This is a genomic window from Nitrospirota bacterium (genome assembly GCA_040752355.1).
Lineage (GTDB): Bacteria > Nitrospirota > Thermodesulfovibrionia > Thermodesulfovibrionales > Dissulfurispiraceae > JBFMCP01.
The window spans coordinates 1-113,395 of record JBFMHE010000012.1; the positions used below are offsets into that span (position 1 = coordinate 1).

Below are 113,395 nucleotides of genomic sequence, written 5' to 3' on the forward strand. Positions count from 1 at the left end.
CAAGCATAAGGTCATAGGATTCCTCCGTTCACTGCAAAAGCTGCCTGGACTTGTTCGTAATTTCTTCCAGGCTCCTTCTGTTCGCTATGCCGCCGATATGTAGCCTTACTTACGTACACCTTAGTAACAGCAGACTTTCCTTGAAGGGTTTGTAGAAAAAGAAGAGACTTGCTGGCCAGCTCAAAGCAATAAGCATTGAAACCACCATAGCAAAGGACTCGCTGTCTCTATAATAGGTACGCATAAATAAGCCGTTGAGCAGAATAACGAATAACCAGAGACAAAATAGAAGCGGCTTCCTCATATCTATCCTTCCCTGTCAGACGCGGCTTACCATTACCTGATAGTCGCGTGTCACACGATTTTTGAATAACATGATAAAAGTTCCCGTCACTATCAGAAAAATGCTGGAAACGCCGGCAAAGGCCATGAGCGTATAACTGCTTTCGAATAAATAGAGATGTGCAAGCTTGCCCGCCAGCCCTGCTGATCCGGCTATCAGCAGAGCGATCCAATAGGACTGCCAGGGGAAACGCCACTCCAAGGCTTGCTTCCCTGCATACAACAAAGCCGCTGCATTGAACGCATAGGCCAAAAAAGTCGAGATACCGGCGCCGGCTATTCCCCAGCGCGGCACTAAGAGGAGATTTAGACCTATATTGATACCTGCGGCGAGGGCGGATATTTTCAACAGCGGCATGGTCTGCTTCATAACCAGGAGCGCATTCATTACAATGTTTCCAAATACCCACATATATATTCCCAAGCCGATCCAGACGATAGCGTCGACGCCGCTCCAAAATGCAGGAGCCACAAGCCAGCGCATCAACCATTGGTGCATAATGATGAAGGCCGCGAGCATCGGCACACTGATCCATGCAAAAGCGACAAGAGCGGAAGAAATCTTTTCTGCCCCTTTCTTCACCGACATACTGCTGTACTGAAAAATAATCGGCTGCACCAAAAACCCGAAAACGCCCCCCAGAAACTGGAACGGCGCGCTCCCCACCTGATATGACGCAACATATGTTCCAGTCAGCGCTTCGCCCAAAAACATATTGACGATATACCTGTCGCTCAATGAGAGCATCCAGTTAAAACCTGCAAGCCCGATCCAGGGAAGAATATATGGCAACACTTGTCGCACATATGCAGTATCGGGCATAGCTTGTCTAAAAAGGGATGCGCTCCCATACCGGTTAATCCATACCATCCCCGCCGCACCCGTTAATATGGTAGACAAAGCATACCCTAAAACAAACGCGTCGACACTCGGCTTCCAGATAATACAAAGCGCTAGCGCTCCCAAAGGTTTCAACCAGGCATCCGGCAAAGATAAGGCGACAAGGCTCCCTCTTTTTCTACTTGTATTAAGAAGGGCCTGGGCGATCGTAATACTGGCCAATGAGAAAAAATACGCGGGCATTATCAGCAGCGAGACCTTGTTCTCTCCTCCTGCATATCCAAAGAAGAATACAATTATTGCATAGAGTATGGTTAACCCGCAGGTAATCCATAACTGAAAACGCCACACCATACCCAAAAGAGCATCAAGCCGGTTCCTGCGCTCCTCTTCATGATAAAAGCGGCGTACTGCCTGCGCCAGAGGATGTGCAAATACCATAGCAATAAGGGTCACTCCGTTTATAAATAACCATGAGAGGCCGTACACCTCGCGGGAGAAATAGCCCGTAAGCATGCGAATTGCAAATAACCCGCCGAGAGCCGATATTATATGCCCAAGTATCAGCCAGAATGCTTCGCGCCCAATATTTTGCCATAGCTCTTTCAGTGTCACTGAGCCCTCTCGTTTGTCACCCTAAGGTCCTGATTTGTCGAGACTTCCCCTAAATTTTTTTGTTTCAGTCCACCATGCTGCATGCTCATTCCATTCTTCCTGCCATCCCCCCCATATTATTACGCCGTCAGCATAATCGCGGGATATGTTAAGCTGGAGATGCCAGAAGTCGCCAGAAATATACTGCTCCTTCAGCAAAAAATTACTTTCGTGATACATCGGCCATAGAAACGGGTAAACAGGCTTGCTGTACTTTTTGGCCTCCTTCAGGTTCTCAATAGCGTAAACTTCCCATCCCTCTTTATCACTATAAAAGGTATAAAGCGAAGGGAACACGACATCTATGACTTCAGCTATGGGCTGTAATGCTTTATTTTCAAGAAGCCACTCTTCAAATTTGTCTTTTCCCTTTGCGCCGTTAGCTCTCCAGTAATCCCTGACGGGCAGCACACCGTAAAAGCCTATTTTAACCGTCGGGTTTATTTCTTTGATCAGCGAAGCAACAGTCTTGTATTTAATGATGCTTTTCTTTACCTCATCCGGATTACCCACAACAGGCCAGTGCTCAATATCAATACAGACAATCGAATGGGGCTGCAATGTCTTCGCAATCTCGATAATTTTCTCCCTGTTCGGCTCATCTTTGTTTTCCCCTTTATTCCAAAGCTCTCCAGTGTAAATAATGCGGAGAGGAATCAAGCCATGCAGTGAAAGATCAGGTTTCTCTTTATACAGCGTGGCATCGAAAACCGGAAATCTAGTCTTTGAATCCTGTGCGTATGCTGCAAGAGAAAGGAGAACAACTAATATAAAAAAAAATAATGATAACCATTTATATTTAGACATGACAGTGCCACCTCCATGCTGTCTCAATAATTGCAGATAACGAATCGTAATCGGGTTTCCATTTTAGGGTTTCTCTTATTTTTTTTGAGCTACCAATAAGTATGTGAGGATCGCCTACCCTCCGCTGGCACTCGACCGCATTGATTTTTTTTCCGGTTACTTCTCGCGCAGCTTCAATCACTTCTCGTACTGAGAACCCACTACCGTTTCCCAAATTAAAAACATCGCTCTTGCTGTTATTAATCAAATATTCGAGAGCCAGGATGTGCGCACCAGCCAGATCAGTGACATGGATATAGTCCCGTATGCATGTTCCGTCGGGAGTATCATAATCTGTGCCGAATATTTTAATCTCAGCGCTTCTACCTGCTGCTGCATCCAAAATAAGTGGTATCAGGTGGGTTTCGGGCTCATGCCATTCCCCAAGCTCACCCTCAGTATCTGCTCCTGCAGCATTAAAATAGCGCAAGATGATGTGTTTAATACCGTAGGCCCTGTCATAATCTTTCAGTATCTCCTCAACCATTAACTTGCTTTTACCGTAGGGATTTACTGGATTCTGCGGGTGATCCTCTCTAATAGGGATTTGAGTTGGCATTCCATACGTCGCGCAGGTCGAGGAGAAAATGAAATACTTTACGTTATATTCCCTCATGACCGCTAGAAGATTCAGCGTATTGGAAACATTGTTATGATAATATTTTGCTGGATCAGTGACAGATTCACCGACGTACGCGTAGGCGCTGAAATGCAGAACTGCCTTTACCGGGAATTTTTCGAAGCAACACCTTATCTGGTCTTTGTCTGCCAGATCGCCTAATACAAACTCTCCCCATTTGACGAATTCTCTATGACCATAGATCAGGTTATCGAATACAATAGTTTTATATCCTTTTTTATTGAGAAGCTTATTTGTATGGGAGCCAATATACCCTGCACCCCCTGCAATGAGGATCATTTCAGATTGCCCTTGATCAAAGTCTCAAAATAGACAATAGTCTTCTTGAGCCCCTTATCCAAGGATACTGCTGGCATCCAGCTTAGCTGCTGTTCGGCAAGCGTAATATCCGGCTTTCTCTGCATCGGATCGTCCTGAGGAAGTGGACGAAATATTATCTTCGAACTCGAACCCGTCATTTGTATCACCTGCTCGGCAAGCTCAAGGATGGTAAATTCAGTCGGATTACCAAGATTCACCGGCCCCGTGAATTCATCAGCGCTGTCCATGAGCCTGACGAGTCCGTCAACAAGATCATCGACATAACAAAAGCTCCTCGTCTGTTTCCCGTCACCGTAAACCGTAATATCCTCGCCCTTAAGGGCCTGCATAATAAAGTTACTTACTACCCGACCGTCATTAGGATGCATTTTCGGTCCATACGTGTTAAATATCCTTGCGACTTTGATTCTCAGCTTATGCTGACGGTGATAATCGAAAAAGAGTGTTTCAGCACAGCGTTTACCCTCGTCGTAGCATGATCTCATGCCGATGGGGTTCACATTGCCCCAGTATGACTCGCATTGTGGATGGATTTTGGGATCTCCATAGACTTCGGAAGTCGATGCTTGCAATATTTTAGCCCTTATCCGTTTAGCCAGACCGAGCATATTAATTGCGCCGTGTACACTGGTTTTGGTGGTTTGCACAGGATCGAACTGGTAGTGTATGGGTGATGCCGGACAGGCGAGGTTATAAATTTCGTCAACTTCCAGATACAAAGGGAACGTGATATCGTGTCTCAGGACCTCAAAATACGGATTCTTGAGGAGATGTGCGATATTTGCCCGACGGCCGGTAAAAAAATTGTCTGCGCATACTATTTCATGGCCCTCACTTAAAAGCCGTTCGCAGAGATGCGCACCGATAAAGCCTGCGCCACCGGTTACCAGTATTCTTTTATTTAGGTAATTTTTCATAGCTGATTCTATTTTATCGTCGCATTTAACCTACAATTTATCTGTTACTATATCTCAACCTATACTCATGCCTACTCACGCTTAAGCAACATGCTTAATATTATACTATTTTCAAGCTGCCCCAATATATAATCCCTTTTGCAGCATAAGCATCAATAAACAAGGAGGTGCGCTGTTCTGCAGCGCACCTCCTTGTTTTAGGACAAGAGTTGAAACTACCAGTTTCCGGTCACCGGCTGGTCGCCTGCCACACCGTATGTGTAACATGCGTCGACACCGCAGGCATCGAGAATGCCGTTTCCATTGAGGTCAAGAGTCCACGCGCCGTTTCTGAAGACACCGATCCTTGTTCTGCCATTTCCGGTCCAGTCTCCGGTCACCGGGATGTCCCCGGCAGATCCATAGGAATAGCAGCCATCAATCGCGCATCCGTCAAAGAGACCGTTGCCGTTAATGTCAACTGTCCATGTGCCGCCTCTGAAGACGCCGATCTTCGTCTTGCCGTTTCCGGTCCAGTCTCCGGCTACCGGAGTATCACCGATGCTGCCAAAAGTGTAGATGGTATCAGTACCCGGATTCCATACGCCGTTGCCATTATCAAGGAACCATTGGCCGTTTCTAAAGGTTCCGATCTTTGTCTTGGTATCACCGTTCCAGTCACCGGTCACCGGGATATCGGTCGAGAGACCAAAGCTGTAGGTAAAATCAATACCAGGGTTCCATGCGCCGTTGCCGTTGGCGTCCAAGAACCATCTGCCGCCGCGGAAGGCGCCAATTTTTACCTTGCCATCACCGTTCCAGTCACCGGATAACGCTTTATCGCCTGCGAGACCAAAATTATAGACAAGGTCTATTCCCGCATCAAAAATGCCATTGGTATTCACGTCGAGGTTCCATATACCGCTGCGGAAAATACCGACCGACTGAGGAGAGCCCAAAAGGGCAACCTGAGCAGTGGCAGATCCTCCTGCCGATGATGTCACAATAACTGAAGCCGGAGGTGCCTGAATTCCCGTTAACACCAAAGTGTCATTGGTAAGAGTTCCGAGCGGGAGACCAGCGCCAGGAGCATCAGCGGTAAGCGATGGGGGCACAGCCTTGTCACTCGACGATGCCATAATGGTAAGCGTTGCTTTTGTAATATTGTATTCCGCTTTACTAATAGTGACTGAATCAGTAAGAGCACTACTAATGGAGGAAGCAGAGCTACCCGCGGCATTTGCAGTCAACGTCACAAAGGGTGGTAGTACTGTCGCATCAGCCAGATTTATAGTGGCAAAGAAGTTCCCTATTGCGCTGCCCGCAAGAGCGACTTCGCCTGGCGGCATATTGGCGCCGCCGCTCACGGTGACGGTCGCCGCCGGTGCGGAATCGGCGAAAATATCAATCTGCCCCTGACCGGCTGCAGTCCTGCTGTAGGTCGTCCTTGTCGGGGTCAGGGGGGTGGGAAGGACGCCGTCGAATAATCTGCCGACGAGCTCGAAATTCACAGTTTCGATAGAGTTTATGCCGGGGCCCCCGATGTTCGGGCCCTCAACGCGGAATACATTGCCGAAAGGACCTCCCGTCACAGGCCCGAGTGCGGCAGGCTGGGCGATATAAAGCTTGCCGCTTCCCGGATAGAGATCGAAGAACGGAAGCGGCGCGCCTCCCGGCGTTAACGAAGGTCTGAGATAGGGCCCGATGCTGCTGCCGAGCGCACCGGTGAAGACGCCGGGAACGGTGATGCCGATATCCTGGGTCATATTGATCGCCCTGACCCCCGGCTGTACATTGTTAAACGGAAAAATACCATAAGGGGTCGTCACTACATAGTTTCCGCCTGGAGCGGGAATATCGACCCGGATGCGGACGCGGCCGAACGATACCTGGTCGCCCTGGATCGGTTCCTCGAAGGCGAAGGCCGCTTCAAGGGCCATGACCAGATCGGCGCTGCCGCCGCCCGGCAGATCGATGATCGTGCCGCCCGCCCACCAGAACGCTTCTCCGGGGAAGTTGGTAGGGAAGACGATGGGGGCGAGGGGGCTCGGCACATCCGCTGGCAGAATGAGACATGCGCCGTCGGCCAGTTCCTGCACATTCGGTATGCACAATTCGAGCGCCAGCCCGTTGCTGTCCTGGTAGTATTTCGGGAACCCGTTGTTCGGATCGATCGGTCCCATTACATTCAGAGCAGCGTGGGCCGCTGACGATACTATGAGCGATAGGACAAAAGCTGCTGTAACGATGAGCATGATACGTTCTCTTTGCTTCATGGCTCTCTCCTTTTTCGTCTTGTTGCGCCTTCTCGTTTCTAACTATTAAAGTTCGGAGGGCGCTCAAGGTTTTCTAGAGCGTCCCTGACTAACTACCATATGCCGATAACCGGTTTATCTCCTGCTGCACCGAAGGTGAAACAGCCGTCAATAGTGCAATCCTCAAGAATCCTATTACCGTTCAGATCCAGTATCCATGTTCCACTTCTAAAAACTCCTATTTCTGTTATACCATCACCGTTCCAGTCGCCTGCTACAGGGATATCGGTAGCAAGACCGAAGGTAAAGGCAGAGTCGATGCCGGCATCCCATCTACCGTTGCCGTTGTCAAGGAACCATGTGTTTCCGCGGACTACACCGATCTTTGTTGTCCCCGAGCCGTTCCAGTCGCCTGTTATCGGTTTATCCCCCGTTAGACCAAAGGCAAATGTAGAATCCACTCCCTGATCCCATCTCCTGTTGCCATTTGCATCCAGATACCACTTGCCGCCACGGAACACACCGATATCAGTAATGCCGTCGTTATTCCAATCTCCGGTCACCGGGATGTCGCCAGCGATGCCGAAGGCTATGGTAGCATCTACCCCTTGATTCCATATGCCGTTGCCGTTAGTGTCGAGGAACCACTTGCCGCTTCTGAATGTTCCTATCCTCGAAATGGCCGATCCATCCCAACTTCCTGCTACAGGAACATCGCTTGCGAGGCCAAATCTGTTGGAAGTGAAGTCAGTGCCAGGGTCGAAGACACCGTTTCCATTAGAGTCGAGTCTCCATATGGCATTGCCGAACACCCCGATCTTCGCTGCCGGGAAATTCTCCGAGAACTCCACCGGCGCAAGGAAGACGGCAGAATCGCCGTCCATGTCGAACCCGTCGTCGCTCGTGTCGGCGATCACGATCTTGACGTGGTGGACCGCTCCTGGGTCGATGGGAACCGTCGCTGATATCACCTTGCTGAACCCGTTATATTGCGTGCCAAAAGGGGTAGGCGTCCCGAAATCGAGGGGATCGTTGTTGATGAAGCCGGCGGGGGTCGCGGTCCCGTTGAGGGTATTGATGGTTACGGGGTTCGAGGTACCCGGGACCAGGGCGTAGTTCACGCCGTCGACGTACAATGCGACAATATCGTTGAACTCCTCGCCGACGAAGGTGTTGTACTCTTCCGAGGCGAAGACGAAGCTGAAGGTGGCGATGTTCTTGTTCGAGGGCGGGATGAAATCGAACTCGAGCACGCTCGCGTCAGCCGTCATATACGGCGCAACGAGGCCGTCGAGATCGGTATCGCCATCCAAAAAGTTTGCGCTGCCGTATGCCCCGTCGTTGGGACCGACGGCATTGAAAATGGACCCCGTGGTCAGCAGGATACCTTCATCGATGCCGATGCCGTCCACGAGGCCGTTCCTGAATATACCCGCCGCTTCAGGCTCCCCGGTGTAGACGATATTGCTGACCTGAGGCCCCCCCGAGCCCATCAGCTTGTCCGTAAGCTCCTGCTCGGTGATCTCGGTCAGATCCTGCAGGTCTTCGAACCCGATGGCGAACGCCGGAATGCCGCTTGCGATGATGAATACTGAAATGAGCGCCATCTTCAGTACCGTTCTCATAATGCCTCCCCAATTTACGCTTTCAGCGAATTAACATCGTAAGGAATATCTCTTCGATGCACCTGGAGAGTAAGTAGCAAGATGCAGGCCAAAAAATTAAAAAAGCTTAATCACCGCAGAGTCTGCCACATGTGGCGCTAGCGCGAGCCGATCCTGCCACTTCTGTCACAGAGTAGAAGAAAAGAGAGCTCAGGTATTATTTCGTGCTGCGGGGTCCATTCATTTTGAATTAATCAATTTAGAGCATCGAGCAGACAGAATGAGGAGAATGTTAGCGGGGAGTGATCCAGTCGCCGGCGGGTCTGAAGGTCTTATCGACGAGATCGACGGTGATGATATGGGCGCCCAGTGCGCCGGTGCGCCTGTTCGGGGCATAGGATATGCGCGGCGTCACGCCGGTCTCGAAGCGGTAGAGCCCCTCGAGCGCCTTCACCAGCTTTTCTCTCGTCAGCTCCCTGCCGCCCGACTTCAGCCCCTCTACCAGGATGCGGGCAGCGGCATACGCGGAGATCTGAGCCGCCTTATGGTCCGGAGAAAGGCGATACTTCTCGGCAAGCAGGGCGAATTCGACGGCCCCCGGTCCATGGAGATCGGAGGGCGCTGTCGGCGAGGAGAGGACTATCTTCTCATGGAACGAGAGCGGCATGGCGAAAAGCTCTTTTGCGCTCTGTGCCCCTGCAAGAAGCACGAGCGGCTGCCACTGGACGCGGTCCGCTTCGGCCAGCACGGACTTCAACGCCTCCGGCGACCCGAAAAAGAGCAGGGAGTCGACGCCGGCCTGCTGCAGCTCCCGGACTGTCCGGGCAGCATCGGGCCGACCGCCTCCGAACCCGATGACGCTGACAGCGGCAAGCCCATGCTTCCGCAGCTGCTCCCGCGCCGCCTCGATAATGCCGTGCCTGGTCCCGGTGCTGTCGTACACAACGGCCATTGCCGGCCTCTTCTGCCGCTGCGTTGCGTAATCGACCAGCGCGCGCGCCTGGTCGCCCAATCCTGAGAAGACATAAAAGGTGGCGTTGTTCAGCGTATGCGGGTCCTGCGGGAAAAGCGTAAGAGGACCGATGAACGGCACGCCCTCGGCTTCGACGAGCGCCGCGACCTCGCCTTCCGCACCGGCAAAGAGGCCAGCAGCGAGTGCGAAGACGTCGCCCTCCTCTATCATGGTACGCGCTTTTACGACCGGCGCAGTCGCGCCGGCGCCGTATTCGGCTGCCACGAGCTCGAGCCGCCGGTTATACAGCCCTCCCTGCTGATTGATCTCCATGAAATACGCCTCGACCGCGGCCCTCATGGCAGCGCCGGCGCCGGTGAGCTGACCGTGCGAAGGCAGGAGCGTACCGATCCGTATGCCCGAAGGGGAGACGCCCGGATCGGAGAGGCTGCCGAGCCGCTTCATATACGCGACGAGGTCCGCCATGTCCTGTTTCGAGAGCAGGTAGAGCGGCATCGAGGGGTCGAGTCGGTTTCCCGCGGGATCGATGCCCTCTGCGATAGACCTCGCGAGGGTCTCCCCGGTGTAGGGGGGATGCGTCCTGCCGCTCTCGTGCCGCACGCCGTAGGGCTTCGTCATATGCTCCCAGGTGACGTTGGTGGGGATGACCCCGCTCTCGGGCCTGCCGAGCCCGTCCATGCCGTGGCAGCCTGCGCAGGGCATGGCAGAGCCGGGCGCTTCCATCAGATCCTTCCCGATATAGGCCCTGATCTTTTCGCCGGAGGGGCTCTCGGTCCTTATATAAATATGCCTGCCCCGCTTCTCCTGCGGGGTCAGGGAGCCCGCCGCCGAGAGAGAGGCGGAACAGAGCAGCCCGGCGCATAAAAAGACAGCGGCAATGAGGCAGAGGGGGCGGGGAATGGTATGCCCCGCCCCCTCTCTCCGCTCATTTTGATAGATGCTCTTATTCATCATTTCTCATCCGCCAGGGAGAGGAGCGTCTCGGCGATCTTCGATGCCGGAGCGCTCGGCAGCATCTTGATCCAGTGCCCTGTCTTCAGATTGCCCATGAGCATGACCGTCAGGTGCGACCCGGGCTCCGGATGGATGTTCCCGAGCTTGCGGTTGATGGCAGCGATGTCCTCTTTCTCTCCCGTGACGAAGAGCCATCCCTGCTGCGGCTCGAAGACCTTGGCGTAATATCTGATCGCTTCGGGCGTATCTCTGCCGGGGTCCACGTTCAGCGACAGGAGGAGGATATCCTTTCCGAGCCGCTCGCCGAGCATCTTCTGCACCTCGGTAAGCCGCGACAGCGCAGGCGGACAGACCGTGGTACAGCGGATATAGAAGAAGTGAATCAGTACGGTCCTGTCTTTCAAAAGATCGCTGTAGAACCGCACCTCGTTGCCTTCATGCGTGACGACCGGAAGGTCGGTGAAGTAGCGGCGGTTCGCGTCCTCACGGGAGATGTGCAAGCCCGCTGCACCGGCTGCGGTTGCGCCGCCGCCTTCTTCCCCGGCGAGACTCCTGCACGGCGCCAGGCTGACCGCCGCAAACAAAAGGATCGCCAGCAGCGCAGACCGCCGGATCATGATCTTCCTTTCTGCTGAAGCGCTGCGCTCTTCCGTTCCTCGATGAGGGCCGCGATATGCTTCATGAGCTGCCTGGGCCCGGCAAAGCCGTAAAAACGCTTCCATCCGGTTTTATTATCGCCGATGATCGTCATGACCGGGTGCTCGTCGATCTTGAGCGAATAGGCGTCGAGCCCGAGCAGCACTCTGCTCAGGTTGTCCCGGTCTCCGGTAAGGAAGACCCATCCCGGCTTCGCCTTCTGTTTGCGGGCGAACTCCTTCAGCCGCAGCGGCGTGTCGGTCCGCGGATCGACGCTCAGGGAGACGAGCACCACCTCCCTGCCGAGGTACTCACCGAGCAGCTCCTGGAGCTCGACGAAGATATAGATGAGGGCCGGGCAGACGGTGGTGCAGGCCGTATAGAAGGTGTTGATCACCACGATGCGGTCGCCTATCACCTCGCTCCTGAACTTCACCTTCCTGCCGTCCTGGTCGAGGAGCTCCAGATCGAGGAGCTCGACCTTCACCAGCTCGGGGTCTTTCACGCGGGACGGCGTTTTGGCAGAGGCATCGCCGAACACCATAAGAGCGATGATCAGTGCAGCAATATAGCCGGGCGCCTTTCGGCACTTCATCATTACGCGGGTCCGCATCGCCTTCATGTGATCACTTTCCTTTCTCCCCGTGCGCCTCCCCCGGAGCGCGGTCCCTTTCTACGGCATGGAACGTCAGCGACGGCGCCTGATTGGAGCGTATATTCAGAGAAGCGCTCTCGAGGAAGACGAAATAGAGGCCCCGGCGCGGCGCGGTCACGGACAGTTCGTAGACGCCGTTGTCACGAGGTTCCGCAAGGGTGCGGCGCTGCCACGTGCCGGGAGAGGTAAAGGAGAGGGCGCTGATGTCCCGTATTCCCGATTTCGGCTGACCTGTCGTGCTGTCGGTGACTCTGAAGCGTATCGTTACGGGCTCTCCTGCGGTGACCGCCCTCTCTATTTTCGCGAATTCGATACGGACCGGCGACTCCTCCCTGCGGGCGAGGGCCGGATTCTCCTTCACCTCCACGGTAAAGCAGTGGTGCAGGCGGGGAGCGTCGAGCAGGAAGGCGACATCGTAGACACCCTTCTGCGGCGCCCTGAAAACAGTGGTATAGGAGCCGGGCCCCGTCTCCCTGAGGCTCCGGTCGACCACCAGTACTGCACGCGGCACATTGCCGTAGTTCTGGAACGTGCCCATGGGGGAGATCATCCCTTCCATGTAGTAGTAGATCGTCTTATCGACCGGGTTGGCGACGAGCATGACATCGCCCTCGGGCGTTCTGGTCATGGTGTCGGCAGGACCGAGATCCGGATACCGCTCAGGCGGCGTCTGCCCCCCGCTGAAGGTGAGCACCGGGAGGGTGTCGCCCTTTCCCAGGGCGTTCAGCTGGACCATGCTGATATTTTCGGACCCGAGGCGGCGGATGAAGGCGAAGGCGCCGGTGAAGACGATCCGGTCGGGCCGGTCGTCGACGGTGATGCTGTGGAGCATCGCGTTGGTCGAAGCATCGATGATATGCACGGCATTCTCGCTGGTGTTGGCGACGAACCCCCAGCGGCCGTCGAGCGAGAAGCGGACGGTCCTCAAGCCGGGCTTTGCCGCAAGCGCGGTCGCCGCGAGGGTCCTCGGATCGAAGACAGTGATCTTCCCGTCACCCTCGCTCGCTGCATAGAACGATTTCGAGAGCTTCGAAAAAGCGAGCGACGAGGGACGGCTGCCTGCTGCAATATCGCCGATCTTGCGGAGCGTGAAGGTCTCGATCACCGAGACCGTGCCGCTTTCGCTGTTGGATACCGCGGCATAGCGGCTGTCGTCGCTGAAGGCGATCTCGTGCCTCCCTGCGCCGGTAGCAATATGCGCCGCTGCCGTAAGGGCGCCGACATCGATCACCGTCACCCCGCTTTCGGCATTGTCGCCGGCAGCGGTGTCGTTGCCGACCCAGAGATACTTCTCGTCCGGCTGAAGGGCTATGCGCACGGGATTCTTTCCTGCATCGATCTCGGCGACTGCTTTCCAGAGCGCCGTATCGACGACAGCGACCGAACCTGCTTTCGGCATGGTGACGAAGAGCCTCTTGCCGTCGCGGCTCAGGGCCCAGTCCTCGCCGGGGCTTTTCAGGATGACGGTGGTGATCAGCTTGCTCGTGTAGTAGCCGAGAAGCGGGTCGATCACCGAGATGGTCGGCTTCTCGTTGAGGGCTAGTATATAGTACGTGTTGAGATCGACCTCCGGCCTGAAAGCGAGACTCCCCCTGAGAAAGGACCTCACCTTCTCTTCGCAGGGCACGACTTCGGGCTCTCCCTTGACAGGGCCGATGCGCGACTTGCGCCGGTCGATCCAGACAGCGGGACGGAGCCCCTGCAGCGGTGCGCCGGTGCCGCTGCCGGTGATCGTGAAGGAGACAGCGGCATCCTCACCCTCGCGGACTCCCTCCGCCGCACCTTTCTCGGCCGCGATCGGCGTGACCCGCATCTCGACGGCAACGCCCTCTTTGACCAGTTTCTGCTCTCCGTCTGCATAGGCCGACCGGGGCATAGCGAAGGGCAGCAGGGCGTATAGCAGCACGAGGACGAGAGCGATTCCGACAGAGCGCGCAGCCCGTGGCCGGGCTGCGCGCTCTGTCTTGATATGGATACGACCGTCCATCTATTCCGGCGTCGGGGTCGCTGCCGGGGGCGTCACGCGCAGGATGCCCCAGAGCCCGCCGCTGAACTGGAACGACGCCATATCGCGGTAGAGGTAGTCGCCCGGCACTTTGAAGGCGCCGCCCGCGCCGTCGTGGGGCAGCACGACGAAGTGGTTCGCCGGGCCTATCCCCTCCTGCGATCCGGTCATCTCGGAGTGGTTGTCGTGATTGTGACCGATCTGGGTCGAGTTGAGCGAATGGGGGTGGCGGTCCCAGATATGGCCGTGCAGCTGGAAGACGCTGTTGCGCGGATGCCCGCCCGGGTGGAGCAGGTAGAGCCTCACCGGCATACCCGCCTCTGCTTCGAAGACCGGGGTCTGCGGGTCTGCGCCGCCGGTGATCGTATTCGAGAGGACATTGGTGAAGTCAATGGCGCGGGCCTCGCGCAGCGGCAGGTTGGGCGCAACGCCGAGCCGGAACCAGAGCGGCTCGGTCCGGTAGTTGAACGCCTTCTGCGCCGAATCCTCCGCGTCATCGTCGCCGCCGAAGTTTTCGATCGGGTTGCCGAAACCGTCCTTGAGATTGATGTCGTCCTGGAACATGAGGACGAACTCCCTGTGCGTCACGCCGTTGATCGACACCGTCGCCGAGGCGCGGGAGCCGGGGTCCTCGATCCAGGTCGCATTCTGGTGCTCGATGACCAGCGCTCCGACAGCGCCCTTGCCCGCCTGCTTGATCGGGTCTGCGGGCATCAGGTTGACGGGGCCGAACTCTATGGGCGTAGCCTTCAGCCTGTTCAGCGAATCGACCGCGAGGTCTCCCGCATACCAGCGGTAGACCACTGCCCTGCCCGGCGCAGCGGTCTGGACCTTCACCGCATTGAGCCCCGCGTTCGTCCCGTCATGCCGGGCGACGTCGAACGCAACGAGCTGCGGGTGGAGCCCGACGCTGTTCGACGGATGCACCTGGTTGGCGTTGAAGTCGTCCACGATCGGCGGCAGTATGGAGTAACCGTCCATATCGGGGAGCGCCTGGGGCAGCCTGTTCCGCAGGATGACCTGCAGGCACTCTCCTGCACGGGCCCTGAGGATGAGCGGCTCTACCGGCGCCCCTGCCTTGAGGGTGCCGTCGGCATTGAGATCGCTCGTGCGCACATAGAGGATCGCGGTCGGGTCGTGGAGCGGACCGGACCGGACCTCTGCCGGAGCCTCCGGATGTTCGGGATCGAAGGCGGTCGTGAACTGGGTGTCACGCGAGTTGTAGGTCAGGGTGCCGCCCGGCAATGCATTCGCCGCGCTGACAGCGGTGACGTCCAATGTCCTGAGCGGCGCCGCGATCGGGCAGACTCCCCTGAACTCCTTCAGGTTCGTGATCTTCGAAAGGAAGACGCCGTTGGCAGGAGCCGGGTTATTCGGCAAAGGCAGCAGGTCGTTCCGCCGGGAGCTGTAGGAGCGCAGGAAGCCCCATATACCGTTCCACTGCCCGTCCGACGAGGCGTCCATCTTGTAGAGATAGTCCCTGAAGGGACCGGCGAGCCCCTCCGTAGGCGTCATCGGGATCAGGAGCTCGAAGTGCTCGGAAATGCCGAGCATCTGCGCGTTGCGATACCCCGAGCCGGCGTCGAGGGGCTCGGAGAACCACTTGAGCCCGTGGAAGGTCATGGTGTGCCCCTCCTCGGTAGCACCCACCTGTACGCGTATCTGTATTTTATCGCCGTCGTACGTCCTCAGGAGCGGCGTGTAGGGGTCGCCGGCAGTGACGCCGAGGCGCGGCGGATAGAAGGCGGGCTGCACATTCAGCCCGGGGATCGCCCGCGCCACATCGGACCGGTAGACGAGCGAGAGGTCTCCCGCCCTGCCGAGGGCCTGCTTGCCCGCAGGGTTGGCGAGGTCGGCCAGCCCCGGATCGAGCACGCGGAGGGCTACGGGCTCGTTGCGGTAATTAACGGTGAACGTGCCCACGTCAGCCGCCGAGATCGCTTCAGGACAGGGCGGCGTGCTGACGCCGTCGGGGCAGACATCGACGAGCTTCTTTACGAGCAGCGGCAGCGGCGCTTCCTCCTTTGCCGGAGGATTGATAACGCCTTCCGGATCGGGCACGGGAGAGGCGGCGGTACCGCCGCTCCCCGCCTGGTAGGCGAGCTGGAAATCGGCGAACTGGAAGAGGAACTCGCGGTAACTGTCGGCGCTGTTGCGCGGCAGGATGTCGGCGCGCCAGCTCGTCGGTCCGCCGTCGTCGCGCGTGCCGTAGAACGTACCGGTCTCGGGATCGCGCCACCGCGACCCCGCAGGTTCGACCACGAGCGACGCATAGAGCCCTGCCTGCTGGTGCGTCGAGGGGCCGAAGTGGTCGTGGGTGAAGATCGTGCGGAGCGTCCTGTCCTGGCCGCGGTTGTTCAGGGTCGGGTCCTCGTACCAGCGCTGGACCGTCGTCTGCGCGCCGAGCGCGTCGACGCCCGGGACCGACCCGAAGAACGGATGCGGTTTCGCAGCGAGCGTTGTCTGTGCGGCGAGATCGTACAACCATAAGCCGCCGCGCTGGTTTATCGCATGGATGCGCTCCCGCACCTCCTGGGGGCTGAAGGTGCCGTCTTCGTAGTTGTAGCCGTTGCCCGAGCCGTCGGAGGAGGTGACGTCGAACTTGACCAGGTGGATGTGCTGCCCGATGATATCGGTCGGGGTCCTCACCTGGTAGTCGTCCAGCTCGTAGATGTTGGGAACGAGGTTGGTATGCAGAAAGGTCATGCAGTCGTTCGTGTTGGCCCTGAAGAAGAGCGGCTCCGGCGCTCTCGTACCGTTCAGTGTCGGCTCGACATCGCGCCACAGGGCGAGTATGCGCGACTGCGGGAAATGCCATCCCACTTTATTGAAGGTCATATCGAGCTGAATGGCGGCAGCCTTGTAGGTGCGCCTGTTGCCGGTTGCCGTGCCGAAATCGGTCAGGCAGGGGTCGGCAAAGGGCGCTCCCTGCGCCGGCGGACGGCCGTTCGTCTTGAACCCGCTCGTGCCCGTTGCCGGCGCGCCGTTCGGAAGGTAGCTGTTATGGAAGCGCTTCGCGTGGAAGTTCATCGCGAGCAGCTCCATCGGAGTCCCGCTCTCGGGTATCTGGATCGCGTCTGCCTCGTGGAGCACCTTGTCGAGGTTGAGCCGCATCTCGGCGACCGTGGTCGGGAATGTCGCCACGCCGCCGGTAATGATATGGCGCGGCAGACCTCCGTCGTGAACAGTGCCGTCCGCCTCTTTCGCGAAATCGAGCGGCGGATGGGGAGGCCGATGCCCGGCCAGGCCCGGGATATAGAAAGGATAGCCGGGGTTTCTGGTGGTGTCGTCGAAGACCACCTGGCCGGTGGTGTTATCGATATGAAGAGCGCCCGGCATCGGCGCCATGGCGCGGTGCGGAAGCGGCACCACCGCCGGGATCGGCGTCCCCGCCAGGATCTCCGCATCCGGCAGCGCACGCGCGCCGGGGAGCGGAGCGCCGGTTGCAGAATCGAGCTCGGTCCCCGCCTCGAAGACATCATGCACCCGCCAGAGCTCCCACATGCCCTGCGCGAAATGGGGATAGAAATGGCAATGGAAGATCGAATCGCCCACGGTCTGGTTCCGGTTGCCGGAACCGTTGTACGCGATGTCGTACGTGTAGCCCGAGCCGGGTCCGATCGCCTGGCTGTCGAGGTAGCTCGAGTCGTCGTCATCGGGGCTGAAGAGCCACTGATGGGCGTGGAGGTGGAATATATGGTGCTCTTTCGGCCCGGCATGGAGATTCCTGAACTTCACATGGTCGCCGATGTAGCTGTGGTGAACGTTCGAGGGGTCGTCGGGGTAGAAGGCGACGGTCGCCTTCGGCCCGGTGATGACCTGCCCTGTCCCGTCCGCAGCGTTTGCCGGGATATCGACCACCATCGCGGGGTCTCCCACTGCCCAGGAGGTGAGGAAGAACTCCTCGAACTTGCATTCGGGGCAGTCCCACATCGGCCCGACATTCTTGCGATTGGCGAGCACCTCGGCGCCTGCGCCGGCAGTGCCGTAGTTGATCGCGAAACCGTCCCGCACGCCGTGGAGCGTATGGCTCAGTATCGGGTCGGTAAACTCGGGGAATGCCTGCTTCGCGAAGATCTCGTCATGGAAGATGACGGTGAACTCCCGGTACGGCTCGAGACGGCTCCGCGGCGTTGCATCGTCGGTACGGGCAGGCACGAGCACATCGTTGCGCGGATAGGTCCCTGCAGGGAAGTTGCCCCTGTTCGGGCCGGTGATGATCGCGTTGATATCGGTATGGACAAGCGCATCGTTATGGAGCATCTTCAGGATGGGGAGCCCTGCCTTCCCTTCCGCCAGGTACGGCTCTTCGCCCGGATAGAGCGCGTCATAGTCGATGACCGGGTGTCCGTCGGGAGTCTTCCTGGGGGCGCCGTCCTGGTTTCTGAGGGTCGCGAGGTCGAGCTCCTCCCGCGTCGCCTGGCTGCGGTACCACTCGGCCCCGCGCTTCTGGACGTTCACCGCACCGAAGAGGCCGAACGGCAGCGAGCCGCCGTTGCCCTCGCCTCCCACCGTCGATGCGGCGTTATAGAGGAGAAAGGTCCCTTCCCTCTCCGCACGGAGCGTATAGGTGGCGGTCCCGCCCGGCGCCACGAGACTGTTCGGATTGCTGCCCACATAGGAGCCGTCGTCGTTGATACTGTTCACCGGCTGCATGCCGAGCACATGGACCGATGCTGTCCTCGTCGCCGGCTGGTCGCCCCTCGGGTCGGGCAGCGCAGGCAGGGCAGGCGCCAGGAGATTCTGGAAATTGATCTGGAGGCAGTCTCCCTCATTCATGCGCAGCACGATCGGCCTCGGCCTCTTGTCGGGCCGCAGCGAGACAGCGCCTGCGGTTGCGCTGCCCCCTGCAGTCAGGGGCACGCCGCTGGCGTCGACCACGTCGCGCCTCAGGGCGAAGATCATCCCCGCAGGGTTTACCGCCCCCAGGCGGTTGTAGAAGAAGGGCTGGTCGAGCGCGACGACATCCGCGGTAATCGTCCGTTCGCAGACGCCCGCAGCCGTTGCTGCAGGAGCGCCCGCCAGGGCGATCGCCGTCGCCACGAGCAAAAGTGCCATACTACGTGTTGCGGTCTTCATGGTGCCTCCCCATTTATTGCATCTGACGTTATCCCGTAAAACATACATCCCGGCGAGCATGAGAGAGCAAAATCCGTTCCATTATTAAAAAAGCTTAATCGATGCCCGATATCTGCCACATCTGTCAGGACGGATGCCATAGATGACGCGAAAGGGGAGGGGAAAACGTACAATCGCTTTAGCCGTATTTCACTTTGACCCGTTCATTTTAACGCGCCCGGCGGAAAATAAAAAATCAAAAAGAAAAATGCACAATTAAGGACTCCTTATCTTCGATTTTTTCTTTTGATTTTTGCTCTCTCTCCTCTTCGCGTTATGGTAGAATGCTTTGAAAATAAGAGTCCCTAACGAAATGAAAGAGCTTGGAGTCGGATGAGGTATAGTATGTGGAGCGGTATCAGCAGCCCGAGCGAAGTCATGGATGACGAAGCGGGCTGGTGCCTCGGAGGTCGCATCGACCGAGAATGAGCGAACATACTGTGCCTCGTCTGACTCCCCTCCTCATTCCGTTAAATGCTCTAAGTTCGGTCATCCGCTGCGAAAGAGGTGTGTATGGTGAAGTTTGTGCTCGTACTGTTTTTGCTTGCGCTCCCGTTAAGGGACCAGTGCGGTGCAGCCGCCAGGGGCGCTGCCGATGAAGCACTCCGGCAAGAGGCCAAAGGAGCCAAAGGGAAATATCTCCGCACGATAGAGGATTACCGGGTCCCGAATGTGACGCTCCTGAACCAGGACGGAAAAAAGATAAAGCTCCGCTCCTTTCTCGATCAGGGCAAGCCGGTGATCATCGATTTCATCTTCACGACCTGCACGACCATATGCCCCGTCCTCTCGGCGGGGTTCTCCCATCTCCAGGACCGGCTCGGCGACGGGGCGAAGTCGGTGCAGCTCGTCTCGATATCAATCGACCCTGCGTACGACAGGCCCGAACAGATGAAGGCGTACCTCGCACGCTACAATGCGGGAGCGGGATGGGACTTCCTCACCGGGAGCAGGGAGGACATCGCCCTCGTGCTCAAGGCCTTCGATGCAGCGGTCGCCGACAAGATGTCGCACCTCCCCCTCTATATTCTTCGCGGCCCGGAGTCGGACGAATGGGTCCGCATCAAGGGTTTGATCAGCGGCGCCGAGCTCATGCGCGAGCTCGGGAAGGTGCAGAAGAAATGAGAAATCAGCCATTCTCCCGGGCAGTGCCGCCGCTCGTTCTCTTCCTCTTCGTCATGTTTTTCTTGTCCGCCCCTGCGATAGCGGATAAGGATGCAACGATAGCCGGGCATTCGCCGGAGGAAGCGCTCCGCCTCGGCGAGGCGATGTACGCGAAGGGGCTGCTCCCTTCCGGCAAGCCGATGAGCGCCGTTCTCCAGGGCGATCTCGTGGTGAAAGGCACGATGGTCACCTGCGCCAACTGCCATATGCGGAGCGGCCTCGGCTCGGTCGAGGGGGGAGTCCTCACGCTCCCGACCAACGGAGCGCTGCTCTACGCTCCTCTCAGGAGCAGCCGCGACCTCCCGGGAATCGGCATGGGGCGGGGAGAGCTGAAGTATCCCAGGCCTGCGTATACCGATGCGTCTCTTGCAAAGGCTATCCGCTCAGGGGTGGATGCAGCCGGACGGATAATGGAGGAGACGATGCCGCGCTATCTCCTCGACGACCGGGAGATGGAGATCCTGGTCTTCTATCTGAAGAACCTCTCGTCGAAGCCCTCGCCCGGCGCATCGGGCGACTCGATACGGCTCGCGACGATCGTAACCGAGGGCGTAAGCGATAACGAGCGGAGGGCAATGGTCGATCCCCTTGCGGCATATATACGGCAGGAGTGGAATGCGAACCTGACGGTGCTCTCGATGACCACGAGAGAGAAGACCTACCGCCCCGTCTCGCTCGATATATGGGAGTTGAAAGGTCCTCCCGAGACATGGAGGGAACAGCTCGAGGCCTTCTACAAGAGGGAGCCGGTCTTTGCTCTCATAGGAGGGATAGCAGCTTCCCCCTGGCACCCTGTCCACGGCTTTTGCGAGGAGAACAGGATACCGTGCATTCTCCCCATAACCGATCTGCCGGTGGTCTCGCAGGGCGACTGGTACACGCTCTACTTCTCGAAGGGATACCACCAGGAGGGCGAGGCTGCTGCGAACTACCTCGCCCACGTCCTCGATCTGCCGCAGGACAAGGAGGTCGTCCAGGTGTTCAGGAATAAGGACGAGGGAAAGGCCCTGGCAGAGGGATTTGCCGGCGCATGGAAGAGGCAGGGCAGGACCGGTCCCAGAGATCGTATGCTTTCCCCGGGGGAAAGAGCGGACAGGCCCTTCTGGAAAGAGCTTGCGGCGCAGCACCGGAACGCGGTCTTCCTCCTCTGGCTCGGCCCCGGAGACCTGAGCGGCGTCGAAGCGCTGGCCGACACCGCAGACCGTCCCTCGATCGTCTTCGCCTCATCGACGATGCTCGGCAACGACTACGCGGCGCTCCCCGACGCTGTCCGGGATTTCGCTCTCTTGACCTATCCCAACCGCCTCCCCGAAGAGAGCGCCGGCGCTCTGTTCTCCGTGGAGCAGTGGCTGGGGGCGAAAAAGATACCGGTGACCGGCATCGCGACCTCGTCGAAGGTCTTTCTCCTTACGCGCGCCCTGTCGAGGGTGATGATCGCCATGAAGGGACACTTCTACCGCGACTATTTCCTCGATCTCTTCGATATGCTCGAGGACCAGACCACGGCGGTCGCTGCCTATCCCGTGCTCAGCTTCGGCCCCGGGCAGCGCTACGCAGCGAAAGGCTGCTATGTCGTCAAGCTCACCAGGGGAGAGCAGCCGAAGATCATAAAGCAGAGCGACTGGATCATATACTAAGAGCTCCTAGCAGAATGAGCAAAGAGAGTCAGACAAGGCACAGTACATTCGCTCAACTGCCACCCCAAAGATCTTCGATCTTCGGGGACCCCGATTCTCGGTCGATGCTACCTCCGAGGCTAGGGCAGCTCGGAATCGAGTCGTACCGACCCGCTCCGCCATCCTGGCTCCGCCCCGGCTGCCCATGCCGCTCATATACTATGCCTCGTCCGAATCTAAGTTCTTTCATTTTCTTAGGAGCTCTGAGAAAGAGAGGGCTTGCATGGCGCAGGCCCTCTCTATTGACAGCTAGCTGATGGTGACCGGGATCCTTCCGGTGAAGAGCACCTCTTTGGGGTTCCGGTGGTTCCTGAATTGAACGATCCCGTGTCCGCTCACCGGCGCTGTCGGCCTCATCAGCACATCGAAACGCCGCGCGGTCGAGAGAAAATAGGAATGCCCTGCCCTCAGCACAAAGGCGTTGTTGTAAAGCCCGTACGGCGGCACGCCGAGCGCCCTGCCGTCGAAGGCGATGATCACCACATCCGTCGGGAAGCTCACCGTGACAGGACAGTAGGCGGCGTTGATGAACCGGACGAGGACCGTCTGCCCCACCCGTGCATTGACCGGCACCTGCATGCCGCTGACCCCGCTGTTCAGGTCCGGCGGGACGACGAAGCTTGGAGCGCAGGTGCCTGTTCCTCCCAGCGGTGCGGGAAAGGGGAGCCCGGTGACGAAGAAGTAGTCGGGGTTGTAATCATGGAAGTCGCCCTTGAGAAACATATCGTCCACACCCGGGTTATTGCCGTGGGCCGGGAAGGTGTCTTTGGGGTTATCCATGAAGTCGCTCCATTGCGAAGAGCGGTCGTCAACGACCCAGGCGGCCTCCACGTCGTAGGGAACGGTCATGGCGTGGGGGTCTCCGCTGGTCAGCGGTTGATTGTTGAATCCCGGGAACTGCGGGAATCTGGCGAGGTTCGCTGCAGTGCGGCGGGGGTAGCCGCCGGAGGTCGCGGGATTCGCAAAGGCGTCGGGAGGCTCGATCACGAGCATCCCGTAGAGGCCGAACTCGAAGTGCTGCATCGTGTTCCGGTGGCAGTGGTAGAAGTACGTCCCGATGTAATTGGGCTGGAACTGGTAGGTGTATCTGCCGATCTCGAACGAGCAGTGCCCCACCCCGTCGTTCATGGGCGTCGGCTCGATGCCGTGCCAGTGGACCGTATGCGGCGGCGATCCTCCGGATTCGGTATGCCCGTGGAAAATGGCGCCGCGCGGCACGCGGATCGTCGCCGCAGGAAAGGTGCCTCCCTTGGTGGCGGGGACATCGTCGTCCGAGAACAGGAAGAACGCCACCCTCCTGCCGTCCCACATATCGATGTCCAATCCATGCATGAGGCCCAGCGAAACGGTGTTGGGTATCTGCTGCGTAGCCCCCGGGACGGTAGCCGCTATGAACGCAGGCACCGGGTTCGTCGGGTTGAGGCGCTCCGGGGTCGGCGGGCTGGCCTTGGGGGGATCGAAGTGCTTTACCCATTCGCCTTCGCCGCCTGCTATCGATCTCCTCGCTATTCTATGAGCCGGATTCGTGAATGACATGGTCTTGCTCCTTTCTCCTTATGGGCTCAGTGTCCCGCGTGGTCGGGCCCTGCCGCCGGCCCGGTGGCGTCCGGTCCATGCTCCGCGGATGAATTCGGGAAGGTTACGATGCCGCCCTCCATGGTCCGGTCGCCGATAAAGTCCATTCCCGACATCAGTCCGAAGTTGTAGTTGCCGCCCTGGGCCACCTGGGAGGGCTCGCAATGGTCGTGCATCGGGTAGCAGAGCGGCGACTGCTGCACCGAGATATCCACCGAGTTCGGATTCAGCGGGTCCGCGAGGGTCCCCACAGGGGGGAAGTACGTCCCCAGCTCCTCCTCGGGGGGCCATGTCTTGCCGCCGTTCACGGTGGTCAGCGGCGGGTCGGGAAGCCCGATGCCGCGGGTATTGGGGATATCGGGCGGCCGGTGGAACGGCACCAGCCAATCGAACCCGCCGAGCGGCACCGCCTGAATCGTGTCTACCCAGAGGACATTGTCCTGCACCCTGCGGTTCAGGGAGATGACGTACATGTGGTTCGCGTGCATATGCATTGAATGCAGGTAGAGCCCCGCATTGAGGACGCGTACGATGCAGGGCTCGCCGACGCGGAGCTTCGGGCATATATAGCCGTTGTGGTGTCCGAAGAAGCCCGACTGCCCGTTGAGCGTGTAGTACTGCGCCTTCCTGTTCATAACGCCGGTTTCGAAGGCATTGGCGTAAGGGTCGTTCAGCATGGCATTCACGAACTGGGCCGCAGGATAAATCTGTCCCGGCGGGAGGCTGCCCACCTCCGCGAAAAGCACGGGGCTCGCCTGGTGGAGCACCCAGACGTACTGCCTGAACGGCGGCGTATGGTTCGCCATGTCGCCCGCTTCCCACGAGAGGCCGGGGAAGTGGCCAGCGGTCCCCAGGTCGTCGAAGAGCCTCTGTACCGCAGGGGTCGGCCTGTCGTAGGGCGTAAATTTATGGCCCGGAGCAGCGAGCCTCGGCATGACGATGAACGCGCCGTGGAGCCCCATCACGCGGTTTACCGGCGCGTTGAGGTTGTCGTAATAAAGAAACGAGCCTGCCCTGGAAGCGGTGAAAGAAAAGGTCTTCGTTTCAGCCGGTGCGATGGGGCCGCTCGAGAATACGCCGGGAATGAAAAAGGCATGCGGCTCGTCGAGTTCGTTCGTCAGGGTGATGCTGATCGTGTCTCCCTGGGTGCAGAAGATGTTGGGGCCCGGACAGTCTGCCGGCAGGTCGGGGGCATCGCTCTTGTATATCCAGAAGTAGCACCGCGCATCGTTGATGCTGTTGTGCGTTATCATCTCCTTCATCGCATCGGTGATGCGGAAGTTGAGCGTCTGCGTCTGGACCGCGGCAAAGACATCGCTTTCGAGGATCCAGGGCATCTGGCTTCCGACCACAAGAGTCGCCATGCCCTTCAAAAATTGTCGTCTGTTTATCTCCATGACCTTCTCTCCTTTCTCCGTCTGCTTCTCTTCCCCGGCCTGACCGTTCATCCGTTCCTCACAGGCGCTCCTCACAGGATGTCTGCCGGAAAGAATTGCAAGCTTCATTCCAGAATTAACTAATTTTAATGAACTGTCAGGCCCTGCCACCGGTGGCAGCAAGGAGAACCTTTTCTGTCACAATTGACATGATATGCGCTGCATACCGTCAGCAGGTAATTTTCACCATGCCAAAAGTGAACGGGCCATTTTAGGCGAAGGGGCGCACGATGCGCCATTATGATGCAGTTCACCCCCGCTCGTGCGGACGAGGGCGTCCGTTGTAACACTGATCGTCCATCCTGTATACTTCAAAGACGAGCAGAGCCGGACCTGTTCTTCCGGCCGTCGTATTCATCCCAAGCCCAAGCCCAAGAACGGGAGAGTGAGCTTTATGACGCATTCAGTAGACCTGCAGACCCTGGCCGATACGCACGACGAACCCTTTATCGTCCTCGACAGGGAGTACCGCATACGCTCGGCCAACAAGGCCTTCGAGGAGGTCTTCAAGCTCAAGCTCGGCGAGGTGATAGGAAAGCATTGCTATGAAGTGAGCCATTTCGGCACGCTGCCGTGCCGTCTCAGCGAAGAGCATTGTCCCCATCTCGCGGTGTTCAGCCTCGACAAGGCATCGACCTGCGAGCATACGCACTTCGACACCGACGGCTGTCTCCACCGCGTAAAGATAAAGTTCTTTCCCCTCCATGCCCATGAGGACGAGGTGTTCGTCGGCCTCTCGATCCGGAGCTTTGCCAATCGTATCGAGGCGATCAAGAGGCAGGGACAGCAGCTGGCAGGCAGCTCCCCCGTATTCCTGCACTGCCTGGAACGGCTCCATACCGCAGCGCAATCCGATATGCCGGCGCTCATAGCAGGAGAGACCGGGACCGGGAAGCAGCTGGCGGCCGATTTCATACACCGGAGCTCAGGCCGCAGAGAGAGGCCCTTCGTGACCGTGGACTGCATGCTCCTGAGCGAAGATCTCTTCGAGCGGGAGCTTTTCGGCTGCGAGCGGGAAGGCGCGGAACGGCCGGGGCTCATCGAGCTGGCCGACGGCGGGACGCTCTTCCTGGACGAGGTGAGCGAGCTGCCGCGCAGCCTGCAGGGCAAGCTGCTGAGAGTCATCGAGACCGGGGAGTTCAAGCGCCTCGGCAGTTCGAAGGTCCAGAAGGCCGATATCCGGGTCATCTGCGCTACGAACCGCAATCTCGGCGGCTTGATGAGAAGAGGGGACTTCCGCAAAGACCTCTACTACCGCATCGCCGGCATGACCATAACGATGCCGCCGCTGCGCGACCGCAGGGACGATATCCCGGCCATCGCCGGGGAGCTCCTGGCGCAGCTGAGCATGAAAAGCAAAACCGCCTACCGGATCACCGCCGAAGCGCTCCGGTCCCTCGCAGAGCACGATTATCCGGGGAATGTGCGGGAGCTGCGGAATGTCCTTTATGACGCAGCGATGACCGCTGCCGACGGCGTGATCGGGACGGTGACCATACACAAGTCCGTCGATCACGGGCACGGGCCCGAAGATCACGAAGCGCCTCCGGCCGGTCGAGAGAAGAGCGGGACCGCATCCGGCCAACCCGTCTCGATTAACGACGCCGAGGCCCGCCACATCGCGGCCACCCTGAAAAAAGTAAAGGGAAGCCGCCGGGAGGCCGCCAGGGTCCTGGGGGTCAGCGAACGGACCCTCTACCGTAAAATAGAGCGGTACGGCATCGAGTAGGATCAGCCATCAGTTCTCGGCACAGAGCGACGTTCGCCCTAATTCGCGCTTGCTTTCTGAGGGATGAGAATGTCCACTACGGTACCCTCGCCTTTTCTGCTCGTAATCGTGATCGTTCCGTTCATCCTGGCGAGGATCCGCCGTGCAGTGAGCAGCCCGAGGCCCAGAGCGCGGGGCTTGGTCGAAAAGAAGGGCTTGAAGAGAGTGCGCTGCTGCGCTTCGTCCATACCGCTTCCGTTATCGGCTACCCGTATCATGATCATGCCTCCCAGGGCGGGCTCGACGCTCAGGAAGACCTCGGGCTTTACTCTCCCCGTGCAGGCATCGGCGGCATTGGACAGGACGATGAGGAGGACCTGCTGCAGTGCGCGGGGGTCGACGGCGCAGAAGATCGCCCCGGGGGCGAAGGAAGGCAGGAGAGAGATGCCCTGCGCAGCGAAGTCGATGTTCATATGGACGAGGAGCTTCTCGAAGAAGGAGAGGAGCGCGACGTTCTGGATTTCGGGGTGCTCGAAGAGAGAGCACTTCTTGAGCAGCTTCATGAACTGCTCGACCTTGGCGAGCTCGTCGAGAGAGCGCTGGAGGTACTCTCCCATGGCCGCCTGGTCATAGCGCGCGAGATTGTCCCTGAGCATGCTCAAGACCATCTTGACGGAATTGACCGGGTTGCCTATCTCCTGCATAAGTCCCGCAAACAGGGCGCTCACCGTGCTCGTCGCCTTCAGTGCGTCGTCGAGCGACTCCTTCCGGTGCTGCTCCGTACGGTCACGCCGGATCGAGAGATAACTGTCGATGCCGCCGTCCCGGTTCCGCATCAACGCTATGGTGGCCGCTTCTTCGTAGAGCGTTCCGTCCTTCTTCCGGTGTATAAGCGACCCGTTCCAGGTGTCGCTGCGCCGGAGCGTCTCCCTGAGCTCACGATAAAAGGCGGCATCATGCCTGCCGCTGTCGAGGATATGGAGATCGCGGCCGAGCGCCTCGTCTCTCCCGTATCCGGTAATGCGTTCGAATGCAGGGTTGGTGTAGCGTATGATGCCCCTCGTGTCGGTGATGACCACGGCATCGGACAGGCCTTCGGCGACCGGCGCGACATAGTCTCCTATCCGGCCGCACCCCTGCCGTCCCTCACCGGCGGCCTGATCATCGCGGGCGTCACCGCGGCCCGCATCCTCATGATTGCTCGGCCCCTGCGCCCACCACGCCTCGTCGCTCGCGGCGCCCTTGCCGAGGGGAAAGCCGGTCTTGACCACGTAACTGAGCGCCCCCCGCTCATCGGAGAGGACGGCATCGGTCCATGAGATCAGCCGTTTGCCGCTGTCCTTCGTCTGCCAGAAGGTGAGCTGCCTGCAGGCCGGCTTCCCTTCGATGAGACTTTTGAAGGAGCACCGGGCGATCTCCGCCTCCTCGGGAGTGAGGAAGAGCTCCCAGAAATGCCTGCCTTTGACTTCATCGGAAGAGTAGCCGGTCAACTGCTCGAGGGTCCGGTTGAGCCGGACGATGCGGCCCTCACGATCGAGGGCGACGACGAGGGCGTCGGTGGAATCGAGTACCGAAGAGAAAAAATCCCGCTCCCTCCTGAAGACCTCTTCTCGATCCCTCTCGCCCATGGCACCCCGTTCTCGAACTGGACCTCACCGAAGTCATTGTAATGCAATACTGATGCCAGGGAATAACATCCCGGTAACAGACACAATTCAAAGGGATTAATCGGGGAGTGGCGAGAAAGGGTGAGGCGTTCAGTTATAATGGACAGCCCATTATGAATCGAGAGGATTCATTTCAGGCCGTATTCCTTGATCTTTCGCTTGAGCGTCGAGAGGGATATGCCGAGCGCTTTCGCTGCGCGGGTATAATTACCCGAAAGGCGCTCGAGCGCGTGTTTTATGTAATTCCGCTCCATCTCGCTGAGGGGAGCGATCGCCTCGTCGCCTCCCTTGTTCTCGCTGTTCGGCGCTGCAGAGGCGGCCTTGCCGAGGAGCTCCGAAGGCCGCATGACATCGCCCTTCTGGAGGATAACGGACCGCTCGATGATGTTCTTCAGCTCCCTGATATTGCCCGGCCAGTCGTACTCCATCAGTTTCTTCAGCTCTCCTTCGGCGAGCCGGACATCCCGGCCGAAGGCGATCTTCCTGACGAGATAATCGCAGAGCAGAGGGATATCCTCCTTTCACGGAGGGGGGGGATATGGACGCGTATGACGCTGAGCCGGTAGTAGAGATCGCTTCTGAAGGTCTTGCCGAGGACATTCTCGAGGTCCGCACTGGTTGCGGCCACGATACGGACATCGACAGGCCGGATGGTATCGCCGCCGAGGCGCTTGATCTGCTTGTCTTCAAGGACGCTGAGGAGCTTCGACTGGAGGTGCATCGGCATCTCGCCGATCTCGTCGAGGAGGAGCGTCCCCCCTTCCGCCATCTCGAAGATCCCCCGCTTCGAGGTCGCGGCTCCGGTAAAGGCGCCCTTCTCGTAGCCGAAGAGCTCGGCCTCGATCAGGTTTTCGGGCAGCGCGGCGCAGTTGATGCTGATGAAAGCATCCTTCCGCGCCGTGCTCTTGTAATGGACCGCCTTCGCGACGACGTTTTTACCCGTGCCGGTCTCCCCGGTAATCAGCACCGGGACATCGGCCGTCGAGGCGAGCTCCACGAGGCGGGCGATCTCGAGGAGCTCGTCGCTCTGCCCGATGAGGACCGTGCCCTCGCTCGCCTTATGGCTCTTGTAATCTTCAACCTGGGCCACCTTCTCGAGGGCGAGCGTCTTCAGCGCCTGCCCGATAGCGAGCGAGAGCTCCTCGAGCTCGAAGGGCTTGGAAAGATAATCATGGGCGCCCGCCCTGATCGCCTTTATGGCGCCGTCGAAGCTCGGATGGGCGGTGATGAAGATTATTTTCGACTGCTCGTTATGCTTGAGGATCGAGGGGCAGAGGGTATGCCCTTCGGCGTCGGGAAGGTTCTGGTCGAGCAGGACCACATCCACCTTGGCAGCGCCGCACTGGGCAAGACCGTCGCCGCCCGAGTTCGCGATGAGCACCTCGATGCTGTTGCGGCCGAAGTAGTCTTTTACCGCATCGCAGAGGAGTTTATCGTCATCGATAATCAGTAATGTCTTCTTATGGCTGCCTGCTCCCACTCAAGCTCTCCGGCAGGGTGATCTCGACGACCGTGCCTTCCCCTCTCGTGCTCGTCACCTGTATCGTGCCTCCCATCATCGCGAGCATGCGTTTGGCGATGACCAGGCCGAGGCCCGTACCCTGCTCCTTGGAGGTGCGGAAGGGCTTGAAGAGGTCGCGCTGCTGCTCTTCCGTCATACCGCACCCCGTGTCGGCGATTTTGAGTAGTATTATACCTGAATCGGCCGTTATTGTTATAGCAATTTCCGATCGCGGCCTGCCCATGCAGGCATCGGCAGCATTGGTAAAGATATTCAGGAGCACCTGCTGCAGTGCCCGGGGATCGGCAAGGCAGCGCTCTGCGCCCGGCGCAAGGGAGAGGGTCACGGAGACCCCCCTCTTCGAAAAATCGTCCCTCACCAGGGGAAGCAGCTTGTCCATGAAGGACCGCAGCTCTACGCTCTGGAGCTCCGGGGTCTCGTACATGGTGAAGCTCTTCAGGCTCTTGAGGAGATACTCGATGCGTGAGAGCTCGCCCAGCGACCGCTCGAGATACTCGCTGATCGTCTCGCTGCTGTAGGAGCCGATATTCGCCTTCAGCACGCGCAGCGCCATCTTCATCGAGTTGATGGGATTGCCCATCTCGTGCCGGATACCCGAGAAGATATAGCCGATATTGTCCATGACGTTGACCGCCTCGGCGATCGACTCGAGCCTGAGTTTCTCGGTCACGTCGCGTTTGACGTACACGTAATTGATGACGTCGCCCGAGGCGGACTTGATCGGGGAGATGGTGCACTCCTCGTAATAGATGCTGCCGTCCTTTCTCTTGTTGATGAGCTGCCCGCTCCAGGTAGTGTCCTTGTGCAGCGCCTCCCGGAGCGTGCGGTAAAAGGCCTCGTCCTGCCTGCCGCTGTCCAGGACATGAAGATCGCCGCCGACAACCTCGTCGCGGGCATACCCGGTGATCCGCTCGAAGGCGGGATTGACATACTGAACGAATCCCCTGGTGTCGGTGACGACGATCGCCTCGGCAGCCGACTCTATGGCGGCCACCAGCCGGGCGTGCTCGGCTTCGGTCTCTATGCGCTGGTTGATCTCATAGGCGAGCTGCTCGTTGCTCGCGGTCAATGCCGCAGTACGCTTCTGCACCAGCTCTTCGAGGTTGTCCCGGTGGCGCTTCAGCTCATTCTCGAGCTGCTTCTGGGCGGTAACGTCCTGCAGGGTGGTGATCGCCAGAATTATCTCGCCCCTGCTGTTTACCACCGGCGCAGCACTGAACCTGCCTATCCATTCCTCTCCCGAATTGCGCCTCCTGACCACGAGCTCCTGGTGGAATACCGCTTCCCCTTTCAAGGCCCTCACGAGCGGCCACTGCCCGAAAGCGAGGGGATTGCCGTCAGGAGTACGGAGCTCGATTATCCGGGCAACCTGCTCCAGGGGAATACGCGCTTCTTCCTCGTTCCGGAAGCCGTGGAAGTGGAGCGCCGACGGATTCATGGAGCGGACCGTGCCGTCGAGGTCGACGATGATCAGTCCATCGTTCATGCTCGTGACGATCGCCTGGAGCTGGGTATAGCCGGCCTCGACCGCCTGCTTGGCCTCGATATGCTTCAGCCCGAGCGAAGCGAGGGCGGCCAGCTGAGCCAGGAGGACCTCATCTTCGGCAGTAAACTCTCCCTCGCCCTTGTGCGAAACCATGATGATCCCGCTTACCTGGTCGTCGACACCCTTGAGGCGTGCGCCGAGCAGCCCCTTCAGCGGCACGTGGCCTTCGGGCAGCCCCCACCAGGCGGGGTGGCGTGTCAGTTCCTGCTCGCTGAGCCGCAGTGAGTCTTTTCCCTTGACCAGCTCGAAATAGACCCCGCCCTTCTGGACGCTGAACGCCTCCTTGGGCGGGCACGGGGGTATATCGGATGCCCTCGAAGAGACCCTGACGGTGAACGCTCCCTCCTGATACCCGTGCCCTGCGATGCCGAGCTTTGCATCCGTCAGCTCGCGCGCGGCGTCCACCACTCTCTGAAGGAGGCCGCTGAGCGTCGTCTCGGAAAGGACTTCAGCGGATACGCGGATAAGCGTGTGAAGACGCTGAAGATAGGACGCCCGCCGTTCCTCTGCCTCTCTCCGTTCGGTAATATCTATGCCGGTGCTGATGACGTATTCGACGCGGCCTGCGCTGTCGAGAAGGACGGTATTCGCCCAATCGATGAGCCGGCGGCCGCCATGCTTGGTGAGCCAATAGTTTTCATGCGTGTTGGGGAACTCGCCGGCGGCGAGCCGGTCGAAGACGCCCCGCACCGCCGCGGACTCTTCGGGGAGCAGAAAGATATCCCAGAAATGTTTTCCCTTCACTTCGTCGGCCGTATAGCCGGTGATCTGTTCGGCGGTACGGTTGAACCGCGCGAACGTACCGTCGGGCTTGAGCACCACCACGAGAGCCCCGGCGGTGTCGAGGACAGCGGAGATGAAGTTTCTCTCATTGTGAAGCGCCTCTTCATGGTGTTTCAGGTCCCTGAAAAGGAGATCGTAGGGTTTTGCAAGGCCGTTGACGACAATCGCCCGGTAGGCGAGGTAAAAAGAGATGATCAGCAGGAAGTGTCCGGTGAAGGTGGTCAGGCCGTCACCGTCCGGCGAAATGATGACGAGGGCCTCGAGGCCGACGGTGACGGCGAGCGAGCAGAGCAGCAGTGTCCAGACGCTTTTTCCGAGGGAGGCGCGTTTGCGGTAGAGGTGGACCGCTGCACCGAGGAATATCCCGGTCACCAGGTATTCGCTCACGGTCTTGAAGGAGGTCACCCCTGACGCCTCGCGGTAGCTTTCAGGGAAGTGCCCCGAGAAGACCGCAACAAGCAGGGCGGTTGCTGCCGCCGTATAGACGACGAGCAGAACCCCGTAGTTGAGCTTCCGGTTAATGAAGGAGGGGGCAGCGAGCATGGATACGCTCTGCAGGTACCGTCCCGCTGTCCAGAGCTGTGCGGTAAGGCCGGCGTCATAGCCGCAGAATATGTTCATCTCCCGGTAGGCGAGGAAATGGAGCAGGTTGAATATCCCTACGAAGAGATACGCAAGGCCGATAAACGGGAAAAAGCCCCGGTCGAAATATCTTCGCGAGTTCCAGGTGAGCATGAAGATGGCGAGAGCGACGGCGACGGCGAAGAGCTCGGCAAGGCTGAGGAGGAGCAGGTAGTTGTAGCGGCCGCTCAGGTAGAGGCCAGTGAAGATGAGCAGACCGACGAGAAGCGACGCGGCGCCCAAGGCGGGAGCGCTGCCCTGCGTGACGAGGTTTCTGCTTACCTGCCGGTCCATGGAGTTTTGGAATATTCTAACGGGCAGCTCGTGCCCTCACCCGTCTCCCCCGCGATTAAAAACACTTTATTATATAGAATCTCTCCCCTCAAAAGCCAAAGATTTTTATGGTGCGAGCGTTTGACAGAACGGCGCGAGAAGAGTCGTGGCGAGAAGCCTAGGAAATGCGGTATTCCTTGATCTTGGTCAGGAGCGTCTTGTAACTGACTTTGAGGAGCTCCGCAGCCCTGCTCTTGTTTCCCTGGGTCTGGCGCAGCGCCTGTTCTATGCGGGAGCGCTCGGCATCGTGCACCGCTCGCTGCGCAATCTCGTGCAGGGTGAGTTCCGGTGCGGCTCCGCCGCAGGAGGCGCTCTCCTTTCCGGCGACGGTAAAGCTCAGGTGCTCGGGCAGCAGCTGCGGTCCGTCACAGAGAATGACCGCCCGCTCCATGATATTCCTGAGCTCCCGGACGTTTCCCTTCCACTCGTGGCCGAGGAGCATCCTCTCGACCTCGGGGGAGAGCGAAGGGGTCTCCTTTCTCATTTCACCCGAGAAATACGCTGCAAAGGAGCACGCGAGCGGAATGATGTCGTCCCTCCGTTCGCGCAGCGGAGGAATAAGGACGGGAAAGACATTCAGACGATAGAAGAGATCCTCTCTGAACCGTCCAGCGCCGACCTCGCGCTCGAGGTCCTTGTTGCTCGCAGCGACGATCCGGAGATCGACCTTGATCGTCCTGGTCCCGCCCACGCGCTCCACTTCGCTCTCCTGGAGCACCCTGAGCAGCTTCGCCTGGAGCGGCAGCTCCATGTCGCCGATCTCATCGAGGAAGATCGTGCCCCGGTCGGCGAGCTCGAACCTGCCGGGCTTCATCTCTGCGGCGCCGGTAAACGCGCCCTTCTCGTGGCCGAAGAGCTCGTTTTCGATGAGGTCTTTCGGTATCGCCGCGCAATTTACCGCGACGAACGCTTCCTCCGCCCTCGGGCTCAGGCGGTGAATGCTCCGGGCAACAAGCTCCTTGCCGGTCCCGCTCTCGCCGAGCAGGAGCACGGTGGTCTTCAAGGGCGCCACCTTGCGCACCTTCCCCAGCACCTCCTGCCAGACCGCGCTGCGTCCGACGGCATCGGGGAGCTGCACCCTGTTCGTCAGCTCGCCCTTCAGAACGAGGTTCTCCTTCTGCACGCCCTTCTCGGAAAGGGCGCGCTTCACGAGCACCACCAGGTGATCGGGATCGAAGGGCTTGGCGATGAAGTCGTACGCGCCCTGTTTGATGGCGGCGACGGCGCGCTCGATGCTCCCGTAGGCGGTCATGACGACTACCGGGATAAAGGGGAAGCTCTGCCGTATCTCGCTCACGAGGGTCATACCATCACCGTCGCCGAGCTTCAGGTCGGTGACGACGACAGAGATACGCTCCGCCGAGAGCCGGGCCAGCCCGTCCTGTACGCTCGCTGCCGTTCTGACGCCGAACCCTTCGGCCTCGAAAACGTTCGCGAGCATGGCGGCCATGCTCTCTTTATCCTCGACGATCAGTACGGTATACAGGGTATCCCGGCTCCGCATGCTCCTCCGAATGCGCGGCTGAGATGCACTCTCACTGCAGCGGCAGCACGACACGGAACGTGCTGCCCCTCCCCTCGCCGCTCTCGACGGCGACGGTTCCGCCGTGGGCGGTGACGATCTTGTGCACCAGCGCAAGCCCGATCCCGGCGCCGCCGCTCTTGGTGGTAAAGAAGGGCATGAACACCTTGGAGAGATGGTCGTTCGCTATGCCCGGTCCATCGTCGCTCACCGACAGGCAGACCGCCGCCCGCCCGCCCGCGCTGCACGGTTCGGCGGCCACACCTATATTCGTCCCTGCGTCGCAGGCGTTCTGCACGAGATTTCTCATCGCCTGCTTCAGGAGCGTTTCGTCCGCCCTGATGACAAGGGCATCGTCGACGGCGCAGGATATCCGCTTTTCCGCTCCCTGCTGCTCGGCGACGAGGTCTCTCATCAGCGGGGCGATGCGTATCTCCTTTTTACTTATCGGTTCCGGACGGGAGAACCTGAGCAGCTCCTCCATGACCCGGTTCATCGCCTCCACCTCCTTGAGAATGCTCTCGGCCGCGGCTCTTCCCGCGGCCTGCCGGGGGTCGTTCCCCTCGTACTGCTTCATGAGGAGCTTGGCGTACCCGGCGATCACCCCGAGGGGGTTCCTGAGCTCGTGGGCGATGCCGGCGGAGACCTCCCCGAGGGCGGCGAGGCGCTCTCTGATGATGAGCTGCTCCTTGAGTGACTGCAGCTCGGAGCCGAGGGCGGAAAAAGCGCCCATGACGGTATTCATCTCGAGGGCCTCGCCGCTCCGGTCGTCACGCCGGAGAAAGCGGGGCCGGAAGGAGATGAAGAGCACGATCGCGACAAGGGCCGCGAGCGCGAGGAAGACGAGCAGAAGGAGCAGGAGAAAGTCGGGGGAGGCGCTCATCGCCTCCCGGTAATCAGCTCTATGAGCTTATCCGCGGCCAGGAAACCCGAATGCACTCTTCCATTGGGCAGCACCATGGTGGGGGTGCCGGTGATGCCGAGGGATTCGGCGAGCTTGATGGTCTCGTCCACCTCCCTGGTGTCGCATTCGGTCTTCGGGATCGGCTTCTGCTCGAAGTTGTCCTCGAGCATCTTGAGCGATTTGTTGCAGACGATGCTCTTCGATTTCCAGTAGGCGTCCTTGTGCATTTTGAGAGGGAAGAGCTTGATGTAAAAGACGATATCCTTCCGTTCTTTCACCACCTTTTCCATCTCCTTGTGGAGCTTTCCGCAGTACGGGCAGTCGGGGTCGGTGAAGAGGACGACCCGTTTGGCAGCCTTCGGATTGCCCATAACGAGCGCATTGGCGAGCGGTATCTTCGCGACATCGACCTTTCTGGTCTGCTGCAGTTTCTCGAAGCGCTCCTGCGTCTTGTTCGATCCGCTGGCGACATCGATGATCTGTCCGGTGACGACATACTTTTTCGAGTAGTCCACATAAAAGAGACCGCGCTGCCCCTGGTTCTCTATCGAGATCTCCCAGAGGCTCTTCACCGGGCTCAGCTCGATGTTCAGGATCTTGGCGTTCGGGATGTTCAGTTTCTTCAGAATGCCGCCGACATCCTCTTTATTCAGGGAGTGGCACTTCTTGCAGTCTCCTTCACAGCCCGACGCGCTGAAAGCGTACGCGTGCGCAGCAGCGAAGAAGGTGACTATTACCGTGACTAAAAACGGGACACCAACTACAATACGTTTCATGAAACACCTCCACGACTATAATAGATAAGTTTTTATTTGAATTTCAAGCATTGCTTTGGTTATAATTGCCGCGATGGAAACGTATCAGAAAAAAGCCATGCTCGAGGCCCTGCTCTTCGCCGCCGGCGAGCCGATAACGCTCGGCAGCATCATCAAGGCGACGGAACTGCAGGAGCCAGAAATCAAGACGATGCTCGACGAATTGGCGGCAGACTATCGCGAGAGGAATGCGGGGCTGATGGTCGTCGAGGTGGCCGAAGGGTACCAGATGGTCACCAACCCCGACCACGCGCTCTGGATCAAGCGGTTCAAACAGATCCACCAGAGCAAGAAGCTTTCGCAGACCGCTCTCGAGACCCTCGCGATCATCGCCTACAAGCAGCCGGTGACCAAGCTCGAGGTCGATCAGCTGCGCGGGGTCAATTCGGACGGCCCGGTAAAGAGCCTGCTCGACAAACGGCTCATCAAGATCGTCGGGAAGAAGGAGGCTCCCGGACGTCCGTTCCTGTACGGCACGACCAAGGAGTTCCTGCACTACTTCGGTCTGAAGAACCTGAGCGAGCTGCCGCCGATCAGCGACTTCTTGAAAGAAGAGGCAGCCTGACACGCATATAACATACAGTACGCAATAAGAGCAGAGTAAAGCGGCGCATAAAGTCCCCGATAATGTAACTGCGCCGAATCCAGAATGACGCTGTGGGGGAAACATGAAACGGTTCTCTGTAGTCCTGTCTCTTGTGTTCATGCTGTTCTGTGCCGGTCCGGTGTACGCCGCCGGCGCCTCCTATGCGGTAAAAAAAGGCGATACCCTTTTCAGCATCGCCAGGAAACATAACGTCACCATCGCCGAGCTCAAGAAGGCGAACGGCCTGAAGTCGCAAAAACTGACCGCGGGCATGAGGCTGACCATTCCTGCCGGCGATGCAGCCCGCCTGAAGAGGGCCGGAAGCGAAAGCTCCCCTGCTGTCCATACCGTCAAGAAAGGCGAGACCTTCAGATCCATCTCGAAGAAGTATGCCCTCTCGGTGAGCGAGCTCAAGGAGATGAACGGCATCAGAAAAGAAGCACGGCTTAAAGTCGGCCAAAAGCTCATCGTGAAGCAGGCGGCTCAGCGCCCGAATGCCAGGAATGCGGACGAGCCGGACGTCTATATCGTCAAGAGGGGCGATACCGTAAAAGGAGTGGCCCGTAAATTCAGAATGAGCAGCAAGGAGCTCAAAGAGCTCAACGGCCTCGAAGGCAACAGGCTCAAGCCGGGGCAGAAGCTCCTCCTGGCGAGAATGCCCGCGCCGCAGAAGGCAGAGCCGAAACCCACCCCCGTCTCCTATTCTCCTGCTGCTCCGGGGCCGTCCGCAGCCTCGCTGCGCCTGGAGGAGGTCAAGGCATTCTCGCAGTCCGACAACCTTGCAAAGCTCGGCATGAAGGAGCGGCTCGTCCTCTTTGCGAAGAAAATGCTCCACCTCCCCTACCGCTTCGGCGGCAACGGTGCCTTCGGGCTCGACTGTTCGGCTTATGTGCAGAAGGCCTACGGCCTGGTGGGCATCACCATCCCGCGCAGCGCGCGAGAGCAGTTCTCCGTCGGCGAAGCGGTGGACAAGGAAGAGCTCTCGACAGGCGATCTCGTCTTCTTCAGGACCTACGCGTCCTTCCCCTCTCATGTGGGGATATACATCGGCAACAATCTCTTCATCCACGCCTCGTCCCTCTCGAAGAAGATCACCATCGACAGCCTCGAAAGCCCCTACTATTTCCAGCGCTACATCGGCGCAAAACGCCTCATCCCCGAAGAAGAGCTCGAAATCGAGATAGACGACGAGCCTGCCAAAGAAAATTAGGATTTCAATACGTCGGGGTTGGTGTGGGGGATGAAGAGCGCGGCGGGGAACTCCCTCATGAATGCTCCGTCCGTATTCATTTCACGGTAGGTAATCAGCCCGCAGATCCGGTCGACCGCAGCGAGCGCGCCCCGGTCCGTCAGCACCGCCTCCGCACCTTTCAATGAGGAGTTCCCCAGGGCGACGAAACGCTCCCTCGGGATATCGGGGAGCATCCCGATACGGACCGCCTTATCCGCGTCGATGCCGGCGCCGAAGGCGCCGCTTACATAAACCGTGAGCACATCGCCGAAGGTCAGGCCGACGGCGTGCACCATGACATACAGCGATGCGAACATCGCCGCCTTCGACCGCAAGAAATTATCGATGTCGGTATCCTTGATCATCAGCCGCGCGCCCGCCGACTCGTAGAGCACGAACGCCCTGCCGCCGTCGCGCTCCACGACGTTAGGCGAGGAAGCGGATAATCTCCCCTGTCCGTCGATAATGCCGTTATCGTACAGCTCGGCGACGAGCTCGATCACTCCCGATCCGCATATGCCGCGGGGCGCTCCCCCGCCGATTACCTTCAGGACAGCCGCAGGGGTGTCCTTCTCCAGGACGACACCGGCGACCGCCCCCTCCGTGGCCCTCATGCCGATTTCGGCGATGCCGCTCTCGAGGGCAGGACCGGCAGCGCCGGCTCCCACCATGATCCATTCGCTGCAGCCGAGGACGATCTCCGCGTTCGTCCCCACATCGATGAGCAGCGAGGGCCGTTCGTTCGCATGCAGTCCCGAGACCAGGATACCGGCGATGATGTCTCCGCCGACATAACTGCCGGCGTTGGGGAAGATATACACCACCGCCTGGTCGTTTATGGCGATGCCCGCATCGCGGGGCCTGACGAAGTCCATGCGGTGCGCCACCGGGAGATAGGGGTCGACAGGGATCGTATGCACCGGCAGGTCCAGGAGAAAGTGCATCATTATGGTGTTGCCCGCGATGACCGCGGCGCAGATATCCTCGCTGCGTATGCCATGGTCACTGCATAATTCCCCGATCAGGGCATTGATCCCGTCGATGAGCAGCGCATGCAGCTCCTCGCCTCTGCCGCTCATGGCAGCATGGACCCGGCTGAGCACATCGAGCCCTTCCGCGATCTGCGGGTTCTCGTGCTCCCTGGCAGCGATCCTGCGGCAGGCGGTCATATCGAAAAGGGAAGCGACGATATTCGTCGTGCCTGCATCGATGGCGAGCCCGTACACAATGCGTTTATTGATCGCAACGACGCGCGCCCGGTCGCCTTCCCATCCGAGCGTGAGGAGAGGAGAGAAATCGCATGCCCTCAGCGCTGCCGGCAGCCCGGCGAGCAGCGCAGGAGACATCTCTACCGGCGTATGCACACCCGAACGAACGAGGCCGTCCAGGAGCCGTTCCTTGTCGGCCCTCTTATCCGATGCCGAGGGGAGATCGAGCGATACCAATACTGTCGTGATCAGGGGATCCATGGGCAAATCGCGGCGCTTACCGCCACGCTCACGATAGTATACCACAGGGTCATGCCTCGATGAGGACGCAGTGAAGAGGGTCGGGGAGCGGCTGCCCGTCCGCAGTGAGGAACATCGCTTCAGGTTTCGGCGGTTTGGTGCTATTATTTAAAGAGAGACTCGCGCAGAGCGCTCTTTTCATTCCGCCGCTCTCATCATCTGCGTACGAACCGCAACCGACCCCTCACGAGAGGTGCATCCATGAGAACGATGAAGCTCATCCTTCCCGGCATCGTCCTTATCCTTATCGCCTGCCAGACGGTCCCCATCACGGGACGGCGGCAGCTCAGCCTCGTCCCTTCCGAAACGCTCCTTCCCATGAGCTTCAGCTCCTACCAGGAGTTCCTGGCAAAGCACCGGGTGATCGAAGGCACTCCCGAGGCGCAGATGGTGCAGAGGGTGGGCACACGGATACGGAATGCCGTTGAGCGCTACTTCGCCCGGCAGAACATGTCCGAACAGTTGAGCGGCTATCAATGGGAGTTCAATCTCATTGCCGATGACTCGATCAATGCCTGGGCCATGCCCGGCGGGAAGGTGGTCGTCTATTCAGGGCTGATGCCGGTTGCAAAGAACGAGGCGGGTCTCGCCGTTGTCATGGGACACGAGATCGCCCATGCCGTGGCGCAGCACGGCGAGGAGCGCATGAGCCAGGGCCTCCTCGCCCAGATGGGCGGCATGGCGCTCGGCGCCGCTATCGCCCAGAGGCCGCAGGAGACGCAGCAGCTCTTCATAACCGCCTTCGGCCTGGGCACACAGGTGGGCGTGCTTCTTCCGTACAGCAGGCTGCAGGAGACCGAAGCCGACCGCCTCGGCCTCATCTTCATGGCCATGGCCGGCTACGACCCCCGCGAGGCGGTCGACTTCTGGCAGCGGATGACCGCAGCCAAGGAAGGCCCCGCCGTTCCGCAGTTCTTGAGCACGCACCCTGCCGACACGCCGCGGCTGAGCGCCATCAAGGAGTTCCTTCCCGAGGCGCTGAAGTATTACAAGAAGTAGCCGGGGAGACTCTCGTCATCCCTCGAAGATCACCGTCCCCATGTCCCTCGTGTCATACCCGCCGAGGGACTCGACAATGCTCCTGAATTCCTGATTGTTTCTCATGATATCGAGGACAATGCGCATCATCGGCGTATCGATGAACTCCTTAGGTATCGCCAGATCGTAACGCTCGTTCGCGACCGGGATGAAGTCGAGGCCGAGGGCCTGCGCCGATGAGCAGATGGCGAGTCCCGTATCGGCGAGGCCGGTGAGCACCGCTGAAGCGACGGACATATGCGTATATTCTTCACGCTCGTAGCCGTTGATGATATAGGGATTCACGCCCATCTCGCGGAGATGCTTATCGAGGAGCAGGCGTGTGCCCGATCCCGCCTGGCGGTTGATGAAGAGCACGTCCTCTCTCAGGAGGTCCTCGAAGCCGTGAATGTTCTTCGGATTGCCCCGCTTCACCAGCAGGCCCTGCTGCCGGTAGACCAGGTTGACGAGGACCATGCGCCGATCCGGGAGAAAGCGCTTGAGGTAGGGGACATTATAGTCTCCCGACTGTTCGTCGAGGAGATGGGTGCCGGCGATATGCGCCTCGTTCTTCTTGAGCGCCATAAGGCCGCCCATGGAGCCGACGTGTGCCGAGGAGAGGGAGAAAGCGGGATGCTCCTTCTTGATGATATTGGCGAGCACATCGAGGGCGTTGTCGTGGCTGCCGATGCAGACGGCGGTGTTCCTTATCTCCTCTTTGCTCCGCAGGAGCGCGACATCGACCTCCTGCCCTGCCTGCACCCCCTCGGAGCCGGAGGGTATGCGCACGATCCCGTCGGCCCGCACCAGCGACATCAGAAGACCGGCCCCCCTGCCGACGGGGGTGGTTATGTACTTCTCACCGACCAGGCCCACCTTCACTCTCACGAACTCATCCACGCCGAGGGGTGAAGCGAGCTGCCGCGATATGATCGCCCGCAGCGTCTCCTGCTCCGCTGCCGCCGTGCCGAGGAGCCGTGCAAGGACGGGCGCCACGAAGAGCGTGAAGGTGAGATATGCGGATACGGGATAGCCGGGAATGCCGAATACAGGGGTGCTGCCGATGAAGCCGATGATCACCGGTTTGCCCGGCTTGATAGAGACGCCATTGACGATCACGTCGCCGAGCTCCCTGATCGCCGTCAGGGTGTAGTCTTCCGAGCCCCTCCCCGATCCCGCATTGATGAGCACCACGTCGGCCTTGTCCGCCGCCTCCCTCAGCGCCTTTTTTATGGCATCGAGATCGTCCCTCACAATGGGAAACCGGAGCGCCTCTGCTCCCGCATCGCGGGCGAGGCCCGCAAGCACTGCCGAGTTGTACTCGATGATCTCCGGAGGCCGGGGCGGGCGCTCACGCACTGCTTCGGGCTCGATGATCTCTGTCCCGGTCGGGATAACGGCGACACACGGCCGTCTCCTGACGAGGATATCCAGGTGCCCGCTCGCGAGCATCGCGCCGATATCGATGGCCCGCACCCGATGCCCCTCGGGAACGATGAGCTCCGTAGCGACGATGTCCTCGCCGATAGTCCGTACATGCTCGTAGGGCGGTACGGGATGGTAGATCTCGATGCCCTCTTCCGTCTTGTTGACATCCTCTATCATGATTACCGCATTGAAACCCTCGGGCATCGGGTCTCCGGTATCCACATAGATCGCCTCCTGTCCCGCTTTCAGATGGCACGGGGCGGTCTCCGCAGCGGTAAAGGTGTCGGAGAACCTGACGGCATACCCGTCCATCGCTGCTGAATGGTAGAAGGGAGAGGAATACTTCGCGAATACCGGCGCCGCCGTTATCCGGCCCTGCGCCTCCTGCACCGGTATGCGCTCCGGCTGCATCCGGTCCATTCCCCTCGCATCAAGACCGCTGCGTAACCGCTCAAGAGCCTTTTCGAGGGATACGCTGTCGAGAAACACCTGCTTCATATTCCTATCCTCTGATCCTCTCTCCATGCGGCAGCAATAAGATAATTTAATGAATCAATTTGGTATAATTATACCATGAACGTCGTCCTGAAACTCTTCGCCTCGCTGAGGAGCTACGGCCCCGATTACCAGCAGATGGAGGTCCCCGAAGATACGCGCCTCGAAGAGGTCATCGCCCGGCTCGACCTTCCCGAAAAGATGCCGCTGCTCAAGATCGTCAACGGCAAATTCGCCGATCCCAAACAGCCGCTCAACGAAGGCGACGAGATCGCCCTCTTCCCCCCCATCGCCGGCGGCTCACCGCCCTGCGGCGGCAACCGATAACACGACGACCTCATCCCGCTGCAGCGCCCCCTCACTGCACAGAACCTCCACAGTACGACGCTCCCCATCGAGAAGGAGCTCTCCGCTCCCTGCCTCGATCTCGCGCCGGTGCTCTCGAACAAGAGCCATGAGCCGAGAGGCCCGCACCAGAACCCCTCGACTGAGCAGATCGGGCCCCATTGCTCCCAGCAGTACATTGAAAAGTTTGAGGGTTATTACGCTCTCTCCTCTCGCAGCCGGCAGCGCGCTTTCCTGATATGTAAGGGAGCTCCTCATCGGCGAGCACAACCCCTCCCGCCTCATGACAGCGCCCACCAGCCCGGGCAGCGCCCCGGAGAGCGCCAGGCACGATTCGTTCCTAAGGATCGCGCTGTCGAGGTCATCGACGGGCCTGCCGTCCAGAAGCACGGTCGCGATCCGTTCCCTGATGAAGCGCTCGTCGAGACAGAGGAGGTCGCGGAGGAACATCCCGACACTGCAGCCGCCGGGAACCCGCACCATCACGCCCTGCTGCAGAAGAGAAAAGAACAGGGGCAGCATATCGGCGCGCAGCAAGAGACGCAGCGGGCGGGGACCGGGCATGTTACCAGTTGAACACCTTATCCAGGTCCTCGTCCTTCACCTCGAAGGTGACATTGTGCGGGGCGAGCGTTTCGGTCTTGAAGTACCGCGGCAGCCGGTCCTGCTGCGCGGTGAAACCAGCGCGCGCATTGAAGTCCCGCTCCATGCTCAGCACCTTTTTCCCGAGATCGGTGACGCCGTCCGCGGTGAGGTCGATGCCGTGGAACGCATTGAGCAGATCGAGCAGCGCCTGGAAGGTGTCGGGCTGATCGAGCAGCGCAAAGGCGATGAAGAGGCACATGCCGGTCGAGTCGATCGCTGCCGTGGCGATCTGGAGATTCCGCGAAAGCTCGATCTGTCCCTCGGGCTTGAGCGGGTCCACATCCCCGCCGACCTTCAGGATATTCTGGGCCACTGCATAGCCCGCCGTATGGTCCGCGCCCATAGGGCTCGTCGCATAGGTGACGCCCACGCCCTGAACCGCGCGGGGGTCGTAGGCAGGCATCGCCTGGCCCTTTACCACCGGCGCCCGCTCCACGCCGAAGGCCTTTGCGGTAAAGGCCGCGCCGTTGCCGAGGATGCGGCCTAGGTGCGAGCCTTTGCCGACCTCATGGATCAGATTGATCGCAGCCTCGGCATCGCCGAACGTGGCAAGCCCCGCCTCCATGGCGACGCCGATGGTCGCGCCCATCTCGATCGTATCGAGGCCGTAGTTGTCGTCGAGGAAGTCGAGCATGGCGATGGCGTCGAGGTCGCAGATCCCGCAGTTTCCGCCGTGGGCCCATACCGTCTCGTACTCGGGCTGCTTGGTGAGATAGTGGCCGTCCTTGTCATGATAGACGCCTGAACAGCGGATAACGCACCCGCGATGGCACCCGTGCGTAGCGAGGCCGCCGCGCTTTACTTCGAGCTCGGCCTGCGTCTCGCCGCTGATTTTGGCGGCGCCTTCGAAGCGCCCCTGTTTGAAATTGTAGGTGGGATACCCCCCCACCTCGTTGAGAATATTCGTGAGGACATTCGTCCCGTAGGCAGGAAGCCCCTGCCCGGTGACCGCATGCCGCTGGAGCCCTTCGACGAACCGCCTGTTCGCATCCTTGAACTTTTCGGGGTCTTTCGGGGCACGCATCTTCGCCCCGGAATCGTCGAGGACGATGACCTTCACCCCCTTTGCTCCCATCACCGCACCGACGCCGCCGCGGCCCGCATGCCGCGTGGGTCTCAGCTCCATATCGGTGCAGGCTATCGATGCGGCGCCCATCTTCATCTCTCCGGCCGGGCCGATCGAGATGCAGGCGATCTTGTCGCCGTATTCGCTCTTCATCTTTTCGACGAGCGGATAGTTGGGCAGCATCCGCAGGCTGTTATCCTTGCTGACCGTCACCCCATCCTTGTTGATGAAAATCTTGTAGAGGTCGTCGCCCGCGGGCTTGCCTTCGAGAATGATCGCCGCATAGCCCAACCGCGCCAGCACCTGCGAGGGCTGTCCGCCGGCGTTCGCCTCCTTGATCCCGCCGGTGAGAGGGCTCTTGCATCCCACCGAGAGGCGGCCCGACATCGCGGCGATGGTGCCGCTCAACATGCCCGGCGCGATGACGAGCTTGTTCTCGGCGCCGAGGGGATGACAGAGCGGCGGCACTTCACGGGATACGACGGCAGAGGTCATCGCCCTTCCCCCGAGGCCTGCGTAATCGCCGAGAGGCGCCGCTGTCGCTTTCGGTCCGCCTTCGGCCCCCATGTCTATCCTGAGAATCTTGTCCATTGGTGTTCCTCCTTGTCTCTCTCTATGGTCTGTCTGCGGCCTGCTCAGGCGCGGCGAAGGCATTTACCTATAATAATACAGAATCCGCCCGTATTCATGAACGGGCGGATTCTGTTCCGGGCGCCGGATGTTATAACGCTGCCCTATAGGTGCTGATGACGTCATCGAACGACGGGCAGCGCGGGTTCGTCAGGCCGCAGGCGTCTTTCTGCGCATTTTCCGCCATGGTCTTGAGGTCCTGCTCTTTCATGCCCAATTCCTTGAGACCGGACGGGATGCCAATGCCCATGAGCGTTACCGTATGAATGAAAAAAACCGCAGCCCTGCTCACCGGGGCTCTTAGCGTTACGCTATCCTTATCATGCCGAGGGGGTTCGGGGCATTGCGGCGGTATCCTCTGCCCTGCGCGATGATATCGAGGGGCAGGCTCATCAGGTCGGCATAATCAGGGGGAATCGCCTCGAGCACCCCGGCGCGGGCGGTCTTGCTATACGAAAGGCAGGCGCTGCAGGTCTCTATCCTGAAGTCTTCATCACCCTCTATCGTCATGATGGTGAGGGTATCGGCATCCCTGTTGAGGCATACGGGGCATCCGATGCGGGGAGCAGGGCCGGTCGTGCCGCAGAACGAGCAGGCGAGATACCGCCTGCTGTCCCAGCCGAGAAACGACAGCGCGGGCTGTGCGCTGCAGACGGGGCACCTCCCTTTCTCCCATGCCTGCTGCTTATCGCGGCTCCCTTTTCCCAACGCGAGAAAAAAGGGCCGGCTCAAGAGAAAGAGCAAGGGGGAGAGCTCGTCTTCATGATAGGGCAGCGAGAACGCCGGGGTCTCTTTCAGCGGCAGCCTCGTGAAATCGATCTGCCCGAGCTGCATCGCTTCCTTGAGCGGGGTGAGATTCTCCTCGGGTATCCCGAAGATCGAGGAGAACCGCTCGAAAACGGCATCGATGAGCTGAGGAGGATACGCGACTGCTCCCTCGCTCACACCGTTTCCGTTCACGCTCTCCAGAGTGAGGCCGGAGAACTCCTGCACCTTCCCGTAGAGCTTGAAGATATCCTCGAGATGAGGCTTTTTCGACACGATCTCTTCTATGGTCAGTGGTTGCATAGGTTGTTCCTTTAGGTTCGGTGAGAATTAATGCTCTCTTATTTTACCTGATCGAGCGAAGAGAGAGACGGGATGTCGCCCCATCCCGTCTCTGTGGTGAGCACTTCCGGTATTACTGTTCGGTCTCGGCATGAAACACCGGCAGGTAGAGCGCTGCCAGCCGGTAGGCGAAGATGCCGCCTGCCACGATCCCTATGCTTATGGCGACCTCCATCCAGGTCGGGAAATAGGTGACGCCGTTGCCGAGCTGGGCGGAGAAGTTGGTATTGAAGCGGTTGAAAAGAACGCCGAAGATCACGAGGCTGACGCTGAAGAGCGTGCCGGAAACCGTCTCCCTGATCCTCTTCTGGAAGAGGATCACCATCGGGATAACAAAGCCGATGAGCAGCTCGGCGAGGTAGAGCATACTCGAGGCGCTGCCCTCGAACATCCGGGGCAGTGCGCCGCGCACCGCGAGATCGGCGATCCTGGCGGTGATATACACGGCCAGGGCGATGGCAGTCCCCTTGCCGAGCCCCTGGATGATGTCCGTCTCGCAGGGCCGTTTGAATGCCCTGGCGCTCATGATGGATTCGAAGGTGACCATCGCCAGGCCGACACAGATAGCCGAGAGATAAAAGAGGTACGGCATATTGGCCGAATACCAGAGCGAAGGCACTTTCGAGGGCATGATGAGGAAGAAGCCGCCCAGGGAGGACTGGTGCAGGAACGACAGCACGATACCGGCGATGATGAGCGGATAGTGGAAGGGCCTGAGGAGCCGCAATGCCCAGCCCAGCCGCAACCGCTCGAAGACGGACGGCGCGAACTCGAGGGTAAGCACCGTCGTATACAGCGTGATGCACATGACGACCTCGAACATCACCGACCGGACCTGCGGCATCACGAGGGTGTGCCAGAACCTGAGCGGCTGCCCGATATCGACGATCAGGCCGACGACGACCATCAGGTAGCCCAGGAAAGCGGTCAGGATCGCCGGCCGCGCGATCGGCTTGTACTTCTTCATGTTGAAGATATAGACCGCAGCGGTGATCGTAAAGCCTCCCGCTGCCAGGGCGACGCCGCTCAGGACGTCGAAGGCGACCCAGAAGCCCCAGGGGACCGCGTCGCTCATGTTCGTCGAGGCGCCGAGGCCGAAAGCGAAACGATAGAAGGCGGCAACGCCGCCGATACCCATCAGCACCAGGAGGACCAGCGTGCCGAAGGAAAAAAGCGGAACTCTCGTCGTGGCGGTATTCATGGTTATCCCTCCCTCTCTTTCTTGGACGCTGCTCCCTCGCTCGCTCCCCGGTTCCTGAAATAGGCGATTGCCGCCAGGATGGCGACGAGCCCTCCCACTTTGTAGGGGATCGTCTTCAGCATCGCCCAGGTGAGGTCGGGCAGCGGCGCGGCCGGGATATTCGTCTTGAACCCGAGCGCCTCGAAGGGAACGGCGGAGAGATACATCCATGAGGTCCCGCCCGCCTCGTTCCTGCCGTAAACATGGTTCACATAGTCGCCGGGATGCTCCTTGATCCGCCGTTCTGCCTCTGACACGATCTCGTCGTAGCTGCCGAAGATGATCGCCTTCGGCGCACAGGCCTTGGCGCAGGCGGGCGTCATGCCCATGGCGAGGCGGTCGGCGCAGAAGGTGCACTTCTGCACGATCGGCGACGTCTTTTCCCATTCGTATTTAGGGACATCGAAAGGACAGGCCATCATGCAGTACCGGCAGCCGATGCAGCGCTCGTCGTGGTAGATGACCGGTCCGTCCTGCCTCTTCTCGAAGGCGCCTACCGGGCATGCCGAGGCGCAGGCCGGGTCCTTGCAGTGCATGCACTGGGTCTTGATGAAGTCCCAGCCGCTGATCATGTTGTCCTTTTCGGTCTCGACGAACTTCACGACCGTATAGGCCTCGGAGTTCATATCGACGGGGTTCGTAAAGTTGCCGTTCAGCGTGGTCGGCTTGACTCCCCGGTTATTCCAGCTCTTGCAGGCGATCTGGCAGCTCCTGCAGCCGATGCACTTGGTCAGGTCTATCAAAGCAGCTTTGGGTTGCGTGTTGGTTGCCATTGCTCCTCCTATGCCTTTGCCTTTTCGATATTGACCATGAAGGCCTTGGATTCAGGGATCATGGTGTTCGGGTCGCCGATAGTCGGCGTCAGGAGGTTCGAGCTGTCTCCGGCGCTGCCGTCCTCGGGGAACTGCCATCCGAAGTGCCAGGGGAGCCCCACCTGGTGTACGGTGGAGCCGGCAACCTTGAAGGGCTTGAAGCGCTTGGTGACGACCGCGACCGCCCAGACCTCGCCGCGCGCCGATTTGACCGTAACCTTGTCGCCGTTCCTGATCCCTTTCTCCCTGGCGAGCTCCTCGCTCATCTCGACGAACTGCTGGGGCATCGCCTCAAGGAGCCACGGCACATGGCGTGTCATGACGCCGGTCTGCCAGTGCTCGGAGACGCGGTAGGTCGTCGCCACATAGGGGAACCTGACATCGCACGAGAGATAGATATCCTCGAGATTCTTTCCCCCTTCCGTATAGAAGAGTTTGACGGCCGGGTTGATCCGCTGTTTGGACATGAGGTTTTCCTGGAGCGGACACTCCAGCGCCTCGTAATGCTCCGGGAACGGTCCGTCGTTGAGCCCGGGACCGAAGATCGCGCCGACGCCGTCGGCCCGCATGATGAAGGGGAGCTTGCCCTTCTCGTCCGCCATCGGCGGCGCAGGACCGTCGGGCACGTCGCCCTCCCAGACACCGGGCTTGTTGGTCTTGGGGTCGGGCTTGGTCGCGTTCCATTTGACGAGCGGGCGGTTCGGGTCCCAGGGCTGCCCCTGGGGGTTCACCGATGCGCGGTTGTAGATGATGCGCCTGTTGACCGGCCAGCTCCAGGACCACTCCGGGTAGAGGCCGAGCCCGGTGGGGTCGGTCTTCTTCCTGCGGGCCATCATATTGACGATCTTGCCCTCTTTCTGCGTGTAGCTCTGGCAATAGATCCAGTTGCCCGAAGAGGTCGTCCCGTCGTCCTGGAGATGGACGAAGGTCTGGCAGAGCTCTCCCTTCTTGCCGAGCAGGACCGGGGGATTCGCCTTCTTGTCGTACACGTCTTCGAGATAGTAGCCGTTGATCTCTTTCGCGATCTCGTGGACATGGACCTCTTTGATCTTGCCGTCCGGCCCCTTCTCTCCGTAGTTCCAGGTGATGTTCAGGAGGGGAGCGGGATATTTGCCGCCCTTCTCCTGGTAGAGCCTCTTGACGCGGAAGTAGAGCTCGTTGATGATCTCCGCATCCGGCTTCGACTGGCCTATCGGCTCCACCGCCTTGTACCGCCACTGCGCCCAGCGGCCGGAGTTGCTGATGCTCCCCTCCTTCTCGACAGAGGAGCAGCACGGCAGCATGAAGACCTCGGTCTGTATCTCTTTCGGGTTCATGCCCGGACCTCTCCAGAACGAGGCGGTCTCGTTATCGAAGAGGTTGACGTTGACCATCCACTTCAGCTGGGCGAGGGCCTTCCTCGTCTTGTTGGCGTTGGCACTGGAGCACGCGGGATTCTGCCCCCAGGCGAAGAAGCCTTCGAACTTGCCCTTGAGCATCTGGTCGAAGAGATTGAGCCAGGAGGCGTTCATCCCTTCATCCAGCTTCGGCAGCCAGGTGTAGCCGAAGTCGTTCTCCTTTGTGGCACTGCTGCCGTATATGGCCTTGAGATAGCTGGTGATGTACTTGCCGCGGTTGCCCCACCAGTTGACGCTCTTCGGCTCCTTGGTCTTGGGCGTATGCTTCTCGATATACCCCTTGAGATCGGCCAGCGCTGCCGTGGGGGTCGGGATATAGCCCGGCAGTATATGGAAGAGGAGCCCGTAATCGGTAGAGCCCTGGACATTCGACTCGCCTCTCAGGGCGTTGATGCCGCCGCCGGCCATACCTACATTGCCGAGGAGGAGCTGGATGATCGCCATGGTCCTTATGTTCTGGGTGCCGACGGTATGCTGTGTCCAGCCCATGGCATAGCACTCGGTGCCGACCCGGTTCGGCTTGCCGGTAGAGGCATAAAGTTTATAGACTTCGAGGAGCTGCTCCTTCGGCGTGCCCGTGATGGTCGCGACCTTATCGAGCGTGTAGCGGGAGTAGTGTTTTTTCAGGAGCTGGAACACGCAATTCGGGTCCTTGAGAGCCGGATCCTTTTTCGGATTGCCGTTCTCGTCCATCTGATAGGACCAGGCCTTTTTATCGTACTTCCTCGTCTTTTCATCATAGCCCGCGAAGAGACCGTCCAGCTCACCCGGGCCTCTGTAATCGGGAGTAACGAGGAATGAGGCATTGGTATAGTTGACGACGTATTCCCTGAAATAAAGGTTGTTGTCGAGGATATACTTGATCATGCCGCCGAGGAAGGCGATATCGGTTCCGGAGCGGAGGGGGGCATAGAGATCCGCCTTCGCCGCGGTCCGCGTAAAGCGGGGGTCGACGACGATGAGCTTGCCGCCCCGCTCCTGCGCCTTCATGATCCACTTCATCGATATCGGGTGATTCTCGGCGGGGTTGCCGCCCATCACGAGGATTACATCGGCATTCTTGAGATCGATCCAGTGATTCGTCATTGCACCGCGTCCGAACGACTCTGCCAGAGCCGCTACCGTAGCGGAGTGTCATATTCGGGCCTGATGCTCTATATAAACGAGGCCGAGCGAACGGACCCACTTCTGGAGGATGTAGCACTCCTCGTTATCGAGCGCAGCGCTGCCCACATGGGCGATGCCGTCGGTCCTGTTGACGACGAACTCTTTCTCGACCTCGATCTCGGCGCCGTCGGGCTGCTTTTCCTTCACCTTCGACTTTGATGTGGTCTTGAAGGTCCTGTCGCGGGTGTCCTTGATCTTTTTCGCGATCTCACCGAGCGCCCAGTCCCACTCGACTTCTTGCCACTTGTCAGACCCCGGTGCGCGGTAGAGCGGTTTGGCAACGCGTTTGTCGTTATTGACGAGCTGATAGAGGGACGATCCTTTGGAACAGAGCGCCCCCTCATTGACAGGATGCTCGGGATCACCCTCGGTATTCACCACCTTGCCGTCGATGCTGTGCACCAGGATGCCGCATCCCACCGAACAGTAAGGGCAGATGGTGGTCGTCTCCTTGGCGCCCTTGATCTTGAGCTCGCGGGCGTAGGCCTTGGCGGGCTCGAGATTAACGCCGACAGAGCCTGCGAGAAACGATCCGCCGGAGATTTTAAGGAAATCTCTGCGTGATAACCCCATACATTCCTCCTTCTTTATGTTTGATATAAGCAATCCTTATCGCCCGATTAATATACGTTTGCATGTTCCTTAAAGTCAAGCTCTTTAGTGTCACTTGAATGTTACTAACAGTTTAAGTTTGTTACATAGGTATAAGCAGATTGATTGAAAGCAGGTGCTGCAGGAGGAGCATCGAGATTGGAGCTATCACATTTTTACAAATAGTTATACAGAGAAAACCCGGAATAGCCTTTGAAATGATGGCCATAGTGCATCTTCAGACTGCCAGCAGGCTTGTTTACAGTTGAGTGGAACAGCGATACAGGCTCTCGCCTATTTTGCGGCTGCCTCTTTAGCCGGAAAGTCGACTACATTGGCCTCTACCTTCTGCGCAAGGGAGTGCCCCTCGAAGACTCCCCCCTCGGCGATAGAGAGCGTCTTCGTCTGGATATCGCCGAAGACTTTGCCGTTATGCTTGATCTCGAGAAGCTCCTCGGTCTTGATATTCCCCTCAACCCTGCCGCCGATGACGACGGTCTTCGCCGCTATGTTGCCCCTCACCGAGCCGTCTTCGCCGATGATGACCCAGTCGGCAGCGATATTGCCGATTAAGGCGCCGTCGATCCTGAAGGTCCCCTGCGTGGTGATATCGCCCCTGAACTCGGAGTTGGCGCCGACGAGCGCCTCGAGCTTGTCGAAGTTCTTCTTCTTGAACATCACTTTTCCTCCTTTGCAGCCCGGGCCTCTACTATGAACTGACGGGGATTGATCGGCTTGCCTTTATGCCACACCTCATAATGGACATGCGGCCCTGTCGAATTGCCGGTAGACCCGGAATAGGCGACCGTATCGCCCCGCTTCACCCGGCTCCCGACCTTTACTGCCAGGGATTTATTATGCGCATAGAACGTTGAGTAACCGAACCCGTGCTCGATCACCACCAGGTTCCCGTTGCCGCCGCTCCAGCCTGCAAAGCTGATGACCCCTTCGGCAGTCGCCGTCACCGGCGTTCCTGAAGGGGCGGCGAGGTCGACTCCGGAATGGAACTCAGCGCCGCCCTCGCGGGGGTCCTCTCTCATCCCGTAACCGGAGGTGAGCCTGCCCTGAATCGGCAATCCCCTCGGTGTCGCCATGTAGACCGTCCGCTGCTCTTTCAGGAACTCCCTGATCTCGCTGACAGTGTTGACGCTGTTTTTGATCTGGTCCTTCAGGATATCCATATCGAGCGAGCCTGCATCCGAAGTGTTCACCTTCGGATCGAGATTCTCGAGTATCCGCTCCTTATTGCCGAACGAGAGCAGGCGGGAAAGCTCTGCCTCGGCCTTTTTCATGGCGGAGAGCGACGACTTCATCTCACTGAACTGATCGGCATAGAAGTTCAGCTTTTTCTGCATATCGTAGTACTCGACCGTGTTGATCGCTATGGTCACGACGTATCCCGTGCCGATGAGCCAGAGGAACACCGAGGCGATGATCCCGATCGAAGGGAGCTTGAGGTTGATAGTCCTCTTGCTGTCGTGAGGAATGAGCATGATCGTTACCGGTGTAAAAAGCTTTTTGAAAAGTCTTTTTATCTTATACATACCGTAACTTTTCCGATCCCCCTTTTTCGATTGAGCCTATCCGGCAGGCGTCGTACCCGTGCTGCTTCAGTAGCGAGATGGATTTGTCGGCATGCCGCTCTTCGAGAACGACAACGTACCCGATGCCCATATTGAAGGTCTTCTGCATATCCTTATCGGGGACATTCCCTATCCCTTTAATGAGCGTGAAGACCGGGGGCACCGGCCACGAGCCTTCCCGTATCACCGCCGTGACCCCATCCCGTAAAATCCTCGGGACATTGCCGACGATGCCGCCGCCCGTGATATGCGCCATGCCCTTTATCGCCACCGCGGCGCTGAGCGCGGCGACGGCCTTCACATAGATGCGCGTCGGCTTGAGCAGCTCCTCGCCGATCGTGCAGCCCAATTCGGGAAGCTGTCTCTTTATGTCATACTGTGCGACATCGAAGAAGGCCTTGCGGGCGAGCGAGTAGCCGTTGCTGTGGAGACCGCTTGATGCGATGCCGATGATGGCGTCGCCCTCCCTGATCGCCGAGCCGTCGACGACCTTGGGCCGGTCCACCACCCCGACCGCGAACCCGGCGAGGTCGTACTCGCCCTCCCCGTAGAAGCCGGGCATCTCCGCCGTCTCGCCGCCGATGAGCGCGCAGCCCGACTCCCTGCACCCCTCGGCAATGCCTTTCACTATATCTTTCGACTTGTCTGCATCGAGCCTCCCGGTCGCGAAGTAATCGAGGAAGAAGAGCGGCTCGGCGCCGAGGGTGAGGATATCGTTCACGCACATCGCCACCAGGTCGATGCCCACCGTGTCATGCTTATCCATCATGAAAGCGATCTTCAGCTTCGTGCCGACACCGTCGGTCCCGCTCACCAGTACGGGCTCCTTGTACTTGGCGATATCGAGCTTGAAGAGCGCGCCGAACGACCCGATATCCGTCAGCACCTCGGGCCTGAAGGTCTTCTTGACTATGGGAGAGATGAGGCTGACGAAACGATCCCCCTCGTCGATATCAACGCCCGCTTTCTTATAGGTCAACTCGTCCATGAGCACCTCAACCAAATAGTTTGATCGGATAAAGCAACTTTTTTGCGTACTTACGTTACCATACTGCGCCGATTAATTCCATAGGGCGTAACGGTACTTTTCACCTCGACAGCCCGCCGGTGAAGAGAGAGCCGCCGGCTTTGCGATAAGTATAAACGCTGCGCGGCTGGATATGCAGTGCGCGCTGTCACAATTATTATGCTGCAGGAGTGAGGCGCGTCGAGGAGGGGCGCGGGGCGGTCTACGAGGAGATCTTCATGCTGATGTCCACCGCCCGCGCCGAGTGGGTGAGCGCCCCGATGGAAATGATATCGACGCCTGTCCCGGCGACTTCGCGGAGGTTGTCGATAGTGATGCCGCCGGAGGCTTCGAGGAGCGCCCTGCCTCTGACGAGAGCGGCGGCTTTCTTCATGTCGGCAGCGGACATATTGTCGAGCATGATGATGTCGGCGCCGCCTTCGAGGGCTGCGTTCAGCTCATCGAAGTCCTTCACTTCGATCTCTATTTTCATAAGGTGATGCGCCTTTTTGGCGCGCTCGAGCGCCTCTTTCACCCCGCCTGCGATCGCGATATGGTTATCCTTGATAAGGATGCCGTCGAAGAGCCCGAAGCGGTGGTTCGCGCCGCCGCCGATCCTGACCCCGTACTTCTCCATGAGGCGCATGCCCGGCGTGGTCTTCCTCGTATCGACGATCCGCACACGGAGTCCGGCGACTTGCTCGATGAAAGATCTGGTCAGCGTCGCTATACCCGATATGCGCTGCAGCATGTTGAGCGCTACGCGCTCGCCGGCGAGCAGGCTCCGGGCGCTTCCGCTGATACGGGCCACCTCGGTTCCGCGGTTAACCCGCTCGCCCTCTTCCCGGAGCACGGTTATCCGGATGCCGGGGTCGACGGCATGGAATACCCTCTTGACGAAGGGCATGCCGGCGAGGACGAATTCTTCCTTCGCCTTTATGATGCCCTCGGCTTCCCTCTCTTCGGGAACGGTCAGGAGCGAGGTGATATCGCCCTGACCTATATCCTCGGCAAGGGCGAGACGGACGGTCTCGTCGATAAGATGCGAATAGTGCGGTTCGCTGTCCATGTCTCCCTATGAAAAGTATTGATATGAGTAATTGCGAGAATGAGCGAACCTGCCATGCCCTGCCATGCCCTCCCGCACGCTATCGCTTCCTGAAAAGGCTGAACAGTCCGAAGAGCCCCCCGGCCACCGCGCCGATGGCGGCTGCTGACTTCCAGTCGAGCAGGGTCGTCACATTGCCGTTTATGTTCTTCCCGATCATGAGAAGGGCGGAACTGTTGTTCGCGGTAATTTCATTCGCCACCGCGGCTCCGACGGCGGACCTGTTTACCGTCATCTCCCCTGCCGAGACCGCAGCGGTCGAAAACGAGAAATTGAGGTTCGTCGTGCTGCCGGCGGCAAGAACGCCGATACTTTGGTTCAGGGAGAGGTTCGCCCCCCGCATCAGCACCGATGCCCCTTGCGTCACCTCCACCCGTTCGCCGTCGATGCTCAGGGCTCCCACCTGCTGCAGCTCCACATGGCCGCCGTCAACGGCGCGGACCGTGCTCTGCTTGATCGTGATGAACTCCGCCTCGACCAGATCGACCTTCTTTTCTTCTATATCCATCGTCTCCTTTTCCATTTCCGCTCCCCCTCTCTCGTGGCCGGGTTACTTGATGGTTTCCAATAACGTCAGGGTCTCTTCTATCTTGCCCTTCTTGCTCACCAGGTCGTCGAACTTGGCCCTGTCCTTTTCCAGAACACTTCTCGGCGCGTTCCTGAGAAAATCCTCGTTCTGGAGCTTCCGGTTCAGGAACGACAAGGATTCGTCGACCTTCCCCATCTCCTTCCGGAGCCTGCCGACCTCGGCGCCCACATCGAGCAGCCCTTCGATCGGGATATAAATCTCCATATCCTTCTGGACCGACACGGCCGAGCCCTTGATGCGCTCCACGCCGGGACCGATGGTCACGTCTCTCGCCCTCGTCAGTTTTTTGAGCGCTGCGAGTGTGGCGGAAAGCACCTCTTCCGCCTCCTTCGAGAGGGTCCTGATAGCGACGGTGAGCTCCACCGAGGGGCTTATATTCAGCTCTCCCCGTATGCTCCTGATGCCCGTTACGGCGCCGAGCAGGTATTCCATGCTGCGCTCGGCTTCCGGGAAATCGGGCAGCTCCGCGGGATAGGCGGAGAGCATGACCGTCCCTTCATGATCGAAAACGCTCTTCCAGAGCTCTTCAGTGACGAAGGGCGTAAAGGGGTGCAGCAGCTGGAGGCTCTTTTCGAGCACGAAGTAGAGGCAGGTGACCACGGCCCTCTTCTGCTCGGTATCGTCGCCGTAGAGCACCGGCTTGCTCAGCTCGAGATACCAGTCGCAGAACTCGTGCCAGAGGAAATGGTAAAGACTGTTCGCCGCATCGTTGAAGCGGTAGCTCCGGAGGTTGCGGTCTGCCTCACGGGCCGCGGAGGCGAGCCTGCTCAGTATCCACCTGCTCGAGAGGTCGAGGTCTCTTTCGATTTCGCTGAGAGGCTGCCGGGTCCACTGCTCCTCGTTCCGGACGATGAATTTGGCCGCATTCCAGAGCTTGTTGATGAAGTGCCGGTAGCCTTCGAGCCGCTCCTCGGAGAAGCGCACATCCCTCCCCTGCGCGGCAAAGGCAGCGAGAGAGAACCGGAACGCATCAGCGCCGTACTTGTCGATCATCACGAGCGGGTCGATGACATTGCCCTTCGATTTGCTCATTTTCTGACCCTTCGCATCGCGCACGAGGGCATGGATGTAGACATCCCTGAAGGGCACGTCATCCATGAACTTGAGCCCCATCATGAGCATGCGCGCCACCCAGAAGAAGAGGATGTCGAACCCGGTCACGAGAACGCTCGTCGGATAGAAGGCGCCGAGGTCATCGGTCTCCTCGGGCCAGCCGAGGGTCGAGAAGGGCCAGAGCGCGGATGAGAACCAGGTGTCGAGCACATCGGGGTCGCGGATAAGGGCGGAGCTTCCGCAGCCCGGGCAGGCGGCGAGGTCTTCACGCCGGCAGAAGGGTTTCACCTCTTTCGAGATGCGGATTATCTTCGAACTCTTTATGATCTCGTCATGGCTGAGGCCGGATGCCCTCAGCTCGGCATAGGTTCCGCCCGTCAGGGTACGCCCGTCCCGGAGCGTCACCGGCGAATGGAAGATATGCTCGATCAGACCGGCCTGGGGCTGTCCCGCATCATTCCTGCATTCGGGGCAGTACCACACCGGTATCCGGTGTCCCCACCAGATCTGGCGCGAGATGCACCAGTCCTTGATGTCGCGCATCCAGGCATAATAGTTATTGTTCCACGAATCGGGAATGAGCTTTGTCCTGCCCTCCTCCACCGCCTTCACCGCCTCGGCAGCGAGGGGAGCGATCCTGACGTACCACTGGATGGTGAGGAGCGGCTCGATGACCGTCTTGCACCGGTAGCAGTGGCCCACGGCATGGGTGTGCTTCTTCTCCTCGTCGAGGAGCCCCGCCTCTTTGAGGTCGGCGAGGACCCGCTTTCTGCATTCGTAGCGGTCGAGCCCTTTATAGGCGTCGCCGGCTTCGGGAGCCATCCGGCCGTCTTCGGAAATGACCGTTATCGACGGGAGATGATGGCGCTTCCCCATCGCCTCGTCGTTGAAGTCGTGGGCAGGAGTGACCTTCACCGCTCCTGTGCCAAAGGCCGGGTCAACGGCAGCATCGGCGATCACCGGAATGGTCCTGCCGGTGAGCGGCAGGGCGAGCTGCTTGCCGATAACGGTCCGGTACCGCTCGTCCTCGGGATTTACGGCCACGGCCGTATCGCCGAGCATGGTCTCGGGCCTGGTCGTGGCGACCGTAAGATACCCGCTCCTGTCGGCGAGAGGATACCTGATCGAATAGAGCTTTCCGCCGATCTCCTCGTACTCCACTTCGAGATCCGAGAGCGCCGTATGGCAGCGCGGACACCAGTTGATGAGCCGGTTATCACGGTAGATCAGCCCCTCGTCGAAGAGCCGCACGAAGACCTCACGGACCGCCCTCGAGAGCCCTTCATCGAGGGTAAAGCGCTCCCGCGACCAGTCGCAGGAGGCCCCGAGCTTCTTGAGCTGGTGTATGATCCTTCCGCCGTACTCCGCCTTCCACTTCCAGACCTCTTCGATGAACTTCTCCCGGCCCACCTCCTGCCTGCTTATGCCCTTCTTCCCGAGCTCGCGCTCCACCACATTCTGGGTGGCGATACCGGCGTGGTCGGTCCCCGGGAGCCAGAGGACCTCATGCCCGAGCATCCTCTTCCAGCGCGCAAGAATATCCTGGATGGTGGCATTGAGGGCATGGCCCATATGCAGCGAGCCGGTGACGTTGGGGGGCGGGATGACGATGCTGAAAGGACCGCGCGGCGCTCCGGCTGCGGGTTTGAAATAGCCCTTGCCCTCCCAGTACTGATACCATGTATCTTCGATGTCGGCGGGATTATAGTTCTGTTTTATTTCGCCCATGTCTCTCCCTGAATGAACACTATCACTGATAGTCGATAGATTTTTGATTATACTACGAGCACGAAGAGGGGGGCAACAAGGGGATTGCGCTCCCCATCAGAGGGCCGAAGTGATCCTTTCTATCTCTTTCTTGATGATCGCTTCGGCGACTTCGGGGACGACCCTGTTGACGCTAGCCGTAATCTCGTTGCGGAGATAGGCGGAGATATCTTTCACCAGCTCCCGGGAGACCTCCTCGACAATGGCCGAGGCGATGCCGGGGAGCGCACGGTCCGCGGCATCCCTGAAGGCTGCCGAGAGGTGCGGGACCATCGAGCTGTTCAGCACCGCGGCGACCCTGCTCTCCAGAATCTCCCGCATCATGGCGGCAATGTCGTCTTTCGAAGGGACCTCGATCGGGAGCCCTGCAGTACCCGCAACGGCTCTTCCCGTTGGAGGAGCTGCTTCGGCCGATGCCGTTATAGACACCGCCGCGCTCTCTTCGGCCATCGCGGCGCTCAGTTCCTCCTCGAATCCCCTGGCGGTCTCTGCGAGCGCTACTTTCGCCTCATACTCCTCATCCCCAGTGTCGCACGCCGATTCCTGAGTCCCTGTCTCTCCTGCCGGGGCCTCCTCCTCGATAACAGGCAGCTCATCATCCCAGCGCGGCTCCTTCGACTCCGGAGCGCCGGCTTCCATGGGTCCGCCAGCTGCCGCAGCCCCCCCCTGCAGTACGTCCTCCGCTCCCCCCGTGGAGGCCTGTTCCATTTCCTGGAGCATCTGGGGCTCGGACATCTGCGGAGGAACGGCGCTGACCAGCAGCGCTTTTACCTTGCTGATGAGTTCCTGTGACTCGAAGGGTTTGATGATGAAATCATCGGCGCCGACGGTCTTCGCGTATTCCTCGTCGAAGGGCTCGAATGCCCCGGCGAGAAGAATGACCGGGATATGGACGGTCGTCATGTTGTTCTTTATCTTTTCGCAGAGCTGATACCCATTGACCTTCGGCATCTCGATATCGGCAAGGACGATATCGGGGGTGAAAGAAGCAAGCGCCTCGAGGGCCTGCTCGCCGTCGTTCACCGCTTTGATCTCGAAATTCTCGTGTACGAGAACGAGCTCTACCACTTTCTGGATGGTGAGGCTGTCGTCGGCGAGCAGCAGTTTATTGAGCATCCCTATTCTCCACGCTTGTTTCTCTCGCGTCTCTCCCGTTTCTCTTCCCCCGTTCCCCGGGGGGCAATCCTTTGCGACAATGGACAGATTTTAGAGAGATACCCTGAATTTGTCAAGATTTTTTCTTGCCGCGGTAGTCCTCTATCGCTTTCTTGAGCGCATCGGCGCCGAGGTTGGAGCAGTGCATCTTCTGCGGAGGCAGGCCGCCCAGCTCCTGGGCCACCGCCTCCTTGGATATGGCGAGCGCCTCATCGAGGGTCTTTCCCTTGACCATCTCGGTGATCATGCTGCTCACGGCAATGGCGGCGCCGCAGCCGAAGGTCCTGAACTTCGCATCGACGATACGGTCGTTCTCGACCTTTATGAAGAGCTGCATGGCATCGCCGCAGGTCGGGTTGCCCTCCATACCGACGCCGTCGGCATCCGGCATCTCCCCGACATTCCGGGGGTTCATGAAATGGTCCATCACCTTCGGTGAGTACATCGTCTGACCTCCTTTTTCTGGCTTTAAATGGCTCTCGTGCTGCCACAATCAAACAGCCGCATGGTCACCCCGTATAACAGAGGTCTCCTTTTTCACCTTCTCCCCATCCCTTTGCAAAGGGCGACATCTCCCGCAGCCGCGTAATCACCTGCGGAAACTCGGTGAGACAGTACTCTATATCCTCCCTGCTGTTGTCCTTTCCGAGGCTGAAGACGACCGACCCCTGGGCCAGGGCAGTAGGGACGCCGAGGGAGAGGAGAACAGGAGACGACTTGAGCGCCTTGGACGAGCAGGCGGAGCCGCTCGCCACGTAGATCCCCTTCATCGAGAGCATGAGGAGCATCGCCTCCCCTTCGATGAACTCGACGACAAAGCTCGCGTGGTGCGGCAGCCGCTGCTCGGGATGGCCGGTCAGATAGACATTCGGTATCTTCAGGATGCCCTCGGTCAGGGCATTACGCAGGGCCGTAACGTGCCGTATCCTGTCGTTCAGCTCCTTCCGGGCAAGCGCTGCGGCAACGCCCATGCCGACGACGGCAGGCACATTCTCGGTGCCGGCCCGTCTGCCTCCTTCCTGGATGCCGCCGTAGATGAGGGGGACGATCCTCAGTCCCTCCCTCACATAGAGGGCGCCGGCGCCCTTGGGCCCGTAGAACTGGTGGGCGGCCATGCTGAGGAGATCGACGCCCAGCTCCTTGACATCCACCGGTACAGTGCCGGTGGTCGCCACGCCGTCGGCGTGCATGATGATTTTCCGCTCCTTCGCTATAGCGGCGATCTCCTTAATGGGCTCGATCGTCCCTATCTCGCTGCTCGCATGGGTTATCGAGATGAGCACCGTCTCTTTCGTGATCGCGTTCCTTACCGTTTCGGGATCGACCACGCCCTGCTTGTCCACGGGCAGATAGGTCACCACGAAGCCGCTCTTTTCGAGGAAACGGGCGGTATTCAGGATCGAGTGGTGCTCGACCTTCGAAACGATGATGTGTTTGCCCTGGGTCTGCTTAGCGAGGGCTATGCCCCTCAGGGCGAAGTTGTTCGCCTCGGCGCCGCTGGCGGTAAACACGATTGTCGACGGTTTGGCGTTGATCAGGAAGGCGACCTCCTCACGCGCTTTCTCGATCGCATCCCGGGCATTCATCCCGAGATCGTAGACGCTCAGGGGATTGCCGAAATTCTCCTTGAAATAGGGCATCATCGCATCGAGCGCTTCCGGACGCAACGGGTTCGTCGCCACATGATCGAAATAACACTTCCTCATACCCTCTCCTCATCGAGCGATCAGCCGACCGCTATCGGCTTTCAGCTGTTTTTCTCACGTAAAACTTATAGTAATCCTCGTCCTCATCCAGGCCGATGAATTCGTTGCCCGTGCGTACGCACCATTGCGGGATATCTTCGAGTGCGCCGTCGTAATCGGTAAGGATTTCGAGCACCTGGCCCCTCTCGAGCCCCTTGATCATCTCGTCGAGCTTGAGGAGATGCATGGGACACATCATATAGACGATATCGGCGGTGACGTCTGCCTTGATTCCCTGGACGAATTTCATATCTCAGCTTAAGATACTTGAGCTTTTTTGTCAACTTTTATGCGCAGTTTTCCCACGTCGCCCGAGACAAGGTCCTTGAGCGTAATGGTCTTCAGGAAGCCCTCTATCTGCTGCCCGAGGGCTTTCCAGAGCAGATGAGTGACGCAGTTGTCGGCCCGGACACAGCCCTCATCGGGATCGAGGCACGACGTGATCGCCACCGGTCCTTCCAGCTCATCCAGGATCGCGGCGATGCTTATCTTCTCGGGCCTCTTGCTCAGGAGATAGCCGCCGCCCGGTCCCTTTACGCTCCTGACGATCTCGGCTTTCCGGAGCTTGTTCAGGATCTGCTCAAGATAGGCGACCGAAACGTCCTGACGCTCGGCGATCTCCTTGATCGTCACCGGCGTCTCCGGATACCCCTTCGCGATCTCGTACATGGCCCGGACCCCGTACTGCCCCTTTGTCGATAGCCTCAACATCAGTCTATGCTATAAAACCCTAGTGGCTTTGTCAAGTATTACGACTGTAAGGAAAGGCAACTCTCTTGTAAAAGCCTTTTACGCTCCGGTGCACCAGGCAAGGGATCGGAAAGGAAAATACCTTATCCCCCAGGAGCGCATCTCCTGGCATCGCTATTGCATCGTTATCGTGGGGGATTCTGACATGTGCCGGCCTCACATCACGGCGCGCAGGGGTTACCAATCATTGTCATCGGCCTTTTCCAGGGCTGAAAGGGGGAGATTCGTATGGGTATCGTACATCGACATCGGCAACGAGCTCTTGCATTTTGCCTGCTCGGCTTACTTCTGCTCATCCCCGCCGTCGCCTCCGCAGCATGGGACCTGACTACCGTGGACAGCGCCGTGGATGCGGACTACACCTCGGTCGCCGTCGACAAAAATAACAAAATCCACATCAGCTACTACGACACTGCAAGCGGCAATCTCAAGTACGCCACGAATGCAGCGGGCTTCTGGGCAAGCATGACCCTCGACTCAGTAGGAGACGTGGGCAGGTACACCTCCATAGCCGTGGATTCGACGAACAAGGTGCACATCAGCTATATGGATTACGGCGGAGGAAACCTCAAGTACGTCACCAACGCCTCGGGGACCTGGGTCGCCTCGGTGATCGACACGTACGGCGATACCGGATGGGGCACCTCGATCGCCATAGACAGGAACAACAAGGTGCACATCGGTTATTTCGAGATATGGTTCGGCTCCCTGAGGTATGCGACCAACGCCTCGGGCGCGTGGGCAACTGCCGACGTAGTACGCGGGAATATGCTCGAGAGAGAGAGCACGTCGATTGCGGTCGATGGAAACATCAAGGCCTATATCGTTCTGGACGGCAGCAACAGCTACTACACAAACGCCCCGGGGACCTGGACCTCGATCCCCTTCGCCGGCGGAGCATTCGATTACTACTACCCGTCGATCCGGGTGGATTCAGCCAACAAGGTGCATATCAGCTATGCAGAGCTCGACAGCAGCATGAATAACTCGTATCTCAAGTATGCAACGAATGCTTCGGGCTCCTGGGCTACAGCAATAATAGAGAGCGCACCGTATCCCGGCGTGTATTACAGCACCTCCCTGTCGCTCGACATCCACAATAAAGCCCACATTACCTATGATAAGTATATTCATGATGACTATCTTCAAGGAGGGGTGAGGTATGCCGCGAACGCTACCGGTGCGTGGGTCATCTCGGCAGTAGAGGGCGCCTTTGACTCTTTGCGTTACCCCTCGATCGCCGTTGACAAGAACGGTGCGGCGCATATCAGCCTCTCCGGCGCAGGCCTGCAGTACGCGACCAATGCCGCAACAGCCGACCTCATCATCGACAACCGCGATACGGCCACCACCTCGCGGACCGGCGCCTGGCATGTATCGAGCGGGCCGGATCCCTACGCCGCCGACTCCCTCTGGAGCAACGGCGGGTTCACCTTCAGCTGGCACTTCACTCCTCCCACTACCGGCAGCCGCGAGGTGGCGATGTGGTGGACCGCCATGCCTTCCCGGGGCAGCCGTATCCCGGTCGATATCCAGCACGCAGGAGGAACCGCGAGGGTCTATGTCAACCAGCAGGCCAACGGTGGCAAATGGAACACGCTCGGCACCTTCACCTTCCAGGCGGGGATACGCTACAAGGTGACCATTGTAGCGCAGGCATATCCTACCACTACCTGCGCCGACGCCGTAAAGGTCAGTTCTGTCACGCCAGACCTCATCATCGACAACCGTGACACTGCCAGCACCTCACGCACCGGTACCTGGTATATTTCGGGCGCTCCCGACCCGTACGGCCCGGACTCCCTCTACAGCCGCGACGGATCGACCTTCAGCTGGTATTTCAGACCAACCGAGAACGGCGAGAGGGGTGTTTCGATGTGGTGGACCCAGTGGCCCTCGCGGAGTACGACCATTCCGGTCGATATCGAGCACGCCTTCGGAACCGCACGGGTCACCATCAACCAGCTCATCAACGGAGGCACGTGGAACTTCCTCGGCAACTACCCCTTCGAGGCAGGCGGCGTTTACAAAGTCACTATCTATGCCCAGCCCGGTCCATCGAGCACCTGCGCCGATGCGGTGAAGTTCGGCCCTCCCGAGGCGATATTGCCTGCCGAGATCATCGTGGACAACCGTGACACTGCCACCACCTCGCGCACCGGCGGCTGGTCCCTATCGGGTGCGACAGACCCGTACGGCCCGGACTCCCTCTGGAGCCGCGACGGGGCTACCTTCAGCTGGTACTTCTTCGTACCGCGGAGCGATGATTACAGCCTCCAAATGTGGTGGTCGAGCTGGCCCTCCCGGGCGACGAACATCCCGGTCGACCTCGAAGACGACCGGGGAAACAGGACGAGGTTCTTCATCAACCAGCAGATCAACGGGGGACAGTGGAACACGCTCAACCAGGGCATGCTCCCTCTCTTCGCGGGCAGACAGTACAAGGTGACCATCTATGCCCAGCCCGGTCCATCGAGCACCTGCGCCGATGCGATCAGGATCAGGTAGACGACCCGGCAGCAGGAGATGAACGCTGTGTCATAAACAGCGACGCCCGCCCCTCGCGCGTCGAGAGGGCGGGCGTCGTGTTCATTACAGGGAAATGACGGCTGCTACTTCGGCTCTTCGAACTGCTCTTCCGGCTTCTTGCTCTTCAGCCGCTTGACGAGCTCCTCGTAGGATCGGGAATTGATAATGCTGTTGAATTGTTTCCGGTAATTATTGACGAGGCTCACTCCCTCGATGATCACATCGTACACTTCCCAGCCCCGCGGCGTCCGGTGGAGCCGATATTCGATAGGGATTTCGATATTCTTCTTCGTCACGATCGTTGTCCTGACGGCAGCGCGGTTCCCCTCCTGCTGCTCCCCCGTGTAGAGGACCTTCTCGTCGGTATAATCTTCGATCTTCTTGATATAGGCGCGCTCCAGGAGGTCGCTGTAGAGGGACACGAACTCCCTCTGCTCCTCGGGCATCCTCTTTTTCCAGTGGAGAGCGAGCGACCGCCGCGCCATCTCCTCGAAATCGAAGCGCTCGTCGACCGCCTTGCGGATGAGGGCCCTCCTCTCCTCGGTCCTGGCCGGACCTTTGAGGGCCTTGTCCCTGAGAATGCCGAGCACCTTATCGACCGTCTGCCGCACCTGCTCCGTCGGCTCGCCGGCATACGCCACGCTCGCCAGCAGTATCACCGTACACAGGCATACCAGCGCACCGCGTACAAGCCTCGTCCCGTTCATAATGCCTCCATTACTCATTGTGCGCATCGCCTCTCCCGTCCGCCGGATTTCACTTTTATATAACGAAGTATACTGCCTTTCGCGGGCCGCTGCTACTCCTTACACCTTGCCGTAGATATACTTCGAGATCAGGTCCTCGAAATCGACCGAGGATTCGGTCTCCCGTATCGTTCCTCCCGGCGGGATAAGCGTGTCCGAGCCGCCGGGCGTGATCTGTACGTACTTCTCTCCGATCAGCCCCTTCGTCTTGATCGAGGCGATCGCGTCATCCTGCAGCGCTATTCCCCGGTTTACTGACAACTCGAGCTGGGCCTGGTAATCCTTATTGAGGCGAATGCCCTTGACCCTCCCGATCTCGACGCCGGCTATCTCGACAGTGGCGCCGATCCTGATGCCCCCTGCCCGCTCGAAGTCGGCATATACCGTATAGCCCTGCGTACCGAGGACTTCGAGCTTGCCCATTTTTATGGATATATAGCCGAGGGCGAATAATCCTATCAGCACGAACAGGCCTGCAGCGATCTCGAGGTTGAATCTTTTCATGCTCTCCTCCGGGGTTATGGTAACGACGCTATCGGTTCATCCTTACAGGTGGTCACGAATTGCCGCACGATCGGATTCCTCGAGCTCTTGATCTCCTGCGGGGTACCGGCGGCAATAATGGTCCCCTCGTACAGCATGGCGACCTTGTCGGCGACTTCGAAGATCTCGGGAATTTCGTGGCTGATGATGACTCCCGTAAAACCGTACTTCGCATGGGTATCGATGATGAGCCGGTGTATGGAATTCAGGATGATCGGGTCGAGCCCGGTCGTCGGCTCGTCAAAGAAGATGGTGGTCGGCTCGCTGATGAGCGCCCGCGCAAGGGCGACCCTCCGCTTCATCCCGCCGCTGATCTCCGAGGGGTACTTCTCTCCTATATTCGGCAGCCCGACATCTTCCAGTGCCCGCAGCGTCCGCTCGCGGATCTCCAGCCTGCCGAGTTTCGTCTTCTCCTTCAAGGGGAACGCGACATTATCGAAGACGGTCATGGAGTCGAAGAGCGCGCTCCCCTGGAAGACGACGCCGAACTTCTCACGGACCTTGTCGAACTCTTTCTTGCCGACCTTCGTAATATCGACGCCGTCGACCAGTATCGAGCCCTTGTCGGGCATCACGAGGCCGATCAGATGCTTCATGAGAACGCTCTTGCCTCCGCCGCTCTGCCCGATGATGGCCATGACTTCTTTATCGTTGATGGTCAAGTCGATGCCCCTCAGGACTTTCTGACCATGGAATGATTTTTCGAGATTTATTACTTTAATCATACCGCCGCTCTCCTAGAGCAATACCGAACCGAGGAAATAGTCCCATATCAATATCAATATCGATGCCATGACGACCGCTTCGGTCGTCGCCTTGCTGACGCCCTCGGCGCCGTATCCCGTATCGTCGGTATGGAACCCCTTGTAGCAGGCGACCCAGGTCACGATGATCCCGAAGCTTACCGACTTATAGATGCCCTGCCGTATATCGTCCATCCCGATGAAGAGCTCCATCTGGGAGAAGTAGGTGCCCGAGCTCATGCCGAGGAGCTCCACCCCGACAAGATACCCTCCGTAGATGCCGACGAAGTCGAAGACGGCAGCGAGCAGCGGGAACGTGATGATACCGGCGACGATATTCGGCACGCTCAGGTACCTGAGGGGGTTGAGCGCCATCGTCGTGAATACGTCTATCTGTTCGGATATCTTCATGATGCCTATCTCGGCCGTAAGCGCAGATCCTGCCCGTCCCGTGACCATGAGAGCGGACAGCACCGGCCCCAGCTCCCTGATGAGGCTCAGCGCCACGGCGGGCCCGAGGAGCGCGTCGGAGCCGAACTTTCTCAAGGTATAAAAGAGCTGTATGGCGAGGACCATGCCGGTAAAGGCGCCGGTGAGGAGGATCACCACCAGGGACTTTGTGCCGAGAAAGCGGATCTGCCGCAGGAGCAGGTTGAACTTGAACGGCGGCACGACGATGAGGGTAAAGGACTCGACGAGAAACGTGAACATGCTTCCCATCATCCGTACCGTCGAAAGTGCCCGCGCACCCACTGATCTGATGAAGTGTTCCATTATTCGAAGCAACAAATGCTCATCTCATTATCGTACATATCGCTTTTTTCATTACTCCTGACGGGGTGCATTGCTATGCCGCCGGTGTTGCGCCGTTAATTGTAGTCCATTTATCACCACAAGTGCAACGCCACATGCATAACGCGGCGGGAGGGACCTTACCGATTGCTGCTTTTGATGACTATGGTGTCGCTCAGCTCGACAAGCCCCTTGGCGACAAGACGTGCTACTTCGGGGAGAATGGCAGCGATCTTCTCTTCCGTATCCACCACCTCTATCTTCAGGGGCAGGCTCGTCGAGAGCTCGAGGAGCTTCGACGTGTGGAAGACGCCGTCGCCTCCGTATCCCGCAACACCCCTGAAGACACTCACTCCCGCAATCCTGCTTTTGTAAAAGAGATCGATCAGCACCTCGTAGACCGGCCGGCTCCCGTGCCGGTCCGTTTCATCAACGTAGATCGAGAGTTTTTTCCCGGGTCCCTGCCGTACCATGCGAAGCTCCTATACCGCTCGTGCGATGAGCTCTCCTGCCTTCAGGGCAGCAAAGCCGGCGACGACGCTGCAGGCAACGTTCAGTGCAGCGATCAGCCATTCCCCGTCCTTGATCAGCATCCCCGTCTCGTATTCGAAGGTCGAGAAGGTCGTATACGCTCCGAGGAAACCGACCGAGAGCAGCAGCCGCCACTGCGGATTCACCATGAAGCGTTCGAGGGAGACCGCCATGAGGAGACCGATAAGGAAGCTCCCGCTCACATTAACGACGAAGGTGCCCAGGGGAAAGGTCCTCCCCCACTTCTGGCCTACCCAGAGGGCGACAGCATACCGCGCTGCAGCACCGAAAAAGCCCCCTATGCCGACGATGAGAAAGTTCCGCATGCCCCTCCCTGCGACTCCACAGCCGTGTATGCGCCTTGTATAAATCGGCATATTATGGGCTATTCTCCGCCTTTACATCAAGCCTCACGTCACTGCCGCTGCCTCCCCGATGGCCCCGTCTCCTTTTGAGCCTGAACCCGAAGGTCGAGAGCGCAGCATTGATTCCTGCCCCGACCGCCCCTTGATAGATGAAATCCGCGCCCGAATGGTGCACCGCATGCTCGGGATGGCGTGTTGCATAGGCGCCGCCGAGCACAACCGGCAGGTCGCCCAACTGCTCTCTGACCAGCGCGGCCGCCCTCCGTATGCCGGGATACCAGCAGCTCATGAGCGGGGCGATGAAGACGAGGTCGACCGGTGCAGCAGCGGCAACCCGGCCTCTGAACTCCTCACTGCTGATGCCGCAGCACCGGCGGGTCCGGGAGGCGATGTCCTGCACTGCGGCCCCTCCTGCCCTGAAACGCCCTGCCCCGAAATGATTCATCTCGTATGCAGCGGTGCAATCGATGCAAGAGAGCGCGACCTCATAGGCGCTGAGGTACTCGGCGACCTTGAACAGCCCGGGAGGCGACGCCCCTGCGCTACCAGCAGTGAAATCATCGATCCACGGATTGATGAGAAGTATCGTAAGGTGCATCGGTACCTGCTCTCCGGATTGCATGGTTGCCGGCTGTGCCGATATAGTATAAGGATACCAGTTTCAGACAGGGGTGCGCCAGCCATGGGATACTACGAATTCACCATCACCGTTGCCGATGCCTCCCGGGATGCGCTCATGCAGGGCGTTCATGCCATCGGATGCCTCGGCATCGTGGAGCGCGAGGGAGGCCTGGTCGTCTACTTCTCCGACACCCTCGGCATCGACAGGATCAGGAAAGAGCTCGATTCGTTCATCGCTGTTCTCGGAGCATCGGGGCTCGATCCTGCGGTTACGTATACCTGCATCTTCCTTTCGGAACGCGACTGGAACGAGTCGTGGAAGAAGAAATTCCGGCCCATCGATGTGGGAGACCGCTTTTCCATACTCCCGCCCTGGGAGCAGGGCGTAGCCGGCAGGGTCACTATCATCATCGACCCCGGCATGGCCTTCGGCACCGGCCACCACGAGACGACCAGGACCTGCCTGCTCTACATCGACCGCTTTTCGAAGCAGGTGCGGAAGGGACGCTTTCTCGATGTCGGCACCGGCACCGGCATTCTCGCCATCGCCGCCTCGCTCCTCGGGTTCGGGCAGGTCGTCGGCGTCGACATCGATCCCCTCGCCGTTGATGCGGCGGAGCGGAACGTCCGCCTGAATCAGGCGGCCAATGTGCTCATCAAAGAGGGCAGCATCGACAGCGTTGAGGGGACGTATGATTTTATCGCGGCGAATCTCCTCTCCGAGATATTGATACGCCTCGCCCCTGATCTGTCCGTACGCCTGGAGCCCGGCAGCATCGCCATGCTCTCGGGCATGATTGCAGGACAGGAGGAAGAGGTGAAGGCGGTCATGGAGCGGCAGGGGCTGAAGACTGTCGAAACGTTCGTCGACGGTCGGTGGGTGACCGTGATCATGACAAAATAGCCGCTGGATTCAGCAGCCCGTCATCCTGCCGCAGCTCCCCTCCTCGATATCTCCCTTCGCCCCCGTGCCCCCGCCGGCCTCAAGGGCATCACAGCCCCTTCCCGGCGGCAGCGATCACCACACGGTTAAAGAAGTCGTTCTATTATTTCGATAATAGTATAGATAAAGCTCAAAGGAGCAGGATACCGGGGTGCAGGAGTGCCTTTCGGGAAGCTGTTCGGTACGTGGGACATACGGTTATGCGTTAACACGTAAGGGGGCGAAGGGTAATGCGGCTTCTGTATCCGCGCAAGGAATCACTACTGCCTGTACTGTGTCTCCTCCCGGCACTGCTTCTGTGCTGGCAGGCTCCCACGCAGGCCGGCGAGAGCGGGACCGGAGAACGGCCGTCAGCTCCAGCGGTCCACGAATATACTTTCGGAATCTTTCCCTATCTCCCGCTGGTAAAACTCGAAGGCACCTTTGCTCCCCTGGCCCTTGAGCTGAGCAAGGCCCTGGGGCGAGCGGTTCACTACAGCAGTGCCGCGACGTTCGAGAAGTTCTCCTGCCGCTTGAAAGATGCGGAGTTCGATATAGCCTATATTCAGCCTTTCGATTATGTTCGGATCGCCGCGCCTGCGGGATACCTCCCGGTCGCCAAGCGGCGGACGCCCCTGTTCGCTCTCTTTGTCGTGAAGAGAGAGAACGCTTTCAAGGGGCTGCACGACCTGAAGGGAGCGACCGTCGTCTTCCCGCCCGAAGAATCGGCCATGTCGTATCTGGGCAAGGCCGCGCTCATCGAGAACGGCCTCCGGCCCGAGCGGGACATGACCGTGCGGTATGCGAAAGAGCACCACTCGTGTCTCCAGCAGGTGGCAGTCGGGGAGGCTGCTGCGTGCGTGACGAGCGAGGCGTCGCTGCGCGCTTTCGACAGGGCGTTGCAGGAAAAGCTCCGGGTCCTGGAGAAGACACCGGACATCCCTCCGGTGCTCTTCGTCGTCCACAAGCGGGTACCGCCGAAAGACCGGAAGGCGATCAAACAGACGCTGCTGAAAACGACCCTCTCGGGGGTTGCTCCTGAGCTGCGGGCTCCGCTCGCTGCCGACGGCGCCAAGCCCTTTATCGCCGCCGCCGCTGCTGATTATGAAGTCGTCCGCCGCTACGCTGAGGTCATTGCGCAGGAACAATGAGCAGGATATCCCTAAGGTACCGCATCGCTCTCACCATCTTTCTCCTCGAGCTCGTCATGATCGGCCTTGTCTTATGGCAGACGCAGAGGGCCTATACCGAGGCGAGCCAGCGGCACTTCAGGGCGCAAGAGGATATCGTCCTTTCCATTCTCGGCGACCTGGGCCGCTTCGCCCTCATTACGAGAGACTACGGAGAGCTCCAGCCCTATGTGGACCAGGTGCTCAGGGATCCCAACGTGGTGAGCGTCATCGTCGCCGACCGGAGGGGCACCGTTGTCGTGAGCACCGACACCGCACTCATCGGCCAGCCCCTCAAGCAGCTCCATAATCATGAGAATACCTACTGGCGCTTCCGCACCTTCGCGAGCGCTGCCGGCCCCCTGGGGCTCATCGCCATAGAATTCTCCAATAAGCCCCTCCTGCAGGCCTACCGGGAGTCGCAAAGGCGCGGCATTCTCATCGCGTCCCTCAGCATGGCCCTTATCGCCCTGGTCGGCGTCGCCCTCGGCTTCATGCTGACGCGCCGTCTCGGAAAGCTCAAAGAGGCGTCGAAGCGCGTCGCCGAAGGCGACCTGGACGTAGCCGTCGACATCTCGGGAAGCGACGAGATTGCTGATCTCGGCGCTTCGTTTGCGGCCATGACCACCAAGGTCAGGACCGCCATAGGCGAGGTGAAGGAGAGAGAGGAGCTCATCACGAGCATTCTCCAGAGTATCGACGAAGGGTTCGTCGTGATCGACCGCGATTACCGGATCAGGCTGGCAAACAAGGCGTACTGCGATCGGGCCGGGATACCCCTCGAAGAGATTATTGGAAAGCACTGCTACCTGATATCCCGTCGCAACGATGCCCCTTGCCATCTCGCGGGAGAGACCTGTGTCGTAAACCAGACCTTCGAGACGGGGAGACCGCATTCCGCGGTCCACACGTACTGCAACACGGACGGGAGCCCCGTCTCGATCGAGACGAAATCGTATCCCCTGTTCGACGCTGGCGGCGGGGTCCGTTCGGTCATCGAGATCGAGATCGACATTACCGAGAAGAGAAAGCTCGAGGAGCAGCTGCGGCAGTCGCAGAAGATGGAAGCGGTCGGTACGCTGGCGGGGGGCGTCGCCCACGACTTCAACAATATTCTTACCGCGATAATAGGGTATGGCAGTCTCATGAAGGCAAACCTGTCCGATGGGGGGGAAAATACCTCCTACCTCGACCAGATGCTCGGCTCGGCGGAACGGGCCGCCCACCTCACCCAGAGCCTCCTCGCCTTCAGCAGGAAACAGGTGATGGACCTCAGCCCCGTAGACCTGAACAACGTGGTGCGAAGAATCGATACGCTCCTGCACCGGATAATCGGCGAGGACATAGAAATAAAGACGGCGACGAGCGACGAGCCCCTGATGGTGCTCGCCGACAGCGGACAGCTCGAGCAGGTGGTGGTCAACCTGGCGACGAACGCCCGTGATGCGATGCCGGACGGCGGTTCGCTCACCATCCAGACGGCAGCCGTCGAGATCGGAACGGGTACGTCGCAGCACCGGCTCTTCGGCAGGTCGGGAAGGCACGCGATGCTCGCCGTAACCGACACCGGCAGCGGCATGGACGACAGGACGCAGGCAAAAATCTTCGAACCCTTTTTTACCACCAAAGAGGTCGGCAAAGGCACCGGGCTCGGCCTCGCCATCGTCTACGGGATCGTCAAGCAGCACAACGGCAGCATCCATGTCTACAGCGAGCCCGGGAAAGGGACGACGTTCAGGATATATGTTCCTCTCATCCCCTCGCCCGCAGCGGACGAACCGGCGGCCCCGGCGCCGCCACCCCCCGGCGGGACCGAGACTGTCCTCGTGGCTGAAGACGATACGGTCGTACGAGAGGTCATAAGAATAGCGCTCGAACAGGCGGGATACACGGTCATCGAAGCCGGTGACGGAGAGGAGGCGCTCGAAAAATTCTTGGAACACCGGGACGAGATACGGGTCCTGCTCTCGGATGTGATCATGCCGAAGATGAACGGGAAGGAGCTGTACGAAGCGATCAGGGAGAGAGCCCCCGGCATAAAAGCCCTCTTTGTGAGCGGGTATACATCGGAGGTGCTCACCAGGAAGGGGGTCCTCGAAGAGGGAGGCTGCTTCATCTCGAAGCCGGTTACTCCCGAGGCCTTACTGAGAAAGCTCCGGGAAGTCCTGGACCAGTGAGCTAGACATTGAACCTGAAGTTGATGATATCTCCGTCTTTCACCTCATAGGTCTTGCCTTCGAGCCGCAGATGGCCCTTATCCCTTGCTGCCGCCATCGAGCCGGCGGCGATGAAATCGGTATACCCTATCACTTCGGCGCGTATGAACCCGCGCTCGATATCGGAATGAATCTTTCCCGCCGCCTTCTGGGCGGTGGCGCCCCTGGTGACGGTCCATGCCCTCACCTCGTCCTCTCCGGTGGTAAGGAACGAGATGAGGCCGAGCAGGTCATAGCTCACCCGTATCAGTTTATTGAGTGCAGGCTCCTCGATGCCGAGGTCCTCGAGAAAGGCGCCCGCCTCTTCCGGCGAGAGTTGGGCGATCTCCATTTCTATCTTTCCGCACAGGGACACCACCTTCGTCGTATCGGCAATGCCCTTGTCGCCGATATACCGCTCGATCCCGCGCTGGAGCGCCTTCTCCTTGTCGGTGTTGAGGTCGCTCTCCCCGAGGTTGACCAGGATGACCTCCGGCTTGGTCGAGACGAACTGGAGGGGCCGCATCAGTTTCTGCTCCTCTTCATCGAAAGAGACGTTTCTCAGCGGGATCTCCCGCTCGAGCGCGGCCTTGCACTTCAGGAGAAGCTTCTTCTCCGCCTCGCTGGGCTTCTTTCCTTTACGCGCTCCCTCTTCGATGCGTTCGAGCCGCTTCTCGACGAATTCGAGGTCTCCGAAGACGAGCTCCATCTCGAGCGTCTCGATATCGCGCAGCGGCTCGACACTGTTCAGGGGATGGGAAACCGCATCGTCCTCGAAGGCGCGTACCACATGGACAATGGCATCCACATCCTTGATGAGATCGAAGACCTTCCGGTTCTGCGCCATATCGCCCTTGGTGAGTCCGATGAAGTCGACGTATTCCACAGTCGCATAGGTTATCTTCTTGGGACGGTATATCTCGGCGAGCTTGTCGATGCGCGGATCGGGCACCTTCACCACACCGTAATGCGGCTCGCCGCTCACGGTGGCATAGACGGTCGTCTCGAGGTTCTGTCCGGTGAGGGCGTTGAATACCGTCGTCTTGCCGGAATTCGAGAGCCCGATGATCGCTAATTTCACTCTTCCTCCCCGGACAGCTTCGTCGAGCACTTTATGGCATCGAAGGCGAAGAGGATCCGCTTCTCTCTCTCGGCCCGCTCGGCGGGGTACGGGGTGAACACCGTCTCCCTCACGATGCGCTCCGCATCCTCCCTCGAGGGGATAGCCTCCATGCCCTCGCCGACCGGCGCGCCCGTTACTGCATCCAGGACCCTCGCCGCCTCGGAATCGGTCACGACGGCAAGGGGTATCTGGCAGGGCTCGACAACGCGGCAGAACGCCACGGCATGCCGCTCCCACGACTCCATAGAGCTCATGACGCATTTGACGACCATGAAGCGCCGGCCGTTATGCTTGAGCACGAAGTCGGCGGTAACACAGAACGAGCCGTCGGGGAGCTCTATCGTGAACTCCTTGTTCGCTTCGATGTCATCGAGGGAATAGCCCTTCTGCACGGTGAGGAGCTCCGCGACCCGCCGCTGCACCTGCGTGAGCTGCGCCTGAACGAAATAATCCTCCATAGCCGCTCGCTGCGCTAAGAGCTTCTGCCGGTCCTCGGGGCTCTCCGGGACCTTCCCCAAAAAAATGTATTCCGACATGGGCCTCTTCCAACCGCTCTTCGTTGCGGTTCGGCTAAAAATAAAGGCAGAGGAAGGGGTCTATGACCGCCTCCCCTGCCTTGCATGATGCAATTATCCTTTTATTCCCTCTTTGAGGAGCAGCGCATACTTGGGATGTTCGAAAGGGTGCATGGTCGGGAACTTGGCGAAGAGCCATCCCTTGAAGACGCTCTTGCCGCCCTCGAACACCTCGACTCTCACCGCAGGGTTGTTGGCCTCAGCGCTCCCGGACGTCAGGGTCGCGCCGTCCATCCGGAAGTCGGGAAGGAACTCTCCGACCTTGATCTTGAGATTGGTATTCGGCACGGCGTACTCGGAACCGATCGCCACGGCGAACTCATTCGCCTTCTTCGTGGTCTTGTCCTCGAGCACCAGCTTGACCTTGCTCCACCTTCCCTTCACGGAATCAGGAACGACAATCTTTTTCTCGACCTTCGGCCCCGCGTTCCCATGGGGCGGCATCATCGGCTGCTCGCCCATCGGGGCCTGCATCGGTTCCTGGACCGGTCCTGCCATGGGCGGCATAGGCGCCTTCGGCACCGGCTGTTCTTCTTTCTTCTTACATCCCGCAGCAAACGCTGCCAGCATAAGACCGGACATCACAAAAGCCGTAACCCTTCTCATCAACGTGTACCCTCCAACGTGTATGGTTTCATGGCGGAGAGGCAGGGATTCGAACCCTGGGTGGGGTGTTACCCCCACAACCGCTTAGCAGGCGGCTGCCTTCGACCTACTCGGCCACCTCTCCAGGTCATTCAGTCTTTTATCTTATCAACTCGAACGCCCAATTGTAAAGTAATGGTAATCGTCGGGAAAGGGGCGGTCCGGGAGAAATACGCTGCGCACACGACCTGCGGTATAATCAGAGGATGACCGTTCTGGATACGATGAAGCAGACCGTAGAGAAGTACGCGATGCTCTCCCGCGGAGACCGCGTGCTCGTGGCCCTCTCCGGGGGGCCCGATTCGGTCTGCCTGCTCGCGCTCCTCGCCCGGATCGGAGCGGAGTACGGCATCGAGCTCTCCGCCGCCTATATCGATCACGGTCTGCGTCCCGGCGAGACCCCGCGGGAGATCGCCTTTTGTGCAGAGCTCTGCACTGCGCTGAAGATTCCTTTCTTCACGCGCCCGGTCGATGTCCGGGCCTATGCGAAAGAGAGGGGCATCAACAAACAGGAGGCAGCCCGGGAACTCCGGTATGCCGCCCTCGACGGGATCGCCCTCGAACACCGGAGCAGCACGATCGCCCTCGGGCATACTGCCGACGACCAGGTCGAGACCGTGGTGATGCGGCTCATCAGGGGCGCAGGTCCTTCGGGGCTCGCGGGTATCCCGCCGAAGAGAGGACATTTCGTACGCCCCCTCATCGAGGTCGAACGGGACGAGATCGAACGGTTCCTGGCCTCCGAGGGCATAGGGTTTGTCGTGGACTCCTCCAATCTCGCTCCGGATTACCTGCGCAACAGGCTGCGGCAGGAGTTGGTCCCCTTCTTCAAGAAAGTGAACCCCGATGTCGCCGGGACCATTGCCAGGACGGCCGATATATTCAGGGAGGAAGAGCGCTATTTCGAGGTCCTGGTCACCAAGACCCTCATGCGGCTCATCAGCAGGAAAAGCGACGCCGCTATAGAATTGTTCCTCCTGCCGATGGAAGCGATGGAGAAGGTGCTCATGCGCCGGGTGCTGCGGCGGGCCATCGATGAGACCAGGGGGCTCCGCGGCATCGGCCTGGTCCATATCGAAGAGATAATGTCCCTGATAAAGACCGGGGCATCCGGCGCCCGGATATATCTGCCCCATGGGATAAGAGTTGTCAAAGGCTATTCGACGCTGCTCATCACTGCGGAGAGACCGGTGAAACTGCCTGAATATGTGCTGCAGAGCCCCGGCGAGACGGTCCTGCCCGGCGAGATGATCCTGAAGGAGGCGGCCCTCGTGGTCAGGAGCATCGAGGTCGCCCCCCGGGAAATCCCCGTCGATTACGGGGACGACAGGCGCGTTGCATACCTGGATGCCGGCAAGCTGGCGCCGCCGCTCACCATACGCTCGCGGAGGCCCGGCGACTTCTTTTACCCCCTCGGCCTCGGCAATCGGAAAAAGCTCCAGGATTTCTTCGTGGACGAGAAAATCCCCCGCGACGCCAGGGACAGCGTCCCCCTGCTGGTAAGCGGCGGAGCTATCGCATGGGTGATGGGCTGCCGTATCGACGACCGCTTCAGGATTGATAAAACGACGACAAGAGTTTTAAAATTCGAAATACAACCGCTGAAGTCTTAAATGCCTGAACGTCTAAAAGGAGGAACATTCATGCAGTACGACTATCGCACAACAGGTCACTGTTCCGGCGCACCGGCGAGGAGGCTGCTCGAGCTCGTGGTGCTCCTGCTTTCATTAAGTCTCCTTGCACCGGCAGCTGCCGATGCGGCACTCTCCGATAAAGAGGCGACCGAAGTACTGACAAAGTTCGGTGATGCGCTTTCGCGGGTCGCCGAGCGGGTGAAGCCGGCTGTCGTCAACATCTCGACCACGAGGACGGTCAAGGCGCCCCGGCACCCGTTCTTCGAGGACCCCATGTTCCGCCGTTTCTTCGGCGACGGTATGCAAAATCCCCAGAGCAGGAAGGTCGCCAGCCTCGGGTCCGGCGTGATCGCGACCGCGAACGGCTATATCGTGACGAATAATCATGTCATCGACGGCGCCGAGGATATCCTCGTCAAGCTCGCCGACAACCGCGAGTACAAGGGCAAAGTGGTGGGGCTCGATTCGAAAACGGATGTCGCCGTCATAAAAATAGAAGAGAAGGACCTGCCGACCATTCCCTGGGGTGATTCCGATAAGCTGCGGGTCGGCGAGATGGTCCTCGCCGTAGGGAACCCCTACAGCCTGAGCCAGACCGTCACCATGGGCATCATCAGTGCGCTCGGCAGGGCGGGCTTCGGCATCACCGACTATGAGGATTTCATTCAGACCGATGCAGCGATCAATCCGGGCAACTCCGGCGGCGCGCTCGTCAGTGTCAGGGGAGAGGTCATCGGCGTCAATACCGCCATATTCAGCACCACCGGCGGCTACCAGGGGGTAGGCTTCGCGATCCCCTCCAACATGGTGAAGAGCATCATGGAGAGCATCATCAGCCAGGGCAAGGTCGTCCGCGGCTGGCTCGGCGTACAGATACAGCCCCTTACCCCCGAGCTGTCGAAGCAGTTCAAGCTGAAGGACGAGAAGGGAGTGCTCCTCGTCGATGTCGTCGAAGGCGGTCCTGCTGAAAAGGGCGGATTGAAGCGGGGCGACGTGGTGGTGGAGTACGACGGCAAAAAGATCACCGATCCTTTCCACTTCAAGAACATGGTCGCTGCTACGAAGCCGGGGAGCACCGTGCAGGTAAAAATTGTCCGGAACGGCGCGCCGGTCACGCTGCCGGTTGCGATCGGCGAGCTCCCGGTCGAGCCCCAGCTCGCCGCGACCGCCGAGGCCGATAATGCGCTGAAAGGCGTGTCGGTCCTCGAGCTCACCCCCGACCTCCTGCAGAAATTGAACATCGCCAGGAAGATAAACGGCGTTGTCGTCAACGGCATCGATGACGAGAGCCCGGCGCTCGGCACGCTGAACAAAGGTGATATCATACTCGAAGTGAACCGGCAGCCGGTACCCACCATGAAGGAGTACCGGACGGTCGTCTCGGCCCTCGAAAAGAATCAGGACGTGCTGCTCCTGATGATACGCGGGGGTGTAACGCAATACATCACGGTGCCGGGCTCGAAAAAGTAGCGGTCAGTCCTTCAGGAGCCGCACCATCACTTCAGAGCTCAGGACGAGCCCCTGGCGGGTAAGCCTGAGGCGGTGGCCGGAGAGCTCGACGAGGCCGCGGAGGAGCAATTCTTCCGCGGCCTCGTCATTAACGAGGGCCTCTCCTCCGGGGACCTCCCCCGGATCGATTCCCTCTGTCTTTCGCAGGCCGAGGAATATCCATTCCTTGAAAGCATCGCTTTCGCTGATAGCCGTTTCCTCTGCGACGGGAAGTTCATCATGGTCGAGCCGGTTGATATAGGCGTGTACATCCGCTGCATTCGCCGTTCTCCTGCCCTGAGCGAACGAGTGGGCGCCGGCGCCGATGCCGAGATAGGTCCCCCTGTTCCAGTAATTGAGATTATGGAAGCACTGCCGTCCCGGTCTGGCGAAATTCGATATCTCGTAGTGAAAGTATCCCGCTGCCCCGAACGCGTCGAGGGCGTCGTAATACATGGCCGTTATCTCCTCCTCGCCGGGCATGACAAGACTGCCTTTTTCGAGGCTCGCAAAGAGCGGGGTGTTCTTCTCCGGCGTGAGCTCGTACGCAGAGATATGCTCGGGCTCCAGCGCGATGATACGCGCAACGGTCTGCATCCACTGCGCCCTGTTCTGCCCTGGTATGCCGTATATCAGGTCGAGCGATACATTATCGAACCCGGCGGCCCGCGCAGCATCGACAGCCCGATAGCCCGCCTCTGCAGTGTGGCGCCTCCCGAGCACCTCGAGCTCGCGCTGATCCATTGACTGCACCCCGATGCTCAGCCTGTTGATGCCCGCTCCCCGGAACAGCCGGAGGCTTTCGGCCGTAACCGTACCGGGATTCGCTTCGATCGTAATCTCTGCCTCCCGGTCCACTCCGTAATGGACATCGAGGGCATTCAGCACTCGCTCGATATCCGCGGCTCTCAGCAGGGAGGGGGTCCCGCCCCCGAGGTAGACAGTTCTGAGACCTCGGGCATCGTTCCCCCTCAGCCGTATCTCCCTCATAAGGGCATCGACGTAGGAGCGCGCCTCCTCCCCGGAAGAAGCGCCCGGCAAAGGAATAGAATAGAAATCGCAGTAGGCGCATTTCCTTATGCAGAAGGGGATATGAATATAGAGGTTATGGACCATTGGTGAAGTTGCTCTTTATCTATTATAATTGAATTATTTGGAACGAACACAGGGGGACAGCTTGCATGAGAAAAACAGTTGCGTACTTCGAGAAGCCGGGGAAAGAGAACACCGGGGAGTGTCTCCGGATCGTACAGGAGGAGATCGTCGCTTCGGCGTACAAACACCTCGTCGTTGCATCGACCTGGGGCGATACGGGGCTGCTCTTTGCCGAAGCAATGAAAGCGTCAGGCATCAATCTCATCGTGGTCACCCACTCCGCCGGGTTCAAAGAGCCGAACACCATCGAGATGTCCGCCGAGACGAGGCGCGCGATCGAGGCAGCCGGCGCCAGGGTCTATACCGGCACGATGATCACCCACTCCCTCGAGACATCCTTCGCCTCGAAATTCAACGGCCTCTACCCTACTCTCATGGTGGCCCAGACGCTGCGGCGCTTCGGCGAGGGGGCGAAGGTCTGCTGCGAGATTATCATGATGGCGGTCGATGCAGGACTCGTCCCCGAGGCCGAGGAGGTCCTTGCCGTGGCAGGCACCGGCAGAGGCGCCGATACCGTGCTGGCGATAAGGTCAGCGGCCTCGAAACGCTTCCTCGACTTGAAGGTGCTCGAGATCCTGGCGAAACCGAGATAACGTCAATCGCGTTATCGCGTTTGTCGCGTTTATCGCGTACAGCGTTGAGCGTTATAGAGCAAAGAGACATTACTTCAACGCTATAACGCTATAACGCTATGAACGCTATAACGCTATAAACGCTATAACGCGATTGACGCTATAGACGCGATACCGCGTTGAGATATCCTTCGATCATGATATCCTCCCCTACCCGCTTTACGTTCACATCGCGGAGCTGGAACGCCTCTTCGAGGCGCTGGAACTCCTTGCCGCCGATGGCGGGAATCGAATCCCTGCCCCCGATGATCTTAGGGGCAATAAAGAGGACGATCCTGTCGACGATGCCGTCCCGGAGGGCGTAGGCATTGAGCGAGGAGCCTCCTTCGATCATCACCGACGTAATGCTGCGCTCGCCGAGCTTCCGCATCAGCCAGTTGAGATCGGCCCTCTCCCCCTTATACTCCAGGATCTCGACACATCTATCGGTAAGGGCCTTTGCTTTCCGGGCTTTTGTCTCCGACTCCGCCTCTCCGGTCACGATGAGCGTCTGCGGCGGGACCGAGCAGACGTGGTAGTCGGGCGGCGTCTCGAGATGGGGGTCGATGATGACCCGCAGAGGGTGCTTCGCGTCCCTTCCGTCGCCCTTGATCCCCTGCCCGAGCCTGGCGGTGAACTGCGGGTTGTCGGCCCGTACCGTACCGATGGCGCTGAGGAGAGCGTCCGCTTCGCTTCGCATGCGATGGACGATCTTCCGGGCCTGCTCGCCGGTGATCCACTTCGACTGCCCCTCGGGGGTCGCGATCCTGCCGTCGAGGGTCATGGCGATTTTGAGGGTAACAAAAGGCGTGCGCGTGGTGATGAATTTAATGTAGGCCTCGTTCAGCCGCCTCGCCTCATTCTCGAGAACGCCGTGCACGACCTCGATGCCCTGGCGTTCCAACTCCTCGACCCCCTTCCCGGCGACCTTGGGATTGGGGTCGCGCATGGCGACGACCACCTTTTTAATACCTGAACTGATGATCGCCTTGGTGCAGGGCGGCGTACGCTTGTCGAGGTGGCAGCAGGGCTCGAGCGTTACATAGAGAGTAGCGTTCTTCGCCCTCTCTTTCGCCTGGAGGATGGCGAGCGCTTCTGCATGGAGCTCGCCGGGCCGCTTGTGGTAGTCTTCGGCAATGATCCTGCCGTTCTTGACGACCACCGCCCCGACCATCGGGTTGGGACTCGTCATGCCGCGCGCCTTAGCCGCGAGCCGGAGAGCGCGCTTCATAAACGATACGTCTCTATCGGTAGTTTTCATGCCGCTTTCTTGCTCGATTGTTTCTCCTGCAAAAGATCATGCGGGGCATTCGCCATGCTGCGCACACATGGGTGTACATCGCGGTTCTGTCGAAAAAAGAGCCTTAGTGCGTTTTCCACCTTTTCGGGCGCCATTGTGCGCTCTAGATATTGCTGGAACTCTGGAAGTGTCTCTCTGGCTGTGTCAGACAACTTTGCCATACTATCCGCTATCGCTTTCTGTCCATATTACCACAAACCGCGAACTATAATAAACTTGTACCCACTGATTTAAATGGCTTTATCGTCCTTTCAAAAAAAGATGAATGTGTTATAGTGGAGCCAACGAAGGAAAAACAGTAATTGTTAAACCACAAATAAATATGAAATATATTATTATCATACTCTGTCTACTGTGCGGCTCTCTCGCAAATGCGCAGGATTGTCAAAATATCAAAGATTCAGGCGACGGCATTCCAGCACCATATTTCCGCCATAAATGCGAAGGCGAAAAGGCATTGAAAGCCAAACAGTATGATAAGGCAGTAGCTGAATTTAAACAGGCATTATCAATTAAATTTCACGAATCTCCAAATTATGAATTAAATGTTGATCTCGCGAAAACCTTGTGCAAACTTGGCAGGAAAGATGAAGCTAAGAGAATTATTCGAGAGTTTAACTGCATGGCTGCAGTCGACTTGGGGGAATTAGAATGTTATGACAAAGAAGGGAAGCCTAGTTCAAAATTAACACAAAAATGCTTTGATGAAATGTGTATCATAGCACTTGGGCTCACGCCTGAAGGTAAAGCTAATTTGCTGAAGCGAAGAGAAAGGATGAAGCAAATCGAAATCGAATGCAAATAGGCTTAACATGTCACTTCATGGGATCGGCGGGAAACGGCCCCGCCTCCTCATGAGCTCAAGCGTTCGGCAGCAGTGATAAAAAAGGATAAATTAAAATGATTATTGAAAAGTCATTCAGTTTCTCGCTCACAAAAGCAAATATAAAAGACAAGTCTGTAAATGGTAAACTTTACGGCTCTGATGATATTGCGATTATCTTTTCCAACATGGATACAAATGAGCAGAATGAATGGAATCCAATTATTAGTGATCTAATCTCTGATAGATACATGGGGTTAACATATGACTATCCAGAGCATATGGATGACCAATCAGAAGTTCTTGAAGAGGTTATTTCATTTGCTCGTGGTTCGGGTGCAAAGAAGATCGTTCTTGTTGGTGCAAGCAGAGGTGGAGTTGCTTCAATAAAAGTCGCGGCTCGGCATGTGAATAACGATAGCATAATCGGAATTGTAGCCATTTCAGCTCCAATTGAATACGAAGGAACTGTTTTTTATAGCAATGACGAACTGAGAGCAATTAAAATTCCTAAGCTTTTGTTGAATTCAGAGAAAGATGGCGGTGCCGAGGATAATCGAAAAATGATCGAAATATTTAGAGAGCCGAAAGAACTGATCTTTTATTCTGGGGATGCTCATGGAACAGAGCTTTTTGATAATGAACAGGAATCAGTGACGATTAAAATTAAAGGTTTTATTAAATCAATTTTGAATAATTAAGACGGATTATATTCTTATTGCCGAACAACCTCTTCCAGCGGAGCGCAAAAAGCCGCGCCCGCTGAAGAACCCGTTAGGGGAGAAATGAAAATGCGGTGGCTGTTTTTTGCCTTTTGCCTTCTTCCGATCTCGGTATCCGCAGAACCAGGTTGTGTCTCGACTTTTGAAGATTTCCTCTCGAAATTCGAAACAGATAGATCATTTCAAGAAGAAAATACCGTCTTTCCGTTAAAGCATTCCTTTGTCGATTTGAACGCCGATCCGGAGCCAAGAGCAGTCAATAAGCCCCTCTCGAAAACGGAAGTGACGGAACGCATCAACCCAATATTTCCTTCACCGGCCGCTCAGAGAAAGGTGCCATTTGTTAGAGTAATCAAGAGTCCAACGCAGACGAGAAGCATTGTCCAATTAGAAAAGCCGGATACCGGCTACTTGCTCATCTACCATTTCCACAAGATAGGCAAGTGTTGGAGGCTGGTCGAGTTCGAGGACGCATCAACATGAATGCCCCTAACCATCACTTCCAGTTGACGCTTCAGTCGCTGTGCTCCTTACGCGCATTTGAAGCTTAAAACCGGGGTCGGACCAAGCCAAGTAGCTGATAGTATGGTCGAATGGAGAATAAATAGATCGTATTTTTGCCTTAGAGCGGCCTTTTCTGCTCTAAAAATGTGCTTTTAAGAGGGTTACGTTGCCGAGAGCTAACCGACACTACCTTCCCGGCTCTGTGTGGCACATCACTCATCGATCTCTTGGGACGTATTATCATGAATGCCAGCAACTTGGCTTGATCCGACCCCAAGAGAGCTTTTCCGACCCCCAAAAAAGCGCATTGACAATGTGTAGCCAACTGGCTACAATATGTTATGTACGAGATTCGTAAGACAGATGCTTATGTCCGTTGGCTTGATGGTTTGCGTGATCTTCGCGGACGTGCAAAAGTGTTGGCCAGGGTTGAACGTCTTCTGACTGGAAATCCAGGGGATGTTAAGCCAGTCGGAGAAGGCGTATCCGAAATGCGGATCGATTATGGCCCCGGCTATCGTGTCTATTACACGATGCGTCGAAACGAGCTAATTATTTTGTTGGCTGGCGGTGATAAAAGAACGCAAGCTACAGATATTAAAAAGGCATTGATCTTAGCACGGAATCTGTAAGGAGGGAACTATGAAAAAAACCAAAACTACTCGATACGATGTTGCTGAACATCTCCGGACTCCGGAGGAAATGGCAGCATATCTTGAAGCATGTCTTGAGGAAGCCAATGGCGATGCAGCGTTCATTGCAAAAGCTCTGGGTGACATTGCCCGAGCCAAAGGGATGGCGCAAGTTGCACGTGACGCCGGTCTATCCCGTGAAAGTCTCTACAAGGCACTTTCAGGTGATCGCAGTCCTGGCTTCGATACTATTCTCAAGGTCGTCGGTGCTCTCGGTTTAAAGCTGCATGCTGAAGCATCGCACCGCTGATTTAGGAATTCCAACCTGCGGGTCGACACCAGCCGGACTTCGCCCGGGTGGGTCAGCCGCGTGTTCGAGCAGAGGAAAAATCGGAGTATTCATGAACGAGCCCAGCCCTCGCTTCTGGGAGATATTCTTCGAGGTTTACGAGAACCTTCCCCGTCAGGGTCCCGGTAATCGCGCTTGCGCCGCCAGAGCCCTTGGTCTTTGCCGCGACCTTCCACAATCCCCCGCGATCCTCGACCTGGGGTGCGGAGTCGGCGGGCAAACCCTCCAGCTCGCCGAACTTGTTGCGTCGGGTTCCATCGTAGCGATCGACAGCCATGCGCCGAGCATCGGACGGCTGCAGGCGGCTATCGCGGAGCGCGGGCTCGCGCAGCGCGTCAGCGCAATCGTCGGAGATATGGCCCGCCCGCAGCAGCCGCGTGGGAGTTTCGACCTCATCTGGTCGGAAGGCGCGCTCTACAACATCGGGCTGCGAAACGCGCTGCGCGTCTGTTATGCTTTGCTGTATCCCGGCGGCTACCTTGCTTTCACCGATGCGGTCTGGCGCAAGGAGAATCCGCCTCCCGCGCTCAAGGCCGGCTTCGACCTGGACTACCCGACCATGGGATGGCTGGATGGCGACGTGGCGGCGATACGAGACTGGGACAAAGGCGAGAGGGTCAGGTCTTGAATCTTGAATTATCCTCTTTTTATCTCTTTTCAAGATTCAAGACCTGACCCTGTGCAGAGCTACGGTCGCCGCAGAGCAACGGAATCTGCGAGAGATTCCACAGAACGATACTTGATGAGTTCTACAGGGTGGCGTTCAGGAAAAAGGTGTACTTCTCGCTCGAGGAGCTTCAGAAGGATCTGGACAAATGGATAGCCGAATATAACGAGCAGAGGACTCATAGCGGCAAATACTGCTATGGCAAGACCCCTCTGCAAACGTTTAAAGATTCTTTGCCTTTGGCGAAGGAGAAAATGCTGGCCAGCTTACAGTCGGCAGCATAATTTCCAAAGGAGTTGTCAGATCAAGTCTTGACAATTACATGCTCAACTTCCGCGTTAGCTGGCGAACAACAAGTGGAAGTCTCGGAGGATACCCCGTGAACCCCTACAGGCGCACCGCGATCGGCGTGGCTCTGTTGTTTCTGATCGCCCTCGTATTCGACATCGTTGCTACGAGCATCTATCGACCCATTTTGAATGCTCCGGACTATCTTCTCACCATCTACCCGAATAGAACACTCGTCGAAGTGGGCATACTCCTCGACTTCGTTTGTGCCCCTGCAATGATTCTGATCCCGATCTTGTTGCTCCCGCTGTTCCAGGCCATCAGCGTTCAATTGGCATACGGGTATCTCGTATTCAGGTTATTTGAGGGGGTCCTTTTCACGGTGCTGTTGATGTACTCACACTCGCTGATAGGTCTAAGCCGCGAGTACGCCAGTTCGAGCCCCCTCGACGCTTTCCATTTCCTCGCAGTGGGCAACTCGATCCATGCAACAATTGCATCAGGCACCCTCCTCTACATTCTTGTCTACGCTGTGGGTGCCGCTATGTTCTATTACCTGTTGTATCGTTCCCGTTTGATTCCTCGGTGGCTCTCGGTCTGGGGCCTGCTCGCAGTTGCGCTATTGGCAATCGGCGACCTGCTGTACATGTTCGGCGTATTCGGCACCATGCCGTTGATGCGGGCCATGGCGTATTTTGCTCCTCCCATCGGCCTGCAAGAAGCAGTAATGGCAGTATGGCTCATCGCAAGAGGATTCGATCCATCGGCGTTGGTGACGGGACAAGATATCATTGAAACCAGCTAACAACAGCATGCAGCAGACGGCGCTGCGCGCCGCCGCTGATGCTGAGCGTCGGCGTCGTGGCGCAGCTCCACCGGCTCCGCCGTGTGGAGAGAGAACCGGGGTCAAACCGGGGTCGGGGGAATGCCCTGGGGACACATCCCCTATTTATTGACAATGACAGGATGCGTTTGTAAAATTATTTCATGCCAAGGATAGCGAGAGCGGTTGCTGTAGCATTCCCTCATCACATAATCCAAAGGGGGAACAACAGAGGGAAAGTCTTCTTTGACCAGGAAGACAGAGAAAAATACCGTCAGTTGCTCAAGAAATACTCAACCAAATGGGAATGCCCGGTCCTGGCATATTGCCTCATGGGAAACCACGTTCATTTGCTTGTGAGACCAAGGGGCGAGGAGTCACTGTACAAAATGATGCAAGGGCTAACGCTTTGTTACACTCAGCACATAAACAGAAAGTATGAGAAGTCCGGAAGGTTGTGGGAGAGCAGGTATCATTCATGTATAGTTGACAGGGAGAATTACTTATGGGCTGCGGCAAGATACATTGAGCAGAATCCAAGGCGGGCGAAAATCGTTAAAAAAGAAGAAGAGTATCCATATTCAAGCGCAAAGGCTCATATTGAAGGCAGAAGAGACGATATACTTGGAGAAGAACTTTTCCCGGAAGCTCAGAGGAAAGATTATGTTTCGTTTATCAGAGAGAGTATTACGGAAGAAGAGATGCAGCGTTTAAAATATTCAACGAGAACTGGAAGACCGTTTGGTGGGGAAGAGTTCATTAAGAGGATGGAAAAAACATTGAACAAAACGTTTATAGTAAAGAAACCGGGAAGACCTAAAGGGGAAAAGACTTAAATAGGGGATGTGTCCCTAATAAAAAAGTAAGGCCCTCCCCCTTAGAAGCCTCCGACATCTCCCCGTCAGATCCATGCTCGCTCACGGATCACTCACGTTTTTTAGACCCTCCCAGCAAATCAAGCATTTTCGTAGTCATGTTATTGAATTTACTAAAAAAGAAAAGGCCGCTACGGGGACTCCCATAACGGCCTAAGTCATTGATTTATATGGTAGGCACGAGGGGTTTCGAACCCCTGACCTCTACCGTGTCAAGGTAGCGCTCTCCCACTGAGCTACGCGCCTATGCGCCATACAAAGAGCTTTAATTTAACCTAAACAGCGACCCTTTTTCAAGCGATACGGCAAGGGAGGGACTGTCTTTATTGCGCCCTGAGCCGCTGTGCGATCGCCTCGGCGAGGTCGGCGAGGGTCTCGTCGCGGGCGCCGAGCACCGCGCAGGCGTCCCACGCCCCGGCTCTCCGCACTACCTCGTTCCGGTCCGAGAGCACTTCGACCGACCTTCCCCCTGCCCTGACGCCCTCGGCGAGGTCGTCGCTCGATATGTCCTTGCTGACGGTGCCGCCGGCATAGAAGATCGGCAGGAGGACGAGGTGATCGCCCTCTCTCATATTCCCGACGAACGACGCGATGTACTCGGCCCGCATCATCCTCGTTGGCGCAAAGCCGTGGGGCTGGAAGATGTAGCAGACGCGGTCCTTGACCAGGCGCATCGCCTGCATGAACGAGGCTATTTTGTGCGGGTTATGCGCGTAGTCGTCGAGCACGAGATATCTTCCGTCGTTGAGATGGACATCGAACCTCCGCTCGATACCCGAGAATTCGGGGAGCACGCGGGCGACCTCCTGTAAAGAGATCCCCAGCTCCGAAAGCAGGGCGATGCAGGAGAGGGCGTTATAGAGATTGTACCTTCCCGGCAGCGAGAGTCTCATCTGCACGCCGTTCAGGGCAAAGTCGGTATGAAGCGGCCTGAACTGAACACTCCTCGCCTGATAGGATGACGGGGTGTCGATCGAGAAGCTCACCGCTCTGGCGAAAGCGATGGGGCGCAGGTGCTCGTCATCGGCATTGACCGCCACCAGACCGGCGGTATGCGCGCCGAGCACCGAGAACATTTCCGCCGTCTTCTCGATGGCGTGGTGGTCGAGATCGAGATTGAGGACGATCGAGTGCGCGGGCCGGTAGTTGACGATGGTGCCGTCCGATTCGCACGCCTCTATGACGAGGAGATCGGAGGCGCCGGTAGCGGCATTGCCGGGATTGCCCGCTGTCTTGAACTGTTTGACCCTGCCGCCGCCGATGAAATTCGGCTCCAGCCCCAGCCGCTGCATCAGAAAGGCGAGCATTCCCGAGGTGGTCGACTTGCCGCTCGTACCCGCAACGGCTATGGTCCTGAATTCCGCCACGATCCGGGCGAGATACTCGGGCCGCGTCATGAGCGGAACGCCGAGCGCCTTTGCCCTGACGACTTCGGGCTGATCCGCTTCGACAGCGGTGCTGAAGACAGCGAGATCGAAGGAGGTGTCGATGCCGCTGCCGTCCTGGGGAACAAGCGTTATCTGCTTCGACTGCAGCATCCGGCGCACCGGATGATCGGGATTCCTGTCGAAAGAGCGGTCTGACCCAACGACCTCATGACCCTTGTCGGCCATGAAGCTCGCGATCGCCGAGACGCCGCTGCCGCCTATGCCGGAAAAGAATAACCTGAGCTTCTTACGAGTACTCATCCAGGCCTCATTATAACAATATTATCTCCTTTGCCTCTACAAGACTCCGTAACGGGAAATGTTACAATAATTTGTTATGGCCGGTTATACGGGAAAGAGCTTGAGGGTCGATCTCTCTGCGCGGGAGATCGCCGTTTACGATACCCCAGAGGTCCTGCGTACCGCCTTCCTGGGGGGCAGGGGAATGGGTGTGGCGATGATCGACGACCGCGTCACCCTTCCCTGCGATGCCCCGGAAATGCCCCTGATCTTCGCCACAGGCCCTCTCGTCGGCACGGCTGCCCCGACCTCGGGCAGGATGTCGGTGCTCTCGCGGTCGCCGCTCACCGGAACGGTCTTCGACTGCTCGGTAGGCGGCAGATTCGGCACCGAGATGAAGAAGGCGGGCTTCGATACCATCGAAATTACCGGCGTCGCCTCAGGCTGGGTGCTTCTGGATATCGAAAACGGCAGCGTAACGCTGCGCGATGCCTCTCCGCTTGCCGGAAAGGGCACTGCCGGGGTCGCGCAGGCTCTCGCCGGTGCAGGCTCCCATGCGGCAATCGGTCAGGCAGGCGAAAACCGGGTTAAGTTCGCCTCCATCGTCTTCGACGGCCACTACTGCGCAGGCAGGGGCGGGCTCGGCGCCGTGATGGGAGCCAAACGGTTGAAAGCCGTTGCGATAAGGGGCAGCGGCGCCGTACAGGTCGCGGACCCGGAAGGGCTGAAGACCGCCCGCGAGGCGATTATGAGGCTCCTCAGGACCTCCCCCGCGATCTTCGGCGAGTTCGGCCTCTCCGAGTTCGGCACCGCGGCGCTGGTGGACCTTATGCACGCCCGGAGAATGGAGCCGACCGATAATTTCAGAAAGACCTTCTTCCCCGGCGCTTCGGAGTATTCGGGCTACGCCATGAGAAATCACTTCAAAGCGAAGAAGACCGGCTGCGCGGGCTGCCCGGTGCTCTGCAAAAAGGTGGGCGCCGGCGGTGAGGTCATTCCGGAGTACGAGAGCGTATCCCACTTCGGCGCGCTGAACGGCTTGAGCGATATGGAGCGCATCGTCGAGGCGAACAGGCTCTGCAACGACTACGGCATGGACACCATCTCTGCTGCCTCGACCATCGCCTGCCACAATGAAATCAACGAAAAACAATTAACTTCCGATAAATTACTTCAACTTCTCGCTGAGATAGGGAACGCGAATACTCCGCTGGGAAGAGCGCTTGCCGAGGGGTCATTCAGGTACGCTTCTTCGATGGGGCGTCCTGAGCTGAGCATGTCGGTGAAGGGCCTCGAGCTCCCGGCCTACGACCCTCGCGGGGCCTACGGCATGGCGCTCGCCTATGCGACCTCGAATCGGGGCGGCTGCCATCTCAGGGCGTATCCGATCAGCCACGAAATCCTGAGAAAGCCGGTCGCCACCGACCGCTTCTCGTTCGAGGGCAAGGCGCGGATCGTCAAGATCGCCGAGGACCTGAATGCCGTGATCGATTCGCTCACCGCCTGCAAGTTCGTCTTTTTCGCGGCGAGCCTCGAGGAGTATGCCAAAGCGGTGGCTGCGGTTACGGGAAACGGCTGCGATGTGCAGTCGCTCCTCAAGGTCGGGGAACGGATATGGAACCTCGAGCGGGAGTTGAACGAGCGGAACGGGTTCACCGCTGCCCATGACGATCTGCCCCTGCGCTTCTTTACCGAGGAGGGATCGTCGAGCGCGAACATCCGCATCGCCCCGCTCGACCGGGATGCCTTTCTCAAAGCACGGGAGAATTACTATCGCATACGGGGATACCACTCGGTGAACAGGTGACTGGTCGTCATTGCTCAACCGAGTCTGATTGTTATGCGCACACTGATCGACAAATATCTGCATAAGCTCCAGGTCCAGGGCCTCGCTGACCGGGAGCATGCCGTCTTCCTCGCCCTCGATGCCGAGCTGGTGTCGAACAGGCCGATCGAAAGCGATGTGCTCACGCTGAGCAGGGTGTTCGATACGATGAGCATCAACAGCCTCCTCTTCGCCGAGCCTGCGGAACCCTACCGGAGCATTATCCGGGAGATCCTGCGCTGCGGCGCCTCCTGCAGCACGCAGGGAAGGATCGTCCCCATGGACTGCGAGACGCGCACCTTTTTCCATGATATCCCGGTGGTGGATGCGTTTGAGCCCGAGGCCATAGCCGCTGCGCTGTCGCACCGGAAGGCGGCGATCATCAGGGACCGGGGCATCGTCACCTACGGCGTGGTCACTCCCGAGCAGGCCTTCGTCTCGTTCAGCTCGACCTGCTTCTCGACGTTCGTGAAATACTTCTACGATGTCCTGATGCATCTTGAACAGTGCCATGCTCGCGTGATGCCTCCTGATCAGGAGATGCTCGCGGGCTTCGACACCGTCGCCCGCCTCGCCGAAGGCCTTGCGGTGGATGACCGGGGGACGGAGCTCATGAGCGCTCCTCCTGAAGGCGACGAGGGTGTCATCGGCATGATCGCCGAGGCAGGCAGGGCGGTCGTGGACCATCGCCTCGTGGACTCCTACTTCGGCAACATCTCTTATGTCCACAACAATACCATTTATATAAGCCAGACGGGCAGCTCCCTCGACGAGCTCGAACGCTGCGTCGATGCCGTTCCCCTCGACGGCTCGTCGTCGGTCGGCATCACCGCTTCATCCGAGTTATCGGCGCACAAGAACATCCATGCGCTGACCGGCGCTTCCGCTATCCTGCACGGCCATCCGAAGTTCCCGGTCATCCTCTCGATGCACTGCCTCAAGGAGGGCTGCGATAGAACGCTCTGCCATAAGTCCTGCAAAGAGCAGCGCTCGGTCGCGGGGATCCCGGTCGTTTCCGGGGAGATCGGCACCGGGCCCACGGGCCTGCTGCATACAGTGCCCGCTGCGCTCGGACGAAGTGACGGCGCTATCGTTTACGGGCACGGCGTGTTTACGGCGGGAAGGGGGAATTTTCGACACCCCTTTGCCAGGCTCCTCGAGATCGAGCGTACCTGCAGGGAGGAGTACTTCAGGCGCATCGGAGAGCTGCGCGGGAGGTAACGCGCTCCCGAACGCCGCCCCAATAAAAGAGGGCCGGCGCCCTATGCCGGCCCTCTTCGTTATCGTCCGTATGGCGCTGCGGCGTTACGGTCCTTTCTTTTTAGGAGCGGAAGGCGCAGGCGCCGAAACAGGAGCCGCTCCACTGTCAAAGGCCCGCTCATCCATGCTGTCGAAGAACCTGATCTTCTGTCCGACAGACTGCGGGTTGGCTTTCATCGGGTGGCAGACGGCACAGAAGGCCTCCATCTTCTCACCCTTGCCGACATCGGACCTCAGATAGCGGTAGTTGGGGTTCGACGGGTGGGGATCGTGGCAGCCGATGCACTCGAAGCGGCCGTCCCGCATCAACTCATTGGGTACACGCGCGATCTTGGCGTTCACGCTCGAGATGCCGTAGGGGTGGCTGATGTGGGCCGAGACCGGCTTGATGCCCATGCCGCCCTTCTCGGGCGTTTCGTGACAGCTGAGGCAGAGCGCCGTGATCTTCGAATAGGGCTGCTTCGTCGCAGGGTTCACCGCAACCTTGTTCGCCGGGACCGAAAAAATGATGACATCCTTCGCATTGTGAATCCCGTGGCACCCCGAGCAGACGAGGCCTTCATGCCCGCCGAAAGCGAATGCGCTGAGCGGCAGCACGAGGCCGATGGCAATAACCAACAACCTTACTGCAAACATAGACCCTCCTTGAACGATAATTATTATGCTGTAAAACAGCATGGTTTTATGCACACCGGCAGTTCGATCGTTTCAGCAGCTCCTGTACGAGTCGTCTTCCTGCGCACGCCCGGGATGCAGCGCTGCGGAGCCGCGAACGGCAAGAAAAAGGGCGATAGGTGCGCCGCTGCGCGCCGGCACCCCGCCGCTCGCTGTTCTCCCTGACCTCATGTCTCCTCCAACAGCACAATAACTGCTATTATAGTAATATATAGTTTGTCTTGAAATTGTAGTTGGAATCTCTCTAATTGTCAAGCTTCATACCCCTTCGCCTGAAGGGGGAGGAGCTTTCTTGACAAACAGTGATTTGATCGTTAAAATGAAAGACTTACCATCTGAAAGGAAATTGAGCGCACTCTTATGAAGATTATCGTTTCAGAAATTCCCGATGAGGGAATGGACCTCGACATAACGGAGCAGATCGGCTCCGAAGCGGTGAAGATCACGTCACCCGTGCATGCCGTGCTGCATATAAAAAAGACAGGGGCCGAAGTGATGGTGAACGGCACGGTAAGCGGCGACGTGGAGCTGCAGTGCAGCCGGTGCCTCGCTTCCTTTCCCCTGCATGTCGAGTCCGCTTTCGATGTCGTCTACGACCCCGCCGAAGCGGTGGCCCGGGACGAGCATCACGAACTGAAGAGCGACGAGCTTGACACGGGATTCTATAAACAGGATACACTTGATACGGACGAGCTGCTCGCAGAGCAGCTGATACTGAGCATCCCCATGAAGCCGCTCTGTTCGGCGGAGTGCAAGGGGCTCTGCCCTGTCTGCGGCGCGGACCGGAATACCACGGACTGCGGGTGCGAGATAAAAGAGGCCGATCCCCGGCTGAAGGTGCTTGAACAACTTTTAAAAAAGAAGGAGTAGATCATGGCAAACCCGACACATCGTCATTCAAAGGCACGGAGAGATAAGCGGAGAGCGAACTGGAAGGGACAGGCGCCCGCCCTCGTCGCCTGCCCGGACTGCAAGGAACTGAAAATGCCCCACCGCGTCTGCAGCAGCTGCGGCTCGTATAACGGCAAGCAGGTTATCGAGGTCATCTCCAAGGAATCATGAAAGTAGCCCTCGACGCAATGGGGGGAGACTTCGCTCCCGAGATGACCATCTCAGGGGCGCTCGAGGCGGTCAGTGAATACGACATGGAGGTCGTGCTTGTCGGCGACAGGCAGCGGCTCGCTGCCGTGCTCAGGGACAAACGCTACCCCTCGAACAGGATATCCATCGCCCATGCCTCCGAGGTCGTGGAGATGCATGAATCGCCGTCCACCGCACTCAGAAAAAAAAAGGACTCTTCCATCCGGCGCACCATCGAGCTGGTGAAGCATGGTGACGCCGACGCCGGCGTGAGCGCAGGCCATTCCGGCGTTGCCATGGCGACCGCCCTCTTCCTCCTGGGCAAGTCGCCGAATGTCGACCGGCCCGCCATCGCCACCATCATGCCCTCGCTGAAGGGCTTCTTCGTGCTCATCGATGCAGGGGCCAACGTGGATTGCAAGCCCGAGAATCTCCTCCAGTTCGCCTATATGGGCAATGCCTACTACCGGGCGATCTTCAATGTCGCCGAGCCGCGGATCGCCCTCCTGAGCATCGGAGAAGAGGATACCAAGGGCAACGAGCTGACGAAAGAGGCCTTCAAGGCCCTGAAGGGCGCCCGGCTCAACTTCACGGGGAACATCGAAGGAAAGGACCTCTTCGTGGGAGACGCCGATGTCATCGTCTGCGACGGGTTCATCGGCAATATCGTCCTGAAGGTGAGCGAGGGCCTCGCCGAGACCATCATCAAGATGCTGAAGCGGGAGATCGCCGATGTAGCCACGGGCAAGCTCGCCTATCTCATGATAAAGCCGGCGGTCCGGAATTTCAAGAAGAAGACGGACTACTCCGAGTACGGCGGCGCTCCGCTCCTCGGCATCAACGGCACCTTCATCATCAGCCACGGCCGCTCATCGTCCAAAGCGATAAAGAACGCCATCAAGGTCGCTGCCGAAATGGCCAAACAGCGGGTGCACGAGGTCATCGCAGACACCCTGACCGCGGCAGCGGCCGATCACTCGTAACGACGTACCGGCATTCGACCTGCAGCACCACTAACGACGAGGGAAGTTGAGGACGGGGATGAAAAAGAACGACACTGCAGTGCGGGCGCGCATCATCGCCACCGGATCGTCTGTTCCGGAACGCGTCGTGCGCAACAGCGATCTCGAAAAGATAGTCGACACCTCGGATGAATGGATCACCGAACGGACCGGGATCAGGGAGCGGCGGATAGCCCGCGAGGACCAGACCACGTCGGACCTCGCCTGTGAGGCTGCGAAACAGGCGCTCAAGCAGGCCGACCTGAAGGCAAAGGATATCGACCTGATCGTCATCGGCACCGTCACCCCCGACATGCCCTTCCCCTCGACCGCCTGCCTGGTGCAACACCGGCTCGAAGCGAAAAACGCAGCCGCCTTCGATGTCAGCGCCGCCTGTTCCGGCTTTATCTACGCCCTGGCGACCGCGGACAGCTTCATCAGGGCCGGGACGCACAAGCGCGTGCTCGTCATCGGCGCCGAGACCCTCTCGAAATTCGTCGATTGGGAGGACCGCACCACCTGCGTCCTCTTCGGCGACGGCGCCGGCGCCGTCGTCCTCGAAGCGGCCGCCGGCGATTACGGCATCCTCTCGACCCACCTCTATGCCGACGGCAGCCTCTGGGAAATGCTCAACATACCCGGCGGCGGCTCGAAGAACCCTCCTTCCCGGGAAACCCTCAAGGACCGCCTGCACTGCATAAAGATGAAGGGGAACGAGACCTTCAAGATCGCGGTCCGGAGCCTGGAAGGCCTCGTCACCGAGACGCTCAGGGCGAACAGGCTCAAGCCCTCGCAGCTGACCGCGCTCATCCCGCACCAGGCGAACCTGAGGATCATCAAGGCCACGGCAGAGCGGGCGGGCCTCCCCCTCGATAAGGTGGTCATCAACCTCGACCGCTACGGCAACACCTCCTCGGCGTCCATTCCGATCGCTCTCGACGAGGCGGTAAGGACCGGGAGGGTGAGAGCGGGCGACTACATCCTGCTGGAAGCCTTCGGCGGCGGGCTCACCTGGGCCTCGGCGCTGATACGGTGGTAGGGCCGGCGCGCAGGTACTGTCGGTGCAATGAATCCCGCCGGTACCGGTAGTCCTACTTCTTGTCGAGCCACCGCACCGGGAAGGTGATGATGAAGGACGTGCCCTTGCCCTCTTCGCTCTGAATTTCGATTTCCCCGAGGTGTTCCGAGACGATCTGCCTGACCAGGGGGAGACCCATGCCGAAACGGTAACGCTTGGTGCTGAAGAAGGGGTCGAATATCTTGTCCCGGTCTTCCGGAGAGATTCCGGCGCCGGTATCCGAGATGGTGAGCACGGCCCTGGTGTGGTCGCCGGAAGTGGTGATGGTGATCGTGCCGCCCGAAGGGGTGGCCTCGATGGCGTTGCGGATGATATGAAAGATCGCGGCCCTGAGGAGATTCTTCTGGGTGTTGATCTTGATCGGCTGATCGGAAAGGCCCAGCCGGATGGTGATGCCTTTATCGATCGCCTCTTTCTCGACGATGGGGACGACCCCCCGTATGATCTCGTTGATGTCCTCGTACCTGAAGATCGACTGTTTGCTCTTGAGCAGCGTCTCGAAATCCTTGACGATGGTCTCGAGCTTTTTCGATTCGTCGACGATATCTTTCAGGTTCTCTCCGAGCCGCTCCGAAACCTTCTCCTTTTCGAGGATGCGCTGGCAGGTCCACCCGATCACGGCAGCGGGGTTCCGCACCCGGTCGGCGACGGTGAGGGCCATGAGGCTCATGGTCCGTTCGGCGACGAGGGTCTCGAGCTCCTGGTTCAGCTCGGTCAGGTCCGCGTTGATCGCCTCGATCCTCCGCTTGTTCTCGAAGAGCTCCCGGTAAAAGGCGTAGACCTTCGAGAAGAAGAGGCTGACCGAGCCGATCACGATGAAGGTAAAGGTGTTGAGGCTGCCGCTGAACGGTTCTATCTGCCTCCATACCTGCTCGTTTCCCGTGGGGACGAGGACCCGCTGCAGGATATGGCCCATGGAGCGCGAGAGGGCGAAGATGACATAGGTGGCGGAGAGCCAGAGCACATAGTTCCAGAGCGTGTTCTCCCTGTTGGTCCGGTAGAGCTTTATAGCGGCGCAGAGGGAGAAGAAGGAGAGGACGATCATAGCGACGGAACCGGCTACATCGATGAAGACCACCGGGAAGAGCGGCAGCACCGCTGCGGCAGCAGTCGCGCCTTTCCCCTCCTCCCGGAGATGCTCCACCAGCCCCTGGTAGAAGAGCAGCATCGCAGGCACGAGATAGAGGTGATCGAACTTGGTTATATAGTAGAGATGGTCCCAGCCTTCGAGCACGATATCGCGCCAGAAGTATCCCCATCCCTCCCGGGTGCCGATGATCTGCGACTCCTCGATCCAGTACTCGGTGATATGGCCGATGAACGTATCGACATTCCATGCGATGAACAGGATCTGGGAGGTGAAGAGATATCTCCATCCCTTCTCCTTGTGCAGCCGGTTCTTGAAGATCGTCCACATGACGAAGAGGCAGGAGATGATGAAAAAGACATGCCCCATCTGGTGAATGAAGATCCCCGGATAGCCGTGCGGCACAAAGGCCCAGGCCGGAGACGGCAGCAGCAGAAAGAGCGCTATCCAAAAAAGTGATCTCATGATTCCTTATAGAGGCGTTTTGCCTTCCTCTTCTTGTATCCCTTGATATGCAATACCCTGAAGAGCCTTTCGAGCTTGTCACGATAGGCCATGGCCAGCAAGATGACGACAACGGCGACGCCGATGAGGATCGAGAAGCGGCCGTACTGGTGATGGCGGATATAGGTGCCTCCGAGGGTCAGGAGGATGGTGCCGAAGAGCCTCCCCGTGCCCCCGATGATGAGGAACTCGCTCGTGGTCAGGTGCCCCAGGCCGAGGATATAACAGAGATAATCCTTGGGAAAGCCGGGGATGAGGAAGAGCAGAAAGACGAGAAAGGCGCCCTTGTGGTGCAGGAGATAATCGAAGCGTTTCATCGTCGCCTTGTCGACGACCCGTTCGACGAAAGGACGGCCGAAGGCGCGGGCGAGCGCAAAGGCGGCGTACGAGCCGATGGTCAGCCCGATCGTCGAGAGCACGATCCCGAGAACAGGGCCGTACAGGAATCCGCCGAGGAGGCCGGTCACTTCCCCGGGGATAGGCGCTGCAACAACCTGCGCCACCTGGAGAATGATGAAGCCGAGGAACGAGAGGGGCCCCAGTGTATCGAGGAAGTGGAGCAGTTTCTGTTTGTTCAGGAAAAAGTGGGCGAGCCCCGACGTATACAGCACCAGGGTAATGCCCCCGACGATCACCAGCAACAGGAGGAGTCTGACCCAGACGTTATTTTTCTTTTCGGTAATAATGCGTGCCTCTCATACTCCCCCCGGACAGCAGGCTCGGCAGCGGTGACACTGCTCACCTCATCATCAGGCCTTCGGCGTCCCGCCGGTCCCGCCGCCCAGCCGATCCATGAACGGCTTCAGGATATCGATGGGAACAGGGAATACGATAGTGGAATTCTTTTCGGTCGCTATCTCGGTGAGTGTCTGGAGAAAGCGCAGCTGCAGCGTCACCGGCTCCGACGAGATGATCTTGGCCGCATCGGCGAGCTTCTGCGCTGCCTGGAACTCGCCCTCGGCATGGATGACCTTCGCCCTCCGCTCCCGCTCGGCTTCCGCCTGTTTCGCGATCGCCCGCAGCATCTCGCTCGGGAGATCGACGTTCTTCACCTCGACCGCCGACACCTTGACGCCCCACGGTTCGGTCTGGTCGTCGATGACCCTCTGGAGCTCGGCGTTCAGCTCATCCCTCTTCGTAAGCAGGTCGTCGAGCTGGCTCTGGCCGAGTATGCTCCGCAGGGTCGTCTGTGCGATCTGCGAGGTGGCATAATAAAAGTCCTCCACTTCGGTAACCGCCCTGATCGGGTCGATGGGCCTGAAATAGATGACCGCATTCACCTTGACCGTGATATTGTCCTTGGTGATGATATCCTGGGGGGGGACGTCCATGGTCACGGTCCGCAGGCTCACCTTCACCATTTTATCGATGATCGGCCATATGATGACGAGTCCCGGGCCCTTGACGGGTATGACCCTGCCGAGCCTGAAGACGACGCCGCGCTCATACTCCTTCAGTATTTTGATAGCGCTCGAAAGAAAATAGAATATGACGAGGAGAACGAATACCACGCTTATCAAAGGGGATGCCCACATAACCTTTCATGCCTCCTTGGGGGTGCAGCGACTGTCCGCTCGTACAGAGCAGGACGGATAACCGCCCGGAAAGTAAACACAATCATTCACATAGTTATTATACTATTAAGCGAGGAAGCCGGGCAAATGACCGGGTTACTCAATGAGCTTCAGTGCATGGGTGAAGAAAAGATAGGCCCTGGTCCTCATTGAAAAGAGCCGCTCTACGGCCTTCTTGTAGAGGTGCAGCTGGAAGGAATACTGCCGTGAGAGCTCCGGCAGCTCGGCAGCGGTGACGGGATACGTCTTGTAGTCGTAAATGACGGCGGTATCCTCCGCGATGATCACGCGATCGATCCTCCCTTTATAGACAGTATGCCCCAGCTCCAGGATAAAGGGGAGCTCGGCATAGGAACGCTCGCGGGGCATGATGACGTCGCGCAGATACCCGGCCTCTTCGAGCCGCCGGAGGTCGTCGAGGATGATCGTGCGCATCCGTTCCACATCCCGGTCCGAGAGCACTTCGCTCTTGAGTATCTCGACGACCTTCGCTTCCGGACGGGAGGGAGGGATCTGCCCTTTCGATATCCCCTCGAAGACGCGGTGAAAAGCCCTGCCCAGAACAACCCAGTCCTGGCCGTGCTTTCTCCTGATATCGTCCACCTCTTCGGTGACGTCGCGCCAGGTCAGCGGGGGCTTGTACTGCGGCGTGAGTGGATCGACAAAAACGATCTCCCGGCCGCGTTCCTTGCGCTCGGAGAAGTCGGGGAGGAAGGAGAGCTGTGTGCCCGGGGCTGCCGGTCCGCCGGGCTCCTCGCCGCGTTCTCCGGCGCTCACCCGTTCAAGGGAAAAGGGCAGGTCCGCCTCAGGCGCATTACCTGCGTCGTCGATACCGAAAGCAGCGAAGAGAGGGGAGAGCTTGCCGGAAGGCCGCTTCCCGAGCACCCCCGACATGCAGAGGAAGTCCATCGCCCTGGTCGCTGCGACATAGAACAGGCGTTTCTCCTCGTCTTCGGACTTCTCCCTGCTGCGCTGAAAGAGCGCATGCCCCTTTCTGGCTTCCGCATCTTCTTCGTAGCCGATAATGATACGCTCGCCCTCCTCATCGAGAACAATGCTCTCCGACCTCCCCTGCCCTCCCTCGTCGAGACAGGGGAGAAAGACGAGGGGGAACTGCAGCCCCTTGGCGGCATGGACAGTCATGATCCGAACAGCGTTCATGCCCGCGGTGCTCACGTTCGCCTTGGGCTCCTCCGCCTTGGACGAGGCCCTGATGAGCTTCTCCCGTATCTCGAGACCGGTAAGGCCTCCCGACTCGAGCTCTTCGACGAGCTTGATGAACTTCTTTACATTGACGTAGCGCTGCTTCTCGTGGAAATACCGCCATGCCCCGGTCTCGGCCAGGATCTCCTCGATCAGAACGGCATAGGGCGTATGCTGCGCCCGCCCGCGCCACGCGCTCAGCGCCGCTGCTACCTGGCGGACCTCCGAAACCAGGGTCCTTTCGAAAAGACTCTCGTAAGACCCGAGCAGCGCATAGAGATACCCGATGGCGAGCTCCTCGGGATCGGTATGCTTCACGAGCTCGACGAGGGAGGCGTACTTCATCGAAAAGAGCGGCGACCGCACGACATTGAAGAGACTGTAGTCGGCCATGGGGTCGATGAGGAAGAAGAGGAGGTCCCGCAGCATGCCTATCTCGGGGGTATTGTAAAAGCCGATGCCCTTGACCACGATGAAGGGTATCCCCTCCTTGCGCAGGGCGTCTTCGAAAGTCGAGAGAGAGGTCCTGTTCCTGAGGAGAATCGCCATATCCCCATACGTGCAGCGCCGCGTTCTCTCACCCTCTGTCAGCTCGTACTGCCCGTGCAGTTTCCTGATCCTCTCCGCGATCAGCGCAGCCTCCCTCCGCCTGCTCTCCTTGGTATTCCTGCCCGCCTCGCTGATGACGAGCTCGACACGGCCCCTGCCCTGCCGCGTTGCGGCGAACGGCACATACTCCACCTTCCCGTCATCGCAGAGGCCCTTCGGCATCAGCCGCTCGAAGAGGGCATTGACGAAATCGACGACGGCAGGCAGGCTGCGGTAGTTCTCTTTCACCTCGATAAAGTGGCAGTCTTCGCCGAGCCATTCCGAGAACTTCCTCCGTACGTTCCTGAAGATGCCGGCATTGGCGCCCCGGAACGAATAGATCGACTGCTTATCGTCGCCGACGAGGAAGATGGTGGGCGTGATCCCCGCTTCCCGCTTTCCCCCCATCCCGGACCGCCACTCCTCCGTGAGGCGGTCGATGATGCGCCACTGGAGGGAGCTCGTGTCCTGGAACTCGTCCACCAGGATATGGTCGGTATGCTCATCGAAGGAGTAGAGGATATTCTGCCACTCCGGGTTCGTCGAGACCGCCTGGTGGGCGAGGAGCTCGAGGTCATTGTAGTCGAGCAGATGGCGCTGCCGCTTTTTCTTCCGGTAGCGTTCGAGGCAGCGGAGATAGACGGCGAGGACCTTTCCGATGCGCTCCGGACCCTCGATATGGATCCCGACCTCTTCATCCCTGATGCCGAACTCGATGCCCGGCCTTTTTTCGTGAATGGTCCTGAGGAGGCGGTAGAGCCTGCTCCAGCCCTTCATGCCGTTCGCCTTGATGACCTCGTAAAAGAGCCGCTCTTCGGACGCCCCGTCCTCGAGGAGGCACTCATAGACCGCCTCTTCCCAGAGCATGGCGGCGCTGAACCCGTCCATGACCTCGAGCGCAATATCCATATCGAGCTCCAGGCAGAACCGCTTCAGCAGCTTGAGGCAGAAGGAGTGGATCGTCGAGATGCGCATGCGCGGCATCTTCTCCCGCACCTCGTGAAAGAGGGCGGGGTCCTCCTTTCTCAGGATGGTGAGGATCCGCTCCTTCATCTCCGCCGCCGCCTTCTCGGTGAAGGTGATGGCGAGTATCCGTTCGACCGAAGAACCGTTCTTCAGGAGGGCGATATACCGGCGCGCCAGCTTCTCGGTCTTGCCCGAGCCTGCCGGCGAGGAGATCATGACGCTCTTCGAGGTGTCGAGATAGGGTTCGTCCATCAGCAATCAGCCATCAGCTCTCGGCTATCAGCGTTCCTTCAGCGCGTCGTGGTTCTTCTGCAGTCTGCTGGCGGCTGAACGCTGCATGCCGAGCGCCTTTCCTTATTCTCCTATGATCTTGACGAGCACTCTTTTCTTGCGCCTGCCGTCGAACTCGCCGTAAAAGACCTGCTCCCAGGGGCCGAGGTCGAGCGCGCCGTCCGTCACCGCCAGTACCGCCTCCCGTCCCATGATCTGGCGCTTCAGGTGGGCGTCGGCATTGTCCTCGCCCGCGTTATGCCGGTACTGGCTCACCGGCTCGTGGGGAGCGAGCCGTTCGAGCCAGAGATCGAAGTCCTTGTGGAGGCCCGCCTCATCGTCGTTCACGAAGACCGAGGCGGTAATATGCATGGCGTTCACCAGCGCCAGTCCCTCTTTGATGCCGCTCTCCCTGAGGCACTCGTCGACCTGCGGGGTTATATTGATGAACGCCCGCCGCGCAGGGACAGTGAACCACAGTTCCTTCCGGTAGCTTTTCATGGCGCCGCGCTACTGCATCTCCGAAAGCCGCTGCTGCGCCTGCTGCGCATACGCGCTGTCGGGGAACTTCCTGATGATCTCCTGGTAGAGCTGCCGCGCATGCTCCTTGTTGTTCTGCAGCTCTTCGAACTTCGCCGTTTCGAAAAGCTCGGCGGCATTGTCCGACGAGCACCCCGCGAGCAAAAGACCGCACAGCAGTACCGCTGCAAGAGCAGTATGTCGCATAAAACCTCCTCGATGAGGGCATGAAAGGATCGTACCTCCATTGTAACAATTTACCCGGGGAATGTTCATCGAAAATCATCATCGCCCGTAACGGTGGCGCACAACAAAAAACCGCGGCCCGGACGGCCGCGGTGAGCAGATCGCTTCCCCTGCTGCAGGTCTCATTTTGTCATGCGCCCTCCCCTGTGCCCCGGACAGCGCTCATCGCGGAATTTCTTTAGAAAGGGTGATCGTTTTTTTCACTTCATCCCAGATATGTGCGATATCGTTCCTCAAGCGCTGCCACAGCTCACGGTCGGCTTCGTCGAGCTCCTGCGCCCTGCGGTATAATGCCTCGCGCCTGAAGCAGAGGTCCTCGATCTTCCGGATATATGCCTCCGACTCGGGAGACCCGGGGGCGAAATCCGGCTGTCTCCCCCTGAGTCCTTCGATCTCGTCGCCGATCGCCTTCAGCTGGTCGTCAATAGAGTGATGCTCTTTCCCGCGGTCTTCCATGAGCGTTCCCTCGGGAGGCAACTACTCCTCCCAGTAGGGGCTTCTGCCGTAGAAACGGTAAATGCTCGAGCCCCATGCCCGGTCAGCCATATCGGGCCCGTTGTCCTTATCAAAGCCGGGCGCTCTTTCGAGCGAGCGCTTGTCGACATCGAGGATGAGCCGGTCGTCATCGGCAGACCACTCCAGCGCCTCGGGCGGAATAGCGAAGAATCTGTCTCCTGCGCCGAGAAACCCGCCGAAGGAAAGCACCGCGTAGGCGATACGCCCTTGCGAGAGGTCGATGACGATATCCTCGATATCGCCCAAATCCTCTCCGGCCCTGTTCTCGACCTCCTTTCCGATGAGCTTGGTTCCCCGGATGAGATATGACCTTACCACTTCCTTTCTTGCCACGAGAGCCTCCTTTCTCCGGCGGGGCGGCCAGAAGAGTGCCGTTGGTGACGGGACTGAAACGGCTTCTGCACGTTGATGCGCAAGCGGCGAGGAGTCGGACAGCGTGGAGCGAGAGCAGGCACCGGATAGCGGGCAATCCCCTTATCCCAGTTATAGCAGAGAGGGCATCACATGTCAACGCGTCGCCCCAGAGCGGGGGATTCGTTCCAGCGCGTTCACTTGTTTCCGTACGGATGTGCGCATTATTTTTGCAAAACAGGGGCTTTTTAAGCTATAGTTATCATAACCATATGACCGTCATGCGAAGCACACAAACGAGGGCTTTACCTCTGCCCTCCTGTCTGTTTCCGTTATTGTTTCCCTTTTCATTCTTACCGGTTGCACGGCAGAAAAGCGCGCTGCGGAACAGCGCCGCGGCCCTCTGTTCAGGACGAAAAGCCTTCGAGCTCGTCGGGTCTCGTACCGGTGAATTTTATGTCCGGTATCCCGATAATGAAAGTAAGATTCGTCTCATGCATCGTAGCAGGGACCCGCTGGAATATCCGGAGCGCGCCGGGGAGAGCGCCCGATGCCCCGCGCCTGAAGAGAAGACAGCGGAGAAAGGTGATTAGAAATGAAAAACTCCCAGAAAGACAAGGGCCGGAAGGACAGGAACCAGCAAGACAAGCGAAAGTACGATCGCAAATCCGGTTCCGAGACGGTCAGGTTTTCGATCATAGGCTCTTTCTCGGGTCAGAAAGAGCTCTTGCCTGAAGCGAGCTTCTCGGGGACCATCGTCGATATGAGCGAGAGCGGCCTGGGACTCCTCACCGATATTCAGCTCGAGCCGGGAACGCTTGTCAAGCTCAATGAAGTCAAAGGCTCCAACGTAGGCGTCGTCATGTGGACCATCGACACGGGGAGCAAGTACCGCATAGGGCTGAAGTTCGTCTGAAGCAGGCTTTCACGGACAACCGCAGCAGGTTTGCGAAAACGGTCGCCCGCCCCTCACCAGCCACGACGTACCTGAGTCTACGGCATCAGCCTAAAATCTCCAGTTGCTCGGTCTCTTCCCCCCTGGCACGCCGCCCGGCGCCTGGGGCCGCTGGGGAGGCCGGGAGGGCGGCGGCGTTGCCGGAGAGACGCCCTCTTCTTCGGGGTGATGAACCGCCTCTCCTCCCGGGGCTGCCGCAGCTTTATCCCCGCTGCTTCTCCCCTTGCTCTTGTCGGCGGCGATCACCTTCACCTCCACGCGGTCCTCTCCCCGCACCATGACCACCTTCTGGTGGTGCACCTCTTTGAGGGTGTAGCCGCTCAGGCTGTCGCCGATCTTGAGGGCTGTCTGGCGCTGCCCCCTTCCCGGGGTGCTGCGGGGCGCCTTCTTGTCGGAGAGGTAGGCGAGGCTTACCGTATCGGTAACCAGGGTGCCGTAGAGCACGAATTCGGGCTTCGGCACCACCTTCTCCGGCTGCTTCAGGGGCGGGATCTTCCGGTCGGGATGGAACACGTTCTGCTCGGCGATAACGGTGTACTCCATGAGCGGCGGGATCGCATGCTGCTCACTGCCGGCTGCCGGCTCTTCCTTCTTCTCCTCCACCACCGCCTTTGCAGGAATGGGCGCGAGCGTGATCTTTATGTTGAACAGGGGGAGAAGGCCGTACTGCGCGAAGAGCAGCACGCCTCCCAGCAGCAGCAGGTTCAATACAGTGATATTCTTCAGGAGCGACTTCGGATTCATACTACTTGCCTCCATAGAGCCCGGAGACATCGATCTTCACCATGAGGTCCCTCGGCTCCTTGAAGTTCTTTACCCGGGCATCGAGCTCCTTGATCACGAGATACGGCGTCCGCGTCTCTACCGAGTAGAGGATATCGCTCAGGGCGCCGGGATCGGGCACCGATGCATCGAGGCTGACGCTGATCACCTTGATGCTCGGGCCTGCTTCCGCCTTTTCGCCCTTCTTGCCGGGTGCGCCCTTTCCTTTCTGCGCGCCGGCGTCTTTATGGGGAGCGGCCTCGCCGGTTTCGGGCTGCGCGCCGAAGTCCTCGGCCTTGCCGATGCGCTCGCTCGATATGGTCGCCCCTCTGCCGGTCAGTATGCCCTTGACCGTCTCCTGGAGATTGGCCGAGGCGAGCGAGACCGGCTCGCCGTCGATGAATTTGACGCTGTCGGCCTTCGCCTGCTCCTTGAGGGAAGCGAGCTTCTTCTCGAGCTCCGGCTTTTCCGCGATGACGGCTATGTATTTCGTAAGGGTTCTGGTCTTCGCCTCCTGCTGCTCCTTGATCGCGGCGATTTCTGCCCTGACCCCGAGATATGCGTACTCGTAGAGGACCATGCCGACGAGCAGGACAATGGCCGGAACAGCGATCACGAGGATTCTACTTTTTCTCATTGCTCACTCCCTCCATTTCCATCTTGAGCTGGAACCGGTCCATGTTCTGGCGGGCGTCTCTGAAGGTAGGCGAGGCGAACTCGACCTTCCTGAAGTACTTCGATGCCTCGAGCTTCGGTATGAGGACCGTCGCCGAGGGAGCGTACCCCTCGATATTGACCTGCGTGTCGTTGATGCGCACTCTCGTAAGCCAGACCGGCGCGGGGAGCACGGTCGTCAGCTCCTTGATGAGGTTCACATACAGGGGCCTGCCGCTCTTGAAGCTCTCGACGAGCGCCGCCCCGCTGCTCACCGCCTCTATCTCCTTCTTCAGCTTCTCGACTTTGGCGACCTCGTCTTTCCTGAGGGCGATCTGGCGCTCTATCTCCTTGAGACGCTGGGTCTCGATGTTGATCGGAATGACGAGATAGACGCCGATCAGGGCGACGATGACGAGGCCGAGCAGCGCGGTGAGCCATAGCGGCGTCTTCGCGCCCTCCCGTGCCCCCCTGCTCAGCAGGTTCAGCCCTTTCGCCTCGGGCCAGAGCTGGTCGAGCGCGCCGCCGACAAGCCCCGGAGAGAGCTCCTTGAAGTCGGTGATGCCGCTCATCTTCTTATCGACCTCATCGATAATGCTGACAGGATACCTGCCCCTTTGCCGCAGCATCTCCTTGAGGACCGAAGTCCTGCCGCTGAAGGAGAGAAACACCGGCGGAGCGCCGTTCTGCCCTCCGGCGAGGCCCGCGAGGCTCCCTATCTGCGCTTCGATAGCCGCCGCTCTCTGGTGGTCGTCGCCTTCGGGAAAATCGGACGATACAACGCCGGCGAGGGCGCCGTCGTTCACCGCGCCGCCCTTGCAGCCTCTCTCGCCGACCGCCAGGAAGACAAAGTGCCGGCTGCCCGAAATATAGCGGCAGAGCGCGGCCATCCCCGAGAGATCGAAGGTGATGCGCACGGTCTCGAGGCCCGCCTCCTTCAGCGCGGTGCGATACGCCTCGACCGCTCCCGCCTTTGCAGCAGCGACCATGAGCGTCACCTTTTCCTTGTCCCGCGCGAACGGCACGAAGTCGTAGACCGCTTCATCGGCGCTGAAGGGCGTAAAGCGGTCGAGCTCATAGGAGATGACATCGGTGAGGTTCTCGGCGGCAGCGGCCGGCAGCTCGGCTGATTTCACCACGACCCACGACTTGGGAAGGCTCAGCACGATGCCGGTCTTCCGGATATTCAGATCCCTCATCGCAAGGGCGACGGTCGACGCCGCCTCTTCAGGGGTGGGATAATGGTCCTCCGCGAACCGGTACCGCTTGTATCCCTGCAGCCGGTAGCGGGAGAGAAAGCGTGTCGCGTACAGCGCGGTAATGTGCCCCCGCTCGATCTCGATGCAGAGGCACGATGCCGAGGCAACGGCATCATGTGCCGGACTGAAGGTGAGGACTTTCCAGGCCGGCGCCCCTATCGCCTTGAGCCGCGCAGCCGCTGCAGCGGCTGCTGCGCTCATCCTGCTGATGACTACTGTTCCTTCCATTGTCGAATTTCCTCTGGGTTCTTGTAGTAAATGTATTTATACTTGTTGTTTTCGTTCTTGACGATCGCCCGTATGGCATGGCCCGCCTTCTTGCCCGGGCTTATACCTTCGGCTTGAATGGTAAAGGCGGTCCCCGCGTCGTAGCTGAGATACGCCTGCATCGTGGAAGCGAGCCCTCCCAGCACTTCGCTGAGGTCCTGCGGCGTCTTGATCTCCCTGGTCTCCCTGAAAGAGATGATGCTGTCGGCGACATCCTCGGTCATCCCCGGGACCGCCATCAGGACCTCCCGGGGCGCTGCGTTCGCATTGATCTGGCCGCTCCCGGAATAGACGGTAACGAAATCGAACAACCCCTTCTTTTCGCCATTGCCGTAGAGCACCGCCGGTGATACACCCTTGACGAGGAGGAGCTCCTCGACGCTCTCCAAATTGGCGTTCTTGGGCGCATACGGGGCGGGGAGTGATTGATAGTAGGCGTCTTCAGCGCCGTTGAGGCGGACCAGGTCATCGCCGTCCTTCCAATCGAGTATGGCATCGACGATGGCGTCCGGCTCCTCGCCGTCTCTCCCCTTGATGCCGAGGTTCGTTATCAGATTTCTTAATACTATCTCAGATACGGCGTTGATGTCTACCTTCCCCGACTCGCTGACGAGGCGGATCCTGCAAAGGCCCTTGCCGACCTCCACCTCGTGCGGTGTGCCGTCGATCTTCCAGGACTCCGCTATCTCTTCGGTGAGGGCGTCACTCCTGTGCTTGTCCCGGTACACGAGCTCCACGATCCCGCGGGCGATCCCCCCCTCGGCGATGAACTTGTTCTCGACGCTCTCCTTGAAGGCGAGCGTCGAGAAGACCTCGGTCCGCGCCATCGAAGCGAAGGCGAAGGCGATGACGATCATGATGGTCAGAATCCACATCACCATGATGAGCACGATGCCTCTCTGGGAGCCGCTGCCGGCGACCATGCTATTCCGCGCCTCCCGCCACGATGCCCGTCGTTGCCTGTGCGCTGCCGACCCGGAGCGGCACGATCAATGACGAAGGGCCTGTTCCGTTGTCGACCGTAACCCTGATCTTGCCGGGGATGGTCTCCTCGCTCGTCCACTCTTCCACCCACTCGCCTTTTTCGTCCGTCGGCCCCTTGTAGAAGAATTCGAAAAAGATATCGCGCGCGTTGCCGATGAGCTTCGTCTCGCGCGATCGCCCCGTTACGGGATGAGTCTCCGCGGCCACGAGCGTCTTCCGGTCGCGCTCGCCCGTATCGACCCGGTAGGCGACCATGACATAGCCTCCCTCGTCTCCCCAGATCGAATAATGGGAGGGAAACTCGAGGCGGGAGCGCTCCCCCTTGAACATGACCGCGCCCTCCTTGATCTGGTCGGAAGCTGTCCCGGCCGGAGGCGCAGGCGTCTCGGCCTGATTCAGGCCGGTCTCGATATTCTTTTTGAAGAAGGCCGACTGGATATGGGCGTCGATGATGCGCATCGAGGTGCGCAGCCGCTCCAGCGACTCCGCCTTGCGTTCCCCCGCTGCTACCGAACGCGACCCGATCTGCATCGCCCCTGCGGTGATAACGACGATGATGCCGATGAGCGTCACCGAGATCAGGAGCTCGAGGAGCGTGAAGCCCGCCTCCTTGTTTTCTGATTTTTCCCTTTGCATGTTAAATTTTCTTGTCCATCATCTTCATGGTCGTGAGCGTGAGCGACCGCTGCCGGGGGCCCTTCTGCCACCGTACGGTGAGCCGCACCGTAAGGAGCTGCACATCGAGGCTTTCGGTCCTCGCCTCGTCGCTCCTCTCGACAGCGGCATCGACCAGATAGCCGTCCTCGGTCTGCATGCTCCAGGCGCTCTCCTCCAGCTCATCGTCATCGAGCATCTCGCGCATCAGGGACTCGGCCCTGGTCACTGCGGCGACATAATCTTCGGAGACAGCGAGCGAGTGCATATTGGCGGAGAAGAGCTGGAACACCACCACCAGCGCTATCCCGAGTATCGAAAGCGCCACGAGCGTCTCGAGGAGCGTGAAGCCCTCTTCCCTTCGGGAAGTGATGCGTGATGCGTAATGCGTAATGCGAAAAAACTTCAATTTTGGAATTGATAACAGCTGTCTTTTCTTATTTTCCATTTTTTACTTTTACTCATCACGCATCACTTTTATTTTATCGTTACCGCGCCGATCACCGGGTCGGTCTCGATGCGCACGGTACGTTTGGGATTCGCCAGTACGATGGTCCCGCCTTCCGCAGCGCCGATCGGCCTGAAGACGAACCGGTACTGTCCGGTCTCGAACGTCCCCTCTGCAGGATCGACCACGCTGACCGCCACCTCCGGAGGGATCGCCTTGGAGCCGCGGCCTTCGATGCCGAAGCGCTTTGCGTCCATGTCGAGGGTCATCACCTGGCGTTCCCCGCTGATCACCGCGAGAGAACGCGCATAGCGGATTACTGCCGAGACCTCCCGGGCGGTGGCGTCGAGATTGCTCGACGGGAGCGCGTTCACCAGGAGCACCGTCGAAAGGCCGAGCATGAGGGAGACGAGAAACATGACGATGATCAGCTCGAGGAGGGTAAAGCCCCTTCGGGAAGTGATGCGTGATGCGTGATACGTGATGCGAAAGAACTTCAACTTTGGAACTGATAACAGCTGTCTTTTCTTATTATTCACTTTTCACCTTCACGCATCACGCATTACTGATTACTTTCTAGAACGGCAGCTCGGAGATGCTGAATATCGCCATGAGCATCGAGAGGACGATGAAGGCGATCACCAGCCCCATGCCGAGGATCATCGCGGGCTCGAGGAAGCCCACGAACCGCTTGATCGCGACCTTCAGGCTCTTCTCGTACGTGGAGGCTACCTTGAGCAGCATGGTATCGAGCTGTCCCGTCTCCTCGCCCACCTTTATCATCGAGAGCGCCAGCGGGGGGAAGACGTTGGCGTCGGCGAGCGGCACGGCGAGCCCCTTTCCCTCTTTGGCGCCCTTGGCGACACCGTCGATCGCAGCGGATACGATCTGGTTGCTTATCACGTCGCGGGCGTTGTTCAGCGCCTGGAGCAGCGGCACCCCGCTCTGGAGGAGCGTGCCGAGCGTCCTGCTGAACCGGGCGGTCTCGAGCTTCCGGATGACCTCGCCCATCAGCCTGAGCTTGAACGCATCCCACGAGCGCCTTCCCTGCGGCGTCCTGATATACCGTTTGAAGAGCAGCCCGCCTGCCGCAGCAGACGCCAGCGCCATCCACCAGTACGCCTTGAGCACACCGCTGAAGGCCAGGAGCAGCTGCGTCGAGACCGGCAGCGAGCTGCCGAGCTCGGCGAATATGGAAGAGAACTTGGGGAGCACGAAGGTGAGGAGCACGATGATGGACAAGCCGCCGGTGATCATGAGAATGGTCGGATAGATCATCGCGGAGAAGACATGGTCTTTCAGCTCCTTCGACGACTCGAGGAACTCGTTCAGCTTGTCGAGCACCACATCGAGCACGCCGCCCGCCTCGCCCGCCCGTATCATGTTGATGTATATCCTCGGGAATATCCTGGGCTGCTTCTGGAGCGCGTCGGAGAAGGAGCTCCCCTCCCTGATCGCCTTCAGCACCGCCTGGACGATCTCCTTCATCTCCTTGCTCTCGGAGATGTCCGCAATGATGTTGAGGCTCCGGTCGAGCGGCAGCCCTGCGCCGAGCAGCGCCGACAGTTCGGTGGTGAAGGTGAGGAGGTCGCCCTTCGACGAACGCAGCGACAGGCGCCGCCTCCCTCCCTCGCGGGGGACCGTGATCTTGAGGGGAATGACCCCGGTGCTCCGCAGGCGCTCGACCGCCAGCTTTTCGTCGGCAGCCTCGATCACGCCCTCGACAAAGGCGCCCTCCCGCGTGGTCGCCCGGTACGAGAAGATCGCCATTTACGCCTCCTGCGTCACCCTGAGCACTTCGCTCAGCGTCGTCATGCCTTCGGTCACCCTCCCGGCGCCGTATTCGAGGAGCGTCCGCATGCCGGCCTTCCGCGCCGCTGCCTTGAGCTGGCTGGAATCGACTTCCCTCAGCATGAGCTTGCGTATCTCCTCGCCGATGGTCAGCATCTCGTAGAGCCCGGTTCTGCCGTAGTATCCGGTGAACGAGCACCGCTCGCACCCTCTGCCGTGGTAGAGCACCGCTGTCTCGGGGATGCCGAGCATCGCCAGCTCCTCCTTGCTCGGCCGCGACGGGTCTGCCTCCTTGCAGTCCGGACAGATGACGCGAACCAGCCGCTGCGCGAGGATGCCGCGGATCGTCGAGGCGAGGAGGAATTTTTCGACCCCCATATCGAGGAGCCGCGTGATGGCGCTCGGAGCGTCGTTCGTATGGAGCGTGGAGAAGACGAGGTGACCGGTGAGCGCGGACTGAATCGCGATCTCGGCGGTCTCGATATCCCTGACCTCGCCGATCATGATGATATCCGGGTCCTGCCTGACGATATGCCGGAGCGTATTGGCGAAGTTGAGCCCGATCTGGGGCTTCACCTGGATCTGGTTGATCCCTTTGAGCTGGTATTCGACAGGGTCCTCGACCGTGATGATCTTCTTGTCCGGCGAATTGATCTTGTCGAGCGCGCCGTAGAGGGTCGTCGTCTTTCCGCTTCCGGTCGGGCCGGTCACCAGGATGATGCCGTTCGGCTTCTTGATCAGCCCCGTGAAATCCGCAAGCGTCCTCACATCGAACCCGAGCACATCGAGATCGATGACGATCCCCTCTTTACGGAGTATCCTCATCACGATGCTCTCTCCGTAGAGGACCGGGATGGTCGAGACCCTGAGGTCGATCTCCCGCTCGCCCACCTTCAGTTTTATACGGCCGTCCTGGGGCAGCCGCTTTTCGGCGATATTGAGCTTCGCCATGATCTTCACTCGAGAGACGATCGCCGCCTGCAGCTTCTTCGGCACCGCCTCGATATCCTGCAGCACGCCGTCGATGCGGTAGCGCACCTTCAGCTCGTCTTCGAAGGGCTCGATATGGATATCGCTCGCCCTGCTCTCGACCGCCCTCGTGATGAGCATGTTGACGAGCTTTATGATGGGCGCTTCCGAGGCGAGGTCCTTGAGATGGCCGATGTCTTCCTCCTCGTCCCTGAGGAACTCGACGCCCCTCTCCCCGATATCCTCGATGATCCGGTTGATATTCTGCGACTCCTGCTCATAGAAGTTGGCGATATACTCGTCGATCGCCTCGCGGTCCGTAACGCAGACCATCACATCGGTGGAGAGGGCGATCTTGAGGGCGTCGATAGCCTCGCGGTCGTTGGGATTCGCCATGGCCACTTTGAGCAGATTGTTCTTGAACTCGAGCGGCACGATCCTGTTCTCCATGATGAACCGCGATGATATGCCGTTGAGCACGAGCGGAACCTTCGGGAGATCGTCGACCGTTATATACAGGGGGGACGGGTTGGTGGACATAAGTAATTACACCCTATCTGCTGAGCCGTATTCGCTCGGTTGAGGGTCCATACGTTTTCCTCCGTGATCATGCAGCACCGCGTCGGGAGCGGCGCGTCGTGATGATGCAGCGGGCATGCGGTGCGCACACGAAACACGATGCTATGCGCTTGGCGTACAAACCTTTTTCAATTTACTAAGGTGTACGTAAGTAAGGCTACATATCGGCGGCATAGCGAACAGAAGGAGCCTGGAAGAAATTACGAACAAGTCCAGGCAGCTTTTGCAGTGAACGGAGGAATCCTATGACCTTATGCTTG

100 protein-coding genes, 2 tRNA genes and 1 pseudogene are annotated in these 113,395 nt (G+C 58.9%); 30 read left to right on the forward strand and 73 right to left on the reverse strand.

The genetic code is table 11. The features are described from left to right. Positions 1-319: 319 nt before the first annotated feature. The 11 genes from AB1805_09820 to AB1805_09870 all read right to left on the reverse strand — a co-directional run bounded on the left by AB1805_09820 (position 320) and on the right by AB1805_09870 (position 18,701). Positions 320-1,798 carry a polysaccharide biosynthesis C-terminal domain-containing protein gene (locus AB1805_09820; protein ID MEW5745716.1) on the reverse strand — a complete coding sequence of 493 codons (1,479 nt, stop codon included), beginning with the start codon at positions 1,796-1,798 and terminating at the stop codon, positions 320-322. 21 nt (positions 1,799-1,819) lie between these two features. Continuing rightward, a complete protein-coding gene (locus AB1805_09825) occupies positions 1,820-2,644 on the reverse strand; it encodes a hypothetical protein (protein ID MEW5745717.1) in 825 nt (274 codons plus the stop codon). Beyond that, entirely contained in the window at positions 2,637-3,602 is a 966-nt protein-coding gene (gene galE, locus AB1805_09830; GenBank protein ID MEW5745718.1) for a UDP-glucose 4-epimerase GalE, read from the reverse strand. Before galE ends, AB1805_09825 begins: the two co-directional genes overlap by 8 nt. Continuing rightward, complete coding sequence (locus AB1805_09835) at positions 3,599-4,561, reverse strand: UDP-glucuronic acid decarboxylase family protein (GenBank protein ID MEW5745719.1); 963 nt, start codon at positions 4,559-4,561, stop codon at positions 3,599-3,601. The genes galE and AB1805_09835 overlap by 4 nt, the downstream gene beginning before the upstream one ends. 215 nt (positions 4,562-4,776) lie before the next feature. Then, entirely contained in the window at positions 4,777-6,816 is a 2,040-nt protein-coding gene (locus AB1805_09840) for a hypothetical protein (protein MEW5745720.1), read from the reverse strand. A gap of 92 nt (positions 6,817-6,908) precedes the next feature. Beyond that, on the reverse strand, positions 6,909-8,420 hold the full coding sequence (locus AB1805_09845; GenBank protein ID MEW5745721.1) for a choice-of-anchor L domain-containing protein: 1,512 nt from the start codon (positions 8,418-8,420) through the stop codon (positions 6,909-6,911). Between the two features lie 271 nt (positions 8,421-8,691). Further along, positions 8,692-10,326, reverse strand: a complete 1,635-nt coding sequence (locus tag AB1805_09850) for an ABC transporter substrate-binding protein (GenBank protein MEW5745722.1) — start codon at positions 10,324-10,326, stop codon at positions 8,692-8,694. Further along, positions 10,323-10,943 (reverse strand): SCO family protein, encoded by a 621-nt coding sequence (locus AB1805_09855; protein MEW5745723.1) that lies wholly within the window; start codon positions 10,941-10,943, stop codon positions 10,323-10,325. Before AB1805_09855 ends, AB1805_09850 begins: the two co-directional genes overlap by 4 nt. Continuing rightward, complete coding sequence (locus AB1805_09860; protein ID MEW5745724.1) at positions 10,940-11,584, reverse strand: SCO family protein; 645 nt, start codon at positions 11,582-11,584, stop codon at positions 10,940-10,942. The genes AB1805_09855 and AB1805_09860 overlap by 4 nt, the downstream gene beginning before the upstream one ends. 4 nt (positions 11,585-11,588) lie before the next feature. Further along, positions 11,589-13,604: a cytochrome D1 gene (locus AB1805_09865; protein MEW5745725.1), complete on the reverse strand. Its 2,016-nt coding sequence runs from the start codon at positions 13,602-13,604 to the stop codon at positions 11,589-11,591. Beyond that, positions 13,605-18,701, reverse strand: coding sequence for a copper oxidase (locus AB1805_09870; GenBank protein MEW5745726.1), 5,097 nt, complete (start codon positions 18,699-18,701; stop codon positions 13,605-13,607). It lies immediately after the preceding gene. A 552-nt stretch (positions 18,702-19,253) separates the two neighbouring features. Here AB1805_09870 and AB1805_09875 point away from each other — a divergent pair. Next, a complete protein-coding gene (locus AB1805_09875) occupies positions 19,254-19,865 on the forward strand; it encodes an SCO family protein (GenBank protein ID MEW5745727.1) in 612 nt (203 codons plus the stop codon). Next, on the forward strand, positions 19,862-21,541 hold the full coding sequence (locus tag AB1805_09880) for an ABC transporter substrate-binding protein (protein ID MEW5745728.1): 1,680 nt from the start codon (positions 19,862-19,864) through the stop codon (positions 21,539-21,541). Before AB1805_09875 ends, AB1805_09880 begins: the two co-directional genes overlap by 4 nt. A gap of 288 nt (positions 21,542-21,829) precedes the next feature. Here AB1805_09880 and AB1805_09885 read toward each other — a convergent pair whose 3' ends face one another. Beyond that, the gene (locus tag AB1805_09885) at positions 21,830-23,116 is read right to left on the reverse strand and encodes a multicopper oxidase domain-containing protein (GenBank protein MEW5745729.1); all 1,287 of its coding nucleotides are present in this window, start codon (positions 23,114-23,116) and stop codon (positions 21,830-21,832) included. 26 nt (positions 23,117-23,142) lie between these two features. Beyond that, a complete protein-coding gene (locus AB1805_09890) occupies positions 23,143-24,603 on the reverse strand; it encodes a multicopper oxidase domain-containing protein (GenBank protein ID MEW5745730.1) in 1,461 nt (486 codons plus the stop codon). Positions 24,604-24,985: 382 nt separating this feature from the next. Here AB1805_09890 and AB1805_09895 point away from each other — a divergent pair, with 382 nt between their 5' ends. Continuing rightward, a complete protein-coding gene (locus AB1805_09895) occupies positions 24,986-26,320 on the forward strand; it encodes a sigma 54-interacting transcriptional regulator (protein ID MEW5745731.1) in 1,335 nt (444 codons plus the stop codon). A gap of 38 nt (positions 26,321-26,358) precedes the next feature. On the opposite strand, the gene AB1805_09900 is transcribed toward AB1805_09895, so the two are convergent. The 7 genes from AB1805_09900 to AB1805_09930 all read right to left on the reverse strand — a co-directional run bounded on the left by AB1805_09900 (position 26,359) and on the right by AB1805_09930 (position 35,973). Continuing rightward, positions 26,359-27,927, reverse strand: a complete 1,569-nt coding sequence (locus AB1805_09900; protein ID MEW5745732.1) for a PAS domain S-box protein — start codon at positions 27,925-27,927, stop codon at positions 26,359-26,361. A 167-nt stretch (positions 27,928-28,094) separates the two neighbouring features. Then, positions 28,095-28,394, reverse strand: coding sequence for a helix-turn-helix domain-containing protein (locus tag AB1805_09905; GenBank protein MEW5745733.1), 300 nt, complete (start codon positions 28,392-28,394; stop codon positions 28,095-28,097). A gap of 8 nt (positions 28,395-28,402) precedes the next feature. Further along, on the reverse strand, positions 28,403-29,446 hold the full coding sequence (locus AB1805_09910; protein MEW5745734.1) for a sigma-54 dependent transcriptional regulator: 1,044 nt from the start codon (positions 29,444-29,446) through the stop codon (positions 28,403-28,405). Next, entirely contained in the window at positions 29,427-32,732 is a 3,306-nt protein-coding gene (locus AB1805_09915; protein ID MEW5745735.1) for an MASE3 domain-containing protein, read from the reverse strand. The genes AB1805_09910 and AB1805_09915 overlap by 20 nt, the downstream gene beginning before the upstream one ends. A 157-nt stretch (positions 32,733-32,889) precedes the next feature. Next, entirely contained in the window at positions 32,890-34,275 is a 1,386-nt protein-coding gene (locus tag AB1805_09920) for a sigma-54 dependent transcriptional regulator (protein ID MEW5745736.1), read from the reverse strand. 31 nt (positions 34,276-34,306) lie between these two features. After that, positions 34,307-35,176, reverse strand: coding sequence for an ATP-binding protein (locus AB1805_09925; GenBank protein MEW5745737.1), 870 nt, complete (start codon positions 35,174-35,176; stop codon positions 34,307-34,309). Beyond that, the gene (locus tag AB1805_09930) at positions 35,173-35,973 is read right to left on the reverse strand and encodes a DsbC family protein (protein MEW5745738.1); all 801 of its coding nucleotides are present in this window, start codon (positions 35,971-35,973) and stop codon (positions 35,173-35,175) included. The genes AB1805_09925 and AB1805_09930 overlap by 4 nt, the downstream gene beginning before the upstream one ends. Positions 35,974-36,046: 73 nt before the next feature. On the opposite strand from AB1805_09930, the gene scpB reads away from it, so the two are divergent. Beyond that, on the forward strand, positions 36,047-36,577 hold the full coding sequence (gene scpB, locus AB1805_09935; GenBank protein ID MEW5745739.1) for an SMC-Scp complex subunit ScpB: 531 nt from the start codon (positions 36,047-36,049) through the stop codon (positions 36,575-36,577). 103 nt (positions 36,578-36,680) lie between these two features. Continuing rightward, positions 36,681-37,808, forward strand: a complete 1,128-nt coding sequence (locus AB1805_09940) for a LysM peptidoglycan-binding domain-containing protein (GenBank protein ID MEW5745740.1) — start codon at positions 36,681-36,683, stop codon at positions 37,806-37,808. Here the strand turns inward: AB1805_09940 and AB1805_09945 are convergent. Next, positions 37,805-39,343 (reverse strand): ASKHA domain-containing protein, encoded by a 1,539-nt coding sequence (locus AB1805_09945; GenBank protein MEW5745741.1) that lies wholly within the window; start codon positions 39,341-39,343, stop codon positions 37,805-37,807. The genes AB1805_09940 and AB1805_09945 overlap by 4 nt on opposite strands. Before the next feature lie 195 nt (positions 39,344-39,538). On the opposite strand from AB1805_09945, the gene AB1805_09950 reads away from it, so the two are divergent. Next, positions 39,539-40,336: a M48 family metallopeptidase gene (locus AB1805_09950; GenBank protein ID MEW5745742.1), complete on the forward strand. Its 798-nt coding sequence runs from the start codon at positions 39,539-39,541 to the stop codon at positions 40,334-40,336. 15 nt (positions 40,337-40,351) lie between these two features. Here the strand turns inward: AB1805_09950 and AB1805_09955 are convergent, their stop codons facing one another. Beyond that, positions 40,352-42,280, reverse strand: coding sequence for a molybdopterin biosynthesis protein (locus AB1805_09955; protein MEW5745743.1), 1,929 nt, complete (start codon positions 42,278-42,280; stop codon positions 40,352-40,354). Positions 42,281-42,355: 75 nt separating this feature from the next. Between AB1805_09955 and AB1805_09960 the strand changes: the two genes are divergently transcribed. Continuing rightward, positions 42,356-42,604: a MoaD/ThiS family protein gene (locus tag AB1805_09960; protein MEW5745744.1), complete on the forward strand. Its 249-nt coding sequence runs from the start codon at positions 42,356-42,358 to the stop codon at positions 42,602-42,604. Here AB1805_09960 and AB1805_09965 read toward each other — a convergent pair. From AB1805_09965 to AB1805_10050, 18 genes are all read right to left on the reverse strand, one after another. Continuing rightward, a complete protein-coding gene (locus AB1805_09965) occupies positions 42,578-43,186 on the reverse strand; it encodes a hypothetical protein (protein MEW5745745.1) in 609 nt (202 codons plus the stop codon). The genes AB1805_09960 and AB1805_09965 overlap by 27 nt on opposite strands. Position 43,187: 1 nt before the next feature. Continuing rightward, complete coding sequence (locus AB1805_09970) at positions 43,188-44,924, reverse strand: aldehyde ferredoxin oxidoreductase C-terminal domain-containing protein (GenBank protein MEW5745746.1); 1,737 nt, start codon at positions 44,922-44,924, stop codon at positions 43,188-43,190. 130 nt (positions 44,925-45,054) lie between these two features. Next, complete coding sequence (locus tag AB1805_09975; GenBank protein MEW5745747.1) at positions 45,055-45,255, reverse strand: iron-containing alcohol dehydrogenase; 201 nt, start codon at positions 45,253-45,255, stop codon at positions 45,055-45,057. A gap of 14 nt (positions 45,256-45,269) precedes the next feature. After that, a complete protein-coding gene (locus AB1805_09980) occupies positions 45,270-46,031 on the reverse strand; it encodes a formate dehydrogenase accessory protein FdhE (protein MEW5745748.1) in 762 nt (253 codons plus the stop codon). Positions 46,032-46,143: 112 nt separating this feature from the next. Further along, complete coding sequence (gene nrfD / locus AB1805_09985; protein ID MEW5745749.1) at positions 46,144-47,271, reverse strand: NrfD/PsrC family molybdoenzyme membrane anchor subunit; 1,128 nt, start codon at positions 47,269-47,271, stop codon at positions 46,144-46,146. 2 nt (positions 47,272-47,273) lie between these two features. Beyond that, positions 47,274-48,083 carry a 4Fe-4S dicluster domain-containing protein gene (locus AB1805_09990; GenBank protein ID MEW5745750.1) on the reverse strand — a complete coding sequence of 270 codons (810 nt, stop codon included), beginning with the start codon at positions 48,081-48,083 and terminating at the stop codon, positions 47,274-47,276. A gap of 8 nt (positions 48,084-48,091) precedes the next feature. Then, entirely contained in the window at positions 48,092-51,259 is a 3,168-nt protein-coding gene (fdnG, locus tag AB1805_09995) for a formate dehydrogenase-N subunit alpha (protein MEW5745751.1), read from the reverse strand. A gap of 312 nt (positions 51,260-51,571) precedes the next feature. Next, a complete protein-coding gene (locus tag AB1805_10000) occupies positions 51,572-51,955 on the reverse strand; it encodes a polymer-forming cytoskeletal protein (GenBank protein MEW5745752.1) in 384 nt (127 codons plus the stop codon). Continuing rightward, positions 51,955-52,821: a M23 family metallopeptidase gene (locus AB1805_10005; GenBank protein ID MEW5745753.1), complete on the reverse strand. Its 867-nt coding sequence runs from the start codon at positions 52,819-52,821 to the stop codon at positions 51,955-51,957. Before AB1805_10005 ends, AB1805_10000 begins: the two co-directional genes overlap by 1 nt. Beyond that, a complete protein-coding gene (gene purM, locus AB1805_10010; protein MEW5745754.1) occupies positions 52,814-53,848 on the reverse strand; it encodes a phosphoribosylformylglycinamidine cyclo-ligase in 1,035 nt (344 codons plus the stop codon). Before purM ends, AB1805_10005 begins: the two co-directional genes overlap by 8 nt. A 241-nt stretch (positions 53,849-54,089) precedes the next feature. Further along, on the reverse strand, positions 54,090-54,935 hold the full coding sequence (gene nadC, locus AB1805_10015; protein MEW5745755.1) for a carboxylating nicotinate-nucleotide diphosphorylase: 846 nt from the start codon (positions 54,933-54,935) through the stop codon (positions 54,090-54,092). 79 nt (positions 54,936-55,014) lie between these two features. Continuing rightward, the gene (locus AB1805_10020) at positions 55,015-55,497 is read right to left on the reverse strand and encodes a hypothetical protein (GenBank protein ID MEW5745756.1); all 483 of its coding nucleotides are present in this window, start codon (positions 55,495-55,497) and stop codon (positions 55,015-55,017) included. 27 nt (positions 55,498-55,524) lie between these two features. After that, positions 55,525-58,344 carry a valine--tRNA ligase gene (locus AB1805_10025; protein ID MEW5745757.1) on the reverse strand — a complete coding sequence of 940 codons (2,820 nt, stop codon included), beginning with the start codon at positions 58,342-58,344 and terminating at the stop codon, positions 55,525-55,527. Positions 58,345-58,440: 96 nt separating this feature from the next. After that, positions 58,441-59,499 carry a response regulator gene (locus AB1805_10030; protein MEW5745758.1) on the reverse strand — a complete coding sequence of 353 codons (1,059 nt, stop codon included), beginning with the start codon at positions 59,497-59,499 and terminating at the stop codon, positions 58,441-58,443. A 112-nt stretch (positions 59,500-59,611) separates the two neighbouring features. Continuing rightward, positions 59,612-59,983: a Fe-S cluster assembly scaffold protein NifU gene (gene nifU, locus AB1805_10035; GenBank protein ID MEW5745759.1), complete on the reverse strand. Its 372-nt coding sequence runs from the start codon at positions 59,981-59,983 to the stop codon at positions 59,612-59,614. 64 nt (positions 59,984-60,047) lie between these two features. Then, positions 60,048-61,244 (reverse strand): cysteine desulfurase family protein, encoded by a 1,197-nt coding sequence (locus AB1805_10040; protein ID MEW5745760.1) that lies wholly within the window; start codon positions 61,242-61,244, stop codon positions 60,048-60,050. Positions 61,245-61,275: 31 nt separating this feature from the next. Continuing rightward, entirely contained in the window at positions 61,276-61,533 is a 258-nt protein-coding gene (locus AB1805_10045; protein MEW5745761.1) for a sulfurtransferase TusA family protein, read from the reverse strand. 8 nt (positions 61,534-61,541) lie between these two features. Next, complete coding sequence (locus AB1805_10050) at positions 61,542-61,994, reverse strand: Rrf2 family transcriptional regulator (GenBank protein MEW5745762.1); 453 nt, start codon at positions 61,992-61,994, stop codon at positions 61,542-61,544. A gap of 267 nt (positions 61,995-62,261) precedes the next feature. On the opposite strand from AB1805_10050, the gene AB1805_10055 reads away from it, so the two are divergent. Further along, on the forward strand, positions 62,262-64,541 hold the full coding sequence (locus tag AB1805_10055) for a hypothetical protein (protein MEW5745763.1): 2,280 nt from the start codon (positions 62,262-62,264) through the stop codon (positions 64,539-64,541). A gap of 104 nt (positions 64,542-64,645) precedes the next feature. Here AB1805_10055 and AB1805_10060 read toward each other — a convergent pair whose 3' ends face one another. The 7 genes from AB1805_10060 to AB1805_10090 all read right to left on the reverse strand — a co-directional run bounded on the left by AB1805_10060 (position 64,646) and on the right by AB1805_10090 (position 68,880). Beyond that, positions 64,646-65,269 carry an ABC transporter substrate-binding protein gene (locus tag AB1805_10060; GenBank protein MEW5745764.1) on the reverse strand — a complete coding sequence of 208 codons (624 nt, stop codon included), beginning with the start codon at positions 65,267-65,269 and terminating at the stop codon, positions 64,646-64,648. A gap of 99 nt (positions 65,270-65,368) precedes the next feature. Further along, positions 65,369-65,812 carry an outer membrane lipid asymmetry maintenance protein MlaD gene (gene mlaD / locus AB1805_10065; protein MEW5745765.1) on the reverse strand — a complete coding sequence of 148 codons (444 nt, stop codon included), beginning with the start codon at positions 65,810-65,812 and terminating at the stop codon, positions 65,369-65,371. A gap of 14 nt (positions 65,813-65,826) precedes the next feature. Beyond that, the gene (locus AB1805_10070; protein MEW5745766.1) at positions 65,827-66,576 is read right to left on the reverse strand and encodes an ABC transporter ATP-binding protein; all 750 of its coding nucleotides are present in this window, start codon (positions 66,574-66,576) and stop codon (positions 65,827-65,829) included. 12 nt (positions 66,577-66,588) lie between these two features. Next, positions 66,589-67,368, reverse strand: coding sequence for an MlaE family lipid ABC transporter permease subunit (locus AB1805_10075; protein MEW5745767.1), 780 nt, complete (start codon positions 67,366-67,368; stop codon positions 66,589-66,591). A 158-nt stretch (positions 67,369-67,526) separates the two neighbouring features. Continuing rightward, complete coding sequence (locus tag AB1805_10080) at positions 67,527-67,859, reverse strand: DUF190 domain-containing protein (protein MEW5745768.1); 333 nt, start codon at positions 67,857-67,859, stop codon at positions 67,527-67,529. 9 nt (positions 67,860-67,868) lie between these two features. Further along, complete coding sequence (crcB, locus tag AB1805_10085; GenBank protein MEW5745769.1) at positions 67,869-68,243, reverse strand: fluoride efflux transporter CrcB; 375 nt, start codon at positions 68,241-68,243, stop codon at positions 67,869-67,871. Between the two features lie 52 nt (positions 68,244-68,295). Next, positions 68,296-68,880 carry a hypothetical protein gene (locus AB1805_10090; GenBank protein MEW5745770.1) on the reverse strand — a complete coding sequence of 195 codons (585 nt, stop codon included), beginning with the start codon at positions 68,878-68,880 and terminating at the stop codon, positions 68,296-68,298. An 84-nt stretch (positions 68,881-68,964) separates the two neighbouring features. On the opposite strand from AB1805_10090, the gene AB1805_10095 reads away from it, so the two are divergent. From AB1805_10095 to AB1805_10105, 3 genes are all read left to right on the forward strand, one after another. Beyond that, complete coding sequence (locus tag AB1805_10095; GenBank protein MEW5745771.1) at positions 68,965-69,807, forward strand: 50S ribosomal protein L11 methyltransferase; 843 nt, start codon at positions 68,965-68,967, stop codon at positions 69,805-69,807. Positions 69,808-70,076: 269 nt separating this feature from the next. Further along, complete coding sequence (locus AB1805_10100; GenBank protein ID MEW5745772.1) at positions 70,077-70,976, forward strand: phosphate/phosphite/phosphonate ABC transporter substrate-binding protein; 900 nt, start codon at positions 70,077-70,079, stop codon at positions 70,974-70,976. Then, on the forward strand, positions 70,973-73,171 hold the full coding sequence (locus AB1805_10105; protein MEW5745773.1) for an ATP-binding protein: 2,199 nt from the start codon (positions 70,973-70,975) through the stop codon (positions 73,169-73,171). The genes AB1805_10100 and AB1805_10105 overlap by 4 nt, the downstream gene beginning before the upstream one ends. A 1-nt stretch (position 73,172) precedes the next feature. Here the strand turns inward: AB1805_10105 and ychF are convergent, their stop codons facing one another. The 4 genes from ychF to AB1805_10125 all read right to left on the reverse strand — a co-directional run bounded on the left by ychF (position 73,173) and on the right by AB1805_10125 (position 75,617). Continuing rightward, positions 73,173-74,270 (reverse strand): redox-regulated ATPase YchF, encoded by a 1,098-nt coding sequence (ychF, locus tag AB1805_10110; protein MEW5745774.1) that lies wholly within the window; start codon positions 74,268-74,270, stop codon positions 73,173-73,175. Further along, positions 74,267-74,848, reverse strand: coding sequence for a type I restriction enzyme HsdR N-terminal domain-containing protein (locus AB1805_10115; protein ID MEW5745775.1), 582 nt, complete (start codon positions 74,846-74,848; stop codon positions 74,267-74,269). Before AB1805_10115 ends, ychF begins: the two co-directional genes overlap by 4 nt. Positions 74,849-74,941: 93 nt before the next feature. Then, a complete protein-coding gene (locus AB1805_10120; protein ID MEW5745776.1) occupies positions 74,942-75,493 on the reverse strand; it encodes a DUF2155 domain-containing protein in 552 nt (183 codons plus the stop codon). Between the two features lie 31 nt (positions 75,494-75,524). Further along, positions 75,525-75,617 (reverse strand) — tRNA-Ser (locus tag AB1805_10125). Positions 75,618-75,738: 121 nt separating this feature from the next. Between AB1805_10125 and tilS the strand changes: the two genes are divergently transcribed. Further along, positions 75,739-77,145 carry a tRNA lysidine(34) synthetase TilS gene (gene tilS, locus AB1805_10130; protein MEW5745777.1) on the forward strand — a complete coding sequence of 469 codons (1,407 nt, stop codon included), beginning with the start codon at positions 75,739-75,741 and terminating at the stop codon, positions 77,143-77,145. A gap of 30 nt (positions 77,146-77,175) precedes the next feature. Further along, on the forward strand, positions 77,176-78,636 hold the full coding sequence (locus AB1805_10135) for a DegQ family serine endoprotease (protein ID MEW5745778.1): 1,461 nt from the start codon (positions 77,176-77,178) through the stop codon (positions 78,634-78,636). A gap of 3 nt (positions 78,637-78,639) precedes the next feature. Here the strand turns inward: AB1805_10135 and hemW are convergent, their stop codons facing one another. Beyond that, positions 78,640-79,770, reverse strand: a complete 1,131-nt coding sequence (gene hemW / locus AB1805_10140) for a radical SAM family heme chaperone HemW (protein ID MEW5745779.1) — start codon at positions 79,768-79,770, stop codon at positions 78,640-78,642. A gap of 65 nt (positions 79,771-79,835) precedes the next feature. On the opposite strand from hemW, the gene AB1805_10145 reads away from it, so the two are divergent. Beyond that, positions 79,836-80,402 carry a hypothetical protein gene (locus AB1805_10145; GenBank protein ID MEW5745780.1) on the forward strand — a complete coding sequence of 189 codons (567 nt, stop codon included), beginning with the start codon at positions 79,836-79,838 and terminating at the stop codon, positions 80,400-80,402. A gap of 139 nt (positions 80,403-80,541) precedes the next feature. On the opposite strand, the gene ribD is transcribed toward AB1805_10145, so the two are convergent. Next, the gene (gene ribD, locus AB1805_10150) at positions 80,542-81,681 is read right to left on the reverse strand and encodes a bifunctional diaminohydroxyphosphoribosylaminopyrimidine deaminase/5-amino-6-(5-phosphoribosylamino)uracil reductase RibD (GenBank protein ID MEW5745781.1); all 1,140 of its coding nucleotides are present in this window, start codon (positions 81,679-81,681) and stop codon (positions 80,542-80,544) included. A gap of 304 nt (positions 81,682-81,985) precedes the next feature. Between ribD and AB1805_10155 the strand changes: the two genes are divergently transcribed. The 9 genes and pseudogenes from AB1805_10155 (at position 81,986) to AB1805_10195 (ending at position 87,364) form a co-directional block, all read left to right on the forward strand. Next, entirely contained in the window at positions 81,986-82,525 is a 540-nt protein-coding gene (locus AB1805_10155) for a tetratricopeptide repeat protein (GenBank protein ID MEW5745782.1), read from the forward strand. A 95-nt stretch (positions 82,526-82,620) separates the two neighbouring features. Further along, positions 82,621-83,244, forward strand: coding sequence for an alpha/beta hydrolase (locus tag AB1805_10160; protein MEW5745783.1), 624 nt, complete (start codon positions 82,621-82,623; stop codon positions 83,242-83,244). Between the two features lie 90 nt (positions 83,245-83,334). Then, positions 83,335-83,748: a hypothetical protein gene (locus tag AB1805_10165; GenBank protein ID MEW5745784.1), complete on the forward strand. Its 414-nt coding sequence runs from the start codon at positions 83,335-83,337 to the stop codon at positions 83,746-83,748. A gap of 362 nt (positions 83,749-84,110) precedes the next feature. Beyond that, positions 84,111-84,401, forward strand: coding sequence for a type II toxin-antitoxin system RelE/ParE family toxin (locus AB1805_10170; GenBank protein ID MEW5745785.1), 291 nt, complete (start codon positions 84,111-84,113; stop codon positions 84,399-84,401). 10 nt (positions 84,402-84,411) lie between these two features. Further along, on the forward strand, positions 84,412-84,711 hold the full coding sequence (locus AB1805_10175) for an addiction module antidote protein (protein ID MEW5745786.1): 300 nt from the start codon (positions 84,412-84,414) through the stop codon (positions 84,709-84,711). A gap of 91 nt (positions 84,712-84,802) precedes the next feature. Continuing rightward, positions 84,803-85,378, forward strand: coding sequence for a class I SAM-dependent methyltransferase (locus AB1805_10180; protein MEW5745787.1), 576 nt, complete (start codon positions 84,803-84,805; stop codon positions 85,376-85,378). Between the two features lie 65 nt (positions 85,379-85,443). After that, a pseudogene (locus AB1805_10185) lies at positions 85,444-85,701 on the forward strand (integrase core domain-containing protein). Positions 85,702-85,796: 95 nt separating this feature from the next. Beyond that, positions 85,797-86,510 carry a DUF4386 domain-containing protein gene (locus tag AB1805_10190; protein ID MEW5745788.1) on the forward strand — a complete coding sequence of 238 codons (714 nt, stop codon included), beginning with the start codon at positions 85,797-85,799 and terminating at the stop codon, positions 86,508-86,510. Between the two features lie 182 nt (positions 86,511-86,692). Beyond that, positions 86,693-87,364 (forward strand): transposase, encoded by a 672-nt coding sequence (locus tag AB1805_10195; protein ID MEW5745789.1) that lies wholly within the window; start codon positions 86,693-86,695, stop codon positions 87,362-87,364. 210 nt (positions 87,365-87,574) lie between these two features. On the opposite strand, the gene AB1805_10200 is transcribed toward AB1805_10195, so the two are convergent. Together AB1805_10200 and AB1805_10205 are read right to left on the reverse strand one after the other, a co-directional pair. Further along, positions 87,575-87,649: transfer RNA gene (locus AB1805_10200), tRNA-Val, on the reverse strand. A 77-nt stretch (positions 87,650-87,726) separates the two neighbouring features. Beyond that, positions 87,727-89,091 (reverse strand): Mur ligase domain-containing protein, encoded by a 1,365-nt coding sequence (locus tag AB1805_10205; protein MEW5745790.1) that lies wholly within the window; start codon positions 89,089-89,091, stop codon positions 87,727-87,729. A 76-nt stretch (positions 89,092-89,167) separates the two neighbouring features. Here AB1805_10205 and AB1805_10210 point away from each other — a divergent pair, with 76 nt between their 5' ends. Both AB1805_10210 and AB1805_10215 read left to right on the forward strand, forming a co-directional pair. Next, positions 89,168-90,877: an aldehyde ferredoxin oxidoreductase family protein gene (locus AB1805_10210; protein ID MEW5745791.1), complete on the forward strand. Its 1,710-nt coding sequence runs from the start codon at positions 89,168-89,170 to the stop codon at positions 90,875-90,877. Between the two features lie 33 nt (positions 90,878-90,910). Further along, positions 90,911-92,116: a class II aldolase/adducin family protein gene (locus AB1805_10215; GenBank protein MEW5745792.1), complete on the forward strand. Its 1,206-nt coding sequence runs from the start codon at positions 90,911-90,913 to the stop codon at positions 92,114-92,116. An 84-nt stretch (positions 92,117-92,200) separates the two neighbouring features. On the opposite strand, the gene AB1805_10220 is transcribed toward AB1805_10215, so the two are convergent. Continuing rightward, on the reverse strand, positions 92,201-92,791 hold the full coding sequence (locus AB1805_10220; GenBank protein ID MEW5745793.1) for a cytochrome c3 family protein: 591 nt from the start codon (positions 92,789-92,791) through the stop codon (positions 92,201-92,203). A gap of 399 nt (positions 92,792-93,190) precedes the next feature. On the opposite strand from AB1805_10220, the gene AB1805_10225 reads away from it, so the two are divergent. Genes AB1805_10225 through AB1805_10240 form a run of 4 tightly spaced genes read left to right on the forward strand, consistent with a single transcriptional unit; the run spans position 93,191 to position 95,950 of the window. Further along, entirely contained in the window at positions 93,191-93,700 is a 510-nt protein-coding gene (locus AB1805_10225) for a DUF177 domain-containing protein (GenBank protein MEW5745794.1), read from the forward strand. A 3-nt stretch (positions 93,701-93,703) separates the two neighbouring features. Further along, positions 93,704-93,892 carry a 50S ribosomal protein L32 gene (rpmF, locus tag AB1805_10230; protein MEW5745795.1) on the forward strand — a complete coding sequence of 63 codons (189 nt, stop codon included), beginning with the start codon at positions 93,704-93,706 and terminating at the stop codon, positions 93,890-93,892. Continuing rightward, complete coding sequence (gene plsX / locus AB1805_10235) at positions 93,889-94,893, forward strand: phosphate acyltransferase PlsX (GenBank protein ID MEW5745796.1); 1,005 nt, start codon at positions 93,889-93,891, stop codon at positions 94,891-94,893. The genes rpmF and plsX overlap by 4 nt, the downstream gene beginning before the upstream one ends. A gap of 58 nt (positions 94,894-94,951) precedes the next feature. Continuing rightward, positions 94,952-95,950 carry a beta-ketoacyl-ACP synthase III gene (locus tag AB1805_10240; GenBank protein ID MEW5745797.1) on the forward strand — a complete coding sequence of 333 codons (999 nt, stop codon included), beginning with the start codon at positions 94,952-94,954 and terminating at the stop codon, positions 95,948-95,950. 52 nt (positions 95,951-96,002) lie between these two features. On the opposite strand, the gene AB1805_10245 is transcribed toward AB1805_10240, so the two are convergent. From AB1805_10245 to AB1805_10280, 8 genes are all read right to left on the reverse strand, one after another. Continuing rightward, positions 96,003-97,541, reverse strand: a complete 1,539-nt coding sequence (locus tag AB1805_10245) for a HAMP domain-containing sensor histidine kinase (protein MEW5745798.1) — start codon at positions 97,539-97,541, stop codon at positions 96,003-96,005. Then, a complete protein-coding gene (locus tag AB1805_10250) occupies positions 97,538-98,215 on the reverse strand; it encodes a TVP38/TMEM64 family protein (protein ID MEW5745799.1) in 678 nt (225 codons plus the stop codon). Before AB1805_10250 ends, AB1805_10245 begins: the two co-directional genes overlap by 4 nt. A gap of 114 nt (positions 98,216-98,329) precedes the next feature. After that, complete coding sequence (locus AB1805_10255; GenBank protein ID MEW5745800.1) at positions 98,330-99,115, reverse strand: slipin family protein; 786 nt, start codon at positions 99,113-99,115, stop codon at positions 98,330-98,332. Positions 99,116-99,250: 135 nt separating this feature from the next. Then, a complete protein-coding gene (locus tag AB1805_10260) occupies positions 99,251-102,163 on the reverse strand; it encodes a UvrD-helicase domain-containing protein (GenBank protein ID MEW5745801.1) in 2,913 nt (970 codons plus the stop codon). A 102-nt stretch (positions 102,164-102,265) separates the two neighbouring features. Next, a complete protein-coding gene (locus AB1805_10265) occupies positions 102,266-102,682 on the reverse strand; it encodes a secondary thiamine-phosphate synthase enzyme YjbQ (GenBank protein ID MEW5745802.1) in 417 nt (138 codons plus the stop codon). Between the two features lie 9 nt (positions 102,683-102,691). After that, positions 102,692-102,907: a hypothetical protein gene (locus tag AB1805_10270; protein ID MEW5745803.1), complete on the reverse strand. Its 216-nt coding sequence runs from the start codon at positions 102,905-102,907 to the stop codon at positions 102,692-102,694. A gap of 201 nt (positions 102,908-103,108) precedes the next feature. Continuing rightward, complete coding sequence (locus AB1805_10275) at positions 103,109-103,423, reverse strand: hypothetical protein (protein ID MEW5745804.1); 315 nt, start codon at positions 103,421-103,423, stop codon at positions 103,109-103,111. After that, complete coding sequence (locus tag AB1805_10280) at positions 103,424-103,795, reverse strand: PRC-barrel domain-containing protein (GenBank protein ID MEW5745805.1); 372 nt, start codon at positions 103,793-103,795, stop codon at positions 103,424-103,426. It abuts the gene before it with no gap. A 613-nt stretch (positions 103,796-104,408) separates the two neighbouring features. Between AB1805_10280 and AB1805_10285 the strand changes: the two genes are divergently transcribed. Continuing rightward, a complete protein-coding gene (locus tag AB1805_10285) occupies positions 104,409-104,729 on the forward strand; it encodes a PilZ domain-containing protein (GenBank protein MEW5745806.1) in 321 nt (106 codons plus the stop codon). 90 nt (positions 104,730-104,819) lie between these two features. Here AB1805_10285 and AB1805_10290 read toward each other — a convergent pair whose 3' ends face one another. From AB1805_10290 to gspE, 9 genes are all read right to left on the reverse strand, one after another. Next, positions 104,820-105,512, reverse strand: a complete 693-nt coding sequence (locus AB1805_10290) for a hypothetical protein (protein ID MEW5745807.1) — start codon at positions 105,510-105,512, stop codon at positions 104,820-104,822. Between the two features lies 1 nt (position 105,513). Next, a complete protein-coding gene (locus AB1805_10295; protein ID MEW5745808.1) occupies positions 105,514-106,167 on the reverse strand; it encodes a hypothetical protein in 654 nt (217 codons plus the stop codon). Then, positions 106,154-107,671: a PilN domain-containing protein gene (locus tag AB1805_10300; GenBank protein ID MEW5745809.1), complete on the reverse strand. Its 1,518-nt coding sequence runs from the start codon at positions 107,669-107,671 to the stop codon at positions 106,154-106,156. Before AB1805_10300 ends, AB1805_10295 begins: the two co-directional genes overlap by 14 nt. Next, entirely contained in the window at positions 107,656-108,633 is a 978-nt protein-coding gene (locus tag AB1805_10305; GenBank protein MEW5745810.1) for a type II secretion system protein GspK, read from the reverse strand. Before AB1805_10305 ends, AB1805_10300 begins: the two co-directional genes overlap by 16 nt. A gap of 1 nt (position 108,634) precedes the next feature. Continuing rightward, positions 108,635-109,330: a prepilin-type N-terminal cleavage/methylation domain-containing protein gene (locus AB1805_10310; protein MEW5745811.1), complete on the reverse strand. Its 696-nt coding sequence runs from the start codon at positions 109,328-109,330 to the stop codon at positions 108,635-108,637. Between the two features lies 1 nt (position 109,331). Next, positions 109,332-109,757: a type II secretion system protein gene (locus AB1805_10315; GenBank protein ID MEW5745812.1), complete on the reverse strand. Its 426-nt coding sequence runs from the start codon at positions 109,755-109,757 to the stop codon at positions 109,332-109,334. Positions 109,758-109,825: 68 nt separating this feature from the next. Further along, positions 109,826-110,296: a GspH/FimT family pseudopilin gene (locus tag AB1805_10320; GenBank protein ID MEW5745813.1), complete on the reverse strand. Its 471-nt coding sequence runs from the start codon at positions 110,294-110,296 to the stop codon at positions 109,826-109,828. 76 nt (positions 110,297-110,372) lie between these two features. Then, positions 110,373-111,566: a type II secretion system F family protein gene (locus AB1805_10325; GenBank protein MEW5745814.1), complete on the reverse strand. Its 1,194-nt coding sequence runs from the start codon at positions 111,564-111,566 to the stop codon at positions 110,373-110,375. Beyond that, positions 111,567-113,096 carry a type II secretion system ATPase GspE gene (gene gspE / locus AB1805_10330; GenBank protein ID MEW5745815.1) on the reverse strand — a complete coding sequence of 510 codons (1,530 nt, stop codon included), beginning with the start codon at positions 113,094-113,096 and terminating at the stop codon, positions 111,567-111,569. Positions 113,097-113,395: the final 299 nt, after the last annotated feature.

Bases quoted from the DNA above. Each gene is read 5' to 3' on its own strand.
- AB1805_09825 (MEW5745717.1), bottom strand. From the start codon at position 2,644: ATGTCTAAATATAAATGGTTATCATTATTTTTTTTTATATTAGTTGTT.
- galE (MEW5745718.1), bottom strand. From the start codon at position 3,602: ATGATCCTCATTGCAGGGGGTGCAGGGTATATTGGCTCCCATACAAAT.
- AB1805_09835 (MEW5745719.1), bottom strand. From the start codon at position 4,561: ATGAAAAATTACCTAAATAAAAGAATACTGGTAACCGGTGGCGCAGGC.
- AB1805_09840 (MEW5745720.1), bottom strand. From the start codon at position 6,816: ATGAAGCAAAGAGAACGTATCATGCTCATCGTTACAGCAGCTTTTGTC.
- AB1805_09845 (MEW5745721.1), bottom strand. From the start codon at position 8,420: ATGAGAACGGTACTGAAGATGGCGCTCATTTCAGTATTCATCATCGCA.
- AB1805_09850 (MEW5745722.1), bottom strand. From the start codon at position 10,326: ATGATGAATAAGAGCATCTATCAAAATGAGCGGAGAGAGGGGGCGGGG.
- AB1805_09855 (MEW5745723.1), bottom strand. From the start codon at position 10,943: ATGATCCGGCGGTCTGCGCTGCTGGCGATCCTTTTGTTTGCGGCGGTC.
- AB1805_09860 (MEW5745724.1), bottom strand. From the start codon at position 11,584: ATGAAGGCGATGCGGACCCGCGTAATGATGAAGTGCCGAAAGGCGCCC.
- AB1805_09865 (MEW5745725.1), bottom strand. From the start codon at position 13,604: ATGGACGGTCGTATCCATATCAAGACAGAGCGCGCAGCCCGGCCACGG.
- AB1805_09870 (MEW5745726.1), bottom strand. From the start codon at position 18,701: ATGAAGACCGCAACACGTAGTATGGCACTTTTGCTCGTGGCGACGGCG.
- AB1805_09875 (MEW5745727.1), top strand. From the start codon at position 19,254: ATGGTGAAGTTTGTGCTCGTACTGTTTTTGCTTGCGCTCCCGTTAAGG.
- AB1805_09880 (MEW5745728.1), top strand. From the start codon at position 19,862: ATGAGAAATCAGCCATTCTCCCGGGCAGTGCCGCCGCTCGTTCTCTTC.
- AB1805_09885 (MEW5745729.1), bottom strand. From the start codon at position 23,116: ATGTCATTCACGAATCCGGCTCATAGAATAGCGAGGAGATCGATAGCA.
- AB1805_09890 (MEW5745730.1), bottom strand. From the start codon at position 24,603: ATGAACGGTCAGGCCGGGGAAGAGAAGCAGACGGAGAAAGGAGAGAAG.
- AB1805_09895 (MEW5745731.1), top strand. From the start codon at position 24,986: ATGACGCATTCAGTAGACCTGCAGACCCTGGCCGATACGCACGACGAA.
- AB1805_09900 (MEW5745732.1), bottom strand. From the start codon at position 27,927: ATGGGCGAGAGGGATCGAGAAGAGGTCTTCAGGAGGGAGCGGGATTTT.
- AB1805_09905 (MEW5745733.1), bottom strand. From the start codon at position 28,394: ATGGAGTACGACTGGCCGGGCAATATCAGGGAGCTGAAGAACATCATC.
- AB1805_09915 (MEW5745735.1), bottom strand. From the start codon at position 32,732: ATGGACCGGCAGGTAAGCAGAAACCTCGTCACGCAGGGCAGCGCTCCC.
- AB1805_09920 (MEW5745736.1), bottom strand. From the start codon at position 34,275: ATGCGGAGCCGGGATACCCTGTATACCGTACTGATCGTCGAGGATAAA.
- AB1805_09925 (MEW5745737.1), bottom strand. From the start codon at position 35,176: ATGAGCGCCTCCCCCGACTTTCTCCTGCTCCTTCTGCTCGTCTTCCTC.
- AB1805_09930 (MEW5745738.1), bottom strand. From the start codon at position 35,973: ATGAAACGTATTGTAGTTGGTGTCCCGTTTTTAGTCACGGTAATAGTC.
- scpB (MEW5745739.1), top strand. From the start codon at position 36,047: ATGGAAACGTATCAGAAAAAAGCCATGCTCGAGGCCCTGCTCTTCGCC.
- AB1805_09940 (MEW5745740.1), top strand. From the start codon at position 36,681: ATGAAACGGTTCTCTGTAGTCCTGTCTCTTGTGTTCATGCTGTTCTGT.
- AB1805_09950 (MEW5745742.1), top strand. From the start codon at position 39,539: ATGAGAACGATGAAGCTCATCCTTCCCGGCATCGTCCTTATCCTTATC.
- AB1805_09955 (MEW5745743.1), bottom strand. From the start codon at position 42,280: ATGAAGCAGGTGTTTCTCGACAGCGTATCCCTCGAAAAGGCTCTTGAG.
- AB1805_09960 (MEW5745744.1), top strand. From the start codon at position 42,356: ATGAACGTCGTCCTGAAACTCTTCGCCTCGCTGAGGAGCTACGGCCCC.
- AB1805_09965 (MEW5745745.1), bottom strand. From the start codon at position 43,186: ATGCCCGGTCCCCGCCCGCTGCGTCTCTTGCTGCGCGCCGATATGCTG.
- AB1805_09970 (MEW5745746.1), bottom strand. From the start codon at position 44,924: ATGGACAAGATTCTCAGGATAGACATGGGGGCCGAAGGCGGACCGAAA.
- AB1805_09980 (MEW5745748.1), bottom strand. From the start codon at position 46,031: ATGCAACCACTGACCATAGAAGAGATCGTGTCGAAAAAGCCTCATCTC.
- nrfD (MEW5745749.1), bottom strand. From the start codon at position 47,271: ATGAATACCGCCACGACGAGAGTTCCGCTTTTTTCCTTCGGCACGCTG.
- AB1805_09990 (MEW5745750.1), bottom strand. From the start codon at position 48,083: ATGGCAACCAACACGCAACCCAAAGCTGCTTTGATAGACCTGACCAAG.
- AB1805_10000 (MEW5745752.1), bottom strand. From the start codon at position 51,955: ATGTTCAAGAAGAAGAACTTCGACAAGCTCGAGGCGCTCGTCGGCGCC.
- AB1805_10005 (MEW5745753.1), bottom strand. From the start codon at position 52,821: ATGTATAAGATAAAAAGACTTTTCAAAAAGCTTTTTACACCGGTAACG.
- purM (MEW5745754.1), bottom strand. From the start codon at position 53,848: ATGGACGAGTTGACCTATAAGAAAGCGGGCGTTGATATCGACGAGGGG.
- nadC (MEW5745755.1), bottom strand. From the start codon at position 54,935: ATGGACAGCGAACCGCACTATTCGCATCTTATCGACGAGACCGTCCGT.
- AB1805_10020 (MEW5745756.1), bottom strand. From the start codon at position 55,497: ATGGAAAAGGAGACGATGGATATAGAAGAAAAGAAGGTCGATCTGGTC.
- AB1805_10025 (MEW5745757.1), bottom strand. From the start codon at position 58,344: ATGGGCGAAATAAAACAGAACTATAATCCCGCCGACATCGAAGATACA.
- AB1805_10030 (MEW5745758.1), bottom strand. From the start codon at position 59,499: ATGCTCAATAAACTGCTGCTCGCCGACGACAGCCTCACCATCCAGAAA.
- nifU (MEW5745759.1), bottom strand. From the start codon at position 59,983: ATGTACTCACCGAAGGTGATGGACCATTTCATGAACCCCCGGAATGTC.
- AB1805_10040 (MEW5745760.1), bottom strand. From the start codon at position 61,244: ATGAGGAAGTGTTATTTCGATCATGTGGCGACGAACCCGTTGCGTCCG.
- AB1805_10045 (MEW5745761.1), bottom strand. From the start codon at position 61,533: ATGAAATTCGTCCAGGGAATCAAGGCAGACGTCACCGCCGATATCGTC.
- AB1805_10050 (MEW5745762.1), bottom strand. From the start codon at position 61,994: ATGTTGAGGCTATCGACAAAGGGGCAGTACGGGGTCCGGGCCATGTAC.
- AB1805_10055 (MEW5745763.1), top strand. From the start codon at position 62,262: ATGGGTATCGTACATCGACATCGGCAACGAGCTCTTGCATTTTGCCTG.
- AB1805_10060 (MEW5745764.1), bottom strand. From the start codon at position 65,269: ATGAACGGGACGAGGCTTGTACGCGGTGCGCTGGTATGCCTGTGTACG.
- mlaD (MEW5745765.1), bottom strand. From the start codon at position 65,812: ATGAAAAGATTCAACCTCGAGATCGCTGCAGGCCTGTTCGTGCTGATA.
- AB1805_10070 (MEW5745766.1), bottom strand. From the start codon at position 66,576: ATGATTAAAGTAATAAATCTCGAAAAATCATTCCATGGTCAGAAAGTC.
- AB1805_10075 (MEW5745767.1), bottom strand. From the start codon at position 67,368: ATGGAACACTTCATCAGATCAGTGGGTGCGCGGGCACTTTCGACGGTA.
- AB1805_10080 (MEW5745768.1), bottom strand. From the start codon at position 67,859: ATGGTACGGCAGGGACCCGGGAAAAAACTCTCGATCTACGTTGATGAA.
- crcB (MEW5745769.1), bottom strand. From the start codon at position 68,243: ATGCGGAACTTTCTCATCGTCGGCATAGGGGGCTTTTTCGGTGCTGCA.
- AB1805_10090 (MEW5745770.1), bottom strand. From the start codon at position 68,880: ATGCACCTTACGATACTTCTCATCAATCCGTGGATCGATGATTTCACT.
- AB1805_10095 (MEW5745771.1), top strand. From the start codon at position 68,965: ATGGGATACTACGAATTCACCATCACCGTTGCCGATGCCTCCCGGGAT.
- AB1805_10100 (MEW5745772.1), top strand. From the start codon at position 70,077: ATGCGGCTTCTGTATCCGCGCAAGGAATCACTACTGCCTGTACTGTGT.
- AB1805_10105 (MEW5745773.1), top strand. From the start codon at position 70,973: ATGAGCAGGATATCCCTAAGGTACCGCATCGCTCTCACCATCTTTCTC.
- AB1805_10115 (MEW5745775.1), bottom strand. From the start codon at position 74,848: ATGTCGGAATACATTTTTTTGGGGAAGGTCCCGGAGAGCCCCGAGGAC.
- AB1805_10120 (MEW5745776.1), bottom strand. From the start codon at position 75,493: ATGAGAAGGGTTACGGCTTTTGTGATGTCCGGTCTTATGCTGGCAGCG.
- tilS (MEW5745777.1), top strand. From the start codon at position 75,739: ATGACCGTTCTGGATACGATGAAGCAGACCGTAGAGAAGTACGCGATG.
- AB1805_10135 (MEW5745778.1), top strand. From the start codon at position 77,176: ATGCAGTACGACTATCGCACAACAGGTCACTGTTCCGGCGCACCGGCG.
- hemW (MEW5745779.1), bottom strand. From the start codon at position 79,770: ATGGTCCATAACCTCTATATTCATATCCCCTTCTGCATAAGGAAATGC.
- AB1805_10145 (MEW5745780.1), top strand. From the start codon at position 79,836: ATGAGAAAAACAGTTGCGTACTTCGAGAAGCCGGGGAAAGAGAACACC.
- ribD (MEW5745781.1), bottom strand. From the start codon at position 81,681: ATGAAAACTACCGATAGAGACGTATCGTTTATGAAGCGCGCTCTCCGG.
- AB1805_10155 (MEW5745782.1), top strand. From the start codon at position 81,986: ATGTGTTATAGTGGAGCCAACGAAGGAAAAACAGTAATTGTTAAACCA.
- AB1805_10160 (MEW5745783.1), top strand. From the start codon at position 82,621: ATGATTATTGAAAAGTCATTCAGTTTCTCGCTCACAAAAGCAAATATA.
- AB1805_10165 (MEW5745784.1), top strand. From the start codon at position 83,335: ATGCGGTGGCTGTTTTTTGCCTTTTGCCTTCTTCCGATCTCGGTATCC.
- AB1805_10170 (MEW5745785.1), top strand. From the start codon at position 84,111: ATGTACGAGATTCGTAAGACAGATGCTTATGTCCGTTGGCTTGATGGT.
- AB1805_10175 (MEW5745786.1), top strand. From the start codon at position 84,412: ATGAAAAAAACCAAAACTACTCGATACGATGTTGCTGAACATCTCCGG.
- AB1805_10180 (MEW5745787.1), top strand. From the start codon at position 84,803: ATGAACGAGCCCAGCCCTCGCTTCTGGGAGATATTCTTCGAGGTTTAC.
- AB1805_10195 (MEW5745789.1), top strand. From the start codon at position 86,693: ATGCCAAGGATAGCGAGAGCGGTTGCTGTAGCATTCCCTCATCACATA.
- AB1805_10205 (MEW5745790.1), bottom strand. From the start codon at position 89,091: ATGAGTACTCGTAAGAAGCTCAGGTTATTCTTTTCCGGCATAGGCGGC.
- AB1805_10210 (MEW5745791.1), top strand. From the start codon at position 89,168: ATGGCCGGTTATACGGGAAAGAGCTTGAGGGTCGATCTCTCTGCGCGG.
- AB1805_10215 (MEW5745792.1), top strand. From the start codon at position 90,911: ATGCGCACACTGATCGACAAATATCTGCATAAGCTCCAGGTCCAGGGC.
- AB1805_10220 (MEW5745793.1), bottom strand. From the start codon at position 92,791: ATGTTTGCAGTAAGGTTGTTGGTTATTGCCATCGGCCTCGTGCTGCCG.
- AB1805_10225 (MEW5745794.1), top strand. From the start codon at position 93,191: ATGAAGATTATCGTTTCAGAAATTCCCGATGAGGGAATGGACCTCGAC.
- rpmF (MEW5745795.1), top strand. From the start codon at position 93,704: ATGGCAAACCCGACACATCGTCATTCAAAGGCACGGAGAGATAAGCGG.
- plsX (MEW5745796.1), top strand. From the start codon at position 93,889: ATGAAAGTAGCCCTCGACGCAATGGGGGGAGACTTCGCTCCCGAGATG.
- AB1805_10240 (MEW5745797.1), top strand. From the start codon at position 94,952: ATGAAAAAGAACGACACTGCAGTGCGGGCGCGCATCATCGCCACCGGA.
- AB1805_10245 (MEW5745798.1), bottom strand. From the start codon at position 97,541: ATGAGATCACTTTTTTGGATAGCGCTCTTTCTGCTGCTGCCGTCTCCG.
- AB1805_10255 (MEW5745800.1), bottom strand. From the start codon at position 99,115: ATGTGGGCATCCCCTTTGATAAGCGTGGTATTCGTTCTCCTCGTCATA.
- AB1805_10260 (MEW5745801.1), bottom strand. From the start codon at position 102,163: ATGGACGAACCCTATCTCGACACCTCGAAGAGCGTCATGATCTCCTCG.
- AB1805_10265 (MEW5745802.1), bottom strand. From the start codon at position 102,682: ATGAAAAGCTACCGGAAGGAACTGTGGTTCACTGTCCCTGCGCGGCGG.
- AB1805_10270 (MEW5745803.1), bottom strand. From the start codon at position 102,907: ATGCGACATACTGCTCTTGCAGCGGTACTGCTGTGCGGTCTTTTGCTC.
- AB1805_10285 (MEW5745806.1), top strand. From the start codon at position 104,409: ATGAAAAACTCCCAGAAAGACAAGGGCCGGAAGGACAGGAACCAGCAA.
- AB1805_10290 (MEW5745807.1), bottom strand. From the start codon at position 105,512: ATGAATCCGAAGTCGCTCCTGAAGAATATCACTGTATTGAACCTGCTG.
- AB1805_10295 (MEW5745808.1), bottom strand. From the start codon at position 106,167: ATGAGAAAAAGTAGAATCCTCGTGATCGCTGTTCCGGCCATTGTCCTG.
- AB1805_10300 (MEW5745809.1), bottom strand. From the start codon at position 107,671: ATGGAAGGAACAGTAGTCATCAGCAGGATGAGCGCAGCAGCCGCTGCA.
- AB1805_10305 (MEW5745810.1), bottom strand. From the start codon at position 108,633: ATGGTCGCCGGCAGCGGCTCCCAGAGAGGCATCGTGCTCATCATGGTG.
- AB1805_10310 (MEW5745811.1), bottom strand. From the start codon at position 109,330: ATGCAAAGGGAAAAATCAGAAAACAAGGAGGCGGGCTTCACGCTCCTC.
- AB1805_10325 (MEW5745814.1), bottom strand. From the start codon at position 111,566: ATGGCGATCTTCTCGTACCGGGCGACCACGCGGGAGGGCGCCTTTGTC.
- gspE (MEW5745815.1), bottom strand. From the start codon at position 113,096: ATGTCCACCAACCCGTCCCCCCTGTATATAACGGTCGACGATCTCCCG.